The 115,343-nt window shown below is 40.8% G+C and carries 98 protein-coding genes and 1 tRNA gene (2 of these 99 cut by a window edge); 39 read left to right on the forward strand and 60 right to left on the reverse strand.

Annotation, left to right across the window (positions count from 1 at the left end; translation table 11 throughout):
* Together mnmE and ACGE0T_RS03300 are read right to left on the reverse strand one after the other, a co-directional pair.
* Window positions 1–1,180 carry the 5' portion of a tRNA uridine-5-carboxymethylaminomethyl(34) synthesis GTPase MnmE gene (gene mnmE, locus ACGE0T_RS03295; RefSeq protein ID WP_459189113.1) on the reverse strand. It extends 206 nt beyond the left edge of the window, so only the first 1,180 of its 1,386 coding nucleotides appear in the window; the start codon lies at window positions 1,178–1,180; the stop codon falls past the left edge of the window.
* A 3-nt stretch (window positions 1,181–1,183) separates the two neighbouring features.
* Window positions 1,184–2,305: a DUF362 domain-containing protein gene (locus tag ACGE0T_RS03300; RefSeq protein WP_459189114.1), complete on the reverse strand. Its 1,122-nt coding sequence runs from the start codon at window positions 2,303–2,305 to the stop codon at window positions 1,184–1,186.
* A gap of 76 nt (window positions 2,306–2,381) precedes the next feature.
* Here ACGE0T_RS03300 and ACGE0T_RS03305 point away from each other — a divergent pair, with 76 nt between their 5' ends.
* Window positions 2,382–3,125 (forward strand): nitroreductase family protein, encoded by a 744-nt coding sequence (locus ACGE0T_RS03305; RefSeq protein WP_459189115.1) that lies wholly within the window; start codon window positions 2,382–2,384, stop codon window positions 3,123–3,125.
* A 31-nt stretch (window positions 3,126–3,156) separates the two neighbouring features.
* On the opposite strand, the gene rpiA is transcribed toward ACGE0T_RS03305, so the two are convergent.
* Genes rpiA through ACGE0T_RS03330 form a run of 5 tightly spaced genes read right to left on the reverse strand, consistent with a single transcriptional unit; the run spans window position 3,157 to window position 7,707 of the window.
* On the reverse strand, window positions 3,157–3,855 hold the full coding sequence (gene rpiA, locus ACGE0T_RS03310; protein WP_459189116.1) for a ribose 5-phosphate isomerase A: 699 nt from the start codon (window positions 3,853–3,855) through the stop codon (window positions 3,157–3,159).
* A 46-nt stretch (window positions 3,856–3,901) separates the two neighbouring features.
* Window positions 3,902–4,765 (reverse strand): nucleoside phosphorylase, encoded by an 864-nt coding sequence (locus ACGE0T_RS03315; protein WP_459189117.1) that lies wholly within the window; start codon window positions 4,763–4,765, stop codon window positions 3,902–3,904.
* Between the two features lie 11 nt (window positions 4,766–4,776).
* Window positions 4,777–5,769: a flotillin-like protein FloA gene (gene floA, locus ACGE0T_RS03320; protein ID WP_459189118.1), complete on the reverse strand. Its 993-nt coding sequence runs from the start codon at window positions 5,767–5,769 to the stop codon at window positions 4,777–4,779.
* Window positions 5,770–5,780: 11 nt separating this feature from the next.
* On the reverse strand, window positions 5,781–6,269 hold the full coding sequence (locus ACGE0T_RS03325) for an NfeD family protein (protein WP_459189119.1): 489 nt from the start codon (window positions 6,267–6,269) through the stop codon (window positions 5,781–5,783).
* Window position 6,270: 1 nt separating this feature from the next.
* Entirely contained in the window at window positions 6,271–7,707 is a 1,437-nt protein-coding gene (locus ACGE0T_RS03330; RefSeq protein ID WP_459189120.1) for a tetratricopeptide repeat protein, read from the reverse strand.
* Between the two features lie 113 nt (window positions 7,708–7,820).
* Here ACGE0T_RS03330 and ACGE0T_RS03335 point away from each other — a divergent pair, with 113 nt between their 5' ends.
* Window positions 7,821–8,567, forward strand: coding sequence for an ATP-binding protein (locus tag ACGE0T_RS03335; RefSeq protein ID WP_459189121.1), 747 nt, complete (start codon window positions 7,821–7,823; stop codon window positions 8,565–8,567).
* A 4-nt stretch (window positions 8,568–8,571) separates the two neighbouring features.
* Window positions 8,572–8,943 (forward strand): DMT family protein, encoded by a 372-nt coding sequence (locus ACGE0T_RS03340; RefSeq protein ID WP_459189122.1) that lies wholly within the window; start codon window positions 8,572–8,574, stop codon window positions 8,941–8,943.
* 30 nt (window positions 8,944–8,973) lie between these two features.
* Here ACGE0T_RS03340 and miaA read toward each other — a convergent pair whose 3' ends face one another.
* From miaA to ACGE0T_RS03385, 9 genes are all read right to left on the reverse strand, one after another.
* Window positions 8,974–9,879: a tRNA (adenosine(37)-N6)-dimethylallyltransferase MiaA gene (miaA, locus tag ACGE0T_RS03345; protein ID WP_459189123.1), complete on the reverse strand. Its 906-nt coding sequence runs from the start codon at window positions 9,877–9,879 to the stop codon at window positions 8,974–8,976.
* 4 nt (window positions 9,880–9,883) lie between these two features.
* The gene (locus tag ACGE0T_RS03350) at window positions 9,884–10,444 is read right to left on the reverse strand and encodes an IS1096 element passenger TnpR family protein (protein ID WP_459189124.1); all 561 of its coding nucleotides are present in this window, start codon (window positions 10,442–10,444) and stop codon (window positions 9,884–9,886) included.
* A gap of 116 nt (window positions 10,445–10,560) precedes the next feature.
* Window positions 10,561–11,349 carry an acyl-ACP--UDP-N-acetylglucosamine O-acyltransferase gene (gene lpxA / locus ACGE0T_RS03355; RefSeq protein ID WP_459189125.1) on the reverse strand — a complete coding sequence of 263 codons (789 nt, stop codon included), beginning with the start codon at window positions 11,347–11,349 and terminating at the stop codon, window positions 10,561–10,563.
* Between the two features lie 11 nt (window positions 11,350–11,360).
* Complete coding sequence (locus ACGE0T_RS03360) at window positions 11,361–12,746, reverse strand: bifunctional UDP-3-O-[3-hydroxymyristoyl] N-acetylglucosamine deacetylase/3-hydroxyacyl-ACP dehydratase (RefSeq protein WP_459189126.1); 1,386 nt, start codon at window positions 12,744–12,746, stop codon at window positions 11,361–11,363.
* Between the two features lie 11 nt (window positions 12,747–12,757).
* Window positions 12,758–13,798, reverse strand: a complete 1,041-nt coding sequence (gene lpxD, locus ACGE0T_RS03365) for a UDP-3-O-(3-hydroxymyristoyl)glucosamine N-acyltransferase (RefSeq protein WP_459189127.1) — start codon at window positions 13,796–13,798, stop codon at window positions 12,758–12,760.
* 92 nt (window positions 13,799–13,890) lie between these two features.
* Window positions 13,891–14,733, reverse strand: coding sequence for an orotidine-5'-phosphate decarboxylase (gene pyrF, locus ACGE0T_RS03370; protein WP_459189128.1), 843 nt, complete (start codon window positions 14,731–14,733; stop codon window positions 13,891–13,893).
* Window positions 14,734–14,762: 29 nt separating this feature from the next.
* Window positions 14,763–15,872: a peptide chain release factor 1 gene (gene prfA / locus ACGE0T_RS03375; protein ID WP_459189129.1), complete on the reverse strand. Its 1,110-nt coding sequence runs from the start codon at window positions 15,870–15,872 to the stop codon at window positions 14,763–14,765.
* Between the two features lie 9 nt (window positions 15,873–15,881).
* Complete coding sequence (locus tag ACGE0T_RS03380) at window positions 15,882–17,048, reverse strand: AIR synthase related protein (protein ID WP_459189130.1); 1,167 nt, start codon at window positions 17,046–17,048, stop codon at window positions 15,882–15,884.
* 44 nt (window positions 17,049–17,092) lie between these two features.
* Window positions 17,093–18,004 carry a glucosaminidase domain-containing protein gene (locus tag ACGE0T_RS03385; RefSeq protein ID WP_459189131.1) on the reverse strand — a complete coding sequence of 304 codons (912 nt, stop codon included), beginning with the start codon at window positions 18,002–18,004 and terminating at the stop codon, window positions 17,093–17,095.
* 88 nt (window positions 18,005–18,092) lie between these two features.
* On the opposite strand from ACGE0T_RS03385, the gene cdd reads away from it, so the two are divergent.
* On the forward strand, window positions 18,093–18,578 hold the full coding sequence (gene cdd, locus ACGE0T_RS03390; RefSeq protein WP_459189132.1) for a cytidine deaminase: 486 nt from the start codon (window positions 18,093–18,095) through the stop codon (window positions 18,576–18,578).
* A 760-nt stretch (window positions 18,579–19,338) separates the two neighbouring features.
* Here the strand turns inward: cdd and ACGE0T_RS03395 are convergent.
* From ACGE0T_RS03395 to ACGE0T_RS03410, 4 genes are all read right to left on the reverse strand, one after another.
* Window positions 19,339–21,087, reverse strand: a complete 1,749-nt coding sequence (locus ACGE0T_RS03395; RefSeq protein WP_459189133.1) for a phospho-sugar mutase — start codon at window positions 21,085–21,087, stop codon at window positions 19,339–19,341.
* A gap of 109 nt (window positions 21,088–21,196) precedes the next feature.
* Window positions 21,197–22,879 (reverse strand): M23 family metallopeptidase, encoded by a 1,683-nt coding sequence (locus tag ACGE0T_RS03400; RefSeq protein ID WP_459189134.1) that lies wholly within the window; start codon window positions 22,877–22,879, stop codon window positions 21,197–21,199.
* Between the two features lie 50 nt (window positions 22,880–22,929).
* Window positions 22,930–23,961, reverse strand: a complete 1,032-nt coding sequence (locus ACGE0T_RS03405; RefSeq protein ID WP_459189135.1) for an endonuclease/exonuclease/phosphatase family protein — start codon at window positions 23,959–23,961, stop codon at window positions 22,930–22,932.
* A gap of 16 nt (window positions 23,962–23,977) precedes the next feature.
* Window positions 23,978–25,450 carry an aminoacyl-histidine dipeptidase gene (locus ACGE0T_RS03410; RefSeq protein ID WP_459189136.1) on the reverse strand — a complete coding sequence of 491 codons (1,473 nt, stop codon included), beginning with the start codon at window positions 25,448–25,450 and terminating at the stop codon, window positions 23,978–23,980.
* A 148-nt stretch (window positions 25,451–25,598) separates the two neighbouring features.
* On the opposite strand from ACGE0T_RS03410, the gene ACGE0T_RS03415 reads away from it, so the two are divergent.
* Window positions 25,599–25,817, forward strand: coding sequence for a hypothetical protein (locus tag ACGE0T_RS03415; RefSeq protein WP_459189137.1), 219 nt, complete (start codon window positions 25,599–25,601; stop codon window positions 25,815–25,817).
* 29 nt (window positions 25,818–25,846) lie between these two features.
* Window positions 25,847–26,452, forward strand: coding sequence for an OmpH/Skp family outer membrane protein (locus ACGE0T_RS03420; protein WP_459189138.1), 606 nt, complete (start codon window positions 25,847–25,849; stop codon window positions 26,450–26,452).
* 327 nt (window positions 26,453–26,779) lie between these two features.
* Here ACGE0T_RS03420 and ACGE0T_RS03425 read toward each other — a convergent pair whose 3' ends face one another.
* On the reverse strand, window positions 26,780–27,103 hold the full coding sequence (locus ACGE0T_RS03425) for a hypothetical protein (RefSeq protein ID WP_459189139.1): 324 nt from the start codon (window positions 27,101–27,103) through the stop codon (window positions 26,780–26,782).
* A 4-nt stretch (window positions 27,104–27,107) separates the two neighbouring features.
* Complete coding sequence (locus tag ACGE0T_RS03430; RefSeq protein WP_459189140.1) at window positions 27,108–27,410, reverse strand: FtsB family cell division protein; 303 nt, start codon at window positions 27,408–27,410, stop codon at window positions 27,108–27,110.
* A 71-nt stretch (window positions 27,411–27,481) separates the two neighbouring features.
* Here ACGE0T_RS03430 and ACGE0T_RS03435 point away from each other — a divergent pair, with 71 nt between their 5' ends.
* On the forward strand, window positions 27,482–29,293 hold the full coding sequence (locus ACGE0T_RS03435) for a DNA polymerase III subunit gamma/tau (protein WP_459189141.1): 1,812 nt from the start codon (window positions 27,482–27,484) through the stop codon (window positions 29,291–29,293).
* Between the two features lie 94 nt (window positions 29,294–29,387).
* Here ACGE0T_RS03435 and ACGE0T_RS03440 read toward each other — a convergent pair whose 3' ends face one another.
* From ACGE0T_RS03440 to queC, 3 genes are all read right to left on the reverse strand, one after another.
* The gene (locus ACGE0T_RS03440; protein WP_459189142.1) at window positions 29,388–30,173 is read right to left on the reverse strand and encodes a 3-keto-disaccharide hydrolase; all 786 of its coding nucleotides are present in this window, start codon (window positions 30,171–30,173) and stop codon (window positions 29,388–29,390) included.
* Window positions 30,174–30,291: 118 nt separating this feature from the next.
* On the reverse strand, window positions 30,292–30,759 hold the full coding sequence (queF, locus tag ACGE0T_RS03445; protein WP_459189143.1) for a preQ(1) synthase: 468 nt from the start codon (window positions 30,757–30,759) through the stop codon (window positions 30,292–30,294).
* A 69-nt stretch (window positions 30,760–30,828) separates the two neighbouring features.
* A complete protein-coding gene (gene queC / locus ACGE0T_RS03450) occupies window positions 30,829–31,500 on the reverse strand; it encodes a 7-cyano-7-deazaguanine synthase QueC (RefSeq protein ID WP_459189144.1) in 672 nt (223 codons plus the stop codon).
* Window positions 31,501–31,772: 272 nt separating this feature from the next.
* Between queC and ACGE0T_RS03455 the strand changes: the two genes are divergently transcribed.
* Window positions 31,773–33,227 carry an OmpP1/FadL family transporter gene (locus ACGE0T_RS03455; protein WP_459189145.1) on the forward strand — a complete coding sequence of 485 codons (1,455 nt, stop codon included), beginning with the start codon at window positions 31,773–31,775 and terminating at the stop codon, window positions 33,225–33,227.
* A gap of 383 nt (window positions 33,228–33,610) precedes the next feature.
* Here the strand turns inward: ACGE0T_RS03455 and glgP are convergent, their stop codons facing one another.
* Together glgP and ACGE0T_RS03465 are read right to left on the reverse strand one after the other, a co-directional pair.
* Window positions 33,611–36,178, reverse strand: a complete 2,568-nt coding sequence (gene glgP / locus ACGE0T_RS03460) for an alpha-glucan family phosphorylase (protein WP_459189146.1) — start codon at window positions 36,176–36,178, stop codon at window positions 33,611–33,613.
* Window positions 36,179–36,280: 102 nt separating this feature from the next.
* Window positions 36,281–37,939, reverse strand: a complete 1,659-nt coding sequence (locus tag ACGE0T_RS03465) for a glycosyltransferase (protein WP_459189147.1) — start codon at window positions 37,937–37,939, stop codon at window positions 36,281–36,283.
* Between the two features lie 128 nt (window positions 37,940–38,067).
* Here ACGE0T_RS03465 and ACGE0T_RS03470 point away from each other — a divergent pair, with 128 nt between their 5' ends.
* Genes ACGE0T_RS03470 through ACGE0T_RS03480 form a run of 3 tightly spaced genes read left to right on the forward strand, consistent with a single transcriptional unit; the run spans window position 38,068 to window position 39,701 of the window.
* On the forward strand, window positions 38,068–38,358 hold the full coding sequence (locus tag ACGE0T_RS03470; protein WP_459189148.1) for a hypothetical protein: 291 nt from the start codon (window positions 38,068–38,070) through the stop codon (window positions 38,356–38,358).
* Between the two features lie 3 nt (window positions 38,359–38,361).
* Window positions 38,362–38,907, forward strand: coding sequence for a lysophospholipid acyltransferase family protein (locus tag ACGE0T_RS03475; protein WP_459189149.1), 546 nt, complete (start codon window positions 38,362–38,364; stop codon window positions 38,905–38,907).
* Between the two features lie 5 nt (window positions 38,908–38,912).
* Window positions 38,913–39,701, forward strand: a complete 789-nt coding sequence (locus tag ACGE0T_RS03480) for an amidohydrolase (RefSeq protein WP_459189150.1) — start codon at window positions 38,913–38,915, stop codon at window positions 39,699–39,701.
* Between the two features lie 144 nt (window positions 39,702–39,845).
* Here ACGE0T_RS03480 and dnaK read toward each other — a convergent pair whose 3' ends face one another.
* Both dnaK and feoB read right to left on the reverse strand, forming a co-directional pair.
* A complete protein-coding gene (gene dnaK / locus ACGE0T_RS03485) occupies window positions 39,846–41,765 on the reverse strand; it encodes a molecular chaperone DnaK (RefSeq protein WP_459189151.1) in 1,920 nt (639 codons plus the stop codon).
* A gap of 391 nt (window positions 41,766–42,156) precedes the next feature.
* Window positions 42,157–44,643, reverse strand: a complete 2,487-nt coding sequence (feoB, locus tag ACGE0T_RS03490) for a ferrous iron transport protein B (protein ID WP_459189152.1) — start codon at window positions 44,641–44,643, stop codon at window positions 42,157–42,159.
* Between the two features lie 100 nt (window positions 44,644–44,743).
* On the opposite strand from feoB, the gene ACGE0T_RS03495 reads away from it, so the two are divergent.
* Window positions 44,744–45,136: a 2-amino-4-hydroxy-6-hydroxymethyldihydropteridine diphosphokinase gene (locus ACGE0T_RS03495; protein WP_459189153.1), complete on the forward strand. Its 393-nt coding sequence runs from the start codon at window positions 44,744–44,746 to the stop codon at window positions 45,134–45,136.
* Window positions 45,137–45,224: 88 nt separating this feature from the next.
* Here ACGE0T_RS03495 and recA read toward each other — a convergent pair whose 3' ends face one another.
* From recA to ACGE0T_RS03510, 3 genes are read right to left on the reverse strand one after another with little or no spacing between them, the layout of a single operon-like run.
* Complete coding sequence (recA, locus tag ACGE0T_RS03500; RefSeq protein WP_459189154.1) at window positions 45,225–46,268, reverse strand: recombinase RecA; 1,044 nt, start codon at window positions 46,266–46,268, stop codon at window positions 45,225–45,227.
* An 11-nt stretch (window positions 46,269–46,279) separates the two neighbouring features.
* Window positions 46,280–46,738: a thioredoxin-dependent thiol peroxidase gene (gene bcp / locus ACGE0T_RS03505; protein ID WP_459189155.1), complete on the reverse strand. Its 459-nt coding sequence runs from the start codon at window positions 46,736–46,738 to the stop codon at window positions 46,280–46,282.
* Between the two features lie 23 nt (window positions 46,739–46,761).
* Window positions 46,762–47,958, reverse strand: coding sequence for a saccharopine dehydrogenase family protein (locus ACGE0T_RS03510; RefSeq protein WP_459189156.1), 1,197 nt, complete (start codon window positions 47,956–47,958; stop codon window positions 46,762–46,764).
* Between the two features lie 532 nt (window positions 47,959–48,490).
* Here ACGE0T_RS03510 and ACGE0T_RS03515 point away from each other — a divergent pair.
* From ACGE0T_RS03515 to ACGE0T_RS03525, 3 genes are read left to right on the forward strand one after another with little or no spacing between them, the layout of a single operon-like run.
* Window positions 48,491–50,425, forward strand: a complete 1,935-nt coding sequence (locus tag ACGE0T_RS03515) for a glycogen debranching enzyme N-terminal domain-containing protein (protein WP_459189157.1) — start codon at window positions 48,491–48,493, stop codon at window positions 50,423–50,425.
* A gap of 11 nt (window positions 50,426–50,436) precedes the next feature.
* Window positions 50,437–51,699, forward strand: a complete 1,263-nt coding sequence (locus ACGE0T_RS03520; protein WP_459189158.1) for a glycosyltransferase — start codon at window positions 50,437–50,439, stop codon at window positions 51,697–51,699.
* A 27-nt stretch (window positions 51,700–51,726) separates the two neighbouring features.
* Window positions 51,727–53,016, forward strand: coding sequence for a glycoside hydrolase family 57 protein (locus ACGE0T_RS03525; RefSeq protein ID WP_459189159.1), 1,290 nt, complete (start codon window positions 51,727–51,729; stop codon window positions 53,014–53,016).
* Window positions 53,017–53,159: 143 nt separating this feature from the next.
* Here ACGE0T_RS03525 and ACGE0T_RS03530 read toward each other — a convergent pair whose 3' ends face one another.
* Together ACGE0T_RS03530 and ACGE0T_RS03535 are read right to left on the reverse strand one after the other, a co-directional pair.
* On the reverse strand, window positions 53,160–54,536 hold the full coding sequence (locus ACGE0T_RS03530) for a DUF4270 domain-containing protein (RefSeq protein ID WP_459189160.1): 1,377 nt from the start codon (window positions 54,534–54,536) through the stop codon (window positions 53,160–53,162).
* Window positions 54,537–54,543: 7 nt separating this feature from the next.
* Window positions 54,544–55,362, reverse strand: coding sequence for a glycogen/starch synthase (locus ACGE0T_RS03535; RefSeq protein WP_459190413.1), 819 nt, complete (start codon window positions 55,360–55,362; stop codon window positions 54,544–54,546).
* A gap of 99 nt (window positions 55,363–55,461) precedes the next feature.
* Between ACGE0T_RS03535 and panC the strand changes: the two genes are divergently transcribed.
* The 7 genes from panC to ACGE0T_RS03570 all read left to right on the forward strand — a co-directional run bounded on the left by panC (window position 55,462) and on the right by ACGE0T_RS03570 (window position 61,811).
* Entirely contained in the window at window positions 55,462–56,301 is an 840-nt protein-coding gene (gene panC / locus ACGE0T_RS03540) for a pantoate--beta-alanine ligase (protein WP_459189161.1), read from the forward strand.
* Between the two features lie 61 nt (window positions 56,302–56,362).
* Window positions 56,363–56,713, forward strand: coding sequence for an aspartate 1-decarboxylase (panD, locus tag ACGE0T_RS03545; protein ID WP_298551446.1), 351 nt, complete (start codon window positions 56,363–56,365; stop codon window positions 56,711–56,713).
* Between the two features lie 99 nt (window positions 56,714–56,812).
* Window positions 56,813–58,138 (forward strand): MATE family efflux transporter, encoded by a 1,326-nt coding sequence (locus ACGE0T_RS03550; protein WP_459189162.1) that lies wholly within the window; start codon window positions 56,813–56,815, stop codon window positions 58,136–58,138.
* Between the two features lie 73 nt (window positions 58,139–58,211).
* The gene (gene ffh / locus ACGE0T_RS03555; RefSeq protein ID WP_459189163.1) at window positions 58,212–59,537 is read left to right on the forward strand and encodes a signal recognition particle protein; all 1,326 of its coding nucleotides are present in this window, start codon (window positions 58,212–58,214) and stop codon (window positions 59,535–59,537) included.
* Between the two features lie 14 nt (window positions 59,538–59,551).
* The gene (folD, locus tag ACGE0T_RS03560; RefSeq protein WP_459189164.1) at window positions 59,552–60,448 is read left to right on the forward strand and encodes a bifunctional methylenetetrahydrofolate dehydrogenase/methenyltetrahydrofolate cyclohydrolase FolD; all 897 of its coding nucleotides are present in this window, start codon (window positions 59,552–59,554) and stop codon (window positions 60,446–60,448) included.
* A gap of 100 nt (window positions 60,449–60,548) precedes the next feature.
* The gene (locus tag ACGE0T_RS03565) at window positions 60,549–61,640 is read left to right on the forward strand and encodes a CapA family protein (protein WP_459189165.1); all 1,092 of its coding nucleotides are present in this window, start codon (window positions 60,549–60,551) and stop codon (window positions 61,638–61,640) included.
* Window positions 61,641–61,735: 95 nt separating this feature from the next.
* Window positions 61,736–61,811 (forward strand) — tRNA-His (locus ACGE0T_RS03570).
* 67 nt (window positions 61,812–61,878) lie between these two features.
* Here the strand turns inward: ACGE0T_RS03570 and ACGE0T_RS03575 are convergent.
* The 18 genes from ACGE0T_RS03575 to ACGE0T_RS03660 all read right to left on the reverse strand — a co-directional run bounded on the left by ACGE0T_RS03575 (window position 61,879) and on the right by ACGE0T_RS03660 (window position 83,129).
* On the reverse strand, window positions 61,879–62,139 hold the full coding sequence (locus tag ACGE0T_RS03575) for a hypothetical protein (RefSeq protein ID WP_459189166.1): 261 nt from the start codon (window positions 62,137–62,139) through the stop codon (window positions 61,879–61,881).
* A gap of 149 nt (window positions 62,140–62,288) precedes the next feature.
* Window positions 62,289–63,050, reverse strand: coding sequence for an SDR family NAD(P)-dependent oxidoreductase (locus ACGE0T_RS03580; RefSeq protein ID WP_459189167.1), 762 nt, complete (start codon window positions 63,048–63,050; stop codon window positions 62,289–62,291).
* A 523-nt stretch (window positions 63,051–63,573) separates the two neighbouring features.
* Window positions 63,574–65,007, reverse strand: a complete 1,434-nt coding sequence (locus ACGE0T_RS03585; RefSeq protein WP_459189168.1) for an efflux transporter outer membrane subunit — start codon at window positions 65,005–65,007, stop codon at window positions 63,574–63,576.
* On the reverse strand, window positions 64,997–68,146 hold the full coding sequence (locus ACGE0T_RS03590; RefSeq protein WP_459189169.1) for an efflux RND transporter permease subunit: 3,150 nt from the start codon (window positions 68,144–68,146) through the stop codon (window positions 64,997–64,999). The genes ACGE0T_RS03585 and ACGE0T_RS03590 overlap by 11 nt, the downstream gene beginning before the upstream one ends.
* Before the next feature lie 5 nt (window positions 68,147–68,151).
* Window positions 68,152–69,312, reverse strand: coding sequence for an efflux RND transporter periplasmic adaptor subunit (locus ACGE0T_RS03595; protein WP_459189170.1), 1,161 nt, complete (start codon window positions 69,310–69,312; stop codon window positions 68,152–68,154).
* A gap of 180 nt (window positions 69,313–69,492) precedes the next feature.
* Window positions 69,493–69,870 (reverse strand): hypothetical protein, encoded by a 378-nt coding sequence (locus tag ACGE0T_RS03600; protein ID WP_459189171.1) that lies wholly within the window; start codon window positions 69,868–69,870, stop codon window positions 69,493–69,495.
* A gap of 121 nt (window positions 69,871–69,991) precedes the next feature.
* Complete coding sequence (bioD, locus tag ACGE0T_RS03605) at window positions 69,992–70,660, reverse strand: dethiobiotin synthase (protein WP_459189172.1); 669 nt, start codon at window positions 70,658–70,660, stop codon at window positions 69,992–69,994.
* Window positions 70,661–70,668: 8 nt separating this feature from the next.
* The gene (gene bioC, locus ACGE0T_RS03610) at window positions 70,669–71,433 is read right to left on the reverse strand and encodes a malonyl-ACP O-methyltransferase BioC (RefSeq protein ID WP_459189173.1); all 765 of its coding nucleotides are present in this window, start codon (window positions 71,431–71,433) and stop codon (window positions 70,669–70,671) included.
* Window positions 71,421–72,074 carry a DUF452 family protein gene (locus tag ACGE0T_RS03615; protein WP_459189174.1) on the reverse strand — a complete coding sequence of 218 codons (654 nt, stop codon included), beginning with the start codon at window positions 72,072–72,074 and terminating at the stop codon, window positions 71,421–71,423. The genes bioC and ACGE0T_RS03615 overlap by 13 nt, the downstream gene beginning before the upstream one ends.
* 188 nt (window positions 72,075–72,262) lie before the next feature.
* On the reverse strand, window positions 72,263–73,402 hold the full coding sequence (locus ACGE0T_RS03620; protein WP_459189175.1) for an 8-amino-7-oxononanoate synthase: 1,140 nt from the start codon (window positions 73,400–73,402) through the stop codon (window positions 72,263–72,265).
* A 9-nt stretch (window positions 73,403–73,411) separates the two neighbouring features.
* Window positions 73,412–74,704: an adenosylmethionine--8-amino-7-oxononanoate transaminase gene (gene bioA / locus ACGE0T_RS03625; protein WP_459189176.1), complete on the reverse strand. Its 1,293-nt coding sequence runs from the start codon at window positions 74,702–74,704 to the stop codon at window positions 73,412–73,414.
* Window positions 74,701–75,681, reverse strand: coding sequence for a biotin synthase BioB (gene bioB, locus ACGE0T_RS03630; protein ID WP_459189177.1), 981 nt, complete (start codon window positions 75,679–75,681; stop codon window positions 74,701–74,703). Before bioB ends, bioA begins: the two co-directional genes overlap by 4 nt.
* A gap of 8 nt (window positions 75,682–75,689) precedes the next feature.
* Window positions 75,690–76,118: a hypothetical protein gene (locus ACGE0T_RS03635; protein WP_459189178.1), complete on the reverse strand. Its 429-nt coding sequence runs from the start codon at window positions 76,116–76,118 to the stop codon at window positions 75,690–75,692.
* Window positions 76,119–76,139: 21 nt separating this feature from the next.
* Window positions 76,140–77,801: a peptide MFS transporter gene (locus tag ACGE0T_RS03640; protein WP_459189179.1), complete on the reverse strand. Its 1,662-nt coding sequence runs from the start codon at window positions 77,799–77,801 to the stop codon at window positions 76,140–76,142.
* Between the two features lie 32 nt (window positions 77,802–77,833).
* Window positions 77,834–78,904 carry a DUF4831 family protein gene (locus ACGE0T_RS03645; RefSeq protein WP_459189180.1) on the reverse strand — a complete coding sequence of 357 codons (1,071 nt, stop codon included), beginning with the start codon at window positions 78,902–78,904 and terminating at the stop codon, window positions 77,834–77,836.
* 258 nt (window positions 78,905–79,162) lie between these two features.
* Window positions 79,163–79,525, reverse strand: coding sequence for a DUF3244 domain-containing protein (locus ACGE0T_RS03650; RefSeq protein WP_459189181.1), 363 nt, complete (start codon window positions 79,523–79,525; stop codon window positions 79,163–79,165).
* A gap of 116 nt (window positions 79,526–79,641) precedes the next feature.
* Entirely contained in the window at window positions 79,642–81,372 is a 1,731-nt protein-coding gene (locus ACGE0T_RS03655) for a tetratricopeptide repeat protein (protein WP_459189182.1), read from the reverse strand.
* Window positions 81,373–81,617: 245 nt separating this feature from the next.
* The gene (locus ACGE0T_RS03660; RefSeq protein WP_459189183.1) at window positions 81,618–83,129 is read right to left on the reverse strand and encodes an NAD(P)H-hydrate dehydratase; all 1,512 of its coding nucleotides are present in this window, start codon (window positions 83,127–83,129) and stop codon (window positions 81,618–81,620) included.
* A 140-nt stretch (window positions 83,130–83,269) separates the two neighbouring features.
* On the opposite strand from ACGE0T_RS03660, the gene hpt reads away from it, so the two are divergent.
* The 9 genes from hpt to rny all read left to right on the forward strand — a co-directional run bounded on the left by hpt (window position 83,270) and on the right by rny (window position 89,918).
* Window positions 83,270–83,809, forward strand: coding sequence for a hypoxanthine phosphoribosyltransferase (gene hpt, locus ACGE0T_RS03665; RefSeq protein ID WP_459189184.1), 540 nt, complete (start codon window positions 83,270–83,272; stop codon window positions 83,807–83,809).
* Window positions 83,810–83,898: 89 nt separating this feature from the next.
* Complete coding sequence (locus tag ACGE0T_RS03670; RefSeq protein ID WP_459189185.1) at window positions 83,899–84,468, forward strand: adenylate kinase; 570 nt, start codon at window positions 83,899–83,901, stop codon at window positions 84,466–84,468.
* Window positions 84,469–84,543: 75 nt separating this feature from the next.
* On the forward strand, window positions 84,544–85,701 hold the full coding sequence (obgE, locus tag ACGE0T_RS03675) for a GTPase ObgE (RefSeq protein ID WP_459189186.1): 1,158 nt from the start codon (window positions 84,544–84,546) through the stop codon (window positions 85,699–85,701).
* Window positions 85,655–86,494, forward strand: a complete 840-nt coding sequence (pgeF, locus tag ACGE0T_RS03680) for a peptidoglycan editing factor PgeF (protein WP_459189187.1) — start codon at window positions 85,655–85,657, stop codon at window positions 86,492–86,494. The genes obgE and pgeF overlap by 47 nt, the downstream gene beginning before the upstream one ends.
* A 12-nt stretch (window positions 86,495–86,506) precedes the next feature.
* Window positions 86,507–87,202 carry a B3/B4 domain-containing protein gene (locus ACGE0T_RS03685; protein ID WP_459189188.1) on the forward strand — a complete coding sequence of 232 codons (696 nt, stop codon included), beginning with the start codon at window positions 86,507–86,509 and terminating at the stop codon, window positions 87,200–87,202.
* A 131-nt stretch (window positions 87,203–87,333) separates the two neighbouring features.
* Window positions 87,334–87,534 carry a winged helix-turn-helix domain-containing protein gene (locus tag ACGE0T_RS03690; RefSeq protein WP_459189189.1) on the forward strand — a complete coding sequence of 67 codons (201 nt, stop codon included), beginning with the start codon at window positions 87,334–87,336 and terminating at the stop codon, window positions 87,532–87,534.
* 146 nt (window positions 87,535–87,680) lie between these two features.
* Entirely contained in the window at window positions 87,681–87,974 is a 294-nt protein-coding gene (locus tag ACGE0T_RS03695; protein WP_459189190.1) for a hypothetical protein, read from the forward strand.
* Between the two features lie 5 nt (window positions 87,975–87,979).
* Window positions 87,980–88,276 (forward strand): cell division protein ZapA, encoded by a 297-nt coding sequence (locus ACGE0T_RS03700; RefSeq protein WP_459189191.1) that lies wholly within the window; start codon window positions 87,980–87,982, stop codon window positions 88,274–88,276.
* Between the two features lie 106 nt (window positions 88,277–88,382).
* Window positions 88,383–89,918 (forward strand): ribonuclease Y, encoded by a 1,536-nt coding sequence (gene rny / locus ACGE0T_RS03705; RefSeq protein ID WP_459189192.1) that lies wholly within the window; start codon window positions 88,383–88,385, stop codon window positions 89,916–89,918.
* Between the two features lie 528 nt (window positions 89,919–90,446).
* On the opposite strand, the gene creD is transcribed toward rny, so the two are convergent.
* The 5 genes from creD to ACGE0T_RS03730 all read right to left on the reverse strand — a co-directional run bounded on the left by creD (window position 90,447) and on the right by ACGE0T_RS03730 (window position 97,179).
* Window positions 90,447–91,796, reverse strand: coding sequence for a cell envelope integrity protein CreD (gene creD / locus ACGE0T_RS03710; protein ID WP_459189193.1), 1,350 nt, complete (start codon window positions 91,794–91,796; stop codon window positions 90,447–90,449).
* 63 nt (window positions 91,797–91,859) lie between these two features.
* Window positions 91,860–92,150: a winged helix-turn-helix domain-containing protein gene (locus ACGE0T_RS03715; protein ID WP_459189194.1), complete on the reverse strand. Its 291-nt coding sequence runs from the start codon at window positions 92,148–92,150 to the stop codon at window positions 91,860–91,862.
* A complete protein-coding gene (locus ACGE0T_RS03720) occupies window positions 92,147–92,770 on the reverse strand; it encodes a hypothetical protein (RefSeq protein WP_459189195.1) in 624 nt (207 codons plus the stop codon). The genes ACGE0T_RS03715 and ACGE0T_RS03720 overlap by 4 nt, the downstream gene beginning before the upstream one ends.
* Before the next feature lie 350 nt (window positions 92,771–93,120).
* Complete coding sequence (locus ACGE0T_RS03725) at window positions 93,121–96,507, reverse strand: glycoside hydrolase family 2 TIM barrel-domain containing protein (protein ID WP_459189196.1); 3,387 nt, start codon at window positions 96,505–96,507, stop codon at window positions 93,121–93,123.
* A gap of 117 nt (window positions 96,508–96,624) precedes the next feature.
* Window positions 96,625–97,179: a DUF3332 domain-containing protein gene (locus tag ACGE0T_RS03730; protein ID WP_459189197.1), complete on the reverse strand. Its 555-nt coding sequence runs from the start codon at window positions 97,177–97,179 to the stop codon at window positions 96,625–96,627.
* Between the two features lie 1,271 nt (window positions 97,180–98,450).
* Between ACGE0T_RS03730 and ACGE0T_RS03735 the strand changes: the two genes are divergently transcribed.
* The 5 genes from ACGE0T_RS03735 (at window position 98,451) to nagA (ACGE0T_RS03755) (ending at window position 107,753) form a co-directional block, all read left to right on the forward strand.
* On the forward strand, window positions 98,451–101,546 hold the full coding sequence (locus ACGE0T_RS03735) for a SusC/RagA family TonB-linked outer membrane protein (RefSeq protein ID WP_459189198.1): 3,096 nt from the start codon (window positions 98,451–98,453) through the stop codon (window positions 101,544–101,546).
* Between the two features lie 34 nt (window positions 101,547–101,580).
* Entirely contained in the window at window positions 101,581–103,236 is a 1,656-nt protein-coding gene (locus ACGE0T_RS03740) for a RagB/SusD family nutrient uptake outer membrane protein (protein WP_459189199.1), read from the forward strand.
* A 139-nt stretch (window positions 103,237–103,375) separates the two neighbouring features.
* Window positions 103,376–105,313: a ribosomal protection-like ABC-F family protein gene (abc-f, locus tag ACGE0T_RS03745; protein WP_459189200.1), complete on the forward strand. Its 1,938-nt coding sequence runs from the start codon at window positions 103,376–103,378 to the stop codon at window positions 105,311–105,313.
* Window positions 105,314–105,414: 101 nt separating this feature from the next.
* Window positions 105,415–106,581: an N-acetylglucosamine-6-phosphate deacetylase gene (gene nagA, locus ACGE0T_RS03750; RefSeq protein ID WP_459189201.1), complete on the forward strand. Its 1,167-nt coding sequence runs from the start codon at window positions 105,415–105,417 to the stop codon at window positions 106,579–106,581.
* Between the two features lie 11 nt (window positions 106,582–106,592).
* Window positions 106,593–107,753: an N-acetylglucosamine-6-phosphate deacetylase gene (gene nagA / locus ACGE0T_RS03755; protein WP_459189202.1), complete on the forward strand. Its 1,161-nt coding sequence runs from the start codon at window positions 106,593–106,595 to the stop codon at window positions 107,751–107,753.
* Window positions 107,754–107,853: 100 nt separating this feature from the next.
* Here nagA (ACGE0T_RS03755) and rimI read toward each other — a convergent pair whose 3' ends face one another.
* Together rimI and ACGE0T_RS03765 are read right to left on the reverse strand one after the other, a co-directional pair.
* Window positions 107,854–108,318 (reverse strand): ribosomal protein S18-alanine N-acetyltransferase, encoded by a 465-nt coding sequence (gene rimI / locus ACGE0T_RS03760; protein WP_459189203.1) that lies wholly within the window; start codon window positions 108,316–108,318, stop codon window positions 107,854–107,856.
* Between the two features lies 1 nt (window position 108,319).
* Entirely contained in the window at window positions 108,320–109,786 is a 1,467-nt protein-coding gene (locus tag ACGE0T_RS03765) for a RimK family protein (RefSeq protein ID WP_459189204.1), read from the reverse strand.
* 329 nt (window positions 109,787–110,115) lie between these two features.
* Between ACGE0T_RS03765 and ACGE0T_RS03770 the strand changes: the two genes are divergently transcribed.
* Together ACGE0T_RS03770 and ACGE0T_RS03775 are read left to right on the forward strand one after the other, a co-directional pair.
* A complete protein-coding gene (locus ACGE0T_RS03770) occupies window positions 110,116–112,104 on the forward strand; it encodes a glucosamine-6-phosphate deaminase (RefSeq protein WP_459189205.1) in 1,989 nt (662 codons plus the stop codon).
* A 444-nt stretch (window positions 112,105–112,548) separates the two neighbouring features.
* The gene (locus ACGE0T_RS03775) at window positions 112,549–113,775 is read left to right on the forward strand and encodes a phage integrase SAM-like domain-containing protein (protein ID WP_459189206.1); all 1,227 of its coding nucleotides are present in this window, start codon (window positions 112,549–112,551) and stop codon (window positions 113,773–113,775) included.
* A gap of 210 nt (window positions 113,776–113,985) precedes the next feature.
* On the opposite strand, the gene ACGE0T_RS03780 is transcribed toward ACGE0T_RS03775, so the two are convergent.
* Window positions 113,986–114,864 (reverse strand): helix-turn-helix domain-containing protein, encoded by an 879-nt coding sequence (locus ACGE0T_RS03780; RefSeq protein ID WP_459189207.1) that lies wholly within the window; start codon window positions 114,862–114,864, stop codon window positions 113,986–113,988.
* Window positions 114,865–115,167: 303 nt separating this feature from the next.
* Between ACGE0T_RS03780 and ACGE0T_RS03785 the strand changes: the two genes are divergently transcribed.
* Window positions 115,168–115,343, forward strand: partial view of a fimbrial protein gene (locus tag ACGE0T_RS03785; RefSeq protein ID WP_459189208.1) — the 5' portion only. It continues 1,075 nt past the right edge of the window; only the first 176 of its 1,251 coding nucleotides appear in the window; its start codon is at window positions 115,168–115,170; the stop codon falls past the right edge of the window.

Consider the following 115,343-nt stretch of genomic DNA (forward strand, 5'->3'; position numbering starts at 1 on the left):
CAATGATGTCATTTTGTGATAATGATGGGATATTGGCAGCTTCAATTAACAGCTGTTCTAATTTCTCAATACCGTTTTTTTGTTTTGCGGAAATAAAGATAGAACGAATATCATTAGGTAGATTTGCCGGGATAATATGGGATGTTTCTTCTATCAAATCTGCTTTATTGAAGACAATGATGAGTTGTTTATCTTTGCAACGCGGAAGAATTTGGGATGATAATTGGGCAATTTGTGAGGAAGCCTCCCTTGTATCAATCATCCAGAGAACAATGTTTGCCTGTTCCAGTTTTTGGAAAGTACGTTCTATCCCGATACTTTCAATAGTGTCATGTGTTTCACGAATACCGGCTGTATCGATGAAACGAAATAAAATACCTTGCAGGTTTACTGTATCCTCTATCACGTCGCGAGTTGTTCCGTGGATATCGCTGACAATCGCTTTCTCTTCATTTAATAAGATATTCAGTAAAGTAGATTTCCCAGCGTTTGTTTCTCCAATGATAGCAACGGGAATACCATTTTTTATGACATTACCCACACTAAAGGAATTAGCCAGTCGGGATATCACGGTTTCAATGTGAGAGGCTAATGTCTTCAGTACGCTACGATCTGCAAACTCTAATTCTTCATGGTCACTAAAATCCAGTTCCAGCTCCATTAAAGAGGTGATATGCAGGAGTTGCTCGCGAAGCTCTTTCAATTCATTGCTAAAGCCACCTCGCATTTGATTGAAAGCCAAACGATGTTGTCCGGCGGAAGTTGAAGCTATCAGGTCTGCAACCGCTTCTGCCTGGCTAAGGTCCATTTTCCCATTAAGAAAAGCTCGTTGTGTATATTCGCCGGGAAGAGCTGTACGACAACCTGCGCCAATCAATAATTGCATAATTTGTTGCTGGATATAAATAGAACCGTGGCAGGTGATTTCCACTGTATCTTCCCCTGTAAAAGAGTGGGGGGCACGGAATAATGCAACAAGGACATCATCAACTAATTCGTTTTCCCGGCGAATACTTCCGTAACGTAACGTATACGCTTTCTGGGACAATAAGTTCTTCCCTGTTATGTGGGGTTGAAATATTTTGTTGCAAATAGCTATGGCTTCCGGTCCTGATACACGGATAACAGCAATACCTCCGGCTCCCGGAGCAGTTGAAATGGCGCAGATTGTGTCGTTCATTAATTATACAGTGATAAGTTCGTATTCTTGTGTCCCTAATCCTATCTTTTCAGCATGTTCCAGACCCGATTGCCAGTTTGTTTCCGGATGCATCAGGTGGAATTTGTCACAGTCTTCCAAATGGTCATGATGAGGTTTATCTGAAAGACGGTTTCCTGTTTCCAATATAGGTGCTTTGATTACAATGTCAGCACAAGCTTTGTCCAATGCCACTGGGTCAAAAGATGCAGCAATACCCAGATCCGGCACGATTGCAGCATCATTATGGTTCCAGCAGTCACATTCGGGAGAAACATTCATGATGAAACTGATATGAAAATGAGGCTTATCCAGTAATACAGCTTTCGTATATTCTGCAATTTTACAGTTTAGCCGTTCGGATGTATCATTGTCACCCATAACAGCAGCATCATATTGGCAAAGAGCAACACATTGCCCGCAACCCACGCATTTCTCATAATCGATAGTTGCAATTTTGTTATCATCCAAATGGATTGCATCGTGTGCGCAATGTTTTACGCAGATATTACAACTTTTACAATGTTCGCGGTTTACAACCGGTTGTGCGGCAGAATGTAATTCCAGCTTTCCTCCGACACTGGCACAACCCATACCTAAGTTTTTCAAGGCACCGCCGAAGCCGGTTTGTTCATGTCCCTTGAAATGGTTCATCGTCAGGATGATGTCTGCGTCTGCAATGGCAGCTCCGATTTTAGGCGCTTTACAATATTCGCCATTTATTTCTATTTCGCGATAATCTGTTCCTTTCAAGCCATCGGCTATGATTACATCACATTTTGCAGAAATGGGATTGAAACCATTTTCCATGGCACTTTGAAGATGGTCTACAGCATTAGCACGACGACCGGAGTAGAGTGTGTTGCAGTCTGTCAGGAATGGTTTGGCTCCAAGACTCCGAAGTAGAGTTGCTATGCGTGCTGCATAGTTAGGACGGATATAAGCCAGATTTCCCGGTTCCCCGAAATGAATCTTGATCGCTACAAATTGATTTTTGAAATCAATGTTTGAAATACCAGCACGTTTAACGAGCCGTTCCATCTTGTCCAGCAAGTTGCTCGTAGGTGTTGTGCGGAGATTTGTAAAGTAAACTTTAGACGTACTCATTCTTCTATTGGTTTTGAGTACAAACTTACATAATTATCTCTTATTTTTGTATCGTTCAATATTAAATCTCAGAAATATGATAGATGTAATGAAAAACAGGAGGACCATCCGTAAATATACAAAACAGGATATTCCGGATACTTTATTAAATGAATTGCTGGAAGTTGCCGCCCGTGCATCAAACACTGGGAATATGCAATTATACAGTGTGGTGATTACCCGTGACCAGGTTAATAAAGAAAAGCTGGCTCCTGCCCATTTCAACCAGCCAATGATTACCCAGGCTCCGGTTGTCTTAACTTTTTGTGCGGATGCCAACCGTTTTGTAAAATGGGCGGAACAGCGGGATGCGGTGGCTGGATTTGATAATTTGCAGACTTTTATTGCTTCTACCATTGATGCAATGCTGTTTGCTCAGACCTTTTGTAATGCCGCAGAAGAAAAGGGATTAGGGATTTGTTACCTCGGGACAACGGCTTATAATGCAGACCAAATTATCAAATCTTTGTCATTACCGCGTCTGGTTGTGCCTATTGTTACGGTAACAGTTGGCTATCCGGACGGCATGCCGGAGCAGGTTGAACGTTTGCCTTTAGAGGCAATTGTCCATCAGGAAATTTATACAGATTATACCCCGGCTTCTATTAATGCTCTATATGAGGCAAAAGAAGCATTGGAAGTCAATAAGCAATTTATTAAGGAAAATAATAAAGAAACATTAGCACAAGTCTTTACGGATGTTCGTTATACCAAAGCAAATAATGAACATTTCTCAGAAGTCTTGCTTCAGGTACTGAAAGATCAGGGATTTCTGAAATAAAAATGATACACTGTAGGGGCAACATCTGCCTCTACGGTTGCAATATGGTTACGTTATAGTGCATAAAAAGTCCGCTTTCTATTACTCCGGTGATGGATTTGATGGATTTTTCCAGATTGGTTGGAATATTATTGAACCATACATCCAGAATAAGATTTCCATTTTCAGTGATAACAGGACCGTCTTTTTTATCCGCCATACGTATTTTTATTTCTTTGGGGTTATAGGATCTAAGTACATGGTCCACATATGTCAGAGCCTCTGGAAATATTTCAATAGGAACAGGAAATTTAACTCCAAGTTTGGAAACTCGTTTTGAAGCGTCTGCAATGATATAGGTTCTGGGACTGGCATTTATCAGCAGCTTTTCTTTGAACATGGCGCCTCCACGTCCTTTTATCATATTAAAATCATTATCTATTTCATCCGCTCCGTCAAATGTCCAATCCGGGCGATATTCCCATAAAGAAGTAACAGGTATATTTAAATGTGCACAAGTCATTTTGATTTCCTGTGAGGTGGGGATGATACGGATATGTAGATTTTCCTCTTTTATCCGTTCAGCTATTTTTAGTATTGCCAGATAGGCCGTGGAGCCGGAACCTGCACCAATTATATCTCCGTCTTTGACTTTTGACGCGATCATATCGGCAACCTTTTCTTTTTCTTCTCTATTTGAAATTGTTTTCCCCCATTCCAAAGATGTCATAATTGTATTCGTCCATTCCATGATATTGCATTTATATACTATAAACAATGTGGAAAGGATGGATGTTTCAGATGCGGTCTAAAACTGTTTCTATCAGTCCGGTAATGGACCCTTTGTATTCCGTGTTCATATCTTTTGCCACACGTCCTGCAATGATACAGCAAACGGTCATGGCACGATGTCCCATCAATGCCGACAGACCGGCTAAGGAGGAACTTTCCATTTCAAAGTTAGTGATTTGTCTACCGTTATAATGGAAGGCTTCTATTTTTTCATTTAGTTGAGGGTCTGCAAGCGGAAGGCGTAATTTACGTCCCTGTGGACCATAGAATCCGTTGGCTGCAATTGTTATGCCACGAAGAATGTCGTTTTGAGTGATTTGTTCAATCAGAGAGGAATCTGCAGATACAACATAAGGATGTATACCGGATAGTTTCCATTGCAGTTGTTTATGAAGTTCTGCTTCAAAATCCATATCGCGTACCTTTTTCGAATCTGCATAGAAATACAATACGCCATCAAAGCCGATAGACTTTTCCGCAGCAACATACGTACCGACAGGCACAAACGGTTGTAGTCCTCCGGATGTTCCTACACGGACTAATGTAAGTTGCCTGAATTCTTTTTTTATAGTTCGGGTGTTGAAATCGATATTAGCCAATGCATCCAATTCATTCAGAACAATATCAATATTATCCGTACCAATACCATGTGACAAAGTGGTGATACGTTTCCCTTTGTATGTACCGGTAATCGTATGAAACTCCCTGCTGGAGACTTCACACTCTTTCGTATCGAAATAGGAGGCAACCATACTGACCCGTTCCGGGTCGCCAACCAAAAGAATACGGTCGGCAAGCTGTTCCGGTTTCAGATGCAGATGGAATGCGCTTCCATCTGCATTTATAATTAGTTCTGAAGGGGCTATCATATGACTTGTTTTTAATCTTTAAGCGGTTTGGATGGATTGTTTGCCGGCTTGGCAATAGCTTCACGCATGCCAGTGTCTGCTTCGATATTTTTCATCTTATAATAATCCATGATGCCAAGATTGCCGCTACGGAACGCCTCAGCCATAGCTTTTGGTACTTCTGCTTCAGCTTCAATCACTTTAGCACGAGCCTCCTGGGCTTTTGCTTTCATCTCTTGTTCTATGGCAACGGCCATAGCGCGGCGTTCTTCGGCTTTCGCTTGTGCAATGTTTTTGTCGGCCTGCGCCTGGTCCATTTGCAGGAAGGCACCGATGTTTTTACCTATGTCGATGTCTGCAATATCAATAGATAAGATTTCAAAAGCAGTACCGGCATCCAATCCTTTACGCAAAACCAGTTTGGAAATTGAGTCCGGGTTTTCAAGTACTGTTTTATGATTCTCCGAGGAACCGATAGATGAGACAATACCTTCACCTACACGTGCCAGAATTGTTTCTTCGCCGGCACCTCCGACTAACTGTTTTATATTGGCACGGACAGTAACACGTGCTTTAGCAATTAGCTGGATACCGTCTTTGGCTACAGCTGTAACTGGTGGGGTATCTATAACTTTGGGGTTTACAGACATTTGTACTGCCTCAAATACATCACGTCCTGCCAAGTCGATAGCTGTAGCCATCTGGAAGGGCAGGTCTATATTTGCTTTTGATGCGGAAACCAGGGCATGCACTACTTTTTCTACATGGCCACCAGCCAGATAGTGGGCTTCCAGCTCATCGCGGGTTAATGTTTTTAATCCGGCTTTATGGGCTTCGATCATGGCACGTGCAATCACGTAAGGGGGCACGTTACGGATACGCATCAAGAAGAGCTGTATCAACGAAATATTTACACCGGATACTTTTGCCGAAATCCAGAGCAGGAAAGGCACATAGTAGAAAAAAATTGCCAGCAGCAATATCGCTGCTCCAAGTAAGATTAAAGGAACTAAAGCTACTTCCATACTAATAATGTTTATTCGTGAGTATTTGTATTATTTTTTACTTGTACAATAACGTTGTATCCGTCTATCCTTATAACCTCGACAGATGTATTTTCATCGATCAGTTCATCCATCGCTTTAGCTTCAACAACGATACCGTTAATGCGGGCTTTGCCTATCGGGGCAAGGCGTGAAATAGTTATGCCTTCATCCCCCGGTTTGATGTTCAGGTCGCGCGTGGAAACCAGTTTGGAGTCAATATCCGTTTTTAATGCCACTTTACTGAATGATTTAGAACGCAGTAACCAGGCAAAAGAGGCTCCAAAAGCGACTAAGGAGAGGATTAATGTCAGGTTGCCTGTCCAAAAACTGATGGAATAAGCATAAAAAAGTCCTCCTGCAGCAAACAAAAATCCTCCGATTCCTGCAACCGTGATTCCCGGTAACATGAATATTTCCAGTAAAACCAGCACAATGGCTATGAGCATCAGGAATATGATGATAATTGTTTCAAGTAACATTTTATCGTTTCTTTAAATAATTTATTTCTGCATTACGAGCTTTTTTTTCCAATTCTTCCGGTTGGTTAAGCAGCTTGCTTAATTGTTCTTCAGCTTTAAGTATTGAAGGTTTCAACTGTTCACGACGAGCCTTATTTCCTGTCGTATAAGAAGTACGCAAGTTATTCAGCTTTTCATTAAGTTCGTTGATTTGCTTTTTTACTGCAACAACCTTTTCGTAGTAACTTTTTGCTTCCGGACTTTTAATTTCTTCCCATGTGTAATAAACTACATTATTACCGATCACAAATTCAAAGTCTTTATCTATTTTCTGTTCACCATATGGAATTTCAGTATGTGACAGACGGATTAAATCCGTATAATTCATTTCTGGTTTCCATGAGTCTTGGATGGCAGAAATTGCAGCACGTGAACGTTTCAGATTGATGTCGTCACTATCTACACGGCTATTATCCGTATTGGGGATAAACAGGTATACACAGACTTTCCCTTCAGGCTGGAAGCGGTCGGAAACAAACCAACCTAATCCTTTTGTTTCATCCAATACCATCATATAATCATTGTATGGGGAATTAAAAGGCATCCCCAATTGTTCCGGCGACAAATAAGAATCCGAATTTGTATTATAGCGAGTAACAAATAAATCGTAGCCACCGATAGAACCATTACCTTGAGAGGCATAATACATGGTAACGCCATCAGAAAGAACAAAAGGATAGTTATCATCATCTTTACTATTGATATTCATCGGTAATTGTTTTTCATCCCCCCATTTATCCATCAATTTGGACTGAGTATAAAGGCAGTATCGGGAATCATCGGTAGGATGTGCATAATATATTTTGTCTCCTTTCTGGTTCATGTATACGGCAGAATGAACCGGTTCGTTAGTCTGGAAAAAGTTGCTGTAAGTATCCAGAGTTCCGCTTTCTTCACTTAGTATATAAGCGGAAAGAAAATCATCCTTGTCCACAACCATACTGTCTATGATTTGGATGTTTTCGACTTTTTCCAACATGCGTTGGGAATTTTCTGCTATTTCCAATATGGCAGCAGCAGCTTCCGTATTTTTCTTTCTTTTTTCCAACTGGCTGATATATTCATCCAACGTTTCAATCGCATTACTGAAACGATATGTCTTTGTATAAACATTTGCAAGATAGGGATATGCATTTTCTACTTTTCGTTTAGCCGCCACTTTCAAATGTTTTTCAGCTCCGGCTAAATCTCCTGTTTCATAGCAGCATACCCCATACCATTGATTATAGGACGCGTTAGAAGGTGCTTGTTTGACAAGCTTTTCAAATGCGGGCTTTGCTTCAGCATATTTGCCATCATTGTATAATTTTTTAGCTTGGTCTAAGCTCTGTGCCTGTAAACCGCTACAGAGTAATGTAATTCCAATTGTATAAAACAGTTTCTTTGATAACCAGTTCATTGTACCTTAAATATATGATATCGTTATACAGTTTCAAAGATAACAATATTTTCTGTTGAGCACACAATTAGCCTGATAAATATGTATTTTTGTGCCCGATTGTAAAATTTTATATGGTAAAGCTGACAGCAGAAGAATTTCTGTTCCGTAAGGTGGAAGAGAAAGTGAAAAGGGCTATTTTTGAATATGGACTGATACGGGACGGAGACCGTGTGCTGGTTGGTCTTTCCGGGGGGAAGGACTCGTTGGCATTGGTTGACTTATTAGGCAGGCGTTCTAAAGTTTTTCATCCACGCTTTGAAGTCGTGGTCACTCACATTGTCATGTCGAATATCCCATATCGTTCGGATATGGAATATTTGAAAGGATGTGCTGATGAACACGGACTGCCTTTTTGTGTGCATGAAACCAGTTTCGATGCTTCCACAGATACACGTAAGTCACCTTGTTTTCTTTGTTCCTGGACGCGTCGTAAAGCATTGTTTGACGTAGCCAAAAAATATAATTGTAATAAGATTGCCCTTGGCCATCATCAGGATGATTTATTGGAAACATTATTGATGAATATGATTCACCAGGGGGCTATCGGAACAATGCCTCCGCGTTTGAAAATGGACAAGTTTGATATGGAGATTATTCGTCCTTTATGTTTGGTGGAAGAAAAAGAGTTGCTCCGTATAGCGGAATGGAAAGGATATCGTAAGCAAATTAAGAATTGTCCCTATGAAAGTGGCTCCAGCCGTTCGGATATGAAAGAGATATTGACTCGCTTGGAGGCTATCAACCCGGAAGCTCGTTACAGCCTTTGGAGTAGTATGTCCAATATACAAACAGATTATTTACCTCATAAGATAAAATAAAGTTATGCAAGGAGTTTATACTATTTTGCTATTGATCGTATCGAATATATTCATGACATGTGCCTGGTACGGTCATTTGAAATTGAAACAACAGTTCAGTTGGTTTGAACATTTGCCGCTTATCGGTGTGATTCTTTTTTCATGGTGTATTGCTTTTTTTGAATATTGCGCACAGGTTCCGGCAAATCGCATCGGTTTCAGGGAAAATGGAGGACCATTCAACCTGATTCAGTTGAAAGTTATACAAGAAGTGATTACATTGGTCGTTTTTATCTGTTTCAGTACGATCGCTTTTAAAGGGGAAAGCTTTAAATGGAACCATGCGTTGGCTTGTGTGTTACTTGTCGCAGCTGTCTATTTGGTATTTAAGAAATAGGACCTGTAACTGATTATACCATACGGAATATTATAGAATAGCCGTTTCTGCATCCAGATATGCAAGGATGGCTTTTTCTTCATCCGGATGAAACCATTTGATTTCCGTATCTCTTTTAAACCATGTCATTTGCTTGCGGGCATAAACGCGGGAATTACGTTTGATTTTTTCAATTGCAAAGTCTAATGTCCACGTACCATCCAGATAGTTGAAGAGTTCTTTATATCCAACAGTATTCAAAGAGTTAAGATTACGATAAGGAAAAACGCGACGGGCTTCTTCCAGAAAGCCATCTGCCATCATTTGGTCTACACGGCGATTGATACGTTCGTATAATTCTTCCCGTTCCCGATTCAGTCCCACCTGTATAATACGGAACGGGCGTTCTTTTTTTGTATTTGTCCGGAAAGAAGAATAAGGCTTGCCTGTCATTCGGCAGATTTCGACAGCATGGATAACCCTTTTGTAGTTACTGCGATCTACTTCTTCATAATGAATCGGATCTGCTTTTTTTAATTCCTCCAGAATAGGAGCAAGCCCTTCCGTTTCATACTGTTTGTAAATGGTGGAACGTATCTCGGGTGTTACGGTAGGAATATCATCTATACCTTTCGTTACTGCATCGATATACATCATGGATCCTCCTGTCATAATTACGGCCGGATGTGTCTGATGTAGTTTTCCAAGAAGTGTTATAACATCTTCTTCAAAATTACTTGCACTATAATAATCTGTGAGCGAAAGTGTACCAACCTGATAATGTTGTACACGTGCCATTTGTTCTGCAGTAGGGGCTGCAGTACCTATAGGAAGGTCCTTATAAAGCTGACGGGAGTCGGAAGATATAATAGGAGAACCGAAATGTTCTGCAATCCGCAAACTCAGTTCTGTCTTGCCGACTCCTGTCGGTCCTAGCAATATGATAAGGAAATTCATTTAATCAAAAGCGTTCATCATCGTAAGGGTTATCCATCGGACCTTCACTTAACCCGTCGAAGCCTTCTTTATCCAGTTCATCGATGTCATATTCCGAATCTCCATAGAAATCTTCTCCGATTTCAGTAGTTCCGCTTTTTGCTTCCATTTCGTCAAACTGTAAGGCTTGTAAAGGAGGTTCGCCCACCGACTTGCTACATACGGGCGCGTCCAAATCTTGTCCAGGAAGGATTTCGCGCAGTTCCATGAAAAATGCGCGTTCAGTTAAATAGTCGAAGACAAAAAGCAGTTTTTGACGTTCGTCCTCAAGTAATTCTTCCAAACGGGTATCTTCCATTATATAGTTATCCACTTCAGATGTGGTATCCATTTCTACAAGAGTAATTTCTGTGTTTTTGCTCCAATCGTCATCACAGATAAAGAATGAACACATTTGATCTTTCGTGTACCCAACAGAGTCCATGATGGCATTATATAAGTCCAGAAAAGTTGCTTCCGAGTCAATCTTAATCTCGCGTTTGAAGTTGTCTGCTTCATCTGATAGAATTAGAAATCTAAATACCATAATTGTTCTTAGTTTTTGTTGGTTCAAAAGTAGTAAAAATATTTGTTCCCATTATATTATGGCACAAAAAAAGGGCGAAGTTTAGCTTCGCCCTCTTATATGGATAATAAAATGAATTATAATTCATCAATAGAACCTCTGACGATGCCTCGTTGTGAAGATTTTATAAAGTTGAGAATCAGGTCTCTTTCTTCACTGGCTTCATATTCGGTTTCAATTGCTTTCATTGCTTCCGTATTATTTAATCCACGGGTATATAATGTGCGGTAAATATCCTGGATTAAAAATACTTGCTGATTGGTAAACCCTCGACGGCGCAAGCCTACTATGTTGATACCGCAATATACAATCGGATCGCGTCCGATTAATGTATAAGGAGGAATATCTTTTCCGATGCGTGAGCCGCCCTGTACCATTACATGTTTTGAGATACGTGAGAACTGGTGTACAAGACTACCTCCGCTAACAATAGCAAAGTCATCTATTTCCACTTCCCCGGCAACTTGGGTTGCATTACCAATGATGATATTGTTTTTCAATAAACAATCGTGTGCAATATGTGAATAAGCCATAATGAGACAGTTACTTCCTACAACTGTTTTGCCTTTGGAAGCTGTGCCACGGTTTATGGTTACACATTCTCTCAATGTAGTATTATCTCCGATTTCTGCAGTAGTCATTTCTCCTGCAAATTTTAAATCCTGTGGAATACCTGCAACTACAACTCCAGGGAATATCTGGCAGTTTTTACCGATTCGTGCCCCATTCATAATGACTGCATGCGAATGTATGTGGCAATTATCGCCGATTGTTACATCTTTTTCTATTACGGCAAACGGGTCGATCCGGACATTCTGTCCAATCTGCGCTTCCGGATGTACGACTGCTAAGGGTGATATATCCATTACCTTATTTATTATTTATTTTTGATAATCTGAGCCATGAATTCAGCTTCACTTGCTAATTTGTCTCCGACAAATACATATCCTTTCATTGTGGAAATGCCTCGACGTATCGGTGCTACTAATTCCAGACGTAATATTAATGTATCTCCCGGAACAATTTTCTGACGGAACTTTACTCCGTCTATCTTCATAAAATAAGTGGAATAACGTTCCGGTTCGTCTACGGAGTTAAGAACGAGCAAACCTCCTGTTTGTGCCATCGCTTCTACCTGCAATACGCCGGGCATAACAGGTTCCTGCGGGAAATGCCCCTGGAAAAATGGTTCGTTTGACGTTATGTTTTTAACGCCGACAATATAATTGCCACCTATTTCAATGATTTTATCGACTAAAAGGAACGGATAACGGTGAGGCAGTAGTTCCCGGATACGATTGATATCCATAATAGGAGCCACATTCGGATCGTAAACCGGAGCCTGTACTTCGTTCATTTTAATATCCTTGCGGATCATGCGAGCCAATTGGTTGTTGATTTTGTGTCCCGGGCGTGTTGCAATGATACGTCCGCGTATCGGTTTACCGATTAAAGCCATATCACCGATAATGTCAATCAGTTTATGACGTGCCGGTTCGTTATCAAACACCAACGGTTTGTTGTTTATATAGCCTAAACCTTTGACATCCTTATGTGGGATTCCTAATTCGTCTGCTAATTTATCCAGATTTTCCTGAGGAATCATTTCATCGTAAATAACGATTGCATTGTCAAGGTCACCTCCTTTAATCAGGTTATTTTGCAATAACATTTCAACTTCACGTACGAAGACGAATGTACGGGATGCTGCTAATTCCGTCGGAAATTCGCTCAGATCGTTTAATGTCGCAAATTGATTGGAAAGGACCGGTGAATTGAAAGAAATCAGAGCATTTACACTAAACTTATCGTCCGGAAGGATAATAAGTGAAGAACCGGTCTCTTCATCTTTTACTTCTATTTTGTGCTTTACGATATAATAATCTTTCGGGGCATTCTGTTCAACAATGCCAGCCTTTTGTATTTCTTCGGAATAGAAACGGGAACTGCCGTCAAGGATTGGAAATTCAGGAGCATTTACTTCAATCAGGCAGTTGTCTATTTCGTAAGCATATAGAGCAGCCATTGCATGTTCAATTGTACTAACCTGAATACCGTTTTTGGAAAGAACGGTCCCTCTTTGGGTTCCTGCTACATTTTCGGCTACCGCATCGATAACCGGTTCTCCTTCCAAATCCACCCGTTTGATTTTATAGCCATGGTTTTCCGGTGCCGGGTTAAATGTTATTTGTATATTTAGTCCGGTATGTAACCCTTTCCCCTGTACTGAAAAGCTCGTAGCAAGCGTCTTCTGTTTCTGCATACGTTTCCTTATTATTTATTAAGTTCCTTTTTTAATTCTTCTATCTCGCGTTGCATTTGTCCCATAGTCCGGTACATTTCAGGTAAACGGCCGAAAATAGCACTGGAACGCATAAATGCTTTTGCATTAATGGCGGGCGCACCCAATAAAGTAGTAGCTTCCTTTACGTCACTGATTACACCGCATTGTGCACCGAATACCACATGGTCTGCTACATGGATATGTCCGGAAAGTCCGACCTGTCCGCCAAACATACAATGGCTGCCGATCTTTACAGAACCGGCAATACCTACCTGTGCAGCCATTACTGTATTTTCTCCAACTTCTACATTGTGAGCGATTTGTACCAGATTATCGAGTTTTACGCCACGTCGGATAATTGTCGAATCCATAACCGCACGGTCTATAGTCGTATTAGCTCCGATTTCAATATCATCTTCCAATATAACATTGCCGAGTTGTGGTATTTTATTGTATTTCTCACCTTCGGGAGCAAAGCCAAAACCATCCGAACCGATAACGCAACCAGCATGAAGGATACAATTATTACCGATTATACATCCGTCATAAATGGTTACATGCGGATAGATAATACAGTTATCTCCGATTGTTACGTTGTCTCCGATATAAGCATTCGGATAAATGCGGCATTTATTTCCCAGTTTTGAATTTTCGCCGATATAAGCAAAATTGCCGATATAACATTCTTCACCCATAGATGCGGATGCTGCGATGAAAGCAGTCGAGTTAATACCGGCTTTTTTTTCTTTTGCTTTTTCTACCATGTTAAGCAGGATAGCCAGTGCACTGTAGGCATTGTCAACTTTCACTAACGTGGCTTTTACAGGCTCACTCGGTGTAAAATCATTGTTCACTAAAACAATACTAGCCTCAGTATTATAAATATAGTGTTCGTATTTCGGATTAGCGAGGAATGTTAATGTTCCAGGTTTTCCTTCCTCTATTTTCGAAAAATTATTTACTTTTACTTCAGGGTTGCCTTCGACGGTTCCCCCTAAAACACTCGCTATTTGTTGGGCTGAAAACTCCATTACTATTCAGTTAATTGTATTTATTTGCAATTGCCCGGTGCTGTTTTTCCCAGGACAGTTTGCAAAAATGGTAAAAAATATTGGAATTACCCTTATCCTTTACAAGGAATAATTCCTTTATCATGCAGATAACCTGCCATTTCGCGCTGTACGGTTTGTGCGGCTTCACGTGCAAAATCTGCAAATTTTTCTGATTTATCTACATAAATAATCGCTCTGGACGAATTTACCAGCAAACCGCATTGGTCGTTCATTCCATATTGAGCTACTTCTGCCAGGCTTCCGCCTTGTGCCCCGACTCCGGGAACCAAAAGGAAGTGGTTAGGAACATATTTGCGGATGTCGAGAAACATTTTTCCCTGTGTAGCACCGACTACATACATCATTTGTTCGTCATTCGCCCATTCTTGAGATTTTTTCAATACTTTTTCAAACAGCCGTTCGCCATTTGCATCTTCAGTCAGTTGAAAATCATGCGAACCTTTGTTTGATGTCAGGGCCAGCAATATAACCCATGCTTCCGGATAAATAAGAAATGGCTTTACGCTATCTTCTCCCATGTAAGGAGCTACAGTAACTGCATCCACCTTAATGTGGTCGAAGAAAGAACGTGCATACATTTCCGAAGTATTTCCGATATCGCCGCGTTTGGCATCGGCAATGATAAACTGGTCCGGATAGTTTTCCCGCAAATAAGCAACAGTCTTTTCAAAAGCCAGCATGCCTTTTACACCCATGCTCTCATAAAAAGCCAAATTCGGTTTGTAAGCTACGCAAAAATCAGCGGTAGCATCAATAATTGCTTTGTTAAATGCGAAGATGGGATCTTCTTCTGCAAGTAAATGCTGCGGGATTTTCTTTATATCGGTGTCAAGCCCTACGCAAAGGAAGGATTGTTTCTTCTTGATATTTTCAAATAATTGTTGCTTGTTCATATTGTGTTGTCTTTTAGTCTAAAGTATATTTATAATTCGGACTCTTTTAACCGTTCTGCATTTTCCGCCACAATTAAATGGTCCAGGCAATCTTGAATTTCACCATCCATAAAAGCAGAAAGATTATATATCGTATAATTTATACGGTGATCGGTGATACGTCCTTGCGGATAATTATAGGTCCGGATTTTAGCAGACCTGTCGCCTGTAGAAACCATCGTTTTACGTTTCCGGGCGATATCATCCATATATTTCTGATGTTCTTTATCATAAATGAACGAACGCAAGCGGGTTAATGCCCGTTCTTTATTTTTGGGCTGGTCGCGTGTTTCTGTACATTCAATCAAGATTTCCTCACTTTCGCCTGTATTTGGATTTCTCCAGACATAACGCAGGCGGACACCCGATTCAACCTTATTTACATTCTGGCCACCGGCGCCACCGGAACGGAAGGTATCCCATTTGATTTCTCCTTCGTTTATTTCAACGTCAAATTCATCGGCTTCGGGAAGCACAGCTACGGTTGCTGCAGAAGTGTGGACACGTCCTTGTGTTTCTGTTGCCGGTACACGCTGCACACGATGTACGCCAGATTCATATTTTAATGTACCGTAAACTTTTTCTCCGCTGACGGTGAAAATGATTTCCTTGTATCCTCCCGCAGCACCTTCGCTACAACTGGACAAAGAAACTTTCCAGCCTTTCATTTCGCAATACTTGACATACATGCGATATAAATCACCGGCAAAAAGGGCTGCTTCATCACCACCCGTTCCCCCGCGTATTTCAACGATGGCATTTTTATCATCTTCCGGATCGGCTGGAACCAGCAGCAGCTTGATTTTTTCTTCCAGTTCCGGGATACGTGCCGTGCAACTTTCCAGTTCTTCACGTGCCATATCCCTCATTTCCTGATCTTGCTCCGAATCCAAAAGTTCGCGGGCTTCTTTGATTCCATCCAACGTCCTTATGTATTCTTCACGAGTGGATACCAGCATTTCCAGTTCGCGATATTCTTTATTCAACTTGACGTACCGTTTCATATCGGCTATAACCGCCGGGTCGGTAATCAGTGTACCGATTTCTTCGAAACGGGCTACCAAGCCATCTAATTTCTCAAGTAAACTGTTTTCTGCCATGTATAGATATCAGTATGTAAAGCGACCGTTTTCGCTTTCGATAATCAGTTCGTTCTTTTCTGCTTCCTCTACGAAGCCTACAATTTGTGCATCGATACCAAAACTCTTTGATATTTTAATCACTTCTTCTGCATATTCCGGTGCAATGTAGATTTCCATCCGGTGTCCCATATTGAAAACCTTATACATTTCACTCCAGTCCGTACCGCTTTGTTCCTGGATAATACGGAAAAGAGGAGGAATTGGGAACAGATTATTTTTTACGATACGTTTGTTTTCAACGAAGTGTAAAACTTTAGTCTGTGCACCCCCTGAACAGTGTACCATTCCATCGATATGCTGGCGCAATTTATCCAGCAATACTTTGATAACAGGTGCATAAGTACGGGTAGGAGAGAGTACCAGTTTTCCGGCATCTATACCTAATTCTTTTATTTTATCCGTTAATTTCAGATTCCCGGAATAAACAAGTTCGTTCGGAACCGCAGCGTCATAACTTTCAGGATATTTGTCTGCCAGATATTTTGCAAAAACATCATGACGGGCTGAGGTCAGGCCATTGCTGCCTGTTCCGCCATTATATTCTTTTTCATAAGTGGCCTGCCCGAAAGAGGCCATACCAACAATTACATCACCGCCTTTTATGTTTTTATTGTCGATAACGTCAGAACGTTTCATACGGCAGGTAACCGTACTGTCTACAATAATGGTGCGGACCAAGTCGCCGACATCGGCTGTTTCACCGCCGGTAGCATAACAACCGACTCCCATTTCCCGAAGCTCAGCCAGCAGTTCGTCAGTCCCGTTGATAATAGCAGAAATAACCTCTCCCGGAATTAATAATTTGTTCCGCCCGATAGTTGAGGAAACTAATATATTGTCTACTGCCCCTACACACAGTAAATCGTCGATATTCATGATAAGGGCATCTTGTGCAATACCTTTCCAAACAGAAAGATCGCCGGTCTCTTTCCAATACATATAAGCCAGTGACGATTTGGTCCCGGCTCCGTCGGCGTGCATAATATTGCAGTATTCAGGGTCACCACCCAGAATGTCAGGGATAATCTTACAAAATGCTTTGGGAAATATTCCCTTGTCGATGTTCTTGATAGCGTTGTGAACATCTTCTTTTGAAGCGGATACACCGCGTAAATTGTAACGTTGGTCGCTCATTGTTTTTGCAAATTTGTCGGCAAAGATACTATTTTTTGTCTTATTTATCTAAGTTTTAGTACATCTCCTTCTTCCGGTACATAATCCCCGTCCTTTTTGTTCATCTTATACAAACTCTTAATTTGTATTCCATATTTCTGTGAGATGCTATGCATGGACTCTCCGACCTGTACAACATGGTCGTAAGCCGGTTTGTCCGCTTTCTTTTTCTTCTTTTCCAGATAGATGATATCTCCTTCCTGCAAAGGAAAATCCTCCGGTATTTCATTGAACTTTTTCAGCTCTTTAACTTTAAAGTCCAGGCTCCTGGCTATATTTTCCAAATTATCATTGTCTTTCGCATATACATATAATAATCCGAATGTCCGGTAGACCGTATATTTAGAAACAGGAACAGGCTGCTTTTGTTTTGTTCGTGTACTTTTTATGCCTTTCGCGCTATCGTAGCGGTATAATTCATAGTCTTCGATAACCTTGATTAGTTTATTGGCATAAGCGCGGTCTGTTGCATAACCGCATTTTTGCAATCCTTTTGCCCAGCCTTTATAATCTTTGATATTTAATTTGAACAGTGGAGCATAACGGGGACGGTTTACTAAGAAAAGTGCATGGTCCTCATAAGAATCTTCTACTTTGGGATATTTGCGGAAACATTCCCCTTTGTAATCGTCATCGTGGTATACACGTTTACCGCCCCAATCCGAATGGCATTTTATACCGAAGTGGTTATTTGATTTGCGTGCCAGTACACTTTGACCGGCTCCGGACTCAAATATGCCCTGTGCCAGTGTAATACTTGCCGGAATACGGTATTTTTTTTGATGCCGGATAGCAATGTCGCTATATTGTTTGATGTACTTCTCGTAGGAAGGTATTTTTCGTTGCCCTTCTGCTTCGGTATTTAATGCAAATGCAAGAACGGCGGTTAGAAAGAGTATTCGTAATGTGAACCGCATAGCTGTTTTTTGACTGTAAATAATAAATCTCACAAAGATAATTATTTTAGAATACATATATTATATTTGTTACTTTAAATACATTTCTATGAAAGAGATCCGAATAGACACCCGCATAAGAATTTATGCTCCGGGAGAGTTGCAGGAAACGGAACAAATGTTGCTTACTGCCGCTTTGGAAGCTACTGAACATTCTTACGCTCCTTATTCCCACTTTCGTGTAGGAGCTGCAATATTATTGGAAAATGGGATTGTTGTAACCGGTAGTAACCAGGAAAATGCCGCTTATCCTTCCGGTTTGTGTGCGGAGCGGGTTGCGTTGTTTCATGCCGGTCACCAATATCCGGATGTTCCGGTAGCTATTCTCGCAATAGCGGCTGTAGCAGAAGGAAAACAGGTGAAAAGTGTTTCTCCTTGTGGGGCCTGCCGTCAGGTTTTACTGGAAATGGAACAGAAGTCGGGTAGGTCGATGAAAGTTTTGCTTTGCGGAACAGAAGAAGTGATAGCAGTAGAAAGTGCGGAAGCTTTGCTTCCTCTTTGTTTTGGAAGTAAAGATTTAGGTAAAGGAAATTAATTCGCTTTTCCAACTTTCCAGGCTTTTGGTAGGTCTGCATTTTGTCGTTTTGACATTTTGACAAAATAGCCTTGTTCTCCTTGCGATGTATGAGCTGGGATACGAGAAAGCTTCGAAATAGGCTGTTCTCGTGAGGTTTGGTTTTGCCTGTTTGCTGCTGATAATGCTGTGTGTCTTACTGATTGATATAATACTGATATTGATTTATGGGGACGGATTTTACGGAAAACACAGATTAATACATGTTGTATCTTTATGAATCCGTGTTTTCCGTGAAATCCGTCCCCAAACATATTGTTGTGTTTATCTGGAGATGACAATCTATTTGATATCTGTATAAGGGTTGGTTTTCTATCCATTCCAGTGTTACCTGTCTGCCCAATAACATCAAAAAACAAAGCATATATGTTTCAATTTCAAAACATATATGCTTTGAAATCAAAATATACATGTTTTATCTGCGCAGATAGTTGTTTTTTAGTGCGCAGATAATTGGAATTAGTTGCGGAAACCATTGGAATTATACTTCGAATACATGGAAATAGGTTCCGGATAGTGTATAAAATCCTCCTTTTTAACACAAAAAAGAGTCCGGTTCTCCCTGGAAATTCTCTTACAGACCCCTTTTGAGTTAGTGAAAAAGGCTTTATTTATTCAATGTGTTATGAGAAGAAATAAAAGGCTGACATTATGTAAAACAAAAAAAGGGCTTGCCTGATTAGCCAGACAATCCCTTTTATATATGAATTTTAGTTCAGTATCAGATACCCAATGATGCTTTAATGGCTTCAATCTTTTCGGTAGCAGCTTTTTCGGCAGCAGGAAGTTCTTCGAGGCTATTTACTTTGGAGTGAACTTCACAATAGAACTTAATCTTAGGTTCTGTGCCGGAAGGACGGATAGAAACTTTCGTATTGTCTTCCGTGAAGTATTGGAGCACGTTGGAAGTTGTAGGCATATCCAATGTCAATGTCTCTTTTTCGGCATAGTCAAAGCCTTTCAATGAAGCATAATCGTAGAAGTAAGCCACTTTTGAACCGGCGATTTCCTGCAATGGATTTTCGCGGAACTTTTTCATCATCGCTTCAATTTCTTCTGCACCGCTCTTACCTTTCTTAACGACAGAGATACCTTTTTCTTTAGAGAAACCGTATTGTACATAGATTTTCTGCAACAACTGGTACATTGTCATGCCCTGGTCTTTTGCCCATGCTGCTATTTCTGCAAGGATGGCACAAGCTGAAACGGCATCTTTATCGCGAACGAAGTCTTCGCAGAGGAAGCCATAGCTTTCTTCACCACCACCGATATAGCTTTTCTTGCCTTCGTTCTTTTTCATTACATCGGCAATCCATTTGAAACCGGTATATACATCGTATAACTCTACTCCGTTCTGTTCTGCGATAGTACGGATTAGCTCTGTTGTTACGATAGTTTTTACAATATATTCCTTTCCTTTTACTTTTCCGAGTTCTTTCCAGCGGGTAATCAGATAATAAACGAACATCAATGCTGTTTGATTACCATTCAGCAGTACCCATTCGCCTTCATTGTTCTTAACTGCTGCACCTACACGGTCTGCGTCAGGGTCGGAAGCCAATACCAGTTCGGCATCAGTTTCTTTTGCTTTTTCCACTGCCATAAATAGAGCTGCCGGTTCTTCGGGGTTCGGAGAAATAACTGTAGGGAAATCTCCGCTTACGACATCCTGTTCGGGAACGTGGATGATGTTCGTAAAGCCGAAAGCTTTCAAGGTAGGAGGAATTACAGTAACACCTGTACCATGAATAGGGGTATAAACGATTTTCATGTCATGGTGACGGGCAATGGATTCCGGAGACAAAGAAATCGTTGTCAATTCCTTTATATATTGTTCGTCAATTTCTTTACCGATGATTTCGATCAGTTCCTTATTGCCTTTGAACTTGATATCGCTTGCATTACGGATTTTGTTTACTTCGGCAATCGTATTACGGTCGTGCGGAGCAATCATCTGAGCACCATCGTCCCAATAAGCTTTATAACCGTTATATTCTTTCGGGTTATGGGAAGCTGTCAGGATAATACCGCTTTGGCATCCCAATTTACGGATTGTATAAGACATTTCCGGAGTTGGACGAAGGTCTTCGAATAAGTAAACCTTAATGCCGTTGGCAGAAAAAATATCGGCTGATATTTCAGCAAACTTACGGCTGTTGTTACGGCAGTCATGACCGATAACCACTTTAATTTGGTCTAATTCAGCGAATTCTTGTTTCAGATAATTAGATAAGCCTTGTGTGGCAGCACCTACCGTATAAATATTCATGCGGTTGGTTCCAACTCCCATGATGCCTCTCAACCCGCCGGTTCCGAACTCCAGATCTTTATAAAAAGATTCGATTAACTCTGTAGGGTCTTCATTGTCCAACAAAGCTTGTACCTGAGCGCGGGTTTCAGCGTCATAACTTTTAGTAAGCCATGTTTGGGCTTTACTTCTTACCATTTCTAACAGTTCGTTGTTTTCCATGAATATGCTTTATATTTAGTTGTTTTACAAACTTATTAACGAAAACAAAAATATGCGAATAAATTGTTTAATGCAAATTTATAAGCTTCATATTTTCAAAATAGTTGTCCTACCAGACAAAAGGATAAGTGTAATGGGAACGGTTTCCCGCAGCGTCTTTGACCTCGAGTGTAAGTATATGTTCCCCCTTTTTTAACCGTTCGCTGTCGAATCTATATGTGATGACCGATTTATTGTTCATTTCAAAAAGAATAAATTTGCCATCAACTTCTCCACGATACGTCTGGACTCCGCTTAAATTATCGCTTAAACGGAAAACAAAGGCTTTTTTATTAACCCATGTTGCGGGATTGATTGGAGTGACGACTGGTGGTACGGTATCTTGGGCTATCGTATAACTTCCCAGTTCCTTGATATCAGCATCTATCCATCCGTTGCGGTATTTGCCGCCAATCCATGAGTACCGTCCGTTCTGTACGCGTACAATGCCATATAATTGTTTGTTTTCCAGTGAGTCCTGTTGCAGGCGGATGGATAATTGCGCCGATTTGTGGATTGCCACGGGACTGTTATGTAAAATGTGGGTTGCCGCCAATGCTTGTTCGTTTTCTTTTACGGCATAACGGAAATAAAGGTCATTGTACAAATTCCCTTGAGGGATGGTAAGACGGATGCCTTTGGCTCCGAAACGGTTTTCGCTTCCCCAATGGAATAGTTCGGTTCCTGTAGTTTCCGGATGAGGAATATCCTGCTCTTTTCCATCAATCCATACAGATAGTTTCGTCGTATTGCCGAAAGCATCGGCAAGTGTATAAACCAAATGGTAAGTACGTTCTTTATTGATATGGAGAATGCCTCTGTTTACACTTTCTATAAAACGCAGGCGATTGCCTGGTTCGACAAAGCTTCTGATATAAAAAGAGCGGTGGTCTTTCCATTCTTCATAATCAGTGAAGCTGTTTAGGTAGCGTGTTTCATCAAAAGCATATTGGTTTAGGTTACTGTGAAAAATAACCAGGCTGTCTGCCGTCAATGTAATGTCTTTTACACCGTAGATATTGGCTGTATTATCCATATGGTCATAAGTCTTTACGGCAAGCCCTATATCTCCCCACGCTTCTATTTTTCCGGTGAGAACGTGTTTGCCATCTTTGGCTGTTACCGGTTTTAACTCCAGTTTCTTTGCTTTCCCGTTTACAACGCCGGACCCTTCCATGGGAACAATCAGAATCCCCTGTATTTTAGGAGGACGGGTATCAGTGATACGGTCCATGAAATAATTTAGCGGGTCCATAACCTCTTCGCTTTCCGTGTCTCGTACTTCAAAATGTAAATGGGGACCTCCGGAACTTCCGGTATTACCGCTGAGGGCTACAACTTCCCCTTTTTCGACAGGCAGGGTATCCGGCGGCAGGATAAGGTTTACGTTGAAACTCTCTTGTGCATATTGTTGCTCTTTTACATAATCCGCAATTTTTTTTGAGAATCTTTGTAGATGACCGTATACGGTAGTCGTTCCGTCCGGATGGGTTATGTAAAGTCCGTTGCCATATCCCCAAGGGCTTACGGATATACGTGAGACATAACCTTCTTGTACGGCATGGACGGGTTTTCCTTCGACTCCCTGTGTTTTGAAGTCGATGCCGGAATGGAAATGGTTGCTTCTTAATTCTCCGAAATTACCGCTTAACAGGATAGGGAAGTCGAACGGATTGCGAAGTTGCTGAGCTTGCGATTGATAAGAACCGGTACAGAGCAACAGTGCTGCCAGAAAAATATGTTTAATATTCATTGATCTCATTTTTATGAAAACAAATGTACGGAAAAAATAAATACCGGAAATTATTTAACACGAATCGTAAAATCCAGGAGTAATGGTAAATGGTCACTGTATCCACCTTCGTACTTGAATCCGTAATAGGTACGGAAAGGGCGTTCTCCCCGCCAGGTTTTATCTTTTATCAATAGGAAAGGATGGGCATAAATACGGAAACTGTTAGGTTTTGTATGCATGGCGGCAGTACTGTCGGTTAGTGAGGAAGAAATGATAACCTGGTCTATCTTGCTCCATTCGCCTTGATATTTGTGACTTCCCGGAGGGGATACGGGTCGGTATCCGGAATACATATTATGGAGAGTGAGAGAAGAAGAATCGGGCAGGGATTCTTCTCCGATTAATTTTTTACGGATACTTTCATTTTCTGGGGTATCGTTAAAATCACCCATAATCAGGATTTGGGAATGTTTCCGTATTTGATGGAGAGAGTCGCAGATTGTACGTAAGGTCAGGGCTGCATCGAATCTGTCTGTTTCGCTTTCTTTTTCTCCTCCATAGCGAGAAGGAAAATGGCAGACAAAAACGTCTAATGTGTCTCCGGAAATAACTTTGCCCCACACGTGCAGGATGTTCCGGGTATGTTTATGCTTTTTACGGCTAAAGCGTACCGGATATTCTGTATTTCCGAGATAGCCGAATTTGTCTTGTTGATAAAGTAAAGCCACATTGATGCCACGGATATCATTTCCATGTGTCATGCAATAGTGGTAATTCTGTAGTCTTAAGGGGGTACGATGCAACAGGTGGGTTAATACGGTATCATTTTCAACTTCGCATAATCCGACTAAAGCAGGGGTGTCCCATTCTCCGGCCGCAACAATCACTTTGGCGATTTGCTGTAGTTTGTGATAATACCGTTTGTTTGTCCAATGCCGGTTACCGGAAGAAAGAAAATCATTATCTTCTTTTTGAGGATTGTCTGCGGTATCGAACAGGTTTTCTACGTTGTAACTCATTACCCTGAAATCCTGTTGTTGGGCAGTTGTCCATAGAGGGAACAGAGTAAAGAAGAAAAACATAGTTAAGGTTTGGTTCATATTTGTTGTTTATCAATTATTTCGCAGGAATGCTCTTTAGTAATTCCAACAGGTGCGTCCACCATAAACCAACCGTGTCAATCTGTATGCGTTCGTTTGGTGAATGGACATCACGCAGTGTCGGACCGAATGAAATCATGTCCAGATGCGGATATTTTTCAAGGAATAAACCACATTCCAATCCGGCATGAATAGCCATTATTTTAGCTTCTTTATTAAATAAGCGTTTGTAGGTTTCCTGGGCAACTTCCAGTATTTGTGAATCCGGATTAGGCGCCCAGCCCGGATAACCGTCGCCATGGGTTACAACTGCACCTGCCAATTTGAATACAGAAGCTACTTGGTTTGCAATCATGTTCTTGTAAGATTCAATCGAACTGCGTTGGCTTGTTCCTACAACAATCATATGGTCTTTACCTTCCGCATCGGATTTCATTTTAACAGAAGCCAGGTTCGTTGATGTTTCAACCAGACCTTCGATGTCGTGACTCATTCCGATTACACCATGCGGGCAGGCATGAAGTGCCCAGATTAGTTTTTCGGCTTCGGTATTGCTTAAGCAGGTAGCCGGACGATCTGTTGATTCCATGGAAATCCGTACATTCGGATCAACATGCTTCAGTTCGTTTTCAACATCTGCCGTGTAATTATTTAATAAAATACGGGCTTTTTCTTTGTCTTCGGAATATAACCCGATAACTGCGTGGGCTTCACGGGCAATGGCATTACGCAGGTTACCTCCATCGATAGAACATAGAGCAAAATCTGCTTCTTTAGCTAATAAGTAAAGGTAACGAACCAGTATCTTATTTGCATTACCCAAGCCTTTGTGTATTTCACCACCTGAATGCCCGCCGTTTAATCCTTTGATATTGATAGTGAAATATTGCATATCCGGATTGGTCTTGCGAGGCATGTAATGGAATATAGCCTGTGTATCTTTACCTCCGGCACAACCCATGAAAATTTCTCCTTCGTCCTCGCTATCCAGATTCAACAGGATTTCACCTGTCATAAATCCTTTTTCAATTGCTTTGGCTCCGGTCAGGCCTGTTTCTTCATCTACAGTGAATAAACATTCAATAGGACCATGTTCGATGTCGTTGGATGCGAGAACTGCTAATTCTGCAGCAACACCGATGCCGTTGTCTGCTCCCAATGTAGTTCCGTTCGCGCGCAACCAGTTACCGTCTACGATCGTTTCGATCGGGTCGTTGTCGAAATCGTGTTTGGTATCATTATTTTTTTCGCAAACCATATCCATATGCGACTGTAAAATAACCACCGGTAGATTTTCTTTTCCAGGAGTTGCCGGCTTCGACATCAAAATGTTTCCTACGGCATCTTTTTTAAGGGCTATATGATACTCTTTTGCGAATGATTCTAGAAATTCAATCATTTTTCCTTCCTTTTTGGAAGGACGTGGTACTTGTGTAATCTGATGGAAGAACTTCCATACGATTTCTGGCTTTAAATCTGTAATCTTCATAATGTTACAATATATTATTGATACTACTTATATAGTTAATTATATTCCTTCAAAAGGAGTCGTATATGAAAAAAAGTAGAATTAAATATCAAAAAGGTACTTTCTATTCACTTAAACTCTTATATTTGCGTTCACAAATATAGAAAAAATGCTTACAACGTTATTGATTACAGCTATAATTCTTGTTATTTGCGTTGTGTTACTGTCTGTAAAAGTTTTGTTTAAAAAGGGAGGGAGGTTTCCTAATACACATATAGAAGGTAACAAAGCGCTGGGAAAGAAAGGTATTTATTGTGCTAAAACCCAGGACAAGTTAGATAGCAGGCAGAAAAATCTATATGATAAACTGAATGAAATAGAAAAATAAAAAATAAAAAGAGATTTAATTTACACTTTATGAAGAACATTAACTACGTTATTAATGGTGTGCTGGCAGTCGCTGTCGTGATCTTGTTTGTTATGCAGTTTTCCACAAAAAAGGAAGCTTCTGTCGCTCCGGCATTTGCTGCAAATGGTGATTCAACGAGTTTGCTCCCGATCGCTTATGTCAATGTAGATTCTTTGTTACAGAATTACAATTATGCAAAAGACCTGAACGAACGGATTGTAAAGAAACAGGAAGATTATCGTGCAAATATTAATCAGAAGATGAAAACTTTGCGTGCAGAAGCTGCAGATTTCCAGCGAAAACTTGAAAATAACGCATTTTTGACTCGTGCAAGAGCTGAAGAAGAGAATCAGCGTCTGATGAACAAGCAGCAGGAACTTCAGGAGAGCGCTGCTAAGCAGGAACAGGAATTGGCTGCGGAACAGTTGAAGTTGAACGAACAACTTCGTGATACGATTGTAGCTCAGCTGACTGTTTATAATAAAGATAAAGGTTACCAGTTTATCTTTAGTAACACAATGGGTGACAATATCCTGCTGGCTAATCCGGCTTATGATATTACCGCCGAGTTGTTGGAGATTCTGAATAAGAACTATTCATCTTCTTCCAAATAAGGATAAGTAAACAATTTATTATTATATTGAACCGGTATCCTGTCAGAAGGGTACCGGTTTTTTTTATGCGATGGTTGCTATATATAAGGTAGCCCTCTATACTGTAATTTGATTACGTACTTTTAAAAAATCGACGCGTACTTTCACTGAAAAGTACGCGTCGATTTTTTCTTTTGATAGATGTTAAAAGAAAGAAATACTTATATGGAACTTATTAATTATAATTGTCAAAAGAAAAAACAACAACGGTCGAAAGTATTTTTCGTCGGTTTGAAATCCTCAAAAATAGGCGTCGAATTTAAAAAAGAACCTGTTGTTTTGTGGATTTTATTTCTTTGGAGAAACAAATGCTGTGTAAAGTTGTAAAATAGCAGAGATGGTCAGGCAGATAATCCATTCTTTTCTTTGACTGAACATAAGTGCAGATGCTACTAATCCAAGAAAACCTGCCATAATATTAGAACGATGTAAGCGTTTCGTCCGGAAATCCATGTCTTTGGTTGGAATCGTTAAGTAGTAAATAGCAATACCAGCAGTACCTACGGCAAACAGGTAGGGAGCTACAGTTTGAAACTTCAGGTTTAGAATGGCACCTGCCAGTACGAGAATTGCGGAAATATTAAAAATAGTCGCTTTTATTTTTTCGTTCATTTATTTATTTCTTGATGATATATACGTCTTCATTCGGTTTCTTCATGTAGTATTCTTCGCGGGCAAAGCGTTCAAGGCCTTCTTTGTCTGTGTGAAGGTCATTTAATTTCTTGCTGTTTATTTCAATTTCTTTCTGGTAATGTTTGATTTCCTTTTCCAAACTACGGATTTTTTCGTCGTATGTGTAACGCTTGTACAGATTACTGTCGCCCACGGTAAAAGTAAGCGCAAGAAAACCAATGGTTACCAGCCAATAGGCGTTAATCCTGGATAAATACTTGTTGTAAAACTCTTTTATGCGTGACATCGTAACATCATTTTTGCAAAGGTAAATGAATTATTTTGTATATCTTTGTATTGTCAATAAAAAAGCAGAGAATGGATAATTATATTGTTTCAGCAAGGAAATACCGTCCTTCTACTTTTCGTAGTGTGGTAGGGCAGAAGTCCTTGACAACTACACTGAAAAATGCAATACAAAACAACAAGCTGGCTCATGCATACCTGTTCTGCGGTCCCCGTGGAGTAGGAAAGACTTCTTGTGCCCGCATCTTTGCAAAGACAATTAACTGCCTTAATCCGACAACTGACGGGGAAGCTTGCAACGAATGTGAGTCCTGTAAAGCTTTTAATGAGCAACGTTCATATAATATCCATGAACTGGATGCTGCTTCCAATAACTCGGTGGAAGATATACGTGCTTTGATAGACCAGGTCCGTATCCCGCCTCCAATCGGAAAATATAAGGTATTCATAATAGATGAGGTGCATATGCTGAGTTCAGCAGCTTTCAACGCTTTTTTGAAAACATTGGAAGAGCCGCCTCATCATGCACTTTTTATTCTGGCTACGACAGAGAAGCATAAAGTATTGCCTACTATTTTGTCCCGTTGCCAGATTTATGATTTTTCCCGTATCTCGATAGCGGATATGGTTGAACATTTGCAATATGTATCTTCATCCGAAGGGGTGACGGCAGAGCCGGAAGCTTTGAATGTAATAGCTCAGAAAGCGGATGGCGGTATGCGTGATGCCCTGTCGATTTTAGACCAGGTAGTAAGTTTTACCAATGGGAACATTACGTATCAGGCTGTAATCGACAATCTGAATGTACTCGATTACGAATATTATTTCCGTTTGACGGATGCTATGTTATCCGGGAATGTCAGGAGTGCTTTGCTTATTTTAAATGAAATATTAAGTAAAGGCTTTGATGGACAAAATATTATTACCGGATTGGCTTCCCATTTCCGTGATTTATTAGTTTGCAGAGATGAATCGACCCTTGTTTTATTTGAAGTTGGGGCATCTATACGCGAGCGTTATAAAGAAATGGCAAAACGTTGTTCGGAACAGTTGCTGTTTAAAGCGATAGAATTGGCAAATAGTTGTGACTTGAATTATCGTGCCAGCCGGAATAAACGTTTGTTATTAGAGCTGACACTCATACAGCTTTGTCAGTTAAGTATGCCCGGACAAGCGATGGAGGATAAAAAAAAAGGACTGATTGAGCCTATCTCTTCAGGAGGGCAAGCAAATCAATCGACTCAGCCGGCAGCTGCAACGCAGGCTACTACTTTCCAGTCTGCACCGCCTTTACAACAACCGGTATCTTCTTTCCAACATACGGCTCCGGCTCCACCTCAGCAATCAATGAATGGAGGAGTATCTACGATTCATAATATGGTTCCGCAAGGACCTCCTCCGGAGGCACGCATAAAACGTCCGGCACGTCCGCCGCAGTTTGGAACGTCAATTAAAGATATAGGAGCGAAACGCCCGGAAGTTCAGGCCACTACACAGACGGCAACAGTAACACAAGATGTCGTTTCTCCTTTTTCTCAGGATGATTTGGTTCGTTGCTGGGAGGCTTATGCTTCTTCAATCGACAAGAAGGTCTATCTTAAAAATACAATGATAAATTGTAAGCCAACGTTGCAAGAGAACTTTATGTTTGAAGTTGGCGTCCATAATCCGGGGCAGCAGGATGAATTGACAAATGGTTGTATCGATATTTTAGGTTATTTGCGTACTCAACTGAAAAATACCCGTATCCAGATGAGAGTTCGTATCATCGAGTCGAATGAAAAGCATTTGGCTTATACTTCGACCGAAAAATATGAACATCTGCTAGAGATTAATCCTGTATTGGGAAAATTAAAGGAAGAGTTTAATTTGTCATTAGATTGATATCTCAGATTTATATCATTGATAGAAATAAAAAATGCGAATAATACGGATGATTCTATTCCGCGTTATTCGCATTTTATTTATGTATTATTTATTAGAGTTCTCTTAACCAGATGTTACGGAAGCTAATCGGTTCGCTTGGATCTCCATGCGACTGCAAGATGATAGGACCTGCATCATGTTTTTCTATTTTCGGGAAACCGATATATTCTGTTGTACCTAAAATCGTTGTATTGTTTTGCAGTACGACTCCGTTTTGTATAACTGTTACACGGGGAGGTACGCGGTAAGTGCCGTCTTCTTTAAAGATAGGAGCGCTATAGATAATATCGTATACGTTCCATTCGCCCGGTTTACGCATTGCGTTTGCCAATGGAGGGGTTTGTTTGTATACACTACCTGTTTGACCGTTTACGTATGTTTCGTTATTATAGCAATCCAATATCTGGATTTCATATTTCCCTTGCATAAAAACTCCACTGTTTCCACGCGCCTGGCTGCTACCTGAGATTTTTTCAGGGACACACCATTCAATGTGCAACTGGTAGTTGTTGAATTTTTGTTTGGTTTGGATATCGCCCGTTTTTTTATCTACGGTAAATACTCCATTATGTACGTTCCATTTAGCCGGTCCTCCGTTAACGCTCTCCCAGGCTGATAAATCTTTCCCATCGAAAAGTACGATTGCATCGGATGGTGCCGAATTTGTTTTAATATCCCCAGGAGTAACAATCTTTGGTTGAGGCGTCCAGTATTCAGACATACCGGGTGTCATTTTTTCGGGTTGGGGATACTGTTTTTGCGCGGATAAGGTACCGGCACATGCCGTACAAGCCAAAACTGCCAATGCAGTCTTCATTGTAAGATTTTTTTTCTTCATGGCCTAAATTTTATTAGATTTATAAATTCTGATTGCAAATGTACAAAAAAACAGAGATGTTGGTAACAGGATGTTGTTTTTTTAAGGCAGAGACTAAAAAGTTAACTCTGCCTTTTAATTACATGCCTTTATGTGTAAAAAGTCTTTGTTCCGCCAGTTGCTCGTATTTTGTACCCGGGCGGCCATAGTTGCAATACGGGTAGATGCTGATACCACCGCGAGGGGTGAATATACCGGTTACTTCTATGTATTTGGGGTTCATTAAAGCAATCAGGTCTTTCATGATGATATTGACACAATCTTCATGGAAAGCTCCGTGACTTCGGAAACTGAACAGATAGAGTTTGAGGCTTTTGCTTTCAACCATTTTTATATCCGGAATGTAGTCGATGTGGATTGTAGCAAAATCCGGTTGACCTGTAATGGGACAAAGACTGGTAAATTCCGGACAATTAAAGCGTACCCAGTAATCGTTTTCCGGGTGTTTGTTAGTGAACGCTTCCAAAACTTCCGGTGCATAATCTTGCTTGTATACAGTGGAACTGCCTAATAAGTGCAATTCGTTTTCGTCTTTTCTCGTATCCATATTTTTTAGTTGACAATGGTCTGTCTATTTTATTAATCTATTTATTTTATCTCTTAAAGCTGCCAACTGTCACTTGTCAACTGTCAATTGCTTCAGGTATTTTTCTAATCCTTCCCTGCGAAGTTTGCAAGCAGGGCAATGTCCGCAGCCATCTGCCAGAATGCCGTTATAGCAGGTTAATGTTTGCGTACGTACAAGATCGAATACACCTAATTCGTCGGATAATTGCCATACTTCACTTTTGTCTCGATCCATTAATGGGGTATGGATTACGAATTGTTCGTCCATTGCCAGGTTTAATGTGACATTCAGCGAGCGGACAAAAGTATCACGGCAATCCGGATATCCGCTGAAATCAGCTTCAGATACACCTGTTACCAGGTTGAAGATTCCTTTGCTCCGTGCCATAATAGCGGCAAAGGTAAGAAATACCATATTCCTGCCGGGGACAAATGTGTTCGGATAACTATCTTCCGGTTTTTCCTGATCCATCTCAATTGCATTGTTTGTAAGTGAGCAATTCGGATCTAACTGACTAATCAGGGATACGTCCAGAAGATGGAACGGAACGTTGGCATCTGTAGCGATTTTTTGTGCAACTTCTATTTCGAGAGAATGCTTTTGTCCGTAAGTAAAACAAACGGCTTCAACATGTTTAAAATGCTTCTTCGCCCAAAACAGGCAGGTTGTGGAATCTTGTCCACCGGAGAAGCAAACCAAAGCGGCTTCTTGATGTTTCATATATATTCTTGTTTTTAATACGTGGTTTAGCAAGCACACGGAAAAGAAAATATTCCTTTTCGATGCAAAGATACGGATTTCTCTTCAATAATTTTTTAGGGTGAGGCTTGAATGAATAGAGCTGACTTTATATTAATTGCACAATATTACTGTATGTGTGCTGCACATTTATGTGATAATTGTGCAATATTAAAGAAAAGTATCTTATCTTTGCCCACGTTTTTGCGTCTTGGGAAGGCGTAAGAGAATAAGTATTAACTAATTAAATTTTTATGAAAAAAGTTATCGCATTAGCGTGTTTATCTATGTTACCTATGACTTATGCAGCGGCAGAAGGTTATCAAGTAAATGCACAAAGTACAAAACAAGCTGGTATGGGACATGTCGGGGCTGCCATGAAGTTGGGAGCGGAGAGCATGCATTTCAATCCGGCCGGATTAGTATTTATGGATAAGAATGTGGATTTGTCGGCTGGTATAACAGGTGTGTTTGCAAATGCAAAGTTTACAAATGGCGACTATACCGCGAAAACAGATAATAAAGCCAGTACTCCTTTATATGTATATGCAGGTTTTAAAATTTATGATAACCTGGCTGCCGGTATCAGTTTGAATACTCCTTATGGAAGTTCTATTAACTGGGGTGAGGATTGGAAAGGAGCTCATTTGGTTCAAAGTATTTCTTTAAAAGCATTTAATATTCAGCCAACTGTTTCCTGGAAAATCATGGATCGCCTGAGTATCGGTGCAGGTTTGATGATGGAATTTGGTAATATCTCTCTGGATCGTGCTTTGATGGGGCCGGGTGCCATGACTAATATGGCAGGTGCAATGGTAAAACAGATTGTTGCTGCTCATCCTGAGTTGGCACCTGTTATTTCCGGAATGGTAGGTCCGATACAACAGCAAATGGCTAAGTATGATGACGCATCGGCAGCTTCAGTCCAGTTGAATGGTGATGCCGGCGTTCGTTTAGGATTTAATGTGGGTGCGATGTTCGATATTAATGAAAAATGGACGGTTGGTGTTTCTTATCGCTCGAAAGTAACAGCTCGTGTAAAAGAAGGTAATATCGGCTTATCGTATGCTAACCAGGATGATTTGAATAATATTTTGGGACAGGTACGTGGTTTGATTGGGGAAATGGAAGCAATGGGCATTAAATCTCCTATACCAGCCGACCAGTTGCAGGTTCCGCCGTTGGAAAAAGGAACATTCTCTGCTGAACTGCCTTTACCTGATAACTGGAATGTAGGTGTAACTTATAAACCGACAAACCGTTGGACTGTATCCGGTGAAGTTCAGTTTGTTGGTTGGGGTGCTTATAAATCATTGGATGTAGAGTTCTCTCCGTCAAGCTTGTCCCAATATAATATCAAAGCTGAAAAGAACTATCATAATAGCCGTATTTACCGTGTAGGTGCACAGTTTGCTGCTACAAAACGTTTTGATGTTCGTTTCGGTGCTTATTATGATGAGTCTCCGGTAAAATCAACATTCTTGAATCCGGAAACACCGAGTATGGATAAATTAGGTATTACAGCCGGTTTGAGTTTCCGTCCGGTAAATAATCTGTCTGTAGATTTTGCATTCTCTTATGTAACCGGTTTCGGTCGTGATGGCTCTTATACGGATAAAGATATCTTTACGAAGATGGACCGTACTTTCGGAGGACATTATAATGTATATGCTCTGATGCCGTCCATCGGTTTGTCTTATGCTTTTTAAGGATTTGATATCCTGATCTTTTAGTCTAATAGATAGATAAACTTATATCAGTAGCCGCTTGGGATAGTTTATTCCGGGCGGCTTTTTTATTGAATTATATGAGATTTGCTATCATATTCTATTTAGCTTGTGCTTTTAATTCGTAATTATGGATTGAGATGCTAAAAAAATAATATGGGATACCGACAAACAACTGGCTGCCGTCTCAATCCGGATGCCGGAGATAGGGGAAGTGATGGGGATAAACTAATGCAACTGTAAATCAGGTGACAGTTGGGTCGGTTTCGCGGAGGAATTGTGAAGTTTGTATGGGTCGTAAACAACAAAAAAAGACAGTCTCGTGATGAAACTGTCCCTTTTTTAATTATTTAGAAGTAATGTAATTAATTCTGAATCCAACGAACATACGCGAAGTCCATACGATGAGGCAATTCTTTGTTTACAGGATAAACGCGGAAACCTACTTTATGAATACCAGCTTCACTTGGCGTTGTTGTAAGTTCAAAGAATAATTTGGAACCTTCTTCTTTTTTCAGTTTGAACGGTTCTACAGACAGTATTTCCAACTGATGTTTTTCGTTTTCTTTAGTTACAACCATTTCCACGCCTAACATACCTTGTAGTTCGTGACGGTCGATCACTAAATTGAACTTGTAATTCTGTCCTACAACCGGCCCGTCTGCATTGAAGTCCATATTGCTGGTGAATGATTCAACCTGGAAGCTATCCCAATGTTCTGCAACTTCTTCTTTCCATGCAGCAATTCCTTTAGCTATTGCAAAGCCGTTTTCCGATAAATGTGCAGAACGGGTTGCCAACTTATTGTAGAAACGGCTAACATAGTCGTCCAACATACGTTTCATTGTATAATCCGGTGCAATCTGAGACATTGAGTTCTTGATGTATTGAACCCATTCAGGAGAATATCCTTTACTGTTCTTTGCATAATACAACGGAATAATTTCTGTTTCCAATGTATGGTAGATAGTAGCGGCATCCAACTGGTCCTGATATTGCTGGTTCTCATAAGTACGCTTGTCGGTCAAAGCCCAACCAGCTCCTTCTTTGTAACCTTCATACCACCATCCGTCTAATACGGAGAAGTTCAATACACCGTTCATTTCTGCTTTTTCGCCGGATGTTCCGGAAGCTTCCAATGGACGTGTCGGAGTATTTAACCAAACATCGACGCCTGCAATCAGGTGACGTGCCAAACGCATATCGTAGTTTTCGAGGAAGATAATCTTGCCTAAGAATTCCGGACGGCGTGAAATTTCAACAATGTGTTTAATCAATCCCTGTCCGCCACCGTCTGCCGGGTGAGCTTTACCTGTAAATACAAACTGGATTGGGTATTGTTCGTTGTTTACAATCTTAGCCAGACGTTCCAGGTCAGTAAATAATAAGTGAGCACGTTTATATGTTGCAAAACGACGTCCGAAACCGATCATTAATGCATTCGGATTGATCTTGTCGAGAACGGATACAACTTTGGCAGGATCACCTTGGTTTTTCAACCAGTTTGCCTTGTACTCACTCTTGATATATGAAATGAGCTTGTCTTTCAATGTTCTGCGGATAGCCCAAATATCATCGTCAGCTATATTTTGTATAGCTTCCCAGTATTTTTTGTTAGACTGGTCTTTGAAGAACTTCTTGTCAAGACGTTCGGCAAAGAAACGTTTCCATTCGGTGGATGCCCAAGTTGGCATATGTACACCGTTAGTTACATAACCTACATGTAATTCGCTGGGGAAATAACCCTTCCAAACCGGAGCAAACATGTGTTGTGATACTTTTCCGTGCAGCCAGCTTACGCCGTTTGCTTCTTGACACGTATTCAAAGCAAATACGCTCATGGAGAATTTCTCGTTTGAACCGGGGTTTTCACGTCCCATATCAATGAATTCCTGCCAGCTGATTCCTAACTTGCCTGGAAATTCTCCCATATAGCGACCGAACAAACCTTCATCAAAATAGTCGTGTCCGGCAGGAACCGGAGTGTGAACCGTGTAAAGGGCAGAAGCACGAACAACTTCCAATGCCTGGTTGAATGCCAGACCGTCGTTTTGGATATAATCAACCAAACGCTGTGCGTTGATAAGGGCTGCATGTCCTTCGTTACAGTGATAGATTTGTTTTTTGATGCCTAATTTATTTAACATCAGGATACCACCGATACCTAACAGGTATTCCTGTTTCATACGGTTTTCCCAGTCGCCACCATATAATTGGTGTGTAATGGAACGGTCCCATTCACTGTTCAGAGGAATATCCGTATCCATTAAATATAAAGGAACACGTCCTACACTTACTTTCCAGATATGAGCGTAAACGGTACGTCCGGGATAAGGTACTTCCAATACCATTGGCTCGCCGTTTGACTGCAAAACCTGTGTAAGAGGCAGTGCATTGAAATTCTGTGCTTCGTAGTTGGCAATCTGTTGTCCATCCATAGACAAAGACTGAGTGAAATAACCGTAACGATATAAGAAACCGACAGCTGTCAGGTCAATGTTGCTATCGCTGGCTTCTTTCAAATAATCCCCTGCTAATACACCTAAACCTCCAGAATAGATTTTCAGAATGTTGGTTAAACCATATTCCATACTGAAATAAGCTACAGACGGTTTAGTTTTATCCGGTTTTGCATCAACGTAATCCCTGAAGATTGAATAAACGGCTTTGATTTCAGACATTAATACGTCGTCAGCCATAATTTCTTCAATACGTTTGTAAGACAGACTTTGTAACAGAAGCACAGGGTTTCCCTGTGTTGATACCCAAAGTTCTGCATCAATCTTACCGAACAATTTAGCACCTTCATGATTCCATACCCACCAAAGGTTAGTTGCCATCTCGTAAAGAGGGCGTAGAGGTTCAGGAAGCATGGAGTGAGAATAAACATCCTTCCAAATCGGGCTGTTTGCGTTATTCGCTTTAATTTTCATTATCGTGAAGTTTAAAATGTTTCAATAAATATAAAAACTTAGTTCTCTTTTTGTCTAAAAGTGGTGCAAAGATAGTATTATCTCGCTAATTATGAGAGTATTTTAATTATTTCTTTCTTTTGATTTTGCCAATGCCATATTGAAAGCTTCTTCATAATAAACAATGAATTTGCTCCATTCGGCTTTGCTTGCCAGCTCGAAACTCCTTGTACGGATATTATCTATTTCCTTTTCATCTTTGCCTACGAGGGTCAGAATAGAGTCGGTGATGGCATCTGCTACTTCAAAATAATTAAAATCGTTACGGTTGATAACAGCAACACCTTCGCTTATGTTATTTCCGGATACGCTTTTCTTTGCCCAAAGGCCAAAGCCTGCTAAGTCCGTCGTAATGGTGGGTATGCCAAAAGCAATACTTTCCAGAGGAGTATATCCCCACGGTTCATAGTAGGAAGGATAAACCGTTGCATCCATACCGATTAATATGTCATAATAGGGCTTATTCAGAATGCCATCGTGTCCATCCAGATAACAGGGAACAAATATGATTTTAAGCTTATCGGAGGCTGAATTGGTAAAGCCTACGTGTGAGATATGATTCAGTACTTTGTCCTGTTCCATCATGTTCAGCCAGTGTGTTATGAATGGCATTTGCATGGGAGATGTAGTCCGGTAATTTTCTTTTATGGCTTCTTTGAGGTCACTCCGGGCATCGCGAACCCAAGCTGGGACCATAATGAAAGCCACTACTTCCCGTTGCAGCTTTCCGGAAGTACGTATCCGGTTCATGGCTTCGATGAAGACATCTATACCTTTATTCCTGTACTCATAACGTCCGCTGGTAGATACGAGAAATGCATCAGGTGAGATCGAGCATCCCAATAGTTTTTCTGCCATATTGAGTAATGCCCGGCGTGCCTCGGCACGTTTGGACGGATATTCTTTTTTATTGGGTACAAAATTACGTTCAAAACCGTTTGGAGTGACAATGTCGGGAGCTTTATCCAGCAATTGCTGGCATTCACGTGCTGTGATATCACTTACTGTAGTAAAACAGTCCACGTAATATGCTGCTTTCTTTTCCAGAGAATGTTTGGCTTCCATGTTCAACTCATGTGCCATTTGGTCGCCGTTATAGCCGTTCATGTAGGCATATAAAGCTTTATTGTTTCCGGCAATGGAGCGTCCGATAGAAGTTGCGTGGGTGGTAAACAGGGTTGCGATCGCCGGTATTTGTTTCCGGATATATAAAGCACCCATACCCAGCATCCATTCGTTGAATAGGGCTGCTACTTTTTTATTTTCCAGTTTATGATAATGGTAAAAACTTTCGATCACTTTTCCTACCGCATAGGCAAAAATACAAGACTCATCGTAATCTCCGTATGCGTGTATGGAGTCTACCTGGAAATTTTCCCATATAGAATAAAAGAAAGCATCTCTTTCTTTAAAAAACGGTTTAAAATCCACGAGTACAACGGGAGGTGTCCCCGGTACATTCCATCGGCCTACTTTTATCTTTAAACTGTCTGTGGTTTTTGCATAAGCTTTCCACTCTGCGAACAGAATATCGTCTTCGATAAAATCAGCGGGAAGAGAGTTATTCCATACATCCGGTCCTATAAAGATTAATTTATCTTTAAAGTGTTGTTGTAATGTATGAGCTTTGGTTGAAAGGACCGTATAAATGCCTCCAACTTTGTTACACACTTCCCAACTGCTTTCAAAAAGATATTCTGGCGTTGATATTACGTTATTCATAAACGATTTTGTTTATAATCAGATGATTCAGGGCGCAAAGATACGTCTTTTTTATCTTTTTTTCCAACTGTAGATGTTATTTAATAAATGAAATACGTAGATTTGTAAATATTTTAAATTAATCAACTATGGCAAAGAGAAGAATTTTGAAGAAAGATATCGGTTATGTAGCCGGAGATTTATTCTTGGAAGCATTGGTTTGTAAGCTGTATATTCCAGGCGTAGATCTGGAAAAAACAGATGTACTGTTGTCCCGTATTTTGGATATGCAGGATAATTTTATTTCGCGTGCAAACCATACTGACGGAAAAGACAATAAGAAGTTGGTAAAAGACTATTATCGTAAGCTTCGTGCTGATTTGCAGGAAGAAGTAAACGCTATCGGGGCAGAAATAGGGGAGCTAAGCAAAGAAAAATAAAGAATGAAGAAAGCTATTTGTAAGGCACTTCTTCGATTGGTTGGCTGGAAACTCGGTCCGTTAATCGAAGATGTGCCTAAATGTGTTATATGTGTTGCTCCGCACACCAGTAATTGGGATTTTATTGTCGGGAAACTTTTTTATACATCCATAGGGCGTAATGCCAGTTTCTTGATTAAGAAAGAGTGGTTTTTCTTTCCATTTAATTTATTGTTTAATTGGTTGGGAGGGGTACCGGTAGACCGGCATAAGCGGACTTCTGTTACAGACCAGATGGTAGAACAGTTTAATACCCGGAAGGAGTTTCAATTGGCAGTGACACCGGAAGGTACTCGTAAGCGGGTGGATGAATGGAAGAAAGGTTTCTATTATATTGCTCAAAAGGCAAATGTTCCTATCTTAATGGCTTATTTTGATTATAAGAAGAAGGAAGCCGGTTTCAAAGGCGTATTTTATCCTACGGGTGATGCAGAAAAGGATATTCGTGCAATTCGTGAAAAATATAGAGATGTAACGGCTTGCCACCCGGAAAATTTCGTCCAAATTTAAATCTTATGACAGAGAATTTGCGTATTAGCATGCTCCAGTCCCATATTGTTTGGGAAGATCTGAATAAAAATCTTGAACATTATGAGAGCTTGCTTTGCCGTGTCGGCGGGAAGACCGATGTTGCTGTTTTGCCTGAGACGTTCACTACGGGTTTTTCTATGCAGGTGGAAAAAAATGCAGATGCGGCAAATGGTGTAACTGTTGCAACTTTGAAAGGATGGGCTTTAAAATATAAACTGGCAGTAGTTGGTAGTTTTATAGCAAAAGAAGAAGGAAAGTATTTTAACCGTGCCTTTTTTATAACTCCCGAAGGGGAGTTGTCCTTTTATGATAAGCGACATTTATTCCGGATGGCTGGTGAGGATAAACATTTTACTCCCGGGAATAAACGAACTGTTATTAGGTATAAAGGCTGGAACATTTGCCTGCAAGTCTGTTATGATCTTCGTTTTCCGGTGTGGAGTAGGAATGTTGGCAATGAATATGATGTATTGATTTACGTTGCCAACTGGCCGGAAGCACGTAGAGTTGCCTGGATATCCTTATTGCAAGCCCGAGCTATAGAGAATGTAGCTTATGTATGTGGTGTAAACCGTGTTGGGATAGACGGAAAAGGTTTTCTCTATAGTGGTGACTCGATGGTAATTTCTCCCAAAGGGAAGAAATTGGCTGATGTAGGCAAACGCGATGCGGCAACTCGTACATGTACACTATCTAAAAGTGATCTTGAAAATTTCCGTCAAAAATTTCCGGTCTGGAAAGATGCAGATCATTTTGTTTTGGGAGATATGTAATATATAGTAAAGGAATGATGTCGTAAACCTTTAAGTCCGTATTTCAGGTGGGGGGGATGTTATTCTTTGTCTATGACATAAAAAAAGCGATTGTTGGATTTAATCCGGCAATCGCTTTTTTATCTTATGTGGGAGAAGTATATGTTATTTTACTTCCTCAAAATCTACATCTGTTACACCACCGTCTTGTTTATTGTTTCCGGCGTTACCTCCAGTTTGCTGTCCGCCGAAGTCCGGTCCTGGTTGTGCACCACTCTGTGCATTCTGAGCGTTATACATTTCCTGACTTGCAGCCTGGAATACACTGTTTAGTTCTGCCATAGCAGCATCGACACCTGCGATATCCTGAGCTTTATGAGCTTCTTTCAGCTTATTCAAAGCTGCTTCGATAGGAGCTTTCTTATCAGCCGGAAGTTTGTCTCCCAGGTCTTTCAACTGTTTTTCAGTCTGGAAAATCATACTGTCAGCCTGGTTCAGCTTGTCAATACGTTCTTTTTCTTTCTTGTCTGCTTCAGCATTGGCAGCAGCTTCTTCTTTCATGCGTTTAACTTCGTCATCGCTCAAACCGCTGGAAGCTTCGATACGGATACTCTGTACTTTACCGGTTCCTTTATCTTTTGCAGAGACATTCAGAATACCATTTGCATCAATATCGAAAGTTACTTCAATTTGAGGTATACCACGTTGTGCAGCAGGTATTCCATCAAGGTGGAAGCGACCGATTGATTTATTATCTTTAGCTAAAGAACGTTCTCCCTGTAAAATATGGATTTCTACAGATGGCTGGTTGTCAACAGCAGTTGTGAAGACTTCGGATTTCTTAGTCGGAATAGTTGTGTTAGACTCGATTAATTTTGTCATCACACCACCCATTGTTTCGATACCTAATGACAGCGGAGTGACATCCAGCAATAATACATCTTTCACTTCACCGGTCAATACTCCACCTTGGATTGCTGCACCAACAGCAACAACTTCATCCGGGTTAACACCTTTTGACGGAGCTTTACCAAAGAATTTTTCAACGATTGCCTGTATTGCAGGAATACGTGTTGAACCACCAACTAAGATAACTTCATCAATATCCGAGGTGCTCATGTTAGCGTCTTTCAGTGCTTGACGGCACGGTTCGATACAAGCTTGAATCAAACTGTCTGCCAACTGTTCGAATCGAGCACGAGTCAATGTCTTTACAAGGTGTTTAGGCACACCGTTTACCGGCATGATATACGGTAAATTAATTTCTGTGCTTGTTGTGCTTGACAATTCGATTTTTGCTTTTTCAGCAGCTTCTTTCAAACGTTGCAAAGCCATCGGATCTTTACGTAAGTCAACACCTTCTTCGCGCTGGAATTCTTCAGCTAACCAGTCGATGATTACGTGGTCGAAGTCATCACCTCCTAGGTGAGTGTCACCATTTGTAGATTTTACTTCGAATACACCATCTCCTAATTCCAGAATAGAGATATCAAATGTACCGCCACCCAAGTCGAATACGGCGATTTTCATATCTTTATTGCTCTTATCCAAACCGTAAGCTAAAGAAGCGGCAGTCGGTTCGTTTACAATACGGCGAACATTCAATCCTGCAATTTCGCCAGCTTCTTTAGTTGCTTGACGTTGTGCATCGCTAAAGTAAGCAGGAACAGTGATAACAGCATCTGTTACCTCTTGTCCCAGATAATCTTCTGCTGTTTTCTTCATTTTCTGAAGAACCATTGCAGATATTTCTTGTGGAGTATATAAACGACCATCGATATCTACGCGTGGAGTATTATTGTCACCACGTACTACCTTATAAGGTACACGGGATATTTCTTTTTGAACCTGGTCGTAAGTTTCACCCATGAAACGTTTGATAGAGAATATTGTCTTTTCAGGGTTTGTAATTGCCTGGCGTTTTGCCGGATCACCAACCTTACGTTCGCCACCTTCAACAAATGCGACAACGGATGGAGTAGTTCTTTTACCTTCGCTGTTTGCAATAACAACAGGTTCGTTACCTTCTAATACTGCAACGCAGGAGTTCGTTGTTCCTAAGTCAATACCTATAATCTTTCCCATAATTGATAAATATTTTAATTGTTATTATTTCCTTTATAATTGCTACTCTAATCGAGTTGCACAAATTGTTGTACAAATCATATGCCAAAGTAACAACGGAAGGATTGGAAAAGTTCTCTTGTCATAAATCATGACAATACGGCAGAAGTTGTCAACGATAGTTATTTACAGCATGGTCTATCTTTAGATGGCAGGGTGGAAGATTTGGTTAAGTTTTTGTTTTTAGCTGATTTATTGGCATTTATTTCTTTCTTTAGGTTACATCCCCGGCAACCGCAACAAGGATTGTTTTTTGTTGTGGGGCGTGTCAGAAATTTGTATATTTTAAAGCCGATGTTGATAACGACAAAAATACCGATAATGATGATTGCTATATCCTGCCACATAATTGTTACCCGTTAAACAAGTTAATTAGTAAACTTCCAGTTTGGAATACAATAAATGAAACAATCCAAGCAAGGACACATGTATAAACTATGACAAATATTCCCCATTTCCATGAACCTGCTTCATGTACGATTGCAGATATGGTAGCAATACATGGGAAATAAATTAGAACAAACAGCATCAGGCTAAGCGCAATAAGAGGTGTGAATACCAGTTGTCCTTCTGCATTTCTGTCCTGCTTCAGTCGTTCGGACAGGGCTTGGCTGTCGTCTGCTTCTCCTGTGTATAGTACACTAAGAGTACTGACAACTACTTCTTTAGCTGCCATTCCTGTTAGCAGGCTGACACTCATCTTCCAATCGAATCCTAATGGAGCCAATACAGGTTGAACCGTTTGACCGATACGCCCGATATAAGAATTTTGCTGATGTTCTATTTTTTTCAGATGTTGTAATTCTGTTAATGTTTCGTTTTTTGTTTCCGAATAGGTTTCTGATTGTTCTATTTCTGCTATTTGCTTGTCATAAATGTCTCCTTTTTCAGTGTGACGTGGAAAATAGCCGAGAAACCATATTATAATAGAAGCAACCAGTATGACTCCTCCCATTTTATGCAGGTATTGGCGTGCTTTTTCCCACATATGAATGAGGATGGATTTACCGGTAGGCATTCGGTATGGGGGTAATTCCATAACAAAAGGCACTTCTTCTTCCTTGAATAAGGTACGTTTGAATATACGTGCCATTATTACTGCCAGTAGAATACCGGTTACATATAATGAGAGTAAAATAACACTTGCATTATGGGGAAAAAACGCTCCGACAAGTAATACGTATACCGGCAGGCGGGCACTGCAACTCATTAATGGGTTGACAAGCATGGTTATCATCCGGCTATTGCGGCTTTCAATGGTACGGGATGCCATAATAGCCGGGACATTACAACCGAATCCCATTACCAATGGGATAAATGATTTTCCATGTAATCCCATTTTATGCATGATTTTGTCCATGATAAATGCAGCACGTGCCATGTATCCCGAATCTTCCATAAATGAAATGAACAGATAAAGTATAAGGATGTTCGGTAAGAATACGATAACGCCTCCGACTCCCCCAATAATACCATCAACCAAAAGGTCTTTGAGCGGTCCTTCATTCATATGGTTACGAACAAAATCTCCAATTATGCCAACCAGCGATTCTATCCACTCTTTCGGATATTCTCCTAAACGGAAAGTAGCTTCAAACATAATCCACATGAACAGGATGAAGATGGGGAAACCTAATACCTTATGAGTGACAAACAGGTCGATAATTTGTGTGCTGGTAGCTTCCTTTATTTTATTTTGCTCAAAGGTCTCCCGCAAAGCTCCGGATATGAAACCGTAGCGAGCATCGGTAAAAGCTGTTTCACAATCTTCGTTCAGCAGTTTCTCTATTTCGCTGGCTGCATGATCCCGTTCGAGGATAACAGAATCCGAATCAGGTAAAGCTTTTACAAAAGCATCTATTTTAGGGTCACCTTCCAGTAACTTAATGGCAAGATAGCGCTTTGACAAACTCTTTCCGACATTTCCGTTTTGCTTTAATTCATGCCTTACGTTGTATATCGCTTTTTCCAGCACTTCACCGTAATTAATATGAATATGGCGGAGTACAGGATCTTCTTCTTCGTATACTTTGATTACCCGGTTGAATAAATCTTCAATACCAAACCCTGTTTTACTGATAGTCGGAACAATTGGAGTTCCAATCATACGGGATAGGGATTCGTGGTCGAATTTGTCACCGTGTTCTTGTAGTTCATCATACATGTTGAGGGCGATAACCATACGGACATCCATATCGATTAGCTGGCATGTCAAATACAGATTTCGTTCCAGATTGGATGCATCTACAACATTGATTACTACATCCGGATGTTCTTCATTCAGGTGTTTACGGACATAAAGTTCTTCAGGAGTGTAGGCAGACAGGGAATAAGTTCCTGGTAAGTCTACTATTTTAAAGGTATATCCGTTTTGGTGGAAAGTTCCTTCTTTTGCATCAACAGTGACACCACTATAGTTTCCTACATGTTCGTGTGCCCCGGAAGCGAAATTGAATAAAGATGTTTTTCCGCAATTTGGATTCCCAACTAAGGCTATATTTATTGTTTTACCTTTACGAAGGGCCATTGCCTGGAGATTCTCTTCTGAAGATATTGTATATGAATTGGCTGTATGGTTCTCCAACTCTTGTCGAAGTTCTTCATTTTCTAAGTCGGCAGTACTGACCACTTCGATCATTGCAGCATCGTTTCGGCGTAGGGAAACATCATAACCCATAACGCGATAATGGATGGGGTCCTTTAATGGCGCATTCTGGATGACATCCACTTCTTTACCTCTGATAAATCCCATTTCGATAATGCGTTTACGGAAAGCACCGCGTCCCATCACCTTTACTATAATCCCTTTTTCGCCTGTACGAAGTTCTGATAGTCTCATCTTTAGCTAAAATCTCATGCAAAGGTACTATGAAATGATTTGGCAGACAATACCTACTAGTCGGTATTTTTTTTAGTTTTGTGGCAGTAAAAAGAATGGAATGATGGAGTTGGATTTATTGAATAAAATTATTTTGAGTTTGGGGGCCAATAATAACAGTGAAATAAATATTGCGGCAGCCGACGATTTATTACGTAGCAACTTTGTTTCTATTCATTTTTCCGAGCCGGTTTATACGGAGCCTATCGGGGATATAAAAACGGGTTTGTTCCTGAATCAGGTTGCTATTGCATATACTTCCAACTATCCGGATGAAATAAATAAGATATTAAAACAGGTAGAACGTGCACTTGGGCGTACTCCTGAGAGTAAAGAACAAGGGATTATTCCTATAGACATTGATTTGCTCCAATGGAATGAGCAAGTATTAAAACCTGATGATCTACAAAGGGATTATGTCCGTTCACTTCTTCGTACTCTTTCTATTTTCTGAATTAAGTATAATACGAAAAAACAGCGCGAAACAAGCTATTTTATTGCTTTGCTACGCGCTGTTTTTATATGAGAGTTTACGAATACAATTATTTCAATTTTTCAAAAATCAAAGCTGATAATTCTTCTGCCAGTTCAGGATTGTCGGCAACACATTGTTTTGCTGCATCGCGTCCCTGACCTAATTTTGTATCGTTATAGCTGTACCATGAACCGCTTTTTTTAATGATATTCAGTTCTGTACCTAAATCTATAATTTCTCCGGAGCGGGAAATCCCTGCGCCAAACATGATATCAAATTCCGCTTTGCGGAAAGGTGGGGCAACCTTGTTTTTTACAACTTTAACGCGAGCCTGATTTCCTTTAACTTCATCTCCGTCTTTTAGTTGTCCGATACGACGGATATCCAAACGTACGGAAGCATAGAATTTCAGAGCATTACCTCCAGTTGTTGTTTCCGGGTTACCAAACATAACGCCGATCTTATCACGCAATTGATTGATAAAGATACAAGTGGTATTTGTTTTATTGATAGCTGCAGTCAGTTTACGAAGTGCCTGAGACATCAAACGAGCTTGTAGTCCCATTTTACTATCACCCATATCTCCTTCCAGTTCAGCTTTTGGTGTCAGGGCTGCAACAGAATCAATAACAACAATGTCTACAGCTGATGAACGAATTAACTGGTCTGCAATTTCCAGAGCCTGCTCTCCATTATCCGGTTGTGAAATCCAGAGATTTTCCACATCAACACCTAACTTTTCTGCATAAAAGCGGTCGAAAGCATGTTCTGCATCGATAAAAGCAGCAATACCTCCCATTTTCTGAGCTTCAGCAATCGCATGGATTGCCAAAGTAGTTTTACCGGAAGATTCCGGACCGTATATTTCGATGATACGTCCTTTGGGGTAACCTCCTACGCCTAATGCCGCATTTAGTCCTATTGATCCAGTAGGAATGACTTCTATATTTTCAATATTTTCATCACCTAATTTCATAATGGACCCTTTGCCGAAATCTTTTTCGATTTTATCCATTGCCGCACGTAGCGCTTTCAGTTTGTCTGCATTTACAGCAGCTTTTCCAGCAACTGGTTGCTTACCTTCTTCAAATAAATTATCTTCTTTTGCCATTATCTTAATTGTTATAGTTTAAGGATTTGATTTGCATGGTCTTTAGTCTTTACCTCTTTGGGACTAATGATATGAGTTACAATGCCTTCTTCATTAATAATAAAGGTTGTACGGAGAGTTCCCATGTATGAGCGTCCGTACATTTTCTTTTCAGCCCATACCCCGAACTCTTGCTGCAAAGTAGTGTCAGTGTCAGCAATAAGGCTGAAAGGTAAATTTTGCTTTTCGATAAATCCCTGATGAGACTTGGCACTATCCTTGCTTACACCAATCACTTCATAGCCGGCAGCTCTCAATTCTTCATAGCCGTCACGTAGACTACAAGCTTCGGCTGTGCAACCACTGGTGTTGTCTTTCGGGTAGAAATAAAGTGCCAGCTTTTTCCCTTTGAAATCGCTTAATTTTATTTCTTTTCCGTTTTGGTCAAGCCCAAGTACCTCAGGAGCTTTATCTCCTATTTGTATTGCCATATGTTTTTTATTTTTGCTTGATATTATAATTCAATATTAACATCGAACTGCTCATGCCAAGGCAGGCCTTGTTCGTTTAGTTCCTTCATGAATGGATCCGGATCGAATTCTTCAACGTTCCAGACGCCTGCTTTTTTCCAAAGTCCCTTCATGAAGAGTTTCGCACCAATCATAGCAGGAACACCTGTGGTGTAGCTAACAGCTTGTGCACCGGTTTCTTTGTAAGCTGCTTCATGGCTACAGTTATTATACACGTAATAAGTACGATCTTTTCCTTCCTTATCAATACCACGGATACGGCATCCGATAGATGTTTCTCCAGTATAATTTTCTCCTAAATCTCCCGGATTAGGAAGTACTGCTTTCAGGAACTGTATCGGAACAATTTCTTGTCCGTTGTACATAACGGGGTCTATGCGGGACATACCGATGTTTTGGATTACACGTAAGTGAGTCAGATATTCCTGTCCGAATGTCATCCAGAAACGGGCACGTTTGATCGTTGGGAAATTTTTTGTCAGACTTTCCAACTCTTCATGATACATTAAATAGGATTCGCGTGGACCTATATTCGGATAGATTAGTGGCTGATGTACAGACAACGGCTCTGTTTCAATCCATTTTCCGTGTTCAAAATATTTACCACGTTGTGTAATTTCGCGGATATTTATCTCTGGATTGAAGTTGGTCGCAAAAGCTTTGTGATGGTCGCCTGCATTACAATCTACAATATCCAGATATTGAATTTCTTTAAAATGGTGTTTAGCTGCATAAGCAGTATATACACCTGTTACTCCCGGGTCGAAACCACATCCCAGAATAGCAGTCAGTCCTGCTTTCTCAAAACGGTCTTTGTAAGCCCATTGCCAGCTGTATTCATATTTAGCTTCATCCAGCGGCTCATAGTTAGCTGTATCCAGATAGCTAACACCATAAGCTAAACAGGCGTCCATGATGGAGAGGTCCTGGTACGGCAAAGCGAGGTTTACAACCAAATCTGGTTTGAAGGAGTTGAACAAAGTAACGAGTTCGTCTACATTGTCAGCATTTACCTGAGCTGTCTGTATCTTTACATTTGTAATATCTGCAGCAATTTTATCGCACTTGCTTTTTGTACGACTGGCCACCATAATATCGGTAAAGACATCTGCATTCATTGCAATCTTCTTAACAGCAACGGTACTTACCCCTCCTGCACCAATAACTAATACTCTTCCCATTTACAAATAGAATTAATCTTGTTAATATACAATTTACAAGGTTTTAAACCTAACGACAAAAATACGATGAATATTTTAATAATACTACATCGTACCCTAAAATAAGTAACTTTCGATTACATCCTTATTATTAGCATATTAAGCTCTATAATATTCTTATAGCGGACTTCATTACTTATATTTTAACTATGTAGATATCTATGTTGAATACTTTGTCTTCCAATCCCTCCTGTTGCAAATATATCAGAGGGTTAAATATTTTACCATTATACCGGACTCTGAGAATGATGTCATTATCTTTTTTGATAAGTATTTTAACATCAATAAACATGTTAGAAAACACAGCTGTAGAAAATGTGTTTTTGTTAAAATCTTATTTATCAAGAAGATTAAGATTTTTGATTATTGTGAATTCTAAATAAATATGAAAGGGAATTTGTTTTTTTATTTTTTAAGTAATACATTTGGTCTTGATATACTATCAATTTTATAGTTGTAGTTTTAAATCGTAAACTTAAAACCAAATATACATATGAGTTATCTTAAATTTGACAAGACAGTGATGATAAACCTGGAGGAGTCGTTAGCTCGTGAGGTACTCCGTACCAATCGGAAAGGGGCTTATCATTGTACAACTGTCGTTGATTGTAATACAAGAAAATACCACGGATTGCTGGTTATGCCTGTTCCGGAGTTGGATGATGAGAACCATGTGTTGTTGTCATCTTTTGACGAAACGGTGATACAGCACGGTGCGGAATTTAATCTTGGATTACATAAGTACCAGGGAAATAATTATAGTCCAAAAGGACATAAATATATCCGGGAATATAGTTGCGATACGGTACCCCGTACTGTATACAGAGTGGGAGGTGTTATTTTCTCAAAAGAAAAGGTTTTTTCTTTAGCTGAGAATCGTATTATGATTAAGTATACATTGGAAGATGCCCATTCTGCCACAACCTTGAGATTTCGTCCGTTTTTGGCATTTCGCAGTGTGAAAGAATTAACTCATGCAAATGGAAATGTGAACCAATCTTATACGGAAGTTACCAATGGTATAAAAACCTGCATGTATCAGGGGTATCCTGAGTTATATATGCAATTTAGTAAAAAGGTGAAGTTCGTATATGAACCCTATTGGTACAATGGTATTGAATATCCAAAAGAGCAGGAGAGAGGTTATCCTTATAAGGAAGACTTGTACGTTCCCGGATATTTCGAAGTCCCGATTAAAAAAGGTGAATCTATTTTCTTTAGTGCCGGTGATAGTGCAGTTGCTACTACCCGTCTGAAAAGCCTGTATGAAACAGAAGTAGATGTACGTACACCACGTACAAGTTTTTTCAACTGTTTGAAGAATTCAGCACAACAACTTTATTTCCGTCCGAAAGATGATGATGCCTATCTGCTGGCTGGTTATCCTTGGTTTAAAGTGAGAGCGAGAGATTTATTTATAGCTCTTCCTGGATGTACACTATCTATAGACGATCCCGTTCGGTTTGAGAAGATTATGCATACAGCAATACCAGCTTTGAAAGCATTTATGGAGCATAATCGGTTTGATTCAGTCATTCGTGAGATTGAACATCCAGATGTGGGTTTATGGGCTATTTGGGCTATCCAACAATATGCAAAGAGTGTAGGTTTGGAACGTGCACGTGAATTGTATGCAGATATTATTTATCAAATTATCGAATATATTTCCGGTCAGAAACATCCGGATATGAAATTGATGGATAATGGTTTATTATTTGCTAATGGACGTGATAAAGCCATAACCTGGATGAATTCTACAATTAATGGTAAACCGGTTGTACCACGTTCTGGTTATATTGTAGAGTTTAATGCTCTTTGGTATAATGCACTTTGTTTTTATACTGAACTGACAGGTGGAGCGCCTATCGAGAAATATGATAAGATTATCAAAGCTGTGGATGTTTCTTTCCCCGAAACATTTATCAACGGATGTAACTATTTGTTCGACTCAGTGAATGGTTCTATGGTTGACTGGAGTGTACGTCCGAATATGATATTTGCAGTCGCTTTATCTTATTCTCCATTGACCCGCCTGCAGAAGCGTGCAGTAGTTGATATTGTTACTAAAGAGTTGCTGACTCCGAAAGGGTTGCGTTCTTTGAGCCCGAAAAGTGAGGGGTATAAACCTTATTATGTCGGACCGCAGTATGAACGGGATTTATCATATCACCAGGGAACTGCGTGGCCGTGGCTGCTGGGTGCCTATCTGGAGGCTTATCTCCGTGTATTCGGAAAAGGTGGAGTCCCATTTGCCGAACGTATGCTGATAAGTATGGAAGAGGAAATGTCATTACATTGTATCGGAACAATACCGGAATTGTTTGACGGAAATCCTCCGTTTATAGGCAGGGGAGCCATTTCATTTGGAATGAATGTGGCAGCTATTCTCCGTGTAGTAGATTTGTTGAAGAAGTATAACGCCGAATAAAACAATACCATATGAAAGCATTGATGTTTGGATGGGAATTCCCTCCTCATATTTTAGGAGGTTTAGGTACGGCAAGTTTTGGTCTTACACGTGGTATGGCCATGCAGCCTGATATGGATATAACTTTTTGTATTCCGAAACCTTGGGGGGATGAAGACCAGAGTTTTCTGAAAATAATAGGAATGTGTAATGTTCCGATAGTGTGGCGTGATGTGAATATGGATTACGTGAAAGAACGTCTGTCCAAATATATGGATCCGCAGAAATATTATGATTTGCGGGATCATATTTACGCCGACTTCAGCTACAGGAAGGTGAATGATTTAGGATGTATGGAGTTTTCCGGACGTTATCCTGATAATTTGCTGGAAGAGATTAATAACTATTCTATTGTGGCAGGAGTTGTGGCACGGACAGAGCAGTACGATATTATTCATGCTCACGACTGGCTGACTTATCCAGCTGGTATTCACGCTAAAAATGTAAGTGGGAAACCATTGGTTATCCATGTACATGCAACCGATTACGACCGTAGCCGTGGAAATGTGAACCCGGATGTATATGCAATAGAAAAGAATGGAATGGACAATGCCGATCATATTATGACTGTTAGTAATCTGACACGCCAGACTGTGATTGAGAAATATCATCAGGATCCTGCAAAAGTGACGACCGTCCATAATGCCGTGGAACCGATGAGCCCGGAAATTCTGGCCATACAGGATAAAAAAGGGGTGAAAGATAAGGTGATTACTTTCCTTGGACGCATCACTATGCAAAAAGGACCTGAATATTTTGTAGAAGCTGCTGCAAAAGTATTGGCAAAAGCTCCGCATGCACGTTTTGTTATGGCAGGAAGCGGCGATATGATGGACCAAATGATTCGTTTGGCTGCTGCTCGTAATATTTCGGATCGTTTTCATTTTACCGGTTTTATGAAAGGAAAACAGGTTTATGAAGTGTTGAAGGCTAGTGATGTGTACGTGATGCCTTCAGTTTCCGAGCCATTTGGTATTTCTCCTTTGGAAGCCATGCAGTGTGGCGTGCCGTCTATTATATCCAAACAATCCGGTTGTGCTGAAATCCTGGATTATGCAGTAAAAGTGGATTACTGGGATATAGAAGCATTGGCAGATGCCATGTATGCAATTATTACTTATCCGGCTATGCATGAATTCCTGAAAGTGGAAGGAAAGAGAGAAGTTGATAATATAAAATGGGAATATGCCGGACAGAAGGTTCGCCGTATATACGACCAGGTGATTAATAAATAGAATAGATAAAAATTAAAACAAGATATTATGAAGACGATCTGCTTTTATTTTCAGATACATCAACCGTTCCGCCTGAAAAGATACCGTTTCTTTGATATAGGAAACGATCACTATTATTATGATGATTTCCAGAATGAAGAAATTATCCGCCGTATTACCGAACGTTGTTATCTTCCAGCCAATAAGGTGATTTTGGATATGATAAAAACAAGTGGCGGAAAGTTTAAAGTGGCATTTTCTATTTCCGGTATGGCTTTGGAACAGATGGAAATTTATGCTCCCGAAGTAATTGATAGCTTTAAAGAACTTGCCGCTACAGGAAATGTTGAATTTTTGGCTGAAACTTATGCACATTCTCTTTCCTCTTTAGGTGATCCTGCTGAATTTCAGCATCAGGTGAAGAAACAGGAAGATAAGATTAAGAGTCTGTTTGGAGTTAAGCCGAAAGTATTCCGTAATACTGAATTGATTTATTCTGACGAAATTTCGGAAATGGTTTATCAGATGGGATATAAAGGCATGTTAACAGAAGGTGCTAAGCATATTCTGGGATGGAAAAGTCCGAACTATGTATATTCATCTTGTGTAGAGCCTAAGCTAAAATTATTGTTGAAGAATGACCGTTTCAGTGAAGATTTGTCAGAACGGTTCAGCAATTATAGCTGGAATGAATATCCTTTGACTGCAGATAAGTTTATGTCGTGGATTGCTGAGACTCCGGAGTCAGAACAGATTATCAATTTGTTCATGAACTATGAAGTATTAGGCTCGTTGCATCCGGCAGAAACAGGTATTTTTGAGTTCTTCAAAGCATTGCCTCGTTTTGCAGCAGATAAAGGAATCGGATTCTCTACCCCTTCTGAGGTATTTAACCTGATTAAACCGGTAGACTGTATTTCCGTACCTTATCCTATGTCATGGGTTGATGAAGAAAGGGATTGTAGCTCATGGTTAGGTAATGTATTGCAGCAGGAAGCTTTCCATAAGTTGAATGAAATAGGCGAACGTGTTCGTTTGAGCCAAACCCGCCGTATTCGTCAGGACTGGTATTATCTACAGAGTAGTGACCATTTCTACTATATGAGTACTAAGCATATGGGTACAGGTTTCAGTCCATACGATAACCCATATGATGCATTCAATAATTACATGAATGTGTTATCTGATTTCATAGTTCGTGTGAATGCAGAATTCCCTGAAACGATTGAGAATGAAGAATTAAATTCTCTTCTGACTACAATTAAAAATCAGGGAGAGGAAATTGAAGGTTTACAGCAAGAAGTAGATAAGCTGAAGAAGAAGTTAGCAAAGAAGTAATATAATAATGCTTTTAATAAGGAGGATACCAACAGCATATCCTCCTTTTTTATTTGATTCTTAGAATTCAAGTAAAATTCCTTAAACAAAAGAAGCACCTGTTTTTGATTGAAACAGGTGCTTCTTTATTATATCAATTTATTCTATTCTTTATACTTTATGCTCACCACTCTGATTTCCATAGCATCTTTGTCAATGCGAAGTTTAACTCCGGCAGGTCTCAGAAAGTTACTGATTGCAGAAGTATATTCTGTAGATGATCCGTAATAGTCACTTGAAGTGGATGTTTTACGTTCTACAGGAATAACACTCAAGACTAAATCTTTTTCCGGAGCTTTCTCGATATGATCTTTTAGCAAATTGGAGAGATTACCGAATGTATAAGTACGTGTTGATGTTGTGTATTGTCCACGATATGAAGTCCTGTTATTTTCGACCTTACTTTCCTTAAAGAAAGTGTCTACCGAATCTTTAGGCAATAGTAACAGATTGTCTGGTGCTTTGAATGCAAAATCCCATTTTTCTTGAGGTTCAGCCTTCAGGTTGAATGATAGGTTGCTTAAAATACGGCCCTTTATAATCGGGGCAATTTCTTTTGCCGGGATAGTTAGCTCCGTGTATACGCCTGATGGACTTTTTATATAAGCAAACTCGTCACTTGGTTTGAGTAATTCGTCTAAATTCTCATTTTGGATACGATTTAATTGGACAACTTCCGAAGTCACGCTAAAAGATTCGTTTGTTTTGACAATTGAATCTTGTCCGGCAGACCCTTTGACTATATACTTATAGTAGATAGACATAATGGAAGCATCAATATTCAAGATATTTCCTGTACCCATTGTAGTTGTAACATAGATACCGGGAAAGAATTCGTTGAAGGCCTCTTGATTTTTAAATGATGCCGGATTATTTTGCGTTTGATCGTAAAAACGCTGGCCTATTTCCAATGGCATTTTAATTTTTACACTGGGCTGGAATGTATAATTTCCATTAGAGTCTACTGCTTTTCTGACAGAGTCAGGAACAGTTACATCATAAGCAGTATAAGACTTTACTCCAAAATTGGAGTTGGGATTATAATAATCCTTTGGATCGGCATTTGTATAAAAATATCTGGGAAGCGCTTTGTTTACCTCGTACAATTGGACAGTCATCGGAGCAAGCGAGTCTCCCACCCAGCTACTATATAATATCCGGAATTCAACAGAATCAACCTTGCCGTTTATCGGAGTCTTTTTGAAACTGAAATTTTCCGGGCAGTAGAACTGGCAGAGGTAGTCAGACTTTAGATTGCCATATAATGGATCATAAATTTCTCCCAATGAACCATAAATAGTTCTTGCATATACAGAATCTGTTTTAACTGTTCTACCCTTGATGTAGAAAGTGTCAGCATAGACAATCACCCCATCTGATTCAGGCATGGTATTCATTCCTACCTGATGCAGCGTATCATCACAACCACTTAAGATTGATAATCCTAAGCTTAATCCAAGTAACACATGCTTGATTTTCATCTCTAAATTATTTTGAGGCTAATATGACATCATAAAATTCATTGAATTTGTCCATATAAATATCTGGAGATTGATAGGGGAGGAATTTAATATTTTTCTTGGTCTCTATATAATCCAGAATATCCTGATTAATAGTTTCACTGCCTTGTATTATACCGTCAGACATGTCGATCGCAAGTTTGCTTAGTCCAACAAAACTTGTATCGTTTTTAATACTTTTCAGGTCACTATCTTTTGCTCCGTCATCCTTCAGTTTGTTTATAAATTCTTTTCTGAACGGAGTTGTAAAGTCGTCGTTATAAATAGAATATACTATTTTTGCATTTCGAAGACATGGATCGTCAGCATACAATCTTTTGATGTAGAGGGCAGTTAATGCAGACATCCATCCATGACAATGGATTACATCCGGAATCCAACGGAGTTTTTTTACAGTCTCCAAAACACCTCTTACATAGAAGATAGAACGATCGTCATTATCTTCGTATTCATGATCATTTTCATCTTTTATAGTGTGTTTTCTTTGGAAGAAATCATCATTGTCGATGAAATAGATTTGCATACGAGCAGCTTGAATGGACGCTACCTTGATGATAAGCGGATGGTCTGTGTCATCAATGATGAGATTCATACCAGAAAGGCGGATCACTTCATGCAACTGATTGCGTCGTTCGTTAATGCTACCGAATTTCGGCATGAATGTTCTGATTTCACGACCACGCTCTTGTATGCCTTGCGGCAAATTTCTGCATATCGTTGCAATCTCTGATTCTGGAAGGTAGGGTGTTATTTCTTGGGCTATAAACAAGATTTTTTTTGCATCCATTCTGTAAATTAGTTTTATAAAGTCGGCACAAAGATAATAAAATTCTTTCATTTACGGTAATTATTTAGTTGCTTTGCACCGTCAATAAGCATCTAAGCGATGAAAATAGTAAGCAGTATCAAAGAATTAAAAAGTTATCTTGCTATAGAAAAGCAGAATAACAAGAGAATTGGTCTTGTCCCGACTATGGGAGCATTGCATAACGGACACCTCAGCTTGGTAAGGCGTTGTGCGGAGGAAAATGATATATGTGTGGTGAGTGTATTCGTTAATCCGACTCAGTTTAACGATAAAAATGACTTGGTTACTTATCCTCGCACATTGGATAAAGATTGTGCTCTTTTGGAACCGGCAGGTTGTGATTATGTCTTTGCTCCTTCTGAAACAGAGATGTATCCGGAGCCGGATACCCGCACATTCGATTTTGGCACAGTCTCAGCAGTGATGGAAGGTGCGCGTCGTCCGGGGCACTTCAATGGTGTAGCCCAGGTTGTCAGCCGGTTATTCTATATCGTAGAGCCAGACAATGCCTATTTCGGAGAAAAAGATTTCCAGCAGATTGCTGTGATTCGTGCAATGGTCAAACAGTTGAATATCTCTGTAACAATCAATGACTGCCCGATTATTCGCGAAGCAGATGGGTTGGCTTTGAGTAGCCGGAATGTTCGTTTAACCCCCGAACAGCGTCAAAAAGCGCCGCTGATTGCTCGTACCTTAAAAGAAAGTACTAACTTTGCAGCCGGAAAAAGTGTACAGGAGGTAATTGATTATGTTGTAAATACGATAAATGCCGACCCCGTAATGCGTGTTGAATACTTTGAAATAGTGGACGGGAATACAATGGAGTCTATCCATAACTGGTCGGATACGACTTATCCGGTGGGTTGTATTACCGTATATTGTGGAGAAGTTCGTTTAATCGATAACATAAAGTACTAAAAAACTGACGTTGCTACTTTTTCCTTAATAGCAGAGTGGAAATCAATTTATAGAAAAGACGATGTTAATAGAAGTAGTTAAATCGAAGATTCACCGTGTTACGGTGACAGAAGCAAACCTGAATTATATCGGCAGTATCACTGTTGATGAGGATTTGCTGGATGCCGCAAACTTGATCGCCAACGAGAAGGTCGCTATTGTAAACAACAATAACGGAGAGCGTTTTGAAACTTATATCATTAAAGGGGAACGTGGCTCTGGTGTCGTTTGTTTAAATGGAGCAGCTGCCCGTAAAGCCCAGCCGGGTGATATTATTATCATAATGTCATATGCATTGATGGATTTTGAAGAGGCTAAAACATTCAAACCATCCGTGGTATTTCCTGATACGGCAACAAATAAATTGATATAAGCATCGATAGCAAAAATTAGTGCAATATAGCAATAATAGAAAGCCTGTCCGATGCGACGGGCTTTTTTTATGAGTAAAATTTACCTAATTCTTATTTTTATGGTATATACCAATAAGCAAATTTGGAATGTAAGTTATCCGATTTTTTTAAGCCTTCTGGCACAAAATATTATTAATGTAACAGATACTGCTTTTTTAGGTAGGGTAGGAGAAGTTGAATTAGGCGCCGCAGCGATGGGAGGCTTATATTATATCTGTGCTTTTACGATAGCGTTTGGGTTCAGTACCGGTTCTCAGATTGTAATGGCACGGCGCAATGGGGAAAGAAACTATAGAGAAGTCGGTCCGGTAATGATACAGGGAGTCTTTTTTCTGTTGATTTTGGCAGCTGCATTGTTTATCTTATCCCGTCTCTTTGCTGCGGATATATTACGCGTATTGATTTCATCAGATACGATTTTACATGCAACGGAGGAGTTTTTGGATTGGCGTATATTTGGATTCTTTTTCTCTTTTGTTAATGTCATGTTTCGTGCTCTATTTATCGGTATAACGCGAACAAAAGTGCTGACAATTAATGCAATCCTGATGGCGGTAACCAATATTATACTGGACTATCTGTTAATTTTCGGTTATGGCGGTTTCCCTCAGATGGGAATAAAGGGCGCAGCGATTGCTTCGGTTATTGCGGAAGCTGTTTCTATTTTGTTTTTCCTGGTTTATACGCGTTTGACGGTCGACAAGCGTAAATATGGCTTGGACAAGATAACATCATTTGATTTAAACTTGCTAAAACGGGTATTAAGTATTTCAATATTTATGATGTTGCAATATTTTATATCAATGAGTACCTGGTTTATGTTCTTTGTTGCAGTAGAGCGGTTAGGACAGCGTGAACTTGCTATAGCCAATATTGTACGCAGTGTTTATATTGTGATGCTGATACCTATTAATTCCCTCTCAACCACGACAAATACATTCGTAAGTAATGCGATTGGAGCGGGACACATCAACCAGGTGATTCCTATTATTTCAAAGATATCTAAATTATCGTTGGGAATTATGGCATTGTTTGTTGCCATTGTCTGTATTTCTCCGGAAACTATACTGTCCATTTATACAAATGAAGTACGGTTGTTGGAAGATTCAGTCTCGTCGGTCTATGTTATATCTGTAGCCCTGCTGGTTGCCGCAGTTAGCAATGTCGTGTTTAATGGCGTTTCGGGAACAGGAAACACCCGTTCTGCCTTGTGGATAGAGATTGTTACGCTTGTTTTTTATTGTTTATATGTTTATGTGGTCGGAATGCGCCTGCAGGAACCTGTTTATATTTGTTTTACGGTAGAAGCAATCTATTATACAGGATTGTTATTATTGTGTATGATTTATTTGAAAAAAGGCAATTGGCAGAATAAAAAGATTTAGAGGTTTACATCCTTTTTTGTACCTTTGCGCCTTATTCATAGATTTGAAGATAAAATAAATACATATACGAATTATGTTTGAAAATTTAAGCGAAAGGTTAGACAGGTCGTTTAAACTGTTGAAAGGTGAAGGAAAGATTACTGAGATTAATGTTGCGGAAACATTAAAGGATGTGCGCAGAGCTTTACTCGATGCCGACGTAAATTATAAAGTGGCAAAAAGCTTTACTGATACAGTAAAGGATAAAGCTTTAGGGCAGAATGTGCTTACTTCTGTAAAGCCCAGTCAATTAATGGTGAAGATCGTTCATGATGAACTTGCCACTTTGATGGGAGGAACTGCAACAGATGTAAATCTGGAAGGGAATCCGGCTATTATTTTAATGTCAGGTCTTCAAGGTTCCGGTAAAACAACATTCACAGGTAAGCTGGCCAATTTGCTGAAGACGAAAAAAAGTAAGAAGCCGTTATTAGTAGCTTGTGATGTTTACCGTCCGGCTGCTATTGAGCAGTTGCGTGTTGTAGGCGAACAGGTAGGTGTACCTGTTTATATGGAACTCGAAAATAAAAATCCGGTAGAAATAGCCATGAATGCTATCCGTGAGGCACGTGCCAAAGGGAATGATGTGGTAATTGTGGATACGGCAGGCCGTCTTGCTATTGATGAGCAAATGATGAAAGAGATAGCAGCTATAAAGAGTGCTATCCAACCGGATGAAACTTTGTTTGTAGTGGATGCCATGACCGGACAAGATGCAGTGAATACGGCTAAGGAATTTAACGAACGTCTGGATTTCGATGGTGTTGTTCTGACAAAGCTCGATGGTGATACCCGTGGTGGTGCCGCCCTTTCTATCCGTACTGTAGTGGATAAACCAATCAAGTTTGTCGGTACAGGCGAAAAGATGGATGCACTGGATATCTTCCATCCCGAACGTATGGCAGACCGTATCCTGGGTATGGGTGATATTGTTTCTTTGGTAGAACGTGCACAGGAACAGTATGATGAAGAAGAAGCTAAACGTTTACAGAAGAAGATTGCTAAGAATCAGTTTGATTTTAATGACTTCATCTCCCAAATTCAGCAAATTAAGAAAATGGGTAACCTGAAAGAACTGGCATCCATGATTCCGGGTGTAGGTAAAGCATTGAAGGATATTGATATCGATGATAATGCCTTTAAGAGCATAGAAGCAATTATTTATTCCATGACTCCGGTAGAACGTACAAATCCTGCAATTTTAAACGGTTCACGCCGTCAGCGCATAGCTAAAGGTAGCGGTACTTCTATTCAGGAAGTGAATAAGCTGATTAAGCAGTTCGATGAAACCCGTAAGATGATGCGTATGCTTACCACGGCAAAACCGGGTGGAAAGAAATTCCCTTCACTTAAAAGATAAAACCAAAAAGATATATGGAAGAACAACATTATCAATTATTGGACGGAAAAGCTGTTTCTGCTCAGATGAAGCAGGAAATGGCAGAAGAGGTAGCACAGATTAAAGCTGCCGGTGGTAAAGTTCCTCATTTGGCTGCTATTCTGGTAGGGCATGATGGTGGTAGTGAAACATATGTGGCAAGCAAGGTGAAGACTTGTGGAGAAATAGGTTTTAAATCTTCTTTGATTCGTTATGAAGACGATGTGACGGAAGAGGAACTTCTCCGTAAGGTAGATGAACTGAATAATGACCCGGATGTAGATGGTTTTATTGTGCAGTTGCCGCTTCCTAAGCATATTTCCGAACAGAAGATAATCGAGGCAATTGATTATCGTAAAGATGTGGATGGCTTCCATCCTATTAATGTAGGACGTATGTCTATAGGTCTTCCTTGTTTTGTATCGGCAACGCCTGCAGGTATTCTGGAATTGCTTCGCCGTTATGAAATACCTACACGGGGTAAACATTGTGTGGTATTAGGCCGTAGCAACATTGTTGGTAAACCGATGGCTACTTTGATGATGCAGAAAGCGTATCCGGGAGATTGTACGGTAACGGTTTGCCATAGCCGTTCTGAAAATCTGAAAGAAATGTGCCTCAGTGCTGATATAATTATTGTAGCGTTGGGGGTTCCTGAATTCCTGAAAGCTGATATGGTGAAACAAGGAGCTGTGATTGTTGATGTGGGTACGACCCGTATGCCGAGCAGCGTAACTAAGAGTGGTTTCAAACTGACTGGTGATGTGAAGTTTGATGAGGTGGCTCCTAAATGCTCATACATTACTCCGGTTCCGGGTGGTGTTGGTCCTATGACTATTATTTCTTTGATGCGTAATACCCTTCTTGCCGGTAAAAAAGCAATCTATAAATAAAATCTGATTTTTAATAACGGAAGTAATGGTTTTCTTATAAAGTGGGAAAATAGTTACTTCCGTTATTTGTAATAATCGATAACCTTTCTTCTCCTACTTTATGATGAAGTACCTCTATTCTTCCCTGCTACTTCTCTTTTTCTCTTTCAGCTTATCTGCACAAGATAGCTTGACTGTTATTTTTGCCGGAGATGCCATGATGCATCAGGTGCAGATAGACAATACACGGGATAATAAATCTTTTGATTTGGACGGGTATTTCCGGAATATTGCAAAAGAGGTAAAAACAGCTGATGTGTCAGTGGTTAATCTGGAAGTTCCTTTAGGTGGCGAACCTTACAGTGGCTATCCTGCATTTAGTGCTCCGGACGAATTTGCTGTGGTATTACAGGAAGCTGGCTTCAATTTTTTCTTATTGGCAAATAATCATTGTTTGGATAGAGGGGCGAAAGGGTTGGCTCGTACGATTCATATACTGGATTCTTTGGGGATACATTCGACTGGAATATTTCTGGATAACGAGCAGCGTATTCGTTCTTATCCAATGCTACTCCGTAAAAATGGTTTTCGTATCATTATGCTGAATTATACATATGATACAAACGGGATACGCATTAAGTCTCCCTATACTGTTAATTATATAGATAAGAAAATTATGGCAGCGGATATTGCGGAGGCTAAACTGTTTAATCCTGATTTTATTATAGCTAATATGCATTGGGGGATAGAGTACAGCCAATTACCATCGAAAGAACAGAAAGAATTGACCGATTGGCTCTTTGCCCAAGGTGTGGATTTGGTAGTGGGCAGCCATCCCCATGTTGTGCAGCCTATGGAATTAAGAAAAGGGGAGGGAGGATTATATAAACAACTTGTTGTTTATTCTTTAGGTAATTTTATTTCCAATATGGGGAGGGAAAATACCCGGGTCGGAGCTATGGTGAAAGTCGTGCTCTGTCGTAGAAGATTGGAACGTTATATTTCTTCCGCCCGCTACGTTTTGGTGTATTCTGAGCATTATAGAAATGAACGAGGAAAAGAAAGTATTCGAGTTATTCCGTCTCTTCCTCCCGTTGAAATGGATAGTGGCGATTTATTTTTTGAAAATACAGTCATAAACCAACAAATGAAGAGTGTTCGTACGTTGTTGGGAATTAACAATATAGATGTGGAAGAGTATTTTGTTGAATAAAATTGAGTAAAAAATATGTGCGAAATATTTGCAGATTAAAACAAAATACATATCTTTGCACCGTCTTAAAGAAAACAAATCAATAAGACTTACATGGTGATTGTAGCTCAGTTGGTTAGAGCATTGGATTGTGGTTCCAAGGGTCGTGGGTTCGAGCCCCATCTTTCACCCCTTCTCATTATAATAAAAAAGACTACCTCACATTAAGGTAGTCTTTTTTATTATATAATTTCTTGTTTTATATTTTGTTTCCATGAATAATAGCAGGACGTAACCGATGCTTTACATAAAAAAGTCCGTTTGTTTCATCCTTTTTTATTTCAATAGGCATATGTAGATATTTTTCTGCAAATTCATAAGGGTAATGAGTATATCCGTTTTCTTTTAAATATCTATAGTAGTTTAACAGAGGAGATTGCGGTTCAAATATTTTATACCAGGTATAAGGAATATTTCCATAAATAAATTTCTTCAGTGTTTTTCCCAAAGTTGTTGTCATGTTTGTTTTTTAGAGTTGTTATTCAAATAGGTTATAACTGAAAGACTAAATAGGTAATCCCATATCGTCATGAAATGATAACTGACAGATAAGTGATTCGATCCATTGTTCGAATATCCTCTATCTGTCAATTGCCATTTGTAAGGTTATTACTTCGTTTTGTAGTTAATCGTGCCTGTTGCTTGATTTGTAGGCATTACCAATACTTCTGCAATCTGTACATGGGCAGGAGCGGATGCTGCATAATAAACAACTTCTGCAATATCATCACCATTCAAAGGATGGATGCCTTTATAGAAATCATCAGCCCGTTCTTTATCACCACGGTAACGTACTACAGTGAAATTAGTTTCAACCATACCGGGTTTGATGTTTGTTACGCGCAACGGAGTATCAACCAAATCAATGCGTAAACCATCCGATAGGGCTTTGACTGCAGCTTTTGTTGCACAATATACGCTGCCACCCGGATAAGCGGCATCTCCAGCAATGGAACCGATATTAATAATATGGCCACATTCACGTTCCACCATTCCCGGGACAATCATGCGAGTCATCGATAATAAAGCCCGGATATTGGTGTCGAGCATAATATCCCATTCGTCTAAATTCCCTTCAAACTCTTTATCGACGCCTATAACTAATCCTGCATTATTTATTAAAACATCTATATTTTTCCATTTACCTTGCAGAGACTCCACAGCAGAGCGCATAGCAGAACGGTCGCGTACATCAAACGGCAGTGTTAACACATTGGTCCCCTTTGCGGTGAGTTCTGTTTTCAGTGCATTCAGTTTTTCTATATTTCTGCCATTCAATATTAAATCAGAGCCCATTGCTGCAAATTTGCGTGCACAGCCTTCGCCAATACCGCTGGTTGCTCCTGTGATGAAAATGATTTTATTTTTCATGCTAATTATTTATTATGAAACGATAACGCAAAAATAAGAATATATTTACTTTCAAGTCAGGTAATAGGAAAAATTTGATGATGTATACGCTGGATGTGCTATTTTTTATCGAATAAGATGATAGTACCGTTATTGGTTGCGTAATGATGTGCAAGGTGAATCGTCGATGGCTTTTTCCCGTTTCAGGGAAGGTCCGCGGAATAATCCGGATAGTGCTTCTTTGGGTTTATTAAGTTGGTCGGTTACAAATCCCGTTAAATGCTGGTTTTCCTGCTTTATAACGTGTATATTTGTACACCCATCTGTTTATTTATTGAAATTATAGATTTATTCGAGTTATCTTCAAAAATAATTTCAATAGTAGTTGAACTTGCTTTTGATATATATGTAAATTATTTTTGACGGTTATCATCCATTATTATGATAATTGTCAAAAGAAAATTTATACGTATAGAAATCAGGAAAAGAAGCCGTCGATTTTAAAAAAGAAGCTAATCAATTCGACGGTTCTTTTCGTCTGTTTTTAGCATCCTCCTCCTAATGCCCGGTATAACATGATTTTCTTATGGCATAAATCCGTTACAATGTTAATCCGTTCCAGTTCACTATCCAGATACCGTTCTTCAGCAGAAAGCACTTCGAGGAATCCTGTATAATTCAGTTGGAAAAGTTCGCTGGCATTGTTTACCGACCGTTGATGGGCAACTGTTTCCACATCTTTCAGGCGTACACGTTCCATCTGGCTTTTGCCGGCATAAAACAAATCCAATACTTCCGTGTAGGCATTTAATGCTGTTTCATGATATTGAGACAAGGCGATGCGCTGGGATGCTTTCGCTTCATTCCACATAGAGCGGATTTCATTCCTGCGGAATATGGGAGCAGTAATACCCGCAGCCAAGTCATAGATTAAGGATGCAGGAGATTGAAACCATTTTCCGATGTCGAAAGCATTGAATCCTCCGCTTGCACCCAATACCAACGAAGGATAGAAGGCTGCTTTGGCAGCCATTGCATCGGCTTTTGTCGCGATTAGTTCCATTTCGGCGGCCCGCACGTCCGGACGTAAAGTCAATAAATTAGCGGGAATACCTTCGGCTAAAGGGAATGGGAGCTTTTGCAGTTCGTCAAATGACATCCGGGAAATCTTAGAAGGAAATACGCCCAGCAAACAGGAGATTGCCCGTTCTTTTTCACCAATCATCTGCCTGTTTTCCAATAGCATGCTTTCGATTGCCAGGACACGTACCTGAAACTGGTCTACTGCCAGTTGTGTTTCCGCTCCTTCCTTTTTTAGCTGTTGCGTCAGGTCATGGGAACGACGGGCGCTGTTCAAGGCATTTTGTAATACCTCTTCCCGTTTATCCAGACTAATCAATTCATAGTATTGTGTTGCCAGATCGGATATTAACAGGGATTGGGCAAAGCGGGTGGCTTCGACGGATGCCATCCACCGGGCTGCGGCTGCCTGTTTTTTTCTGGTCAGTTTACCCCATATATCCGCTTCCCACTGGAAATTGAGCGACAAAGCGAAATTCCGGTAAGGATCGGGAATATGTTTTTCCTTAGGAAGAGAAGGAACGTTTGTTTCACTGTTTCCGACACCGTCCATTGTATATTCGCCAAAACGGTTGACAGACGCGTTAATGCCGATACCTATTTCCGGTAGTAGTAAACCTTTGGCGCGTTGCAAGCTTGCCCGGCTCATGTTGATACGTTCTATACTTTGCCGGAAGGAAAGGTTGTTTTGCAAAGCAGCCTGAATATATCCCTGTAAAATAGTGTCTTGCAGGAAGACATCCCATGCCAGTGGTTCGACAAAAGTCGTATCGTGTACTTCCCCGCTGTTCCGGGGAAGTGAAATACGTTCATCCTGTGTCAGTTCCGGTGTTTTACAACTGATAATGCCCGACAGCATCAGCAGGTAAATACCGATATATTTTATCTTAATATACATATTCTTCTTCTTTTGATTGTTCTCTTTTTTTCTTTAGATAGGTTGCCAGTGATTCGAATATCACATAGAGTCCCGGAATCAGGAAGATGCCGACAAAGGTTCCGATGAACATACCGCCTGCGGCAGCCGTACCGATAGAACGGTTACCCAAAGCACCCGCTCCACTGGCAATAGCCAAGGGGATCAAACCGCTAATGAAAGCGAATGATGTCATCAGGATCGGACGGAGACGGCTGGTTGCCCCTTGTATGGCGGCTCCCATAATGCTGACGCCTTCTTTCCGGCACTGGTTGGCAACTTCGATAATCAGAATGGCATTCTTTCCTAACAAACCGATTAGCATCACCAATGCCACCTGTGCATAAATATTATTTTCCAGTCCGATAGCATAGAGCATGAAGAAAGAACCGAATACCCCCGCCGGGAGTGAGAGAATAACAGGAAGAGGCAGGAACAGGCTTTCATACTGTGCGGCAAGTAGCAGATATACGAAAATCAGACAGATAGCGAAGATAGCCAGTGCTTGTCCGCCGGACTCTTTCTCTTCCCTTGCTACTCCGGACCATTCGATATCGTATCCGCGAGGCAGGACTTCTGCAGCGATTTCCTCTACAGCCGTTAGTGCTTCTCCCGAACTGATTCCCGGAGCCGGTTCCCCTGTAATCATGGCTGAGGTGAACAGGTTATAACGGGTTATCTGGCTGGGACCGTATACACGCTCCATCGTCATGAAATTAGAATAAGGAACCATATTGCCTTCCTTGTTTTTCGCATACAGGTTGAATAAGTCTTCCGGATTCATACGATATTCCGGTGCTGCCTGAAGCATCACTTTATACATCTGGCCGAAGCGGACGAAGTTAGATGAATAGAAACTGCCGACATAAGATTGCAGTGTCTCCATCGATTCATTCACATCGATACCTAATTTTGCCGCTTTAGCGAGGTCGACACGTAGCAGGTACTGGGGGAAGTTCGGGTTAAAGCCCGAAACAACCCCTGTCAGCCGTGGGTCGGCATTCAGTTTGTCGATAAAGGCTTTTGCCACTTCATCCAGCTCGGCAAAGGTCCCTGCCGTTTTGTCCTGCAAACGTAGTTCGAAACCGCTGGCATTACCGAAGCCGGGTACTGTAGGAGGGAGGAAGAACTGAATGTCGGCATCTTTGATGTGTGAGACACGTTCGGCATATACACGCATCAGTTCTTCGGCTGTCTGTTCGCGTTCGTTCCAGGGTTTCAGGTTAATCATACCCATACCGAAGCTGGCACCTTCCGTTTCAGTCATCAGACTGTACCCGGCAAGGGTGGAGATGGTTTCCACCTCTTCCAAGGGTAATAAGGCGGCCTGTACCTTGTTGAGGGCGGCTTCCGAGCGTTCCAAAGTAGCCCCGGGAGGTGCATCTACATTTACATAAATCATCCCCTGGTCTTCATTCGGAATAAAACCGGAAGGTAAAACGAATGTCATTCCCCATGTAGCAAGGCAAAAAATGAGTAAAGTCGCATAAGTCAGTACCCTGCGGTTCAGGAATAATCGCAGGTTCACTTTATAGCGGCGTTCCAGTTTGTCGTACCGTTTGTTAAATCCGGAGAAGAAACGTTCGAGAAGGTTCTTTTTCTTCTTATTGTAGGAAACCGGCTTTAATAACAGGGCACATAGTGCCGGTGAAAGTGTCAACGCATTTACTCCGGAGATAACAATCGCCACGGCAAGTGTAAGGGAGAACTGGCGGTAGAAGATACCGACCGTACCGGACATAAACCCTACCGGGATAAATACGGCAGACATTACCAGGGTAATAGCAATAATTGCACCCCCGATTTCACGAATCGCCTTTTCTGTAGCCTTCACCGGCGGCAGTTTCTCATTGTGCATTTTTACATGCACAGCTTCGACTACGACAATGGCGTTATCCACTACGATACCAATTGCAAGCACCAGAGCGAAAAGAGTAAGCATGTTGATGGAGAATCCCAGCATTTGCATAAAGAAGAATGTACCGATTAGCGATACCGGTACTGCGATTGCCGGGATTAATGTAGAGCGGAAGTCTTGCAGGAACAGGTATACAACGATGAATACCAGTAAAAAGGCTTCCAGCAAAGTACGGAGTACCACAGAGATAGAAGCATCGAGGAAGCGGGATACGTCATACGAGATATTATAATCCATACCCGGTGCAAAACTACTTTCCTTGATTTCTTCCATTTTGACTTTGATGTTCTGAATGACTTCGCGTGCGTTGGAACCCGGACGCTGTTTAATCATGATCGATGCAGATGGTTTACCGTCGGTCATGGATATCATGTTATAGTCTTCCGAGTCAAATTCGATGGTAGCAACATCTTTCAGGCGGAGGACAGAACCGTCAGGCAATGCTTTCAGTACAATCTGACCGTATTCTTCCGGTGTACTGAACTTTCCGCTATATTGAAGAACATACTGTAACTGTTGGGGGAGTTTGTCGGAACTGATACCTGTTTTTCCCGGTGCAGCTTCGATATTTTGAGAACGGATAGCTGCCGTTACTTCCTGGGGTGACATGTTATAAGCGGCAAGCCTGTTGGGATTCAGCCAGACACGCATTGCATAGTCACGGCTACCCATGATTTCAACAAAACCGACCCCGTCGATACGTTTCAGTTCCCGCAGGATATTGATATCGGCAAAGTTGTAAACGAATTTTTCCGTATGTGTGGTGTCCGAACTCATAATATTCAGGTACATCAACATACTGTTTACTTCTTTTTCGGTAATTACACCGGCACGGATAACTTCTTCCGGCAGCTCGTCCAATACGGTAGTCACACGGTTCTGGACGTTTACGGAAGCCACATCCGGGTCAGTTCCGACCTTGAAGTAGATCGTGGTAAGCGACATACCATCGTTAGTACAAACGGATGTCATGTAAGTCATCCCCGGAACCCCGTTGATTGCACGTTCCAATGGGGTAGCTACCGTTTTAGCCATAACATCGGCATTCGCACCTGTATAACGGGCTGTTACGGTAACGGATGGAGGAACGATGTCCGGGAACTGTGTAATTGGCAACGAATTGATTGCCAATAAGCCTAACAGGGTGATGACAACAGAAATCACACCTGCCAGAATAGGACGTCTGATAAATATTCCGAACATACTGTTTATTTATTGTTTTCTGGTTTATTTGATAATTCTGTTTTCTCACGGACTATTTGAGTATTTACCATTTCCGGAACGATAGTCATGCCATCGCTTACTGTCTGTACACCTTCATATACAATGGTAGTCTGGTCTGGTAAATCTTTCGTTACGTAATAGGAACCGTGACGGGCAAGAGGTTCGAAGCTACGGACACTCACTTTACCTTCTTCATCTACCGTATAAACATAAGTGAAATCCTGAATTTCAAAAGTGGATTGTTGAGGTACCAGAATCACATTCTCCATTTGGGTAAGCATACGGATCTTGCCGGATACCCCGTGTCTTAATAGCCGTTCGGGATTGGCAAAACGAGCACGGAACGCAATAGAACCGGTACCGCGTTCAAAATCTCCTTCTACAGTTTCTACGGTTCCTTTGTAGGGATAAGTGGTCTGGTCGGATAAAACCAGTTCGAGGTTGTCGTATTCCGACTGGTCTGCTCCGCTCAACTGGGTTCGTTTGTATTCCAGATATTCCTGTTCGTTTATTTTAAAATAAGCAAACATTTCCGATACATCCGTCAGAGAGGTTAGCAAACTGGTAGGGGTAACTAAACTTCCTGCCTTAAACGGAATACGGTCTACATATCCATCGAAAGGAGAGGTTATCGTTGTATAGGAGTAGTTTGTTTCTGCACGTTGCAACCTTGATTTTGCCTGTTGCACTTTCAGGCGGGCTACGTCTATTTCCGTGTTTGCCAGTTCAAGGCGGATGGGAGAGATGATATCTTTATCGACAAGCCGTTTTATCCGGTCGGCTTCCACCTCTGCCATTTTCAACTCGGCTTGTACCTGCTTATAATTGGCTTGTGCCTCTTTTACCTCTTCATAGAGTTCGGCAGACGAGAGCTTAAACAGTATCTGCCCTTTCTTTACATGTTCTCCTTCATCTACAAAAACAGATTCGACAAAGCCTTCTACTTTGGGTTTTATTTCTACAAACTGTACGGCTTGTACATCAGCCACATACGACTGGGGAATTTCAATCGAAGTACTTGTTAATTTCATTACGGGAATAGGATCTTTCCCTTTTGATTTTTTTTCCTGACTTCCGCTACATGCAGTCAGGATGGAGATTGTAAATAATAAGGATAGTTTGGCGGAAAATAATCTTTTCGTCATAAACCTTTCTGATTAAATTATTTGATTATGTACAAATGATTACAGTTTCGTTCCCGGTCAAGAAAACGAAAATATAATCGGTTAATTGTATGAGTAATAGGGAGTCTGTAAATAATACAGACCGATACGTAGGTGGTTACTGATACTTAAACCACTACGGGATAGAATAAAAAGAAATGTCTAAAGCAGAAATGTGCTGAACCAAATAAAGTTGTCAGCTTTGTGAAGATTGTGGAATAGGGGAAGTGAAGAACAGATACGCAACTCCAACGATTGGATTAGTCCATGTAAATCCGTACATGTGAACCAATCGGAAATTAAATCGATTTCAAATGCTTGTAGCTGTATGTCTTCCTGACGAACGGTACGCAGGGTAGCATGATCGTCGAAGTCCAGTACTTCCGGGTTATTCTGATTAATGGATATAATAGAAGTTTGACGGAATGTTTCCGGGAAAAAATCGCTACCGAAAGAATAAAATTGCAAAAGCACTAACATAATCACCAAAGTGATACGTTGATGTACTTTAAATATATGATTGATTATCTTTGGTAACATATCTTTCTACCTGAAAAACTTGTTGCAAAGATAATCAATCTTTCTTTATTACAAAAGGAATGTTAATTTAACATTGTCGGAAGAGGTCTCTTTGCTCGCAAAGACCCATGGGCTTTATTTATTACAAAAATAAGGAGCAAGTCTGTTCTTCTTTTGCATCCGGCAAAGTTATAATAGTTGTTTCCGGTGATTCTTTTTGCAGGTATTGGGCCAGATATTCTATGGTGTTGGCTTCGATTAATGGGTCGGCTTTTGGAAAAAGATTATATACGAGCGCTTTTACCGGAATACCGTATTGTTTGCAGGCATACAAACTGAGCAGGGTATGGTTGATACTGCCTAATTTACCGGAAGTAACCAGGATAACAGGGTATCCCTGCTCTTTAATATAATCGATAGTCAATGAGTCAAAATCATTCGGAACCATTAACCCGCCGGCACCTTCCAGTAATACGTATTCATATTTTTCCTGAAGTTGCCGTGTTGCTGCAGTGATGACAGAGAGGTCGATATTCCGTTTATCTTTTGCTGCAGCCATATGGGGAGAACACGGATAAGTAAATATGTAGGGGCAGGTTAGTCCCTGTTTGTCTTCTTCCGTAAAAGGAATACCTTGCAGTTTCCGGTGCATTTCAATATCTTCCGATATTTCTTCGCATCCGGTTTGAATCATTTTCTGGGTGATAACTGTTTTTCCCTGTCCTGCCAATGTACGGGCAAGAATGCCGGTAGCATAAGTTTTACCGATATTCGTATCGATACCTGTGATGAATAATACTTTACCTTTCATATGGATTGTTATTTTCTTTTTACCGCCAGTATGTATAAAGGACAGTATGTTAATTTGACTTGATTATCAGTCGTGTGGAACATCCTGGTGTAGCGTATGCAGAAATCTTCTTGCATGCTGCGAGTCCAGATGCCACTTCCGGTAGCGGTAACTCCGGTTGCTTTTAGGTGACGTAATACATCCATAGGAGTGGGGAAATTGAGCGTAATTTCTTCTTCTTCACTATGAAGTACGTGGAAATCAGAGGATAACCATTGAGATAATTGTCCTACGTCCGGATAGTTGAGCCCTCGTCCTGTTAACTCTTTTATTTCATAAAGGTTGCCGGGGGCAAAGGTGCTGAATAGTAAAATCCCCTTATCTGCCAGTAAACCGGATAATCTATGCAAGAATTTTTCCGGATGTTTCATCCATTGAAATACGGAGGCAGAAGCTATCAGGTCGTATTTGCCCGGGAATAGAAGTTGTTCTGCATCACCGGAAATGAATGTGTAGGATTCCTCTTGTAGAATCCGGTTGATTATTTCTTTACAATCTTCACAAAGGTCGTTGATTGTCCATTCATTTATATGGCATTGTTCTTTCAGTTGTTTGGTAAAACCTCCGGTTCCACAACCTATTTCAAGTATGCGACTGTAGTCAGTGCCGGCATGACGGATGAGTAGTGATACCAATTCTTTGCATATGATATGCTGGGCATTGGCATGACGGTCATAACTTTGCAAGGCACGGGTAAAACGATTTGCGATATGCCAGGTGTCTATTGTTTCCATAGCTCGTTCCATTGTTTCCATCGATAAAAAGGATAATGAGGTGCTTCTATTTCCGTAACCGGGCAACGTCCGTACCAGTAGTTCCGTAAGTTTTGTATGGGGAAAATCAGATCGTTTACCGATAAGATACTGCATGTCCAGAGATTGGTTTCCACCGGTTTGTAGGCTTGGTAGATGGCATGCAACTCTTCCTTGATTTCTTCTATTGGGCGGGAAGGTATCGTTTCATATTGTTGCAGTATATCCTTGTTTCCGCACATCCGCCGGTTGAAGCGGTACATGCCAGCCGGAGTAATATTTTCCAATGTTCCCCGGAAAATAGCTTCCGGTATGCCGTATGTATCATGGATTGGATAGGGCGTTCCGTTGATGGCTATGGCTCCGGTTATGGGGAAGGGTGCTTGTTGTTTATCCAATACGATGGATGCTGCCCATACTCCGAGCGACCAGGCAATGATATGTATTTCCTGGTAGCCGGACAAATCTTCCGTAAAAGAAAGATCCTGATAGTTATAGCAGATCCATATATCCGTATCTTCATCAGCCTCTATCCCTTTAAAAAGTAGGGGAGGTGCTGACCATCCGGAGAAGATAAGGAGTAACTTATCCTTTTTATTAGCTGTTTGTTTGTATATATTCATTTTATCTGTCGTTTATGAGTGTTTCTTTTTTTATCCCCAGAAATTTTTAGTTTCATGCCTTGGAACTTTTAGTTTCATCGGGTGAAACTTTTTGTTTCATCAGCATGAAACTTTTTTCTCAACGTTATGGAATTGTCTGAGAAAGCATATCTTTTTGATATATATGGGCTTATCGATTCAATTTTGAATTAGGTTAAAAGGAATAAGTTTTTGATATCTTCCATATTGATGGAAGCTGTCAATGAGAAGCGTATACGTGCTGTTCCCTGTGGAACTGTAGGGGGACGGACTGGCAGGCAGTAAAACCCTTTTCGTTGCAATTGAAGGGCTTTTTGTATACAAGCCTCATTTTCTCCAATGATAAAGGGAATGATATGGCTGTTGCTTATTTCACCACCTTTTCCTTGTAAAGCTGTTGCTAATAACCGGCTGGTTTGAGAAAGTTGCTGACGTTCTGCGGTAAATTCGGGTAAGCGGTCGAACAGGAAGCACGTCCAGGCTATTTGTGCGGGAGGTAACGCTGTACTAAAAATGAGGGGACGCATCGTGTTGACCAGATATTCCCGGATCGTTTTACTGCATAACAGGTAAGCTCCCATGGAGGCTAATGCTTTTCCGAATGTCCCTACCAAAAAATCGATATCTCCGATACAATTTTGTTCTTCTGCAATACCTAAGCCGTTTTCACCACGGACTCCGATAGCATGGGCTTCATCTACGTAAAGCATGACATCGGGATAGTTCTTTTTTAAACGGACTAATTGTTGCAGGTCGGCTATATCTCCATCCATGCTGAAGATGCTTTCCGTTACGATGATTGTCTGTTCATACTGTCCGCTGGTTTTGGATAATAACTGTTCCAGATGTTCATAGTTATTATGTTTATATCGCTGAAATGGCGCTCCACTCAGTAAAATACCATCTATGATGCTGGCATGTACCAGCTTGTCGGCAAGGATTAACGTCCGTTTATCTGCCAGCGCAGGCAATATGCCGGTATTGGCATGGTAACCGCTATTGAACAGAAGGGTAGCTTCGCGACCGAAGGCTTTGCACATGTGTTGTTCAAGTTCTTCGTAAATGGAAAAGTTTCCCGTTAGGAGACGGGAGGAACTTGATGATAAAGGCAGGTCTGTTTCCTGCAACCGGGCAAGGAATGAATCCCTTAAGTCTATACGGGAGGCGAGTCCCAGATAATCATTGGAAGAGAGGTTCAGCATTTTTTTCCCTTCTTTCTCAATCCATTTCCCTTGATGGCGGACTTCCGGTAACCTCCGGAGATTTCCGGCGGCTTCCAATGTATTTAATACTTGGGCATAATCTTTCATCTTAATATATTATGAAGCATGATTGTCTACAGATAATATTTCGAGTAATCCGCTTGTCAGTTGGTGCAACTCTTCTTTGGAGATGATGAACGGGGGCATCAGGTAAACCAGTTTGCCGAAAGGGCGTACCCAGATTCCTTTTTCTACAAAACGGCGTTGGAGTATGGCCATATTGACCGGCTCTTTCATTTCCAGAACGCCGATGGCTCCTAAAACCCTGACCTCTTGCACATTCTGGAATGCGGATGCGGGTGCCAGTTCTTCTTTGAGTTGGCTTTCTATTGCATGGACTTTCTCTTGCCAGTGGCTATCCAATAGTAAGGAAACGGAAGCGGAAGCAATGGCACATGCCAACGGGTTCCCCATAAAAGTAGGGCCGTGCATAAAACAGCCTGCTTCACCGGAACAAATGGTATCGGCTATATGCTTTTGGGTAATGGTAGCGGATAAAGTCAGGTATCCCCCGGTCAGCGCCTTTCCGATACACATAATGTCTGCAATCACGCCGGCATGTTCCCAGGCAAATAGTTTTCCGGTACGTCCGAAACCGGTTGCTATCTCGTCGAAAATAAGCAGAACATTGTAATGGTTGCAAAGTTCCCTTGCTTTAATAAGAAATTCCGGTGAATAAAAGTACATACCTCCGGCTCCCTGGACTATCGGTTCGAGTATTAGAGCAGCTATTTCCCGGTGATGTTTTTCCAATAGGTCTTTTAATGGATGAATAGCCTCTTCTTTCCATTCTTCATGGAATTTAACGGAAGGTTGAGGAATAAAGTATTGGACAGGAAGACTGCCTGAAAAAATGCCGTGCATACCGGTTACCGGGTCGCATACGGACATGGCATGCCAGGTATCGCCATGATAACCGCTTCGGATGGTCGCAAACTTACATTTTTGTGGGCTACCGGATGATTGCCAGTATTGGATAGCCATTTTCATGGCCACTTCTACGGCAACAGAACCACTGTCTGCAAAGAATATTTTATCCATTCCGGGCGGAAGTAATGGTAGGAGTTTATTAGCCAGTTCGACAGCCGGTTCATGGGTAAAACCTCCGAACATGATATGGCTCATTTTTTCGAGTTGCTTTTTGGCAGCCTCGTTCAGAACCGGATGATTGTATCCGTGTACGGCTGCCCACCAGGATGACATGCCGTCTATCAGTTTTCTGCCATCTTTCAATGTAATGGTGACGCCATCTGCACGGTCTACCTGATAAACCGGAAGCGGGTCGATGGTGGATGTATAGGGGTGCCAGATATGGTCCCTGTCGAATTGTAAAAGTGTATCTGTTATCATTTCTCCCAGTCTGTATTTTCGGTTAATGAATAGTTTTCCGATGTAAATAATACTTTGTCTTCTGCCACTTTGCTCCCTATGGTTGTTAGCAAGTCGCCAATAATAGCCGAATTTATTCCTATATAGAGGGCTTTTCTCTGGGTGGCTTCGCTTAATTGTGCACGGCCTCCGGAGAAACGTAAATAGGCATTCGGATTGATGAAGCGGAACAAAGCGATGGTGGTCAGGAATTCTTCATCGGAAAGGGGAAGGATTTTGCCTAACGGAGTGCCGGGTATCGGTTGCAACATGTTTAAAGGAATGGACAGGATGCCTTCTTTTTGTAAAAACAGTGCCATTTCTATCCGCTGTTTAACCGTTTCCCCCATGCCGATGATTCCTCCTGAACAGATGCGGAAACCTATCTCACGTGCGGTCCGGATGGTTTCAAGCTTTTGCTCCATGGTGTGGGTGGTACATAAGGAACTGAAATAGGAGGGTGCTGTCTCAATGTTGCAATGATAGTTTTCCGTTCCGCTATCATAAAGCGTTTGTAGCTGTTCCCGGCTGAGTAAACCCATAGATGCACAGCATTTTATTTTGCATGTCTGTTTGATTTGCCGGATAGTCGCGGTTATCTTTTCCATGTCTTTGTCGGAAACCCGCTTTCCACTGGTGACTAATGCGAATCGTCCTATTCCTTGTTTAGCGTTGTATGCGGCATGACGAACGCATTCCTCCGCCGGAAGTAAGGGATATAAGGTGACTTTTGTTTTGTAATGTCCGGATTGTGCACACCATTTGCAATCTTCGCTGCAATTGCCGCTTTTGGCATTGATGATGGAGCATGTATCGAATTTGTTTCCCATAAAGTGGCGGGTGATTTCATGGGCTGCCTGGTATAGAGCCTCTTTATCCGGAGAGCCGGCTAAAGCTAAAGCCTGCGCTTCATCAATCGTTTTACCGGATAGCACCTGTTGTTTGATTGTTTCTATCATTCTATTAATTATTTAAATTCATTTGGGTATAAACGTAAAAAAGCGGGAAGTTCCAGCCCGTAGACTGAACTTCCCGCTTTTTCGGAATATTTTAATTGTATTAAGGTATAGACAAGGGCAGACTCGATCTGCTGTATGTTTACCTGTACAAATAGTGAAGCCAATAATAGGCGAAACTCATTTATTGTATCCCATAAATCCTTTAACGAACATTCATCCGTATTGTTTTCTTTCTCATCTACAGTTTGTAACTGTGATAAAACGGAAGTGTGTACTGCTCCGTTTTTAATTTGGAATCGTTCGGATACATTTGCTCTAAGTTGCCCGATTGTTACCGCCCGTTGTACACTGATAAATGCAGCATATCCCTTCCGGCTCCATCTTTTGAAACGGATGGCGGCTGCAGTGGACAGTTGACTGTGGGCAGTTTGTTTCATTGTTTCAAGAATAACCGGATGTTATTTTGCAACTTTTTCCAATCGCTTCATGATAGAGAAGATGAACAGTGCCGATAGCAGGCAGCATACGATCAGTACGCTCCATACCATCCAGAGTTGCATACCTCCCCATAGATAACCGATAGTTGCTACCAGATAGTTACCAATGGCAGTTGCAACGAACCAGCCACCCATCATCATACCTTTGTATTTCGGAGGTGCTACTTTAGAAACGAAGGAAATACCCATCGGAGAAAGTAACAATTCTGCAAATGTTAATACCAGGTAAGTGGAAATCAACCAGTTCGGGGAAACTAATGCATCCGCGGAGATACCATTTGCTTCAACGTCAGCCGGAGTAGGCAATCCTAATGAACCTAATGCCATGATAAGGAAACCGCAAGCAGCAATCACCATACCGATACCGATTTTACGGGGAGCGGAAGGTTCTTTTGATTTCTTAGCCAGATATCCGAACACTGCCAGTGATACCGGAGTCAGGACAATGACAAAGAAAGGATTGAACTGCTGGAATATCTGAGGAAGGATGTTAACGCTCGGATCCATAGAACTGTAGTTCAGGCCTAACAATACTAATGAGATCAGAAGGACAATTCCGGAAATTCCTTTTCCTTTTCCTGTTTTTGACTGGAATACGGAGAATGCGGAATATACGACAACCAGTAAACAGGTCAGGTTTACGATATTGAAACCTAAACGGTCAAGACCGCTAATTGATTGTGCCGTATAGTCACGGGCAAAGAATGTCAGTGTCAAACCATTCTGGTGGAATGCCATCCAGAAGAAAATAACAACAGCAAATACCAACAATAAAGCCTGGATACGGTCTTTTGTCTGTTGCGGAGTCAGTTCTTCTTCCTGTACGTTTGCCGGTTTTGCCTGCTTAGAGTTGTAATCGGCATGTTTGAATGTAGGACGGAATACAATATAGATAACCATTGATATAATTAATGAGATACATGCAATGGCAAATCCGTAATTATAAGCTTCTGATAATTTGTCAATATAAGTATTACAGAATGCTGCAGTATCTCCAACGAAATTCTGCGAAGCCTGTAAGCTTGCTAATGTAGCAGAACCTTCGGTTGTAATGGTTCCATTCAAGAACTGATGTGCTAACGACGGGATTTGGGGTACATAAGTAAATCCGTTTTTGCCTAACATATAGTTAGTGATCATTGTAGCAGCTGTGGGAGCATACATGGCACCGATATTGATTGCCATATAGAAAATGCTGAAAGCAGTATCCCGTTTAGCTTTGTATTCGGGGGCATCGTAAAGGTTTCCTACCATTACTTGCAGGTTCCCTTTGAAAAGGCCTGTACCACACGCAATTAAGGCGAGAGCACCGAACATTAAAACTTTTCCGGAACTTGCAGCTGTCGGGATGGAAAGCAATACATATCCGATAAACATAATGACAATACCGGTTGTAACCATTTTGCCGTATCCGAACTTATCAGCCAAGATACCCCCAATAAGCGGCATAAAATAAACAGCGGCCAGGAATGAACCGAAAATAGTAGATGTCTCTGCTGCTGAAAATCCGAATTTCGCTTGCAGGAATAAAGTAAAAATAGCGAGCATGGTATAATAACCGAAACGCTCACCCGTATTCGCTAAGGCTAACGCGTATAACCCTTTAGGTTGTCCTTCGAACATAAAATTTAAGTGTTTAGATGATTAGATAATACTTATTGAATTATTTGTTTTATAGAGCCTGTTTCCGGATAGAAATAAACTTTTACCGGAGCTTTTTTGTCTTCGAACATAACAGGAGCCAACCCTTCGCGAGTTCCGAATTGAGTAATCTGGGCTTCTCCTTTATATAATGTTTTTTTGTTTAGGCTGATTTCAATAGCCGCTTTGCCCGGAATATTATAAATAATTCCTTTTAATGACTTTTCTTTCTTTGCTGCTTCTTTGGCATCTAAAACAGGAGCACGTTCGATTGCTTTTAAATTCAGATATACCGGAGCGCCTCCCAAATCATCGGCATCCACAACTCCTAATTGTTCGGAAAAACGGAATAGAACATCTCTTTCCAAATCATCTATAGGATCGATTGTTACGGAATAGCTGGATGTATCTTTGGTGCGTACACCTGTAAACAGGTTAGTAAGTGCTTTTTCTTGTTCTTCCAGTTGTTGGATTACAAGTTTCATAGCTTCTCCATCGGGAGGCAAATTGTCTGCTTCACCAGTTAATATGTTTAGACGGCTTTCGCGTATACGATAGATTTGTTTAGCTGCAACTTCAGCTTGTTTGGCTGTTGAACCTGCCATAAGTAATTCTTCTGAAAAGACAGAGGTATCTGTCGGTTTTATAGGAGATGTATTTTTCTTTCCGGCAGCGTTTTGTGCTATTTCATCCGGTGTATATTCGGCATTAATAGAACAAAGTAGCCCTTCCTCTGTCAGATAAGCATAAGGAGCGACGGTTCCACTTTTAAATTCTACGATGTATGTATTTTCCGGATCGGGGATTCCTTTGTTTATCAGTTTGATTTTACCTAATTCATAATAAATTTTGTCTTCGGTAATCGCATCTTTTACTCCAAGGTATTTTTCTGCGTATTTATAGTAGGGACCGGCTTTGCAGGATACTTTAATTACTTCAGCGTCAATTATTAGTGCTGTTTTTGGAAGTGAATAAGTGATGCCAAAATTATTAGCTTTGACTGCATTTTTTTTGACAACCTTTGTTTGGGCTGTAGCGGATAAGCTAAGAAACAAGCTTATGACTAAAAGAATTGAATTCTTCATATTCTAATCTTAGGTTTAATCTTCTAAAACAAATGATTGTACAAAACTATGAAATATTTTGTTAGAAACCAACGGGGAAATGTCTCTTTTGCATGCTAAGAGCGAGGAATAGGGAAGAAAAAAGGTTAGCTTGAGAGAAAAATCACAACAGCCCGCAGGTGGCGGAAAAGGAGATCGAGATATCAGGTTTGGTTAATATTAACCACCTGGGACTGTTCCTGCCATAAACGTGTACAAGGAGCACACACGCCATAGCATCTACTTTATGACAAACGTACCAATTAAATATCCTAATTTATGTGTCATTGTCAATGTATAATTACCATTTTCTGCATCTAAGCTAACAGGGAGGCTTTCTAATCCAGTAGATGAAATACAATCTTCATATACAACAACACCGGTTTCGTTATCCGTAACAGTAACTGTTAAATCTGATAATGGAGTTGTAAATTGAATCGTTAAAATTTTACCATCGATAGATGCTGTAGGGGGAGCAGGAGGAATAGATCTAACATCTTCAGGACCCCATTCACCTTTGGTTGGAATTGTGTCACAGAATACGAATTGTGTGCAAAAAATGCAGCAAACAGTAAGAATTAAAGTTGAAATTAAATGTCTCATAATACTAAATATAAAATTATGGTGAAAAATTGTATTAGCTTTGAGACAAAAGTAGTTTACACTCAATGTTCGCTTGAGTGAAAACTGATGACAAAAAAATGACAACTTGTATCTATTTAGAAATCAGCAATAAATTTGGTGAAATTCTCGGCGTTGGCAGGTTCGTTAGTGAATTTTTTGTATAATCTTCGACGGCATTGGGAAACACCGGAACTGGTGATATGTACGATTGTTGCTATCTTTTTAACAGGTACATCCATTTTGGAGAGATAGCAGATACGTATTTCTTCCTGGGATATTTTAGGATAGAGTTTAATAAGCCTGTTAGTGAAATCCGAATAGGTCGCATCTATGAGTTGACGCAGTTCAAACCACTCTGTAGAATTTAACTGAACTTCTTCTTCTCGGTGGATTTTTAGATATAAAGAGGCACTATGAAAATCTTGTTCTAAAACTTCAATAGCTCCTTGTTTTTCAATAATAGTCCTGTTTTCCATTTGGAGCATGACTTTTCTGGCTTCATACAATTGTCTTTGAACTTCAGTCATTTGGGCTTTTTCTGTTGACAAGATATTCTCTAATTGTGCAATTTGTTTTTTATTGTCTTCCAAATATTGTTGGCTACGTTTATATTGCTGTTCTTTTTGTTCTAATTGCCTTTTCTTTTTATTTTGTTCCCGTTTATAAATGTATATACCTACAGCTAAGATGATAACAAAAAGGATTATAATCTGATAAACTAATATAAGCCTGTCGGTTGCTTCTTTTTCAAATTTGATTTTTTCTTTATTTATTTGCTGGTAATTGAACATGCTCTGGGTGAGGCGAATGTTCTCAAAATGAGAACGATTTGTTATGGAGTCTCTTAATTGTTCATATTCAAGAGTATATTTAGCAAAATCTTTTAAATTATTTTCTTTTAAAGCGACTTTTGCCAAACGTTGGAAACTTCCAGCTTTAGTATAAAGGTATGAACTCTGAGTACTTTTCATAAGGCAAATTTTTGCAGAGTCAAACATCTGTAATTCTGAATAAAGTTTTCCTTTTGAGAGATTTATGTGGTCTATTGTTATTTTGTTGACAACAGTCGCAACAGCTTTATTCAGATATTTCTCAGCATCTTTATATTCACCTTTATTAAAATGTAGATTCCCTAAATCAACAAAAAGGGATGATGCGTTGCTTGGTGTAGAGTAAGCTATTGCTTTTTGATAGTATTTGATGGCACTATCAGGTTGATGCGTTTGCGTATATGTTCGAGCAATATTTCTTAGTATATATGAAATGTTTAGAGAATCTTGTTTTTGCTCCAAAAATGTATAATGTAATGCTTGTTTATAAAGAGGTAATGCCATATCATAAATATCTTGATAGGCATAAAGTGTTCCTAAGTTACTACTGATTCTGATAAGCAATTTATATTCTTTTGAATTTTTACCGATCTCCAGTGCTTTTAAGTAATATTCTTGTGCTTGCAATGCATCTTGTAAATCACTATAAACGCGTCCCATGCAATAATAAGCAAGCATAGTATAATGGATGTCACTATGTTTTTCAAAATATTTGACAGCTATTTTGCAAATAGAGTCGGAGGTATGGATTATGAAATTCTTGTCTTGTGCCTGTGTAAGTAGTAAGCAGTAGAGCGCATGGTTATATTTCGAGAGCTTTTGTTTGTCAGGCAGGTTGTTCAATATATTTAAAGAACTGTCGGGTTTACTATCTATTAACTGTTCTGCTAATTGAAGTTCAGGAGAGGGTGAGTAGTTGTAACAACACGTCATGGAAAGTAAGAATAATAATACAACCCCTGTCAAGATTGCTATATGTTTCAAATATGCATTCATAATTGTCTCCTTTTTAATTGTGATGTACGTTTGTTTTCTTACATATAAAGTCATGTGTGGTTAATGTTAAGCGTAGGTGCAAGAACAACAAAATTACTCATTCAAATAAGGTTTTGCATACTTGAATGTTTAAATAACTGGTTTTTAATAAAGTAGATAGCGTGACTTTTTGTGCAAACGTCTATAAAGCAAGGCACTCTCTTTTTTTGACAAAGAGAATACCTTGTTTCCTTTAGCATAAATATTTATTTGATTTGTTTGAAAGCTTTGCCAAGCATTTCTATAATGTCTCCTGCTACCATACTTTCCTCTGAACGGTAAATAGCTGCGAGATCTCCTGCTGTTCCATGTAGGAATACTCCTGAAACTGCTGCAGTCTCAGGTTCCATCCCTTGTGCGAGCAATCCTAAAATGATGCCGGTTAAAACATCTCCGCTTCCGGCTGTTGCCATTCCCGGATTTCCGCTGTCATTAAAATAAACATTACCAAGAGGAGTACAGATTGCCGTATAGGCTCCTTTCAATACAACAATCAATTTATGTTCGATAGCAAAAGTCTGCGCTTTGATAAGCCGCTCATATGAATTATTACTTTCTCCGGCAATCCTGTCGAATTCTTTAGGATGTGGAGTCAGAATGCTATGAGGTGGGATGCGTGCCAGTAAATCTTTGTTGGATGCAATCAGATTAAGAGCATCCGCATCTAATACAACTGGTTTTCCTATCGGTTGCAATATGCGTTCTAATGCGACGGCAGATTCCAAATGTTGTCCTAATCCCGGACCTATGCCTATAGCCGAATAAGCGGAAGTATCAGGTACGGTTGTAAAATAATCCGGGTGGGGGTCGAAACTTAACATCGCTTCCGGAAACGCTGTTTGCATGATTTGTTCGCCTCGTTGCGGTATATGGACGGTCAATAATCCGGCCCCACTTCTGAGGCAGGCACGGGCGGATAATAATGCAGCGCCCATTTTTCCCTGGCTGCCGGCTATTAATAAGGCATGTCCGAACGTCCCTTTGTGAGAGAAACGGCTGCGTGGTTGGAATACGGCTGCCATATCTTCTTCCTCTACTAAAGAATATGAAGTCGGGGTATTTTCTACAATATAAGGGTCTAAACTGATATCGAGTACCTTCCATTCTCCTACATACGGTTCATTTTCAGGTAAAAAGAATGCCAGTTTAGGGAAGCTGAATGTGAGGGTTAAATTCGCTTGTATAATGGATTCCGATTCATTGTTCCTGTTATCTTCGCCAAATAATCCGGAAGGAATGTCTATTGCTACAACTGTGGCTCCCGATTGGTTTATATAATTGACCAGTGCGGGAAATCCTCCGGAAAGAGGCCGGTTAAGACCAGAACCGAATAAACCGTCGATTACAACATCCCGGTCACCCAGTGTAGGAGGAACAAAATCATCTTTTACTTCCGTAAATTCAATTTTATCCATGCCTAATAACCGTTGTTTATTTAATTCACAATCATAAGAAAGATGTTCTGTCGGATTAAACAAATAGGTTTCAACGCGGTATCCTTCGTCTATCAGTAAGCGGGCAATGGCAAGAGCATCTGCCCCATTGTTGCCTTGCCCGGCAAAAATGACAATACGTATTTGTTTGGAATAGCGCCGGCAAAATTCATGCATGAATACAGTTGCTGCCCGTTCTACTAAATCGATAGAGCTGATCGGCTCATTCTGAATAGTATATTGATCCAGTTCTTTGATCTTGTCTGTTGCGAATATTTTAATCATAAACTATCTGTTATCAAATCATTTTTGTATGCAAACTTAGAGAAAATAATTTAATTAACCGATTATTTAGGAGGTGGATAAGTTTATAGATATGATTAAATGAAAAAGTTGTACATTTGTATCCGCAAAAATTATACGGAATGGATAAAATCCAATTAAAAGATAAAGAATTTGAACTCTTTATTCCAGAAGAAGAGATAAAGCGTGCTATTGGAAAGGTGGCGGAACGTATCCGGGTAGATATAGAGGGGGTAGATCCGCTGTTTGTCTGTGTTTTGAATGGCGCTTTTATGTTTACGGCAGAATTGATGCGTCAGCTCGATGTCCCATATGAAGTAGCGTTTGCCCGTTATTCATCCTATAAGGGGACGAATACTACTGGTACTGTCCGCGAGATTATGCCATTGGAGTCAGATGTAAAAGGGCGTACCATAATTTTATTGGAAGATATTATTGATACCGGTCTTACAATGACCTTTGTAAAGGAAAAATTGCGAGAAGAAGGTGCTGCAGATGTGAAACTGGCAACCTTATTATTTAAACCCGAATCATTAAAATGCGATTTGAAGCCGGATTATGTGGGTATACAGATTCCCGCAGATTTTATTGTAGGATATGGGCTTGATTTCGATGGTTTGGGACGTTCTTTCAGGGATATATATAAGATCGTAGAAGCTTAAAAGTTAAATCGGAATAAGATAATAGTGAATAATTAATGTATAATACAGGCAGTTTTTTGATGTGGATTGCCTTTTAAAACGAAGCTTTTATGTTAAACGTAGTTATTTTTGGTGCTCCGGGTTCAGGAAAAGGGACACAGAGTGAGTTGATTATCAAGGAGTATGGCTTGGATCATATTTCAACAGGTGATGTTTTGCGTGCAGAAATGAAAGGTGAAACTGAACTGGGAAAGATTGCAAAAGGTTATATTGACAAAGGACAATTGGTTCCGGATGAATTGATTGTAGACATGTTGGCAAAAGTGTTGGATAGCAAGAAAGCATCAAAGGGTGTTATTTTTGACGGATTTCCACGCACAATTCCTCAGGCAAAAGCATTGAAAGAAATGCTGAATAAACGGGGAACAGATGTTTCTGTCATGTTGAACCTGCATGTTGAAGAAGAAGAACTGATTAAACGTTTGCTGGAACGCGGTAAGATTTCCGGCCGCTCTGATGATAATCTGGAAACGATTAAGTCCCGTCTGGATGTTTATCATACACAGACTGCTCCTTTGGCAGATTATTATGTGGGTGAAGGCAAACACGTAGCCATCAAGGGTATGGGTACAGTCGAAGAAATCTTCGGTCGTATTAAAGATGCAATTAATAACTTATAAATGAAATAATGTGCCGGTATGCCGATAACGGCTTATTGGCACATTCGTATATTTACTTTTTAAATAGTTTATTTTATGGCTGAATCAAACTTTGTAGATTATGTAAAGATCTATTGCCGTTCAGGAAAAGGAGGCAGAGGGTCTTCTCACTTTCGCCGTGAGAAATATATTCCGAAAGGAGGTCCCGACGGAGGCGATGGAGGGAGAGGAGGCCATGTCTATCTTCGTGGAAACCGGAATTACTGGACACTTTTGCACTTGAAATACGAACGCCATATCATGGCAACAAGTGGTGAAAGTGGCAGTGCCAAGCGCAGTTCCGGAAAAGACGGTGAAGATAGGGTAATTGAAGTTCCTTGTGGCACCGCTGTTTATGATGCGGAAACAGGAGAGTTTATCTGTGATGTAACGGAAGACGGCCAGGAGGTAATGTTGTTGAAAGGCGGAAGAGGTGGATTAGGTAACTGGAATTTTAAGACAGCGACTAATCAGGCACCCCGTTATGCACAGCCGGGAGAACCTTCGCAGGAACGACTGGTTATATTGCAACTTAAATTGTTGGCAGATGTAGGTCTGGTTGGTTTTCCGAATGCCGGGAAGTCTACTTTATTATCTGTTGTATCGGCAGCTAAACCTAAAATTGCCAATTATCCGTTTACAACATTGGAACCGAATCTTGGAATTGTCAGTTATCGTGATAACCGTTCATTTGTAATGGCGGATATCCCCGGGATTATAGAAGGTGCCAGTGAAGGAAAGGGGCTGGGCTTACGTTTTTTACGCCATATCGAACGGAACTCGTTACTTTTATTCATGATTCCTGCAGATGCGGATGATATTAAAAAGGAATATGAAATACTTCATAATGAACTTGTCCAATATAATCCGGAATTGTTGGAAAAACGCCGTGTTCTCGCCATTACGAAGAGTGACATGTTGGATGAAGAGTTGATACAGGCATTATCGGAGGATTTGCCGGAAGGTATTCCGTTTGTTTTCATTTCATCTATAACCGGACTGGGCATTGTGGAGTTGAAAGACCTTTTGTGGAAGGAATTGAATACTGAAAATTTCCATGAAGTGGAACGCATTATTCATAAGAACATAGATGTTAGTTCGCTACAGTTGGATGATGACGATTTTGTGATTCCTCTGGAGGAGGATGATCCGGATGATGACGGTGATTATGAAGAATATGATTGGGATGATGACGATGAAGGAATTTCCAAATGATAAAGTAAAGATGTTGCAATTTCCCGGATTAAACGGTGATTGCAACATTTCTCATTTTATAACGACCCGCCATGGCGGAGTGAGTAAGGGCAACTATGCATCTTTTAACCCGGGGGAGTTTAGCGGGGACGATACAGAGGCTGTCAGGTTGAACCGTGAGTTGTTGTCGGCGGCAATTGGCATTCCGCCGGAGAGCATCTATGCCCCTTATCAGATACATGAGGCTGGGATCTTTGCAATAGAAGAACCTTTTCTGGATTTTTCGTTGGAAGAGCAAAGGAGATGCCTCAATGGAATTGATGCCGTAGTGACTGATGTGGCTGGTATTTGCATTGCAGTTTCTACAGCTGATTGTGTGCCGGTCTTGCTCTATGCTCCGGATAAAAAGGTGGTTGCTGCTGTTCATGCCGGGTGGCGTGGAACCGTAAAGCAGATAGTGTTGAAAACAATCCGGTTTATTGCAAATAAATATGCTGTCGATCCCATACATATAAAGGCAGGTATTGGTCCGTCCATTAGCCGGGAAGCTTTTGAGGTTGGAGAGGAGGTGGTCAGAGCCTTTGTTGAAGCGGGAGTTTCTCTTAGTGATAGTATGGTACGAAATGAACGGACAGGAAAAGCCCATATCGATTTGTGGGAAGTGAACCGGGGTCAATTATTGCAGGCGGGACTTTTGCCGGAAAATATAGAAATTGCAGGCATTTGTACGTATGCTGAACATAAGGATTTTTTTTCTGCTCGTCGTTTAGGAATTAAGAGCGGACGCATTATGTCTGGTATTATTAAAAAATAATATTTGTAGTTTATGGAAATTCATGTTTCTATTTCAGATGAAGTACAGGAAGTTTGTCCGGATTTACATGTCCTGGTAATTGCTTGTGATGTAAAGAATACAGTATCGGACGAACAATTGTGGAAAGAAATAACAGATGAGGAAATAACGGTCCGTGCTTCTATGAAACTGGAGGAAATAAATAAGTGGCAGCCTGTTTTTGCAACTCGTCAGGCATATAAGCGTTTAGGAAAAGATCCGAACAGGTATAGACCTTCGGCCGAGGCTTTACGTAGGAGGATACTTCGTGGGTTGCCTTTGTATAAGGTGGATACACTGGTGGATTTGATTAATCTGTTATCGATACGGAGCGGTTACTCTATCGGAGGTTTTGATGCATCCAAGATTGTGGGTAATGAATTAATATTGGGTGTTGGGCGTGAAGGTGAAAATTACCAGGGTATAGGACGAGGCGATTTGAATATTGCGGGGCTTCCGGTATACCGTGATGTCCTGGGAGGGATAGGAACTCCGACCAGTGATGAAGAACGGACAAAAATCAGCTTGGATACCTCCCGCTTGTTAATGATTATAAATGGTTACTCAGGAGAGGACGGTCTTGAAGCTGCCGGACGGTATGGTGTGGATTTGTTAAGAAGATATGTTTCAGCGATAAATATACAGGCAGAACTTATTTCAGGGGGAAAACGAACGGTTTTATTGCTGTAATTGTGTTAAATGTGGTTTTTAAGTGTAAAAACGGTCGCGATTTATGCTAAAAAACATCTATTTCCTTTTGTTTTAATCGATTAATCTTTATTTTTGCCCCGGTTAACGAATAAACAAAAGAAAAAAGAAACATGATCGAAGTGATTGGAACAAACGCCGGCCTCGTATGGAACGCTTTAAGTGAAGGCGGTAAAATGAGTGTAAAGGCAGTTAAAAAGGCAACTAAAATCAAAGCAGAAAAAGATATGTATGCTGCATTTGGTTGGTTAGCTAAAGAAGGCAAATTAGTCTTTGAAGAAATTGACGGAGAACTTTATGTTGCGTTAGTGTAAACAACGTAGCAAATCTTATTGGGGAGGCTGTTCGGATTGATTATTTGGACGGCCTTTTGTATGCCTGGACCTTTTCTGCAAAAAAACAAGGCTAATATTGCTTATTTCAATTCAAAAGTTTACTTTTGTCTAGAATTTGGTGTGAAATGACCGAAGATCATAAAAGATTGTTATCTGTTTTTGAAGTTAGAGTTCGCGATTTGATGGCGCTGTGTAATCGGCAGAAAGAACAAATTCGTGAGCTTCAGGATGCTTTAATACAAAAAGAGAATGAACTCCAACAGACAACAAAAGAGATTGAAGGGTTGAGCATCAAGTATGATAACATGTTGACTGCACGTGTTGTTTCTGTAAATGAAGGAGAAATGAAAAGTGCAAAGATGCGGTTGTCAAAGTTAGTGCGGGAAGTAGACAGGTGCATTGCACTATTAAATGAATAGAGGCGATGGACGATAAGTTTCTTATACATGTAGAAATAGCAGATAAAAGCTATGGGTTGTGGATTAACCGGGAGGATGAACAGTTAGCGCGGGATGCCGCCAAACAAATCCGGACGAAGATTAACCAGTATCGGTTGAGTTTTTCACAGTCTGAAGTGGATGTAAAAGATTTGTTAGCCATGGTTGCTTTTCAATTGTCGATGAGCAATTTGCAATTGGAGAAAAAAAATGATACAAATCCCTTTACAGAGAAGATACAAGAACTTACGGATGATATAGAAAATTATCTGAAGGATAAGTAAATATACAGTATTAGAATAAAAATTTTCCGCACTACCGGACAAGGAATATCTTGTAAGGTGAGTGCTTTTTTTGTATATTAAATTATGAATTTAAATTATATGTAAAATGGGAATGAATATAATCATATCAATCGTAACCTTCTTTCTCGGAGGTTTACTCGCTTGGTTGACAATGCGGTTCCTTCTGAAATCAAGGTACGATAGTGTGTTGAGGGAGGCTGAAAAGGAAGCGGAAGTGATGAAGCAGAAGAAATTACTTGAAGTAAAAGAAAAGTTTCTTCACCTGAAAGCCGACTTGGAAAAGCAGGTCGCTTCCCGCAATTCTAAAATCCAGTCTGTGGAGAATAAGTTGAAACAACGTGAATTGACATTAAACCAGCGTCAGGAAGACTTGCAACGTAAAAATTGCGAAGTTGATACGGTAAAAGAAAACCTGGCTGTCCAATTGGAGCTGGTTGACAAGAAAAAACAGGATTTGGATAAACTTCACCAGAAAGAAGTTGAACATTTGGAAGCCCTTTCCGGGTTGTCTGCAGAAGAAGCTAAAGACCGCTTAATTGAATCTTTGAAGGATGAAGCTAAATCCGAAGCTACTTCTTATATCAACGAAATTATGGAAGAAGCGAAGATGGCAGCCAATAAGGAAGCAAAGAAAATCGTTATCCAGTCTATCCAGCGTGTTGCTACTGAAACTGCTATTGAAAACTCGATTACAGTATTCCATATCGAGTCTGATGAGATAAAAGGCCGTATTATCGGTCGCGAAGGCCGCAATATCCGTGCTCTTGAAGCAGCAACCGGAATCGAGATTGTAGTGGATGATACTCCCGAAGCAATCGTTCTTTCCGGTTTTGACCCGGTTCGCCGCGAGATTGCCCGTTTGGCTTTGCATCAGTTGGTACAGGACGGACGTATCCACCCGGCACGTATCGAGGAAGTCGTTACGAAAGTCAAAAAGCAGGTTGAAGAAGAAGTGATTGAAACAGGCAAACGTACAGTGATCGATTTAGGTGTTCATGGTTTGCATCCTGAGTTAATCCGTATGATCGGTAAAATGAAGTACCGTTCTTCTTATGGTCAGAATTTGTTGCAACATGCACGTGAAACAGCTAATTTATGTGCGGTAATGGCTTCTGAACTCGGCTTGAACCCGAAGAAGGCGAAACGTGCAGGTCTGTTACATGATATTGGTAAAGTGCCTGATGACGAACCGGAATTGCCACACGCAATACTGGGTATGAAACTTTGTGAGAAATACAAAGAGAAACCGGATATCTGCAATGCAGTAGGTGCCCACCATGATGAAGTTGAAATGCAGACTTTATTAGCGCCGATTGTACAGGTTTGTGATGCTATTTCCGGAGCCCGTCCCGGTGCTCGTCGTGAAATTGTGGAAGCTTACATCAAACGTTTGAACGACCTCGAGCAATTGGCTCTGTCTTATCCGGGCGTGGTTAAGACATATGCAATACAGGCAGGCCGTGAGTTGCGTGTCATTGTAGGTGCCGATAAGATTGACGATAAGGATACGGAAAACCTGTCAAATGAAATCGCCAAGAAGATTCAGGATGAAATGACTTATCCGGGACAGGTCAAGATTACGGTAATCCGTGAAACACGTGCAGTAAGCTATGCGAAGTAATTTTATTAAATAGAATACATGCGGAAAGATAAAAAAAGCGGGTCAGGAATGGCCTGCTTTTTTTTTATGTGCGTTTTGGGGTTTTAGTGGCGTTTTTGCTAATATAGCATAGAAATATTGTCTATATTGCTGTTTCTGTTCGAAAAGTAAGGATATTTAGGTCGGTTTAACGGGCATTTTGCATGTATTGTAATCCGGGTGGCAGAGGTGGTCAGGCCCGGGTCCCGACAGGTTCGACATCCGGGTGTCAAGTAGTAAAACATACTATCTATTTCATTTAAAGTAGCTTATCTGATAAGAAAAACAAAGGTATATAGCATTTTGGAATGAAGATGTTATGATAGTATGATAGATACCATGATACTTGAATTTGGTAACTGTCATATTGTATTTTCTTGTAGTATAGGCTGTTGCCGGATTTATGACAGTTATGATAGTTCTATTCGCATAAAGTTTCTTGAAAAACAAAAAAGATAACTTCATTGCAAAGTTATCTTTTTTATGAAACGGTCTTATCCTGAAATAACGTTACAGCAACGAGGTAACCTGCTTGTTATTTTCCGTCTCTTCTTCTTTATACCAGTTGATTTTCCGTGAGAAGAACATAATGGTTCCCAGTATAATGAACAGGCCGATGCTTCCAATCAGCAATGCGACATCTTCGAGTTGCAGGATAACATACAGGAAAATATACAATAAACATAACATGCCGGTGAGTGCTCCGGTCTGTATTTTGTTTTTGAAAATGCTATAAGTATAAGCAGATATTAGTCCGATGGTGGCAATACTCGCAATCAGGTAAGCGATACCAAAATTTATCTGTTCGGAAATGGACAGGAGCAAGCTGTAGAACAGGATTAATGCAAAGCCGACCAGCAAATACTGGATAGGATGGATTCGTCTTTTTGTCAGCGTTTCGACAAAGAAGAAGACAACGAAAGTCAGGGCGATAAACATAATGGCATATTTGGCGGAACGCATGTTCTGCTGATAATGGTTTACCGGGTCTATCAGGTTTACGCCGAACGAAGAGTCTTCGAATGAGTTTCCCGGATAGTCTATCCACATTTCAGGAATACTGCGGTTGAAGCTGAGGATACTCCAGTTTGCTTCGAACCCTTTTTCGGAAATGTTGTGCTCCGGAGAGAAATTACCGATGAAACCGGGGGCGTTCCACTTGCCCGTAATATGGACTTTAGTCGTCTTGCCTATGGGTATGAAATTGATGTTACTACTTCCGTTCAGTTTTAATTTGCAGTTGAATGTTTGTGGCTGGTCAAACAGGGATTGGACGGTGTTGTTTAATGGCATGACCAGCATTTTTCCTATTTGCGTATCCTGATTGCCGGTGACTTCGACCGACAACTGTTTGTTGTCCAGCCTGAAGTCGATATTTTCTGTTATACCCCTCAGGTCCGAAACGCCAATCGACAAGTAAGCCTGTTCCCAGTGGATAATACTGTTTTCCAATTTAGGGAAATTGATTTTATCGAAATTACCCGTTATGTCTATCTCGCTTTTATAAAGGATTGTTTTGTAAATGCCATAGTATCTTTCTTCCGGGAATAACTGTGTCTTGATATTCAAATTCTCCGGTGTAATGTTCAGTATATGTTCCTGGATGTTCGTCGTCTTGTCGGCATTTACCTGTGTGGTGCTATACGGAATGGAAATGATAGGGCCACAAAAGGTCTGGGCATTACTCCATTTATTGTTGATTTTTTCAATCGTTTCTAAACTGCGGTTTTGCCTTTCCTCGATGAGGTTCTGTATCATTAATCCCGGAATCAGGAGAATGATAGTTAGAAAACCGATAATCAGAGCTTTCAATGTGATGGACTGATTGATTCTTCCTGTTTTTTTTAATGTTGTTTCCATAATTTTAATCTGTTTGTGTGAATGAAAAGTACTTTGTTATTCAAAGTAGATAGGTAAAAAAAATTATTTGATAAGTTCTTCTAATGCGTTCAAATGTTCTTTGAAGCTTTTCCGTCCTTCTTCAGTGAGTGTATATTGTGTATTGGGCTTTCGGCCGATAAATTGTTTGGAGGACTGGATATATCCGATAGTTTCCAGGGCTTTCAGGTGGCTCGCCAGGTTCCCGTCGGTCAGCTCCATCAGTTGCTTCATCGTATTGAAGTCAGCCGATTCATTCGCCGAAAGAATAGACATAATACCTAATCGTATGCGGCTTTCAAAAGCTTTATTTAATTTGAGTATTATGTTTTTCATTCTTTTTTCAAATCATATTTAATATACATCGCTGTTCCGTAAACAATATGGCAGGCTCCGAATCCGATCGTCCACAGTGGGAGGCTCCAGGCTGGGAGCAGGACTGCAAGTATCCCCAATATGATTTCAGTCAGGCCTAAATAATGGACTTCATCGAGTGTATATTTGGATACATTAATCAATGCCAGCCCATAAAAAGTAAGTGTCATTGCAATAGCTGTTGCCAGGTCGCCGCGCAACAGGAAAATAAGGGTGAAGATGCCGCCTGTCACCAAAGGGATGCTGAGATTGTACACAGTCTTTTTTATCAGGCTTTTGGACGGTTTTAGGTTTTTCTTGACCGATTTCCGCCATGAGAAATAAATCCCGGAACAAATAGAAAGAAGTAAGATGACGGAAGCATCCGCTACCAGTAATGTCATTTTGTGGAACATGGCTTCATGGGTAGTGTCGAGATTAGCAGCCAAAGGTTCTTGTAGAATATGGAAATAAGCAAATGCCGCGCCTATACTCGCAATAACCCCGGCTGTAATTCCGGATAGTCCGCTCAATGATAGAAATTTGGATGATCTTTCCATCATTTCGCGAATCACTTTTATGTCTTCTATTTGTTTGTTCATATACTTGTGAATAAAAGTACTTTGTGCTGCAAAGTTAATAAGGTTTCAGAATATACCAAATAATAGACACTTTTTTATTCATTAAAATAAACAAGATTATTCAGGAATAGCGTTACATTGAAAAGTTATGCCACAGTAGATGAGCCACCGGAAGGGGATAGGTCTGTATAAAAAAAGGGATGTGTCAAAAGCATATATTAGGGAACGCAGACTACGCAGACAGAGCGCAGATTTACGCAGACCATATTTTTTCAATAAATAATCTGCGTGTTCTGCGTAATCTGCGTTCAGTAATAGCTTTTTGACACATCCCCATGGATGCCTTGGCTTGTATTAAAAACCGTAAGTTTTTAATTGTAATTGTAACCTGTTTTTCCCTGTACACTGCCTTCGCTGCTTACAGGTATCAAGGTGAAGCCCCATTTGTATTCGCGATTGGCAGGTAATGAATAAGCCGGTTCCGGGCGTGAACCCCAGCTATCATACCCGGCAAGCCCTTCTTGTTTCAAGTCGACGCATACTTCTACGAAATTGCGGGGAGTAATATTGTTGACATGTGTCTGGCGGCGCAATACGTTCTTTGCTTTTTCTTCATCGTGGTTGGCAATTTCTTCAGGAGTGAAGTTATTCCATTGGCGAGGTAAACCGACCTGCTCTTCATCGTCGAAATCTTCGATGGAGTTACGCAAAGCGTTGAACCCGATCAGATTATCAGCTTCAATCAAGAGGCCTTTTCCTTTGCCTGCTGTCAGGGCTACCCAGCGGGTATCGCCATGATGGCCGTTTTCCTGAGGACGCACATAGGGGTAATACATGGCTTCGGCAGTCGTTTTGTAAAGGTCTACCAATGTACCGGCCTGGCGGTCCCAGTAATTTTCTTCCGGTCCGCGTCCGAAATATTGAACCGTATTCATCGTTGCCGGTAAACGGAAACGTACGCCGATACGTGGCACATTCAGTTTGGATGCAGCTTTACGGGCTTCTTCTCTACCCGGGGAGAATGTAGCCATACGGGTAGCTTCGGATATTTCGGCTTCAGTGGCTGTCATCTCCGTAGATGTGAACTGTGCGGAAACGTTTACTACACCGCTCGGATAAATCTTATAATTGACGATGTACAGATTTCCAGCCGGTAACAGGTAATTTACATTGACAATTGCATTGTTGCCATCCATCTTAACTGTTGCATCTGTTACATTGAAGTCCTTGCTGCTCTGTTTCCAGATTTGTTCGCGCTTGGGAGCGCCGTTTCCATAATCATTGTCCGTCGGAGCACGCCAGAAGTTCGGTTGAATACCGAAACCTTCGCTGAAATATTCTGTTCCGTCAACTTTATATGAAGTAACGACTCCTGATTTTTTATCAAAAACGAAGTTGACTTTTGAAGAAGTCACTTTCAGATTATCGCCTTCTGTGGATACTGCCAATTTCGGTCCACCTGCTTTGTAGGCTTTCTTGTCTGCTGTAACAGGCAATAAGAACTGGTCATGGGCAATCGTGTGTCCGGTAGGGACAACGCCATCTTTTTTATTTGTAGTGACTGCAAAGTCTACAAAATATTCGACACCGGCCTGGGGTTTTAATCCGGCAACCGGTACTGTAATTTCCGTTGTGGCCTGTGGTGCCAGGTCGAGAGCTATTTTACTGCTTTTTACCACTTTGCCGTTTGCTTTAACCGTATAATTAACCGAGTAATCTTTCAGGTTCGTGAAATAGAAACGGTTCGTGATTTTGAATACGCCATTCGCCAGGTCTACTGCCTCAAAGCCTACATTTTGATGAGCATATTTAACTTCGGCCATGGCCGGATGCGGGTTGCGGTCCGGATTAACAATACCATTGCACAGGAAGTTACCGTCACTCGGAGCATTTACCCCAAAGTCGCCGCCATACGCCCAGAATTCGCGTCCGTTTTTATCTTTTTGCAGGATACCCTGGTCCACCCAGTCCCAGATAAATCCGCCTTGCAGGTTCGGATATTTGTAGATGGCTTTCCATTGGTCCCAAAGGTTACCGCTGGAATTACCCATAGCATGGGAATATTCAGACGGGGCAACCGGCCGGTCGCTTCCGTTTTTACCGATTTCTTCCAGCCATTCGGCACTCGGATATTGCGGAACATACATATCTGTGTTCCATTCCCAAAGAGCACGTTCATAATTAACCGGACGGTTCATCATTGTTTTTTCTTTGTCTTTCAGATACAGGTACGTCTGATAGAAATTGTATCCGTTGCCGGCTTCGTTACCCAGCGACCAGATTGTGACACTCGGGTGGTTTTTGTTTCGTTCATACATATTGATGGTACGGTCCATATGCGGTTTCAGCCATTCCGGATTGTTCCCTAATGTACCTCCCTTACGCAAACTGTAATACATACCATGTGATTCGATGTTTGCTTCATCATATACATACAAGCCATATTCGTCACATAATTCGTAGAATTTGCGGTCTTGCGGATAGTGGCAGAGGCGGACGGCATTCAGATTGTTGAGCTTCATCAATTCAAAATCTTTACGCATCAGTTCTTCTGTTACATAATGGCCGGTTTCCGGATTGTGTTCATGGATATTTACCCCTTTGAACTTAATGGGTTGACCGTTGAACAACATCACCGTATACGGTTTTCCGTTTCCGGCAATCTGGTCGATTTGTTTAATTTCCATGCGGCGGAAACCTACGTTCTGAGGAATAACTTCCGTTACTTTTCCATCTTCTTTTACAGTCATCAGGACTTTGTACAGGTTCGGATGTTCTGCGTTCCAGGTTGCCACATTTTCCAGATTTTTGTCGAATGAAGTGGTAGCCACGCTATTTGCACTGACCCAGAGTTGGTTTTCAGCCGTAGCTACGGTTTTGCCGTTGGCATCCAGTAATTCGTAAGTAACGTCTATATTTTTAGCTTTATCCGTATGGTTCTTGATGTCTACAGCCAAACGGAAGATACCGTTTTTATATGTGTCGTCCAATGTAGAAACAATGCGATAATCATTTACTGCGATTTTAGGTTGCGACCATACATACACATCACGTTCGATGCCGCTGATACGCCAGAAGTCCTGGCATTCCAGATACGAACCGGTGCTCCAACGGTATATTTTCAGTGTAAGTATATTTTTTCCCGGTTGAAGATATTTGTTAATCAGGAATTCGGCCGGATTTTTAGAATCTTCGCTATAGCCGACTTCTTTACCGTTTACATATACATATAAACCGGATTTGGCTCCGCCGATATGCAGATACACATCGCGTCCGTCCCAATTTGCCGGAATTTCAAAGTCGCGACGGTAAACACCTACCGGATTAGCTTCCGGCAATAACGGTGGTTGTGGGTTACGTGGTTTGAATTCGTAGCCATGATTGGTGTAAATGGCTATACCATGTCCTTGTACCTCCCAGTTTCCCGGAACCGTAATATCATCCCAGGATGCTGTACTGACAGAAGGGTCGGTAATATTGTCCGGAAGATTTTTATAAGAGTCCACAAAATAGAATTTCCAGGTTCCGTTCAGCAGGGAATAGAATGGACTCTTTTCATATCTTGAAGAGAGAGCCGTTGTGCGGTCTCCATAGCTCATAAAAGAAGAGCGGGGGTGTTCTTTGTTTACAGCAACAACCTGTATATCCTGCCAATAGGGCTTTTGAGGTTGTTCTGCCTGATTGTTGGCGAAAGCAATACCTATCATCGAGCAACTTAAAACTCCGGATAGCATTACTTTTTTTATCGTGTGTTTCATATGCAATGTTTAATTTAGATTAGCCAATAAAATAGACAGTTGACAAGTCGCAGTTGACAGTTTTTATTACTCTTTGGCTTTTAACTGTCACTTGTCACTTGTCAACTGTCACCTGATTTATCTTGCTGCGTAGAAAGAATACCCTTCTGCTACTTGTCTGAATGCAAGTACGCCAGCCTGGCTTAATTCTACGTTCATTTCTTTACCGTCCGGCAAAAACATAACAACTTTATCGTCTTCTTCGAATTTTAAAAGTTTAGTTGTTTCACCGTCAGCTTCTACACTCCAGCTCTTATCTGCTTTGTCGAATACAAGGTCCAGTGATTTTTCTTCGCCTTCTTTTTGGATATGGTAACCGTCAGTCTTTGTTTCTACGGTAAATGTTCCGTTTTCCGTATCGATTGTTTTTGTTGTACCGGCATCGGCTACAGGGCTGTTTCCACTCCAAAATTCAATAGAATTTAGAACCAGTACATCTGCAAGTGCGGAGATTTCATATACAGGAACAATCCAAAATGCAATAAAAACAAGTTCATTGACAAATTTGCTGTCAATATTTTTGTTCCAATTTAGAAGTTTGTTAGTTAAACCGAAAGAACCAATACAAGAGGAGAATAGTACGCTACTAACTAATGTAGTTGCTACCAATAATGTTAAACTTTTTTTCTTCATGAATTATAAATATTTGTAGTTATCGAGGACGAAGATAGATAAAATCTGTGAAATAAGGTGGTTTATCTATTGATAATATATATTTTAATAAAAAAATAACCGGTAAAAGTATGGACTCTTTTCTCGGCACAGATCAAACTCAAAGAAGGTCCATGTCTGTTCTTTGCTGAATTTAACGCCCGTTCCTGTAATACCTTGTCCGAAGATACTTCGTTCAAAAACCTTTGCTTCTCAGATTTGAATTGATATCATACATTATTTTCCAGGGCATTAGATGATTGAATTTGCATATTGGTTATTCGTTGAGAAATAAAGCGTGTAACTTTATCTGAACACCTGCCTGTTTTTCCTTTTAACAGAACTCTGATTAAAGTTGGTATATAAATTAATCAAATGTATTTAGGATATTTTAGAAAGAAAAGATGACCTTATGTTAAGGTTATTAACTCAGTTCTGATAGAACTAACTAAATCTTAATTCGAAGCAAATATAATGCTATTTTTAGTTTTGTGTTCAAATTTAACTCAAAATAACATATAAGTGTTAATTGGACTATTGGCTCATACTGATTTCACTATTCAAAATAAATCCTACATATTAATGTACATGGTCTTATTTTCAAAGGATATATGAACGGCTAATAATGCCTGTAAGGATTTAGAAAATAGTAACTGTAATTAATAGATATTTTTATGATTTTGATGTAAGTTGCTGTAATATTCTTGTTATAAGTGTTTTATGATTTTTGTGGCGGTAAAAATGAAATTAGTATTCTTGAACACTCAAAATTGCCATTAATTTATAAGATAAATATTGATATTGTTGATAATTTTAGGTTATAAGGTATATTAAGAATAGGGAAATAAGACGATAAAGTCTATTCAGAAGAACATATATTAACAATTTGTTTGATTTTATTGAAGTCGTATAAAATAGAAAAGAGGCCCGAAATATCAATCTGTAATATAGGCTGTTTAATGCTATTTAAATCTGTATTTAATTCATAAAAATATCTGTTTATCAGTTTGTTATATGTATCGATACTATTTTTGCGATGTGTTAAAATTAAAAACTAATTCTTGGCTAATTGACTTCGTTCTATCAGAACTATGTTATAAGAATTTTGTACCAATGAGATTTTTATAAAACGCTGTTAAGATAAGTGGTTTTTGTTTACCATGATTAAGAATTAGAGTGAGTGAGTCATGAACTATTTTTTGTTTCGGGCTTATTTTTATAACAATAAATAATTAAACAAAAAACAATTTAGTATGTTGAAAATCGCAAGACCTGTTAGCCTTATGTTGCTGTCGGCTGCATTATGTTCCGGTGGGACAATGTATGCTATAGACAATACGGCAACACCCAGAGTAGGTATTTCTCAGCAACAAAAAAGTTTGAAAGGAACAATTGTAGATGATTTCGGTCCTGTAGCCGGAGCTTCTGTTATTGTGAAAGGCACTACAAATGGCACTGTTACTGACATGGATGGAAACTTCGTTCTGGATGTAAAGAACGGAGACGTTATCCAAATCTCTTTTATCGGTTACTTGACCCAGGAAATCAAATATACCGGACAATCTACTTTAAAAGTATCTTTGAAGGAAGATACGCAGAAATTGGAAGAAGTCGTTGTTGTTGGTTACGGTACACAGAAAAAAGCCAATATGTCCGGTGCCGTAGCTTCTGTCGACAGTAAAGAATTGACCAATCGTCCTATATCGAACGTATCTTCCGGTATCCAGGGGTTGATGCCGGGTGTAACCGTAACAGCCGGTGAAGGACGTCCGGGGCAGGACGGAAGTAAAATCCGTATCCGTGGTGTCGGTACGTTGAACTCTGCTGATCCGTACATCTTGATAGATGGTATTGAAAGCGGTTCGATGGATAGCTTGGATCCGAACGATATTGAAAGTATTTCCGTGTTGAAAGATGCTTCTTCCGCTGCTATTTATGGTTCCAAAGCGTCAAATGGTGTAATTTTGATTACAACTAAACGCGGTAAAACCGGTGATCCCCGTATCTCTTATAATGGATATGTAGGCTTCTCAAATCCTACAGCAGTAATCGACCGTATCAGTTCTGCCGAATATGCCATGTTATACAACCGTATAGACAAAGATAATGGCAAGGCTCCCCGCTACAGTGATGATGACATCCGCAAATTCGAAGACGGTTCCGACCCTTACGGACATCCGAATACAGACTGGAATAAAGCGGCTTACCGTACAGGTCTTTTGCATAAACATAATGTAAACATCAGTGGTGGTTCGGAAAAAGTAAAATATATGGCTTCCGCCGGTTATCTGGGGCAGACTGGTATTTTACCGAATTCCGAACGTAAGCAGTTTAATGGCCGTACCAATCTGGATATACAGTTGACAAAGAAATTGACTGTCCGTATGAATATGGCTTATATCAAAAATGACTATAAAGACCCGAACTCAAACTACGGTGGTGGTTGGTCGGATCAGATTATCCGCCAATTAAATATTATCAGTCCTATGATTCCGGTAAAGAATGAAGACGGAACCTATGGGGCAACAAATGATGGTAACCCTATCGCATGGTTGGATGTAAATCAAACGGTTGATAAATACAATCAGAACTTTACAGGGTCGTTGGCTGCTGACTATCAGATTATCGATGGTTTGAAAGCAACAGTGAGCGGTGCTTATGTAAATGATGACCAGCATTATAAAGCTTTTGTAAAGAAAATATTGAATGATCCGTCTCAGGCTGCAAGACCGAATGAATTGACAGAGTCTTTCACGAACTGGCATCGTGCTAACTTCGATGTTCTGTTGAACTACGACAAAACGTTCGGACTACATGGGTTAAAAGCGATGTTAGGTTGGCATACTGAAAAATATAAAGTTCGCTATAATTATGCAAACCGTCAGAATTTCCCGAATAATGATTTAAGTGATATGAACGCCGGAGCGGAATCCACACAAAAAAATTCCGGTTTTACCCGCGAACTGGCTATGTTGTCTTATTTCGGCCGTGTGAATTATGACTATGCCGGTAAATACTTATTGGAAGCAAATTTCCGTGCGGATGCTTCTTCTCGTTTTGCTCCGGGACACCGTTGGGGATATTTCCCGTCTTTCTCAGGTGCATGGCGTATCAGCGAAGAGAGCTTTATGGAAAGTTCAAAAGAATGGTTGAACAGTTTGAAGATTCGTGGCTCATGGGGTATGCTGGGTAATCAGGATGCATTGAGTGACGGAACGCCTACGGGTGGCGACTTTTACCCTTGGTTGAATACCTATAGCTTAGGGGCAAACTATCCGTTTGGAGGAAATCTGGTAAATGGTTATTATCAGGCAAACTATAAGATTGAAGACCTTTCCTGGGAAAAATCAACAACCTGGGGGATTGGTTTCGATGCCATCGTAGGAAATCATATCAATATTGTTTTCGATTATTACGACCGTAAAACTACAGACATTATTATGGAAGTACCGGTTCCTGCCGAATTTGGGCTGGGGGCTTATAAAGATAATGTAGGTGCAATGCGCAACAGAGGTGTTGAAATCCAGTTAGGATATAACAACCGTTGGAATGACTGGTCGCTGAATGTGGTAGGCAACTTTGCTTACAATAAAAATAAGATTGAAAACCTGGGTGGGGTAGACCGTATGACTGATGGTGATTATTTGCGTAAGATCGGTTCTCCTATACATTCTTATTATGTATATAAAGCAGATGGTTTCTTCCAGTCCGATGCAGAAGCACAAGCCTGGATGGATAAATATAAAGGAAAAGACGGTTATCCGTTCGGCCTGGATTTCAAAGGGGGTGACTTACGTTACGTAGATACGAACGGCGATGGCAAAATTACGGCAGAAGACCGTGAATTGTATAAAACAACCGATCCGGTGATAACATTTGGCTTGAATGTAAATGTAGGTTTCAAAGCATTTGACTTATCTATGAACTTTACAGGTGCTGCAAATGTAGGACGTGCATTTACCAAAGAAGCCTTTGGGGAATTTTCAGGTAGTGCCGGACATCCTTCAAAAGCATGGCTCGATTCATGGACACCGGAAAATCCGGGGGCAAGTATGCCGCGTGTTGCCGAATCCAGAAAATCTCCGAGCGAATCGTCTGTTGTAATGTCCGATTTCTGGGTAATTAATACAAGTTACCTGCGTATGAAAACATTGCAGTTGGGATATACCCTTCCGAAGAGTATTTTAAGACCGGTAGGTATAGAGAATGTTCGTGTTTATTATTCTACGGAAAACTTACTCACATTTGATAATATGCCGCTAAATGTAGACCCGGAAACTGTTAGTTCGCGTTTGTCAAGTTATCCGTTGGTAACCACTCACTCCTTTGGTGTAAACGTGACATTCTGATAAGTAACGACCATTTAATTAAAAAGAATTTTTTATGAAAAGATTATCAATATATTTATTGGCAGGTGTAGCCGCTTTGACTACTTCTTGTTCTGATTTTCTGGATACATTGCCGAATGATGCAATGTCCCCTGCAACTACATGGAAGACTGAAACGGATGTCGAAAGCTTTGTTGTCGGTTGCTATAATGGATTGTTGGATGGCGGTTCCATTTTATATATGGACTGCGGTTCCGACATTGGTTACAATAACTTTCCCTGGGAAGGATACCGTGCTATGGGAGACGGTTCATTGGCGAGTGGCGACGAGAGCCAGGCTTCATTTTATAATTTTTCTATTATCCGTCGTTGTAATACGGTGTTGGACAATATAGACAAAGTCACCTTTACGGATGAGAAAAAGAAAAAAGACCTGATAGCCCAAGTAAAAGCAATCCGTGCTTACCGCTATTTTATCATGAACTGGTGGTATGGCGGTGTTCCTATTATCGGAACTTACAACACGGCAGAAGAAGCACAGGTCCCGCGTAATTCGGAAGCTGAAGTCCGCGAGCAGGTTGCCAAAGACTTGAAAGATGCAATTGCAGATATTAATGAAACACCGGAAGCACGCGGCCGGATTGCGAAAGGCGCAGTGCTGGCAATAAAAATGCGTGAGGCTTTGTATTATGGTGACTGGAAAGAAGCTAAAACAGCCGCACAGGATATTATCGACCTTAAACAGTATGAACTGGAAAAAGGGGAGCCGGATTCTTATGCCAAGCTGTTTAAATTATCCGGAACAGCCTCTAAGGAAATTATCCTTGCCGACCAGCGTATTGCCAATTTGTTCGGTTTGGGAACTATCGGCCAGATGTATAATAATGCAGATGCCGGTTGGTCTTCAATCGTACCTACACAGAACCTGGTTGATATGTATGAGATGAAAACCGGCTTGACGAAAGAAGAAGCAGGCAATGCCTATGATCCGGTTCATCCGTTTGCAGATCGCGACCCTCGTATGGCTATGACTATCCTGTATCCGGGACGTGATTGGAGAGGAGCGGTTTTGAATACGCTGGATAAAACAGTCTATGATAAAGAAGCAAAAAAGGATGTCGATAATAAAAATTTCCCGACTTATACGGATAACGCCTCCAAGACGGCTTTGACATGGGCTAAGTATCTGGACCCGATAGACCAGTATAGCAATATCTGGGATACTGGTGCTTGTCCGATCGTTTTCCGTTATGCTGAAGTACTCCTGACGTATGCCGAGGCGGCTAATGAACTGGATGGCCCTTCCGATGTTATCTATGGATACTTGAATGATATACGCAACAGGGCGGGAATGCCGGATGTGGATAAAGCCAAATATAATACAAAAGAAAAGTTGCGTGAACTAATCCGCCGTGAACGCGCGGTTGAATTGGCTGGTGAAGGTTTGCGCCGTGCCGATATTCTGCGCTGGAAAGATGCAAGCGGAAAGATGCTGGCAGAAACCGTATTAAACGGTCCTTTATATCGTATTTCCGGAAAGATCGACTACAATGAGCAAGATCCTTATAAACGGGCTGTAGTTGATACGGATTATAAGAAGAAGGATAACGAAATTGAAATTCGTAAGTTTGCAACGAAGAATCGTTATTTGCCGATTCGCCAGACAGTACTCGACAAGAATCCGAAACTGAAACAGAATGATGGTTATTAATTAAGCGTTTATACCAACAGAAAGAGAGGTCGTCCGGCAAGTCCGGATGGCCTCTCTTGTTTTCCGCCCCTTATTCATTTTGCGACAGCTTCTATATTATGGATAAATTGTATCTTTGCAGTTCTAAAAAGAAAAAGATATGATTTCTGTAGAAGGACTGACTGTAGAATTTGGCGGGTTTACCCTTTTTGATGATGTTTCATTTGTAGTAAATAAAAAAGACCGTATCGCTTTGGTTGGAAAAAACGGGGCGGGAAAGTCTACTATGCTTAAAATATTTGCCGGTCTGCAATCGCCGACTTCCGGTGTTGTCAGTGTTCCTAAAGAAGTTACAATCGGTTATCTTCCCCAGCAGATGCAACTGACGGATACCTGTACAGTGCGCGAAGAAGCGGAGCATGCCTTCGAACATATCCATGAAATGGAGAAAGAAATCGAGCGGTTGAACCTGCAATTGGCGGAGCGTACCGATTATGAAACAGATTCTTATCAGAATTTGATTGACCGTGTAACCCATTTGTCCGAACATTTCCAGATGATGGGCGGAAACAATTATCATGCGGAACTGGAACGTACATTGATAGGTTTGGGATTTAAACGGGAAGATTTCGACCGTCCGACATCCGAATTTAGCGGTGGATGGCGTATGCGTATCGAGCTTGCCAAGCTATTGCTCCGCAAGCCGGATGTCCTGTTGCTGGACGAGCCTACCAACCACCTGGATATCGAGTCAATCCAATGGCTTGAAAATTTTATCGCAACCCGTGCCAATGCGGTTATCCTTGTTTCGCACGACCGTGCCTTTATCGATAATACGACTTTCCGTACAATCGAAATCGAATTAGGAAAAATTTACGACTATAAGGTTAAATATTCCGATTATGTGGAATTGCGTAAGGAGCGCCGTGAACAGCAACTTCGTGCTTATGAAAACCAGCAGAAGAAGTTGGCGGATACGGAAGCTTTTATCGAACGTTTCCGCTATAAAGCTACAAAATCCGTACAGGTACAGTCCCGTATCAAGCAGCTTGAAAAAGTGGAACGTATCGAAGTGGATGATGTGGACTCTTCAATGCTGAACCTTAAATTTCCTCCGGCTCCCCGTTCCGGCTCTTATCCGGTGATTACGGAGAATGTGGCAAAAAGGTACGGCGAACATTTGATTTTTCAGAACGTTACTTTTACAATCAACCGTGGCGATAAAGTTGCTTTTGTAGGGAAGAATGGCGAAGGTAAATCTACTCTTGTAAAATGTATTATGGACGAGATCGATTACGAAGGAAAACTGCAACTCGGACATAATGTGAAAATCGGCTACTTCGCCCAGAATCAGGCACAACTGCTGGATGAAAACTTAACCGTATTCGATACGATAGACTATGTAGCGGAAGGAGATATCCGTACAAAAATACGCGATATCCTCGGCGCTTTCATGTTTGGCGGAGAGGCTTCCGACAAGAAGGTAAAAGTATTGTCCGGTGGAGAGCGCAGCCGCCTTGCCATGATTCGCCTTTTGCTTGAACCTGTCAATTTACTGATACTCGATGAGCCGACGAACCATTTGGACATGCGTTCGAAAGATGTGTTGAAAGATGCGTTGAAAGAATTTGACGGAACGGTAATTGTCGTATCCCACGACCGTGAGTTCCTGGATGGGTTGGTAGATAAGGTATATGAATTCGGAAACCAGCGCGTGGTAGAACATCTGGGAGGAATTTATGAATTCCTTGAACGTAAGAAATTGGATAGTCTGCGTGAGTTGGAACGTGCCGCTCAGGTATCGTCCGTAACAGACAATGAAGCACAGCCGTCACAGAATAAACTCTCATACGAAGCCCGTAAAGAGCAGAATCGTTTACTGAAGAAAATAGAAAAGGCGATTGCCGAAGCCGAAAGTAAAATAGCAGCCCTTGAAGCATCCATCGCGTCTGTCGAGGCTCGTCTGGCAACTCCGGAAGGGGCATCTGATACCTCCCTTTACAACGAATATTCCACATTGAAAAAAGAACTGTCCGATACGATGGATATATGGACGGAACAAACCATGGAATATGAAGAGCTGGCGAAGGAGTGCTAAAAAATAAAATTTAAATAGTATTTGAGCAACATTGTTAAATGAAAGTAGCTACTTTTGCGTTGAAAAAACAAAAAACAACGCGAAAGCTTAATTCTTATAACATGTTAACTCAGATTATCAACGGTAAAATCCTTACCCCGCAGGGCTGGTTGAAAGACGGTTCTGTCCTGATAAGCGATAACAAAATTCTTGAAGTAACAAACTGTGACCTTGCAGTGATAGGGGCAACCTTAGTAGACGCCAAAGGTATGTATATTGTCCCCGGTGGTGTTGAAATCCATGTACATGGAGGAGGGGGACGCGACTTTATGGAAGGTACGGAGGATGCATTCCGTACAGCAGTTGCAGCACATATGCAACATGGTACTACCAGTATCTTCCCGACGCTTTCTTCTTCTACGATTCCTATGATTCGTGCAGCTGCGGAAACGACTGAAAAATTAATGGCAGAAAAGGATAGCCCGATATTGGGATTACATCTGGAAGGCCATTATTTTAATATGAAGATGGCAGGCGGTCAGATTCCGGAGAATATTAAAAATCCGAATCCGGAAGAATACATCCCGTTACTGGAAGAAACAAATTGCATCAAACGTTGGGATGCGGCACCCGAACTGCCGGGAGCCATGCAGTTCGGTAAATATATTACATCGAAAGGAGTACTGGCATCGGTAGGCCATACACAGGCAGAGTATGAAGATATCCTGACAGCGTATGAGGTCGGTTATACACATGCTACCCATTTCTACAATGCAATGCCCGGTTTCCACAAACGCCGTGAGTATAAATATGAAGGTACGGTAGAGAGCATCTATCTGATAGATAATATGACAGTGGAAGTTGTGGCGGACGGTATCCATGTTCCTCCTACGATTCTCCGTCTGGTTTACAAGATCAAAGGGGTGGAAAGAACTTGTCTGATAACCGATGCGCTGGCTTGTGCGGCAAGCGATAGCCAGGTGGCATTCGACCCGCGTGTGATTATAGAAGACGGTGTTTGCAAGTTGGCAGACCGCTCGGCTCTTGCCGGAAGTGTGGCTACAATGGACCGTTTGATCCGTACGGTAGTCCAGAAAGCGGAAATTCCTTTGGAAGATGCTGTACGTATGGCTTCGGAAACTCCTGCACGCCTGATGGGTGTGGACGACCGCAAAGGAACTTTGCAGCGTGGAAAGGATGCCGATATTATGATTCTCGATAAGGATTTGAATGTACGTGCGGTCTGGGCGATGGGTAAGTTAGTGGAAGGAACCAATAAATTGTTTTAAAAGGAAAGGTTATGTTGACACAAATAATAAACGGACAAATCCTGACTCCGCAGGGTTGGCTCAAAGATGGCTCCGTGCTGATAAGTGATGGTAAAATCCTGGAAGTAACAAATAGCGACCTGGCTGTTATCGGTGCAACGATCATCGATGCCAAAGGGATGTATATCATTCCCGGTTTTGTTGCGATGAATGTGCATGGTGGCGGTGGCTACGACTTTAAAGAATGTACGGAAGAGGCTTTCCGGGGAGCTGTCAATGCCCATAGGAAATATGGGGCGACTACGATATTCCCGACACTTTCCTCTTCTTCCAAACCGGCTATTTGTAAAGCCGCTTCTATCTGCGAGAAATTAATGGCAGAGGAAGATAGTCCGGTTCTGGGGCTTCATGTGGAAGGCCCTTACCTGAATGAGAAAATGGCGGGAAACCTGTATGATGTAAGGTTGCCGGATAGAGAAGAATATGTTTCAATCCTGGAAAATACAAATTGCATCAAACGTTGGGATGCAAGCCCGGAACTTCCGGGAGCACATGAGTTTGCACAATATGTCCGTTCAAAAGGGGTTTTGGCTGCCATTACCCATACCGAAGCTGAATTTGAAGATATCAAAGAGGCTTATAAAGTAGGTTTTACACATGCCGCACAGTTCTACAATGCAATGCCGGGATTCCATAAACGTCGTGAATATAAATATGAGGGAACGGTAGAAAGCGTCTTTCTTATGGACGATATGACGGTTGAGGTGATAGCAGACGGTAAGCATCTGCCTCCCACGATTCTCCGTCTGGTTTACAAGCTGAAAGGTGTGGAACGTACCTGTCTGGTAACGGATGCGCTTTCTTTTGCTGCGAATGAAGGGCGTCCTGTACCGGATTCTCGTATTATTATTGAAGACGGCGTAGCGAAACTGGCAGACCATTCGTCTTTGGCCGGAAGTATTGCTACGATGGATAAGTTGGTTCGCACGATCGCCCAAAAGACAGATATACCTTTGGCGGATGCTGTTCGTATGGCATCGGAAACTCCGGCTCGCCTAATGGGGGTAGACGACCGTAAAGGCACTTTGCAACGTGGGAAAGATGCGGATATAGTTGTCCTTGACCGTAATCTGGCAGTACGTGCCGTTTATTCGATGGGCAAATTGGTTCCGGAAGCGAATACTTTATTTTAGCAAATTCTCCGGATAGAGATAGGGAAACAAGATAAAACACGAAAAAACACGAATGAAAGGAAATTCGTATATATTTCCTTTCATTCGTGTTTTTTGTTGTCTATACTTCATTACCGATGGATTTTGTCATATAATAGGCATCCGAGCCGTCGTGGTAATAGTTCGGTTTGATATAAGACATTTCAAAACCGTTTTTCTTATACAGTCCGATAGCCGGATTGTTGGTAGTTTTTACTTCGAGTGTCATCTTCCGGGCATTGCATCCTTCTGCATATTCGAAAGCCTTGTCCATAAGCAACTGCCCCAGTCGCATTCCCTGGCAGCTGGGATGGACGGCAATGGAATAGATACGTAGATTATGCGTCCTGGAATTGAATGATAAAGATAAATAGGCAATAGTCCTTGTCCCTGCCTGCAGGATAAAGAAAGCGCCTTTACCCCGTGTCATCAGATAAACAAACTGGCTTTTGGTGAAACTGTCTTCTTTAAAGCAAAGTTTCTCTATTTCCAGTATGGACGGAAGATCGTCCGGTTGGGCATCCCGGATGGTTATTGCACTTTCCATATCAGAAGAATTTCATATCGACGGCACGTCCGAAGTGGTTGAGAATCCTGTAATAGAGTTCATCTCCCAGGACTGCATCCTCCAGGTCGTGGTCGATACTGGGGTTGTCGTTAATCTCGATAACGATGGCCCGGTCGTTGACCACTTTTAAATCTACGCCGTATAATCCTTTTCCGATAAAAGAGGCAGCTTTCAATGCCGTATCCAATACTTTGCGGGGCACCTGATAGATAGGTATCGTTTCAGCCAGGCCGCAACGGCTGCGCCCGGATGCATAATGGCAATAAATCTGCCAGTGGTTCTTTGCCATATAATACTTGCAGGCATATAAGGGTTCCCCGTTCAGGATACCGATACGCCAGTCGAATTCAGTAGGTGTAAATTCCTGTGCCAGTAGAATGGCAGACTTCTCGAACAGTACGTCCAATGCTTCCTTGCATTCCTCTTCATTGTTGACCTTTTTCATCCCGATGGAAAAAGAACCGTCCGGTATTTTCAGGACGAAGGGAGTTCCTACTTTTTCAACGATCTCTGCATATGAATTTTCATTGGAACGGAATATCAAAGTGGAGACCGGTGCGGGTACTTTCTCTTTTTCAAACAATTCTTTCAGGAATACCTTGTTGGTACAGCGGATGATTGAAATGGGGTCGTCTATCACAGCCATTTTGTTTTGTGCTGCCAACTGGGAAAGATGGAAGGTATAATGATTTAAGGAAGTCGTTGTACGGATAAACAGTGCATCGAATTCCATCAACCGGGTGGCATCTTCTTCTGTGATCAGCTCCGCATGAATATCCATCTTTTTCGCAATTTCCAGGAATTTATTGATAGCCTGCTTATTGCTGGGAGGAAATTTCTCTTCGGGATCATACAGGATTGCAAGGCTGTAGCGGGAAGGGCGGGTTGATTTCGGAGTACGCCAGATGCGTTTGTTAAAACTGTCCAGTGTATTGGCAAAATAATCCTGCTCTGCATCATTCAGTTGGTTGAGGGGGAGGAACTGCACGCTTTCAATTTGGTTCCGGCTGCGGGTATTGAAGCTGACTTGTAATAACGGTGCCGGATAATTCTCGAAAATAAACCGGGCAATCCGTTCCAGTCCTTTTTCTTTGCAGGTGCCGAAATAAATATTTAAATACCAGATATCATCGGTGATATTATTTTTCTGTATCCATTGGTAACATAATTTTTGCAGGTTTCTATCCATGCGGATACCTGTACCGGTTTGAACTTTGTTGATAATATCTACGCCGGGGATTACTTTCTGTCCTCTTGTCTGTGCCAGTAGTGAGCAATAATATCCCTCGGAATTATAACTGTAATCGTTACTTACATTGATAACGAATTTGCGTTCTTTTTCTATGGATTTGGATTTTAAATAATCGGAAACAGTGAGTATGCTGCTTGTCTTGCAATAGGGTTCCCAATCGTCCAGGCTGTCTAATAAAATTAAGACATTGTTCATCGTCGTTGAATATTAATATAGCATTTTAAATATGTTTAATGAGCGCCAAAGATAGAGATTAATTCGACAGTTTATTCGGAGTGATGAAAATAAATATTATGGTTGTAAGTGTGTGTAAATTAGTTGTTTATATTGTGTGTGGGCGGCGCAGATTTTATATGTGGCTTTTTAACTTGCTTTTGAGCCGGGGAGAGATCCGGCAGAATGATATTAAAGCGTGGAAATATCCATTTATAAATAAAATTGATGTTATGCTGTGGAAGAATATCTTTTATAATTGTTATATTTGTAACTTAAGTAAAAAAATAATACTAAATCAAAGATTAAACATGAAAACAGACCTGAGTTCTCAGATTACTCTGACGCGTATACCGCAAAGGTACTATCGTCCGGAAAATGCTTTCGAGCATTCAGTTTTAACACGTTTGGAGAAGATACCGACTACCATTTATGAATCGGCAGAGGAAGGCTCTCTTGCGATTGCAAAGGAAATAGCCACTCAAATCCGTAAGAAGCAGGAAGTGGGTGAGAACTTCGTTATCGCTCTTCCCGGAGGCCGTTCCCCTCTGAGTATTTATAAGGAATGGATACGCATGCATAGGGAAGAAGGCCTGAGTTTCCGTAATGTAGTTATATTTGTAGAATATGAATTCTATCCGCTTTCTTCGGCAAGCGCAGGTAATGTGTCCCATTTGAGAGAGGCATTATTCAACCATATCGATATTGCTCCGGAAAATATTTATGCTCCGGACGGTGCCATGCCGAAAGATGCGATTCTTGATTTTTGCCGTACCTACGAAGAGCAAATACAGTTGGTAGGTGGTCTCGACTACATTTTGCTGGGAGTTGGTCCGTCAAGCAATATCATGTTCAATGCAGCCGGTTCGACTTCCGGTTCGCGTACCCGCCTGGTGCTGTTGGAAGGTGGAGCCAGAAAAGAAGCGGCTCGTACTTTTACTTCAGTGGATAATGTTCCGGCCGGTGTAATTACCATGGGGATTTCTACCATGATGAAAGCCCGGAATGCCGTCTTGATGGCTTGGGGTGAAGATAAAGCGCCGATTATTGCAAAGACGGTGGAAGGTCCGGAAACGGATGCTATTCCTTCTTCTTTCCTGCAAGTTCATTCGAATGCAAAGGTCGTTCTGGATTTGTCTGCCGCCTACGACCTGACACGTATCAGCCATCCCTGGTTGGTTACCAACTGCGATTGGGATAATAAACTGATTCGCCGTGCTATCGTATGGCTGTGCCAATTGACGGGAAAACCGATCCTGAAACTTACCAACCGGGATTACAGTGAAAACGGTTTGGGTGAACTACTTGCATTGTTTGGTTCTGCTTACAATGTAAATATCAAGATATTCAACGATATCCAGCATACGATTACCGGATGGCCGGGCGGTAAACCGAATGCGGACGACTCCAACCGTCCGGAACGTGCTACTCCGTATCCGAAGAAAGTAATCGTATTCAGTCCGCATCCTGATGATGATGTGATTTCAATGGGTGGGACCCTGCGCCGTTTGTGTGACCAGCACCATGACGTACATGTTGCTTACCAGACATCCGGAAATATTGCCGTAGGCGATGAAGAAGTAATCCGTTATTGCGAATACCTGAGTGACGTTAGCGACAAGTATGCTGCCGGAGGTTCTCCGATTAAGGATAAAGCGGAAGAAATTATTAAATACCTGCGTTATGAAAAGGTAGAAGACGGTGGCCCGGAACGCAAGGATGTGCTTTTCATGAAAGGTACGATTCGCCGCGAAGAGGCCCGTCACGGATGCCGCTATTCAGGCGTGAAAGACGACCATGTGCATTTTCTGGATTTACCGTTCTATGAAACCGGTATGGTAAAGAAAAATGATTTGGGTGAAGCGGATAAGAATATAGTGAAGAACTTATTGCTGGAAATAAAACCGGATCAGATATTTGTAGCCGGTGACCTGGCAGACCCGCATGGAACCCATAAGGTTTGTTTGGATGCCGTACTTGCAGCAATCGACGAAGTAAAAGACGATGAATGGATGTTGAATTGCCGCGTATGGATGTACCGTGGTGCATGGGCAGAATGGGAAATGGACCATGTTGAAATGGCTGTTCCTATCTCTCCTGAAGAATTACGCCACAAACGGAATGCAATCCTGAAACACCAGTCGCAGGCAGAAAGCGCTCCGTTCCTTGGAGACGACGAACGTCTGTTCTGGCAGCGTGCGGAAGACCGCAACCGTGCTACGGCAGACCTGTATCATAAGTTGGGGCTGGCTTCATACGAAGCAATGGAAGCATTTGTGCAATATATACCTCTCCGCTAACAGGTAAAGGTGTGAAATAGAAAAAGCCGGTTTTCATTTGGGAACCGGCTTTTTTAGATATAGAAGGGTTGTCCACTTCAATAAAAACTTTCATAAAAGATGAATAAAACGGCCGTATTATTAAAAATATACGGTATTTTTGCCCAACGCCTATACTGTCTGAATTGCTTACGCAGAAGGACGGAAATGTTTTTAAGAAATCATTTCTGTGTGCTTTTTACATTCAAATAGGGTTATCACTTAGTATTTTTACATATCACCTATTCAATATTGCATTCACATGAGTATAAAATACGTACTATGTCTTCATCTAATATCAGTAACTTGTTGTTTTTGCCATAACTTTTCATTTTCTGAATTGTTGTAGTTTGCGACATCGGACCGGGAGCTTTGCTTCGGGATTCGGTTGCATATTAAATTATTCATATATTAATTTAAATTTCTATGGCATCAATAAAATTAATGTTGAACTTGAGCCGGAAGTTGAATGATGGGACCTATCCGTTGGTTTTCCAGGTCATTCATAACAGGCATAAGAAAATCCTGTATACAGGGGTTCATGTGACGAAAGAAGAGTTCGATTCTGAAAAAGGGAAGGTTAATACCGACCGGAGAGTGAATGTGAAAATAAACCGTGATATTCGCAAAATGTACCGGTTGCTCAGTGAACGTATTCGTGAGCTTGAAAAGTCCGGTGAGGAATACAGTGTATATGACATTACATTGGGTACATACCGGAAACCTGTAAAATGTTTTTTTCTGCTCAAATATATCGATACACAGATAGTATGGAAAAAAGAGATGGGGAAAGAGGGCATTGCAGCTGCCTATCGCAGTACCAGGCAGTCGTTATCCGGATATATGGGGAATAAGGATATACGGATGTCTCAGGTTGATTCGCTATTCGTAGCCCGCTATATAGACTTTTTAAAGCACAAAGGGGTAGGAGAAAATACCGTGAATTTTTATATACGCAATTTCCGTACCTGCTATAATCTTGCGGTAAAAGAGGGATTGGTTTCGCGTGGCGGGTATCCGTTCAATGATATACATACCAAACCGTGCCGTACCATCAAGCGTGCTTTGAGCCGCGAAGACATGTCCCGTTTGTTACATCTTTATTTTCCGGAAGATTCTGTTTTGCGATTTGCACGGGATCTTTTTTTATTTAGCTTTTATACACAGGGGATGTCTTTTGTTGATATTGCTTTCCTGAAACAGAAACATATTTGTGGTGAGATAATCAGTTACTCGCGGCATAAGTCGAAGCAACTGATTCATATTGGAATTACCCCTCAGATACAGGAGCTATTCAACCGCTACGGAACTAACAGGAAAACGGATAATAAAGAGTCTTATATTTTCCCTATTATCAATCCTGAGGGGGCGGGTAAAGAACAAATTTCCGAATACAGGCAATACCGGTCATCTCTCTCCCGCATTAATCGTGCATTGAGGAAGATTGCCGGCGATTTGGGGCTTTGTGTCCCATTAACCACTTATGTGGCGCGCCACACCTGGGCAACTCTGGCCCGTGACAATGGTGTACCGATTTCAACGATCAGTGCAGGGTTGGGGCATACGACAGAAAATATGACGCATATATATCTAAAAGAGCTCGATATAAACCACCTCAAACAAGTCAACAGGATGATGAACAATCTTATTTAAATGTTAAATTGATATTCAATGTTTCTTACATTGGATAATAATCATTACATTCGTGAACATTCGTATCTATTACGAATAGAGACACACTACCTGGTTAAGATTATACAAATCTAATTTCACTTTGCAAAGATAGAGTGTTTTTCCGTACGCCAATATATATAAAAGTCCAACAAGTTTTATAATTAGTCCATTTGATTAAAAAATATATATTTATTGATTTTCAATATCATAATGTTCTATCAATTGTTTAGGTGTACAGCCGAAATGTTGTTTGCAATAGTGTGTAAAATGCGCTTGCGAGTCGAACATAAATTTTGCCATTAATTCTTTCACCGTTGCGCCGGGATACATTGCTTCATCCAATATTTGGCGATTCCTTTGTTTCACAATCCAGCGTTTGGCTGTCATTCCGAATACATTTTTGAATTTAGTAAAAAAACTGCTCCTTCCCATATTGGAAATGGAAATGAGTGTCTCAATACTGTCTGCCTTCTGGTAGTTTTCCATAATCATTTTCTTAAAACAGAAATCCTGTCCTATGATGGGGTAAAACAGTCCGGCAATTTCCTCCTTTGTATAAAATCCACGTATTAGAAAGAACAGTTCTTTTTCCATTAATTCATGCAAATGTCCGCAACTCATTCCATTCTTTAAGCAATACGTAAGTACTTCCAGATAAGGTGCAAGTGGATAGCGAATCTCTGTGGCTTGGAAATCATACTTTATCGTTTCGCAAATACCTGCTAACGACTGTAATACAAACATGTCGCAACTACCCGGAGGAGTATCAAATGACAATGCAACTAGTTTGGAATCGCTACTTCCCCAACCGCTGAATGTAGACATTTTAGGTAGCAACACCATTGTTCCGGCACTAAACATACGTTTTTTGAACTGATCCTGACTGATGATAAATTTCCCATCGAGAAATATCAGTAAATAATTCCAGCATGCACATTCCTTCCGGATAAATATCTCTTGCTCTAACTCAATATATTTAAAACCGGATTCCACTTGATTTAAGTAGTTCCTACACGAACGATGCTCTTCTATGTAAAATAGCTTGTTAAGTAAAATTTCATCTCTCATAAGCCCCTATATTCAATGTATTTGTATTTCCTGTTTCAGTATTATTTCAGCATTGTTTCAGTGTCTGATATCATAATTTACTTATTTACAAAGTGTTATGGGTATTAATTTTACAAGTGTATTTAAATGTAATTCGTATAAAGTATACGTTTTTCTTCTGTATAATCAGTATGCCATGATAATCAGACACTTATGCAAGCCATAAATTACTTCGCTCTCTATTCGTAATAGAGCTATACAGGAAATTGTATTTAGATTCATTATAGGGGACTATTATCTTATTTATTAATTAAATATCTACGAATGAAAGTAAGAAGTTTATTATTGTCGATGTGCGCGATAGCGGCATTGGCAAGTTGTTCAAAGAACGACGATGGAATCCCAGGTGCGGGAAGTGATGCCCCGGAAGCGAAAGTTATTCTAAAATTAGCAGGAAACGGCGATCAGGTGGCCAGTAAGGCTGCAGGGTTACCCACTAA

The sequence above is a fragment of the Parabacteroides sp. APC149_11_2_Y6 genome (assembly GCF_054506995.1).

Excerpts from the sequence above, each read along its gene's own strand:
- folD (WP_459189164.1), top strand. The coding sequence starts at position 59,552 with ATGGAAGAACAACATTATCAATTATTGGACGGAAAAGCTGTTTCTGCT.
- creD (WP_459189193.1), bottom strand. The coding sequence starts at position 91,796 with ATGGAAACAACATTAAAAAAAACAGGAAGAATCAATCAGTCCATCACA.
- ACGE0T_RS03480 (WP_459189150.1), top strand. The coding sequence starts at position 38,913 with ATGACAGAGAATTTGCGTATTAGCATGCTCCAGTCCCATATTGTTTGG.
- ACGE0T_RS03435 (WP_459189141.1), top strand. The coding sequence starts at position 27,482 with ATGGATAATTATATTGTTTCAGCAAGGAAATACCGTCCTTCTACTTTT.
- ACGE0T_RS03775 (WP_459189206.1), top strand. The coding sequence starts at position 112,549 with ATGGCATCAATAAAATTAATGTTGAACTTGAGCCGGAAGTTGAATGAT.
- ACGE0T_RS03455 (WP_459189145.1), top strand. The coding sequence starts at position 31,773 with ATGAAAAAAGTTATCGCATTAGCGTGTTTATCTATGTTACCTATGACT.
- rny (WP_459189192.1), top strand. The coding sequence starts at position 88,383 with ATGGGAATGAATATAATCATATCAATCGTAACCTTCTTTCTCGGAGGT.
- ACGE0T_RS03440 (WP_459189142.1), bottom strand. The coding sequence starts at position 30,173 with ATGAAGAAAAAAAATCTTACAATGAAGACTGCATTGGCAGTTTTGGCT.
- ACGE0T_RS03695 (WP_459189190.1), top strand. The coding sequence starts at position 87,681 with ATGACCGAAGATCATAAAAGATTGTTATCTGTTTTTGAAGTTAGAGTT.
- ACGE0T_RS03575 (WP_459189166.1), bottom strand. The coding sequence starts at position 62,139 with ATGACAACAACTTTGGGAAAAACACTGAAGAAATTTATTTATGGAAAT.
- bioC (WP_459189173.1), bottom strand. The coding sequence starts at position 71,433 with ATGGAAACAATAGACACCTGGCATATCGCAAATCGTTTTACCCGTGCC.
- ACGE0T_RS03645 (WP_459189180.1), bottom strand. The coding sequence starts at position 78,904 with ATGAAGAATTCAATTCTTTTAGTCATAAGCTTGTTTCTTAGCTTATCC.
- pyrF (WP_459189128.1), bottom strand. The coding sequence starts at position 14,733 with ATGAACAAGCAACAATTATTTGAAAATATCAAGAAGAAACAATCCTTC.
- glgP (WP_459189146.1), bottom strand. The coding sequence starts at position 36,178 with ATGAAAATTAAAGCGAATAACGCAAACAGCCCGATTTGGAAGGATGTT.
- ACGE0T_RS03300 (WP_459189114.1), bottom strand. The coding sequence starts at position 2,305 with ATGAGTACGTCTAAAGTTTACTTTACAAATCTCCGCACAACACCTACG.
- ACGE0T_RS03660 (WP_459189183.1), bottom strand. The coding sequence starts at position 83,129 with ATGATTAAAATATTCGCAACAGACAAGATCAAAGAACTGGATCAATAT.
- obgE (WP_459189186.1), top strand. The coding sequence starts at position 84,544 with ATGGCTGAATCAAACTTTGTAGATTATGTAAAGATCTATTGCCGTTCA.
- lpxD (WP_459189127.1), bottom strand. The coding sequence starts at position 13,798 with ATGGAGTTTTCAGCCCAACAAATAGCGAGTGTTTTAGGGGGAACCGTC.
- bioD (WP_459189172.1), bottom strand. The coding sequence starts at position 70,660 with ATGAAAGGTAAAGTATTATTCATCACAGGTATCGATACGAATATCGGT.
- ACGE0T_RS03615 (WP_459189174.1), bottom strand. The coding sequence starts at position 72,074 with ATGAATATATACAAACAAACAGCTAATAAAAAGGATAAGTTACTCCTT.
- ACGE0T_RS03520 (WP_459189158.1), top strand. The coding sequence starts at position 50,437 with ATGAAAGCATTGATGTTTGGATGGGAATTCCCTCCTCATATTTTAGGA.
- ACGE0T_RS03415 (WP_459189137.1), top strand. The coding sequence starts at position 25,599 with ATGCTTACAACGTTATTGATTACAGCTATAATTCTTGTTATTTGCGTT.
- ACGE0T_RS03525 (WP_459189159.1), top strand. The coding sequence starts at position 51,727 with ATGAAGACGATCTGCTTTTATTTTCAGATACATCAACCGTTCCGCCTG.
- ACGE0T_RS03350 (WP_459189124.1), bottom strand. The coding sequence starts at position 10,444 with ATGGTATTTAGATTTCTAATTCTATCAGATGAAGCAGACAACTTCAAA.
- nagA (WP_459189201.1), top strand. The coding sequence starts at position 105,415 with ATGTTAACTCAGATTATCAACGGTAAAATCCTTACCCCGCAGGGCTGG.
- ACGE0T_RS03580 (WP_459189167.1), bottom strand. The coding sequence starts at position 63,050 with ATGAAAAATAAAATCATTTTCATCACAGGAGCAACCAGCGGTATTGGC.
- ACGE0T_RS03740 (WP_459189199.1), top strand. The coding sequence starts at position 101,581 with ATGAAAAGATTATCAATATATTTATTGGCAGGTGTAGCCGCTTTGACT.
- ACGE0T_RS03510 (WP_459189156.1), bottom strand. The coding sequence starts at position 47,958 with ATGGGAAGAGTATTAGTTATTGGTGCAGGAGGGGTAAGTACCGTTGCT.
- panC (WP_459189161.1), top strand. The coding sequence starts at position 55,462 with ATGAAAATAGTAAGCAGTATCAAAGAATTAAAAAGTTATCTTGCTATA.
- ACGE0T_RS03655 (WP_459189182.1), bottom strand. The coding sequence starts at position 81,372 with ATGAATGCATATTTGAAACATATAGCAATCTTGACAGGGGTTGTATTA.
- queF (WP_459189143.1), bottom strand. The coding sequence starts at position 30,759 with ATGGATACGAGAAAAGACGAAAACGAATTGCACTTATTAGGCAGTTCC.
- dnaK (WP_459189151.1), bottom strand. The coding sequence starts at position 41,765 with ATGGGAAAGATTATAGGTATTGACTTAGGAACAACGAACTCCTGCGTT.
- ACGE0T_RS03425 (WP_459189139.1), bottom strand. The coding sequence starts at position 27,103 with ATGAACGAAAAAATAAAAGCGACTATTTTTAATATTTCCGCAATTCTC.
- bcp (WP_459189155.1), bottom strand. The coding sequence starts at position 46,738 with ATGGCAATACAAATAGGAGATAAAGCTCCTGAGGTACTTGGGCTTGAC.
- bioB (WP_459189177.1), bottom strand. The coding sequence starts at position 75,681 with ATGATAGAAACAATCAAACAACAGGTGCTATCCGGTAAAACGATTGAT.
- ACGE0T_RS03495 (WP_459189153.1), top strand. The coding sequence starts at position 44,744 with ATGATGGAGTTGGATTTATTGAATAAAATTATTTTGAGTTTGGGGGCC.
- ACGE0T_RS03315 (WP_459189117.1), bottom strand. The coding sequence starts at position 4,765 with ATGATAGCCCCTTCAGAACTAATTATAAATGCAGATGGAAGCGCATTC.
- ACGE0T_RS03305 (WP_459189115.1), top strand. The coding sequence starts at position 2,382 with ATGATAGATGTAATGAAAAACAGGAGGACCATCCGTAAATATACAAAA.
- ACGE0T_RS03530 (WP_459189160.1), bottom strand. The coding sequence starts at position 54,536 with ATGAAAATCAAGCATGTGTTACTTGGATTAAGCTTAGGATTATCAATC.
- ACGE0T_RS03405 (WP_459189135.1), bottom strand. The coding sequence starts at position 23,961 with ATGAACCAAACCTTAACTATGTTTTTCTTCTTTACTCTGTTCCCTCTA.
- rimI (WP_459189203.1), bottom strand. The coding sequence starts at position 108,318 with ATGGAAAGTGCAATAACCATCCGGGATGCCCAACCGGACGATCTTCCG.
- hpt (WP_459189184.1), top strand. The coding sequence starts at position 83,270 with ATGGATAAAATCCAATTAAAAGATAAAGAATTTGAACTCTTTATTCCA.
- ACGE0T_RS03535 (WP_459190413.1), bottom strand. The coding sequence starts at position 55,362 with ATGGATGCAAAAAAAATCTTGTTTATAGCCCAAGAAATAACACCCTAC.
- ACGE0T_RS03650 (WP_459189181.1), bottom strand. The coding sequence starts at position 79,525 with ATGAGACATTTAATTTCAACTTTAATTCTTACTGTTTGCTGCATTTTT.
- ACGE0T_RS03515 (WP_459189157.1), top strand. The coding sequence starts at position 48,491 with ATGAGTTATCTTAAATTTGACAAGACAGTGATGATAAACCTGGAGGAG.
- ACGE0T_RS03700 (WP_459189191.1), top strand. The coding sequence starts at position 87,980 with ATGGACGATAAGTTTCTTATACATGTAGAAATAGCAGATAAAAGCTAT.
- pgeF (WP_459189187.1), top strand. The coding sequence starts at position 85,655 with ATGAAGAATATGATTGGGATGATGACGATGAAGGAATTTCCAAATGAT.
- ACGE0T_RS03335 (WP_459189121.1), top strand. The coding sequence starts at position 7,821 with ATGGTAAAGCTGACAGCAGAAGAATTTCTGTTCCGTAAGGTGGAAGAG.
- ACGE0T_RS03420 (WP_459189138.1), top strand. The coding sequence starts at position 25,847 with ATGAAGAACATTAACTACGTTATTAATGGTGTGCTGGCAGTCGCTGTC.
- ACGE0T_RS03360 (WP_459189126.1), bottom strand. The coding sequence starts at position 12,746 with ATGCAGAAACAGAAGACGCTTGCTACGAGCTTTTCAGTACAGGGGAAA.
- ACGE0T_RS03595 (WP_459189170.1), bottom strand. The coding sequence starts at position 69,312 with ATGACGAAAAGATTATTTTCCGCCAAACTATCCTTATTATTTACAATC.
- nagA (WP_459189202.1), top strand. The coding sequence starts at position 106,593 with ATGTTGACACAAATAATAAACGGACAAATCCTGACTCCGCAGGGTTGG.
- ACGE0T_RS03690 (WP_459189189.1), top strand. The coding sequence starts at position 87,334 with ATGATCGAAGTGATTGGAACAAACGCCGGCCTCGTATGGAACGCTTTA.
- panD (WP_298551446.1), top strand. The coding sequence starts at position 56,363 with ATGTTAATAGAAGTAGTTAAATCGAAGATTCACCGTGTTACGGTGACA.
- ACGE0T_RS03720 (WP_459189195.1), bottom strand. The coding sequence starts at position 92,770 with ATGAACAAACAAATAGAAGACATAAAAGTGATTCGCGAAATGATGGAA.
- prfA (WP_459189129.1), bottom strand. The coding sequence starts at position 15,872 with ATGGCAGAAAACAGTTTACTTGAGAAATTAGATGGCTTGGTAGCCCGT.
- ACGE0T_RS03385 (WP_459189131.1), bottom strand. The coding sequence starts at position 18,004 with ATGCGGTTCACATTACGAATACTCTTTCTAACCGCCGTTCTTGCATTT.
- ACGE0T_RS03735 (WP_459189198.1), top strand. The coding sequence starts at position 98,451 with ATGTTGAAAATCGCAAGACCTGTTAGCCTTATGTTGCTGTCGGCTGCA.
- queC (WP_459189144.1), bottom strand. The coding sequence starts at position 31,500 with ATGAAACATCAAGAAGCCGCTTTGGTTTGCTTCTCCGGTGGACAAGAT.
- ACGE0T_RS03725 (WP_459189196.1), bottom strand. The coding sequence starts at position 96,507 with ATGAAACACACGATAAAAAAAGTAATGCTATCCGGAGTTTTAAGTTGC.
- floA (WP_459189118.1), bottom strand. The coding sequence starts at position 5,769 with ATGGAAGTAGCTTTAGTTCCTTTAATCTTACTTGGAGCAGCGATATTG.
- ACGE0T_RS03400 (WP_459189134.1), bottom strand. The coding sequence starts at position 22,879 with ATGAATATTAAACATATTTTTCTGGCAGCACTGTTGCTCTGTACCGGT.
- ACGE0T_RS03770 (WP_459189205.1), top strand. The coding sequence starts at position 110,116 with ATGAAAACAGACCTGAGTTCTCAGATTACTCTGACGCGTATACCGCAA.
- ACGE0T_RS03465 (WP_459189147.1), bottom strand. The coding sequence starts at position 37,939 with ATGAATAACGTAATATCAACGCCAGAATATCTTTTTGAAAGCAGTTGG.
- ACGE0T_RS03325 (WP_459189119.1), bottom strand. The coding sequence starts at position 6,269 with ATGTTACTTGAAACAATTATCATCATATTCCTGATGCTCATAGCCATT.
- ACGE0T_RS03640 (WP_459189179.1), bottom strand. The coding sequence starts at position 77,801 with ATGTTCGAAGGACAACCTAAAGGGTTATACGCGTTAGCCTTAGCGAAT.
- ACGE0T_RS03620 (WP_459189175.1), bottom strand. The coding sequence starts at position 73,402 with ATGAAAGATTATGCCCAAGTATTAAATACATTGGAAGCCGCCGGAAAT.
- ACGE0T_RS03765 (WP_459189204.1), bottom strand. The coding sequence starts at position 109,786 with ATGAACAATGTCTTAATTTTATTAGACAGCCTGGACGATTGGGAACCC.
- ACGE0T_RS03590 (WP_459189169.1), bottom strand. The coding sequence starts at position 68,146 with ATGTTCGGAATATTTATCAGACGTCCTATTCTGGCAGGTGTGATTTCT.
- feoB (WP_459189152.1), bottom strand. The coding sequence starts at position 44,643 with ATGAGACTATCAGAACTTCGTACAGGCGAAAAAGGGATTATAGTAAAG.
- ACGE0T_RS03585 (WP_459189168.1), bottom strand. The coding sequence starts at position 65,007 with ATGTATATTAAGATAAAATATATCGGTATTTACCTGCTGATGCTGTCG.
- ACGE0T_RS03410 (WP_459189136.1), bottom strand. The coding sequence starts at position 25,450 with ATGAAGATTACAGATTTAAAGCCAGAAATCGTATGGAAGTTCTTCCAT.
- ACGE0T_RS03730 (WP_459189197.1), bottom strand. The coding sequence starts at position 97,179 with ATGAAGAAAAAAAGTTTAACATTATTGGTAGCAACTACATTAGTTAGT.
- ACGE0T_RS03470 (WP_459189148.1), top strand. The coding sequence starts at position 38,068 with ATGGCAAAGAGAAGAATTTTGAAGAAAGATATCGGTTATGTAGCCGGA.
- ACGE0T_RS03430 (WP_459189140.1), bottom strand. The coding sequence starts at position 27,410 with ATGTCACGCATAAAAGAGTTTTACAACAAGTATTTATCCAGGATTAAC.
- ACGE0T_RS03670 (WP_459189185.1), top strand. The coding sequence starts at position 83,899 with ATGTTAAACGTAGTTATTTTTGGTGCTCCGGGTTCAGGAAAAGGGACA.
- ACGE0T_RS03565 (WP_459189165.1), top strand. The coding sequence starts at position 60,549 with ATGATGAAGTACCTCTATTCTTCCCTGCTACTTCTCTTTTTCTCTTTC.
- ACGE0T_RS03685 (WP_459189188.1), top strand. The coding sequence starts at position 86,507 with ATGGAAATTCATGTTTCTATTTCAGATGAAGTACAGGAAGTTTGTCCG.
- ACGE0T_RS03330 (WP_459189120.1), bottom strand. The coding sequence starts at position 7,707 with ATGAACTGGTTATCAAAGAAACTGTTTTATACAATTGGAATTACATTA.
- rpiA (WP_459189116.1), bottom strand. The coding sequence starts at position 3,855 with ATGGAATGGACGAATACAATTATGACATCTTTGGAATGGGGGAAAACA.
- bioA (WP_459189176.1), bottom strand. The coding sequence starts at position 74,704 with ATGATAACAGATACACTTTTACAATTCGACAGGGACCATATCTGGCAC.
- recA (WP_459189154.1), bottom strand. The coding sequence starts at position 46,268 with ATGGCAAAAGAAGATAATTTATTTGAAGAAGGTAAGCAACCAGTTGCT.
- cdd (WP_459189132.1), top strand. The coding sequence starts at position 18,093 with ATGAAAGAGATCCGAATAGACACCCGCATAAGAATTTATGCTCCGGGA.
- lpxA (WP_459189125.1), bottom strand. The coding sequence starts at position 11,349 with ATGGATATATCACCCTTAGCAGTCGTACATCCGGAAGCGCAGATTGGA.
- ffh (WP_459189163.1), top strand. The coding sequence starts at position 58,212 with ATGTTTGAAAATTTAAGCGAAAGGTTAGACAGGTCGTTTAAACTGTTG.
- ACGE0T_RS03600 (WP_459189171.1), bottom strand. The coding sequence starts at position 69,870 with ATGTTACCAAAGATAATCAATCATATATTTAAAGTACATCAACGTATC.
- ACGE0T_RS03380 (WP_459189130.1), bottom strand. The coding sequence starts at position 17,048 with ATGAGCGACCAACGTTACAATTTACGCGGTGTATCCGCTTCAAAAGAA.
- ACGE0T_RS03550 (WP_459189162.1), top strand. The coding sequence starts at position 56,813 with ATGGTATATACCAATAAGCAAATTTGGAATGTAAGTTATCCGATTTTT.
- ACGE0T_RS03635 (WP_459189178.1), bottom strand. The coding sequence starts at position 76,118 with ATGAAACAAACTGCCCACAGTCAACTGTCCACTGCAGCCGCCATCCGT.
- miaA (WP_459189123.1), bottom strand. The coding sequence starts at position 9,879 with ATGAATTTCCTTATCATATTGCTAGGACCGACAGGAGTCGGCAAGACA.
- ACGE0T_RS03715 (WP_459189194.1), bottom strand. The coding sequence starts at position 92,150 with ATGAAAAACATAATACTCAAATTAAATAAAGCTTTTGAAAGCCGCATA.
- ACGE0T_RS03395 (WP_459189133.1), bottom strand. The coding sequence starts at position 21,087 with ATGGAAAACAACGAACTGTTAGAAATGGTAAGAAGTAAAGCCCAAACA.
- ACGE0T_RS03475 (WP_459189149.1), top strand. The coding sequence starts at position 38,362 with ATGAAGAAAGCTATTTGTAAGGCACTTCTTCGATTGGTTGGCTGGAAA.
- ACGE0T_RS03340 (WP_459189122.1), top strand. The coding sequence starts at position 8,572 with ATGCAAGGAGTTTATACTATTTTGCTATTGATCGTATCGAATATATTC.
- abc-f (WP_459189200.1), top strand. The coding sequence starts at position 103,376 with ATGATTTCTGTAGAAGGACTGACTGTAGAATTTGGCGGGTTTACCCTT.
- ACGE0T_RS03780 (WP_459189207.1), bottom strand. The coding sequence starts at position 114,864 with ATGAGAGATGAAATTTTACTTAACAAGCTATTTTACATAGAAGAGCAT.